This is a genomic window from Jeotgalibaca sp. PTS2502 (assembly GCF_001975685.1).
GTDB lineage: Bacteria > Bacillota > Bacilli > Lactobacillales > Aerococcaceae > Jeotgalibaca > Jeotgalibaca arthritidis.
On the sequence record NZ_CP019433.1, the window covers coordinates 1,884,825 to 2,000,167 of the forward strand.

A 115,343-nucleotide genomic window follows, 5' to 3' on the forward strand; every position below is an offset into this window, starting at 1 on the left:
ACTATAACCAATTTCTCATTTACTGTCAACATCATTTTTCAAATCTTTTTTCTTTTTCAGAAAAAGCACGTCTAAACCTTATTATATAGCAATTAAAATTAATCATTTAAAAATAATGGAAAGACTGCTACAATGAAAAAATAACAAAAAATGAGAATTTGATGAAAAGAGTGAAGACGTTGGTAGAACAAGCATTCCATATTCGACTGGCAGAGCGTCAGGATGTAGATATTATTTTTAACTTTATAAAAGCATTAGCTGATTACGAAAAAATGTCAGATGAGGTTGTTGCAACATCTGAAAGTTTGGAGAAGTCCTTATTCGATGACAAGCATGCAGAAGTCTTAATCGGAGAAAGAGATGGAAAGGCGGTAGGATTTGCACTGTTTTTCCATAATTATTCAACCTTTTTAGGTAAAGCAGGCATTTATTTAGAAGACTTTTTTGTTTTAGAGGATGAGCGTGGTAAAGGCTACGGCAAAGCGCTCTTTCAAGAAGTTGCTAAAATTGCTGTTGCGCGTGACTGTGAGCGGATGGAATGGTCGTGTCTGGATTGGAATAAGCCGAGCATTCAATTCTATGAATCGCAAGGGGCAGTTGGGATGACTGACTGGACGGTTCACCGTTTATCTGGTGAAACTTTAAAAAAATACGGAGGCGATGCTTATGACACTAACTACTAATCAACAATTAGATAAAATTCAACCGTCAGCAATTCGGGTATTTGACCAGCTGTTCAGAGGTATTGACGATTGTATTCTAATGACTATTGGTGAACCCGATTTTAGTATGCCCGAACACGTTAAGGATGCTGCTATTAAAGCAATCCAAGAAGATGAGTCTCATTATTCCCACTCGATGGGAGCGATTGGTGTCCGACAAGCTGTCGCTGACTATTTAAAACGTCGCTATCAGTTAGACTATAATCCAGAAAGTGAAATTTTAATGACTGTTGGCGCAACGGAAGCAATCTCGACCGTTCTAAAAGCGATTTTGAATCCAGGTGAGAAAATTATTGTGCCAACGCCAGGCTTTCCTTTATACAAATTGTCGGCAACCATTGCTTATGGAGAGACGATTGAGGTGAATACTTCTGAAAGTGGTTTTCTATTAACGGCTGATCAGGTTCATCAAGTAATGGCTGACCATCATGATGTGAAGGCGATTGTCTTGAACTATCCGAGTAATCCAACTGGTGTGACTTATACGCCGGATGAATTACAAGCGTTGGCTGAAGCCATTCGTCAATATGAGGTATTTGTCATTAGTGATGAAATTTACAGTGAACTAACTTATGATCAAGAGCATCTATCTATTGCCCGCTTGTTGCCGGAGCAAACGATTTTAATTAGTGGGGCATCGAAGGCTTTTGCCATGACAGGCTGGCGTGTCGGCTTTATTGCCACTCAGGAAAAATGGTTGCCACCTATTTTTAAAACACACCAAATGGCGATTACGACAGGTGTGACTGTTTCTTATAAAGCAGCAGAAGAAGCTTTCAATAATGGGGCAGAAGCCGTTGCCTTAATGAAAGCAGAATATGAGAAACGACGAGATTATTGCGTCGGTGCCTTAACCAATCTAGGCTTCGAATTAGCAAAACCAAGCGGGGCATTTTATTTATTTATTAAATTACCCCAACAGTTTGGTAAGGACGATCAGGCCTTTTGTCGCGATTTAGCAGAAAAGGGAAAAGTGGGTTTGATTCCAGGAAGCGTGTTTGGTCCTGGCGGAGAGGGTTATGTTCGGATGAGTTACGCCCTGTCGCAAGAAGGCATTGAAGAAGCGATGAAACGGATAACGAATTATATGGGAAAGAGTGAATAGAATCGGAAAAAGTAGGTTCTATTCACTCATCCATCGCCGTTTGCTATCTTGCGGTTGTATTTCAGCTCTATCCGTTGTAAAATGCATGTAATCCCGATATGGGAAATAAATCAGAGTAGAGAATGAAGCGTTAAGTGTCGGATGGATGGGATGTTGCCTCCGAACGAAAAGTAAAGGGAGACCTTTATTTGCGGTTTTGTTCTTGCATTCGCTGCATATGAGAAATCGTGTAGCGGCTCTATAAAGGAGTTGCGGTTCATGGAAAATAAAAAATCCGTGTCCATGTTCATGGCCAGAGACATTGCTGTCATTGGCTTAATGATTGCTTTGAAAGTGGTATTAACACGCTTTTTAGCAGTCGAAACCCAGTTTGTAAGAGTTGGGTTTAGTTTTATACCAACCATTTTGTTGGCTATTATGTATGGGCCTTGGGTAGGAGCTTTTTCTGGTGCCTTGGCTGATGTTGCTGGCTTTTTCCTTTTTCCAAAAGGATTTGCCTTTTCACCTGGTTTTACAATTTCAGCTGCGGTAGCACCGATTATTTATGGTATGATTTTATATCGTAAACCACTGACTCTCAAACGCATTATGATGGCGTGTTTGGCAGTAACGGTTATCGTCAACATCGGTATGAACTCATTATGGCTGCGTATTTTATACGATCAAGCTTTCTGGGGTATGTTACCGATTCGTTTAGCTCAAAATATCATTACCCTCCCTATCGAAGTAGGGATTATGTACTGGGTGCTGAAAAATGCCTCGATTAAACGGGCAATGAAAGACTATCCGATTCACTGGATAAATTAAATAGAATAAATAAAGCTAGCCATATACTGCATATGGCTAGTTTTTATGATTAGATAATCGTTTTTAAGGTAGAATTAAGGGATTTATGGTATCGTTTTAATAGAAGAACGATCTTAGGAGTAAATTATGAGTAAAAAAAGGAAATTCCATGTTATATTTTCTGGAATAATGATAGTCATGTCATTAATTATTATTTTCGCTTTATCACATAAGAAAAGTTTAGTACTGGGAAACAGTAAAAATGAGCTAGTCGCATCGGCTAAAATTATGATCGATCATAATAAAATGTCAGACGGTGACTACCCAGCAGATACAAGTATAGAAGATGTCGTTCAAGGAATTATGGCAGAATTTAATGTTCAAGATGATCAAGTCTCCATTGTGTATGAGGATCTTAAAAAAGGTAACGATTATCGTTTGAATGAGGACGATTTAGTAACGGCCGCTAGTACGATAAAAGTAGGTATTGCAGCGATTTTTGTTGATCAAATTGTGGCTGGAAACTTAACGTGGGATAGCGAGTTGCCTTACTACGATGGCTACTATGAATCCGGGGATGGCGCAATCACAAATTCAGAAAAGAAATACAGCTATACGGTTGAAGAAGTAATGGATCAAATGCTAACCTATTCTGATAATACAGCAACCAATATACTGGCCTTTTACTATCGCGACACATTTAGTGACTACCGCCAAGCAATTCTAGATTTCAGTGGTGAAACAGATATTCCGCTAGAAGCCTTTGAGAACAACGAAACGACAGCTGATATTTTAGCCGCCATTTTAAAACGCCTGACAGAAGATGAGCGTTACCAACTAATTATTGATGTGATGCTACAGGCGCAGGATGGTTTCCGCTTAAAGCAATATGTGACGACGGGTATGGCAGCAAAATATGGGAGTTACGGCGCATGGCAGCACGATACAGGCATTTATTATGAAGACGAAGAGGCAGTTTACCTTTTAGTCGTTCTAACGTACGGATTAGAAAATGTCGATGAATTTATGGGAGAATTAAATTATCAAATTAAAGAGTGGCAACAATTACAATAATAATGGAGGAATAATGATGACGAATCAAACACTAAACTGGGCAATTGTTGGAACAGGAACGATTGCCAAAGAGTTCGCAGGACAATTTTCGGCAACTAATGCCCGTTTATATGGCGTCTCTTCGCGTCGTGAGGAAACAGCCCAAGCATTTGCTCAAGAGTTCAAACTTGAAAAAGCTTATAGCAGTTTTGAGAACTTGCTAGCTGATCCAGCGGTGGATGTCGTTTATATTGCGACACCCCACAATACCCACTACGACTACATGATGGCAGCTCTTGAAGCAGGTAAACATGTCGTCTGTGAAAAAGTAATTACAATCAATAAAAAGCAGTTAGATGCTGCCTACCAATTAGCTAAAGAAAAACAAGTCTACCTCTTTGAGGCAATGACCATTCATTTTATGCCACTTTACCAAAACCTCTTTGATTGGTTAGCGAAAGAAAAATTAGGCCCTCTAAAAATGGTGCAAGTGAATTTTGGTAGCTACAAGGACACTGATCCAAGGTATTATTACTTTAATAAAGAATTAGCGGGCGGCGCACTCTTTGATATTGGGGTTTATGCTTTGCATTTTACCCGTTGGTTCTTATCGAGTCAGCCGACAGAGATTCAGTCGATGGCTCACTTGCATCAATCAGGTGTTGATGAAAGTTCTGTCATTATGCTGAAAAATAAAGAAAATGAACTTGCTAATATTTCATTAACTTTCCGAGCGAAATTGCCCAAGCAAGGGATTGTCGCTTACGAAGAAGGCTATGTTACGATTACGGATTATCCACGCTCAAACCGCGCTGTTCTGACACGTAACACAGGTGAAGTGAGTGTATTTGAACAAGGTAAATTGGAAGAAGGGCTAGCTTACGAAGCGGAGGCAATTTCCAAACTGATTATCAGTAAAGAAGGAAATCCATACATCGATTATTCCTTAGATGTTTTAGCGATTATGGATGAGGTTCGTTCACAATGGGGATTGGAATATGATTTTGAATAGTCATGAATGAGACGAGAGCTGGGAGAATTTTTCCAGCTCTTTTTTTTCTCACAAAATACCACTCTTTCATAAATTAATTTATTTAATAAATGAACAGCTAAACAGAAGCGATTTGAGGCAGATACGACTTATCAATCATTTGTTGAGGTTGTGAAAAAAATACTGGAATGTTGACCAGAATTATTTTTTCATTGAAAATAGTCCTAAATTGACGTAAACTAATTGCGAAAAGGAGTGGTCAAATGATTGAACGCTATTCGTTGTCACCCATAAAAGAATTATGGGATTTGGAAGCTAAGTACCAAAAATGGTTGGATGTGGAATTGGCAGTTATAGCGGCTTTTGAGGAAGTGGGAATCTGCCCACCAGGCACGCACGATAAGGCCAAAGCTGCTGCAACCATTGACGTAACTGCTATTTTAGCGGAAGAAGAAATCGTCAACCATGATTTCATCGCTTTCGTTAACTGTGTGACAAGCCCAATGGGGGATGAAAGTCGCTTTTTCCACTTAGGTTTAACCAGTTCAGATGTGGAAGATACCGCAACTAGTTTATTGTTGCGTGATGCTTTGGATATTATTTTAAAATCTCTTAGCGATTACCGCCAAGTTTTGTATCAAAAAGCCAGTCAATACAAAGACACCATTACAGTCGGACGTACACACGGGATTCACGGTGAACCAACGAGTTTTGGATTCAAGCTGTTAGGCTACGTGGCTGAATGTGATCGAAATATTGACCGCATGAAAGCTGTTCGTACCGCCCTTTCTGTTGGAACTTTATCGGGCGCAGTTGGTAACTACGCGAATATTGACCCAGAAATTGAACGATTGGCATTAGCTTACTTTGACTTAACGCCAACATTGGCGGCCACTCAAGTGATTGCTCGTGATACTCACGCGGAGTTTATCCATGTCTTAGCTCTAGTAGCGTCATCCATTGAACGTATTGCGGTAGAAATACGCCACCTTCAAAAAACAGAAGTCTTAGAAGCTCAAGAAGGCTTTAAAAAAGGCCAACGTGGCTCATCAGCTATGCCGCACAAAAAGAACCCGATTTTGTCAGAGCGTTTAACAGGTTTGTCTCGTATGGTTCGTGCGATGGTGCCAATTGCTTATGAAAATATCGTCCTGTGGCATGAACGCGACATCTCGCATTCATCAACCGAACGCTTTATTTTCCCAGATGCTACTCAGATTGTGTTTTATATGACGGAAAAAGCACAAGACTTACTCCAAAATCTGATTGTTAATGAAGACCGTATGCTTGAGAATCTGGATGCCTCTTATGGGCTTGTCTATTCGCAACGCGTTATGCTGGCACTCATTGATAAGGGACACAGCCGTGACTATAGCTACACATTAGTTCAAAAAAATGCCCTCCAGGCTTGGGATAGCAGATCATCCTTTAAAGACTATTTATTGAAGGATGAAGACATCATGGGAATCTTGACGGAATCTGAATTAGATCACTTATTTGATCCAACATTTTATACAAGAAACATCCACTCTGTTTATAGAAAGTTTGAGGAAACCAAATGAAAAAATTAGCGATTGTAGGAGCACAATGGGGAGACGAAGGGAAAGGGAAAATTGTTAACCACTTTTCCAAAGCATACGATTATATTATCCGCTTTTCAGGAGGAGCCAACGCTGGCCATACGATTTACTTTAACGGTAAAAAATATGTCAACCATTTGTTGCCATCCATTTCACCTGAAACAAACTCAATCGGAGTTCTATCAAAAGGGATGGCCTTAGATCTAGAACAAATGATTAAAGAGTTAGAAGTCTTGGAAGCTGATTTTAAAGGTATTTCAAAACGCTTTGCCATTGATAAAGAAATCTTCTTAGTCTTGCCTTATCACAAAGAGGAAGATGCTGTTTTAGAAGATATGCGTAAATACCCAATCGGCACAACCAAACGTGGGATTGGCCCTAGCTTTGCGGACAAAGTTTCCCGTGAAAACATTCGCTTAATTGACTTATTTGATGAAGAGCGTCTCTATGAACGACTAGAAAATATTATTTACTTAAAAAATAATGTCTACCAAGGGAAATTGAATCTGGATACCGATACGGTTTATCAAACCATTTTAGCGCAATTTCGCCGTATTCAAGAATTGGGATGCCAGCTGACATCTAGTTCTGAACTGTATGAAGACTTGCAAAATAAAAGAGTCTTATTAGAAGGCGCGCAAGGTATTATGCTAGATATCGACTCTGGTACCTATCCATTTGTGACGAGTAGCCAGACAACAGCACATGGTGCATCAACAGTTGATTTAACTCTAACCGAAGACGACAATGTTATGGGTGTTGTTAAAGCCTATACCACTCGCGTTGGTGAAGGTGAGTTTCCAACTGAACTTGATGGTGAAGAAGCAGATCGATTGAGACAATTAGGAAATGAATACGGTGCAACGACTGGTCGCGATCGCCGCGTAGGCTGGTTAGACTTACCACAGCTGCGCTATGCCATCCGCAAGTCTAAATTAAATGGCATTGTATTGACAAAAGGTGACGTTTTAGATGGTTACGATACTGTGAACGTTTGTGTAGGCTACGAAATTAACGGCGAAGTGAAGGCAATGCCGATGATTGCTGACGAATTCCGTCACGCAAAACCAATCTACAAAACCTTAAAAGGGTGGAAAAACGTCTTTGATATTCATTTCTTGAAATACATTACCTTTATCGAACAAGAACTTGGTTTGGAAGTCGATTATATTTCTTACGGACCAAAAACTGAAGACATTATGGACAAAAAAACATTTATCCTGCATATGGATTAACCATTTCTGAAACCAAGGCGCAAAGCGCCTTGGTTTTTTGCTAGCAATGTACGATACAGCTTGGAAAAATTGTCTGTATCGCACATTCGAGAGCCCACATGTAAGATACAGACCTCTCGAGCCTAGCTGTATCTTACATATGACGGTCAAAATGTGCGATACAGCGAAAATTTTTAGGCTGTATCGACAAACTTTGCCAACAAAAAAATACGCCCTCAAAGTTAGCGTGTATAGTCTAACTTTGAGGGCGTATTAGTTTTAAGTAGGATTTGATTCGCTTGATTATTATAAATAATTAAAAGGATTGAGCAATTCGAGAAAAAAAGTCCAAAAGGTATCTTTGAAACTTAAGAGGAAGCCGTGTTTGCGCCATTTGATGAGAGCGACAATAAACGCAATCAATACACATACTAAAAAATAAATCACTAAAAAAATGAATACGACAGTCAAATGATCGATTAACGTTGACATAGGACACCTCCTTCTCTTTTTTTATAGTATAACGGTTTCAATTCTTAAATAAAAGCTGGTTATACTCGATGGACCTTTATTGAAATCTAGGTTATAAGGAAGAGAGATAACGATTTCATCCAATAAAGGTGGCCGTGGCTTAGCCAATGTGGATGTGGTGCCGATCGGTAAGGACCGCTACCCCATTATCACGGGTCAGATGAAGATGGTTGATTTTGACGATGAGCATTTTTATCCAGCTAAAGAAGCCATTGATATGTACCACCGTTATAAAGAGGATATTGCCTTGTTCGCGGAGATGGGCTTTAAGACCTATCGTTTGTCGATTGCGTGGTCGCGGATTTTTCCAAAAGGGGACGAAGCGGAGCCAAACGAAGCAGGCTTGCAGTTTTATGAAGATGTCTTTAACGAATGCCGCAAGTATGGCATCGAGCCGCTCGTTACCATTACCCACTTTGATTGTCCGATTCACTTAGTGGAAAACTATGGGGCTTGGCGCAACCGCAAGCTAGTTGGCTTCTACGAGAATTTATGCCGAGCTATTTTTACCCGCTACAAGGGGCTAGTGAAGTATTGGCTGACTTTCAACGAAATTAACATGATTTTACACGCACCTTTTATGGGGGCAGGCCTTTATTTCGAAGAAGGTGACAACAAAGAGCAAGTCAAATATCAAGCGGCACACCACGAATTAGTGGCGAGAGCGATTGCGACCAAAATTGCTCATGAAGTGGATCCGGAGAACCAAGTGGGCTGTATGCTAGCAGCTGGCGGCTACTATCCCTACACCTCAAACCCCGAAGATGTCTTTGAAAGTCGGAAAAAGATCGGGAAAATTATTTCTTTATTGATGTTCAATCACGCGGAGAATACCCTGCCTACGCATTGAAAGAGTTAGAACGACAAGGTATTCAGATTGAAATGGAAGCGGGCGATTTGGAACTTCTCAAAGCCCATACCGTTGATTTCATTTCCTTCTCTTACTACTCCTCTCGTGTAGCAACCGCGGACCCAGAGTTGTTGGCGAAAACTGAAGGTAATATTTTTGCGTCAGTTAAAAACCCCTATCTAGAAGCGAGTGAATGGGGTTGGCAAATTGATCCATTGGGCTTACGAATTACTATGAATGATCTGTATGACCGTTACCAAAAACCATTATTTATTGTCGAAAATGGCTTAGGTGCAGTTGATGTGCCGAATGAAGATGGTTATGTCGAAGATGATTATCGTATTGATTATTTGGCAGCCCACATTAAAGCCATGAAAGATGCCGTTGAATTGGATGGCGTTGACTTATTGGGCTACACCACTTGGGGCTGTATTGATTTAGTTTCAGCTGGAACAGGTGAGATGAAGAAACGTTACGGTTTCATTTATGTTGACAGAGACAATGAAGGTAACGGCACGCTAAAACGCAGTAAGAAAAAATCATTTGACTGGTATAAAAAGGTTATAGCTACAAATGGTGAAGACCTATCAAACAATAACTAGCTCTTCAAACAGCCAAGGCGCTCTGCGACTTGGCTGTTTTTGCTAGCAATGTAAGATACAGCTTGGAAAAATCTGCTGTATCTTACATTCGATAGCTGAAATGTAAGATACAGACTTCTCAACTAAAGCTGTATCTTACATATGACGGTCAAAATGTGCGATACAGCGAAAATTTTGAGGCTGTATCGACAATTTCAAACAAAATGTCCTGCCTTTTTTAAAAAAAGGTTACATCTTAGTGACTATACTAGAAACCAGAGGTATTTTTTGTTATTTTAAAGCAATGAAAACTTTTGAGGGGTGGCCGCGTTGAAGAATAAAGAAAAATTAGGGAAGTGGCTATTCGTTCTCTATCTCTTCGCAATTATCTGGATTATTTTATTTAAATTTCAGCTTCATCCAGATGATATTAAACTATTGAGCGATGAAAATTTTGGTACTGTTAATTTAGAGCCGTTTCAGGCGCCTAAACGCATTAATGGCCGCATTGATTATACGGAAATTATTTACAATGTTTTGATTTTCATTCCGTATGGCTTGTTGTTTCCCGTTGTTAGCAAGCATTTATCCACCTTTAAAAAAATCATTATGATGCTAGCGACCACAATGGCGCTAGAAGGGTCACAGTATTTATTTTCACTAGGAGCCTGTGACATTACCGATGTCATCACCAATCTATCCGGTGGTATCATTGGTCTAGCGCTTTATGCGATCTTGCGGTTAGTCTTATCCGAAGAAAAAGCAGACCGTTTTTTGATTAAATCAGGCTATCTCTTTTACCTTTGCTTTTGGATGATTTACACCTTTTTTATAAAAAGTATTCATATATGACTATTTTGTGAGTTTTTGATAAGAAAGTGATACACTAGAGCTAATAGTTTAGAATGGAGAAGATGGTAGTGAAAAAGGCAGAGAAAATGACAAATCGAGTAAGCAAAAAAATAATGATGATTGCCCTATTATGTCTATTTGCGGTGCCGACTATCGGTTACCTTATTGTTCAAAGTTGGGAGAGCAATTTGATTGTTGATTTGGGCAATGTGGAAAATGCTGCTGTTTCCTTGAATGGGGATTCATTGAGTGAGAACAGTATAGTGACGCTCCATGTTGGTTTCAATCGATTTTATGATTATGGCGGATACGAAGTAGAATGTTCGGTTGACAAGCGAATTGCAAGAGTTGAGCTCTACAAAGATTTTTCTTTTGCCCATCCATCTAAAGATCTCTTCATTGAAATTCCTTTAACAGGCCTATCTAACTATGATGATATTAACGAAATCCACTTGCACCATTCTAAGAAAAAACAAAGTAAAACCATTTATCTAAAAAATGAACTATAAAAAAGCTGAGACGCAATTGTATAGTGGACCCAAAAAGTTAGACTAAATTTTATGAGAGTTGACCGATTGGTCAGCTCTTTTTTAATACATGCAATTTGGCTTAATTCCTGTTGTCGACAATACTTCTCATAAATTTCAATCTATCAAGAGTAGTAGCGGAGCGACTCTTGATAGATTGAAACTTTATGTGAAACTATGAAAAGACAATGGAATTAGTATATTGGCTGCGATACTGGACGGGGCTTAGCCATCCTAGTTTCTCTTTAATTCGTTCTTCATTATAATAGTTAATATAGGTGGTAATTGATTCAGCCAATTCTTCAAAACTATGATAAGTTTGACCATAATACATTTCTTGTTTGAGTATACTAAAGAAATTTTCCATTGGTGAATTGTCATAACAATTCCCTTTTCTAGACATACTTTGGAAGATATCATTATCTTTTAAAGTTTTTGAATACCGTTTCATTTGATAAGCCCAGCCTTGGTCTGAATGAAACGTTCTTCTGAATATGCAATCATTTGTACGTTCTATAGCTGCCTTCAAAGCTTCCATCATACTTTCACCGTTTGGCCGTTTTGTTATTTGAAAACTGATGATTTCGCTATTGAATAAATCCATATAAGGATCTAAATAAAGTCTGCCTGTCTGAGTGTTGCCTAACTGGTCCATATAATAGTATTTGAATTCAGTTGTATCAGTCGTAATTTTTTGATGTGGAACTGATGTGTTAAAACGTCGTTTTAAACGATTTGATGCTACTTTCCCTACAGTCCCCTTATAAGACTTATACTTTCTGCTTTTGTGTGAGAAGGCAGTTACAAGAATGCCTAATTCACGCATTAAGCGTAATACTTTCTTCCGATTTATGTGATAACCTAATTTTTTTAACTCGGGAGTCAGTCTTTTATACCCATAATCTTTATTTTTCTCTCTTAGTTTTAGTAAAGCATCTTTGTAAACTTTATCCTTGTCTGGGCGTTTAGATTGCTTCCTAATATAGTGATAAGTTGCCTTTGGAAAGCCAGTTACTCTCAAAATATCAACTAATTTGAATTTATTAATATTATGGAGATTGTAGATTGCTTGAACTATTTGTTTCTTTGTTGCTGTTTCTCTGCTTCCTGCAATCTCCCTAATTCCTTTAAAAATTCATTCTCGATTCTCAAATCACGATTTTCGTTTTCAAGTTGTCTCAGACGCTCAACGTTTACATCTTCTCTAGTTATATTCTTTGGATCCTGAAATACTTTCTTATCAGCTTTCTTCCGTCTACCCATTTTCGGTGGCCTACCTCTCTGTTCTGATAAGCCATCGACGCCTTTCTTGAGGATAGTAGTGCGCCAATTACAAATTAAACTAGGGTTATTCATCCCTAATGAATTGGCTACTTCTCGATAACTCATCTCTGTTGTTTCATATAATTTTACAGCACTAAGCTTAAAATCAACAGAGTAATGAGTTTGATTCTTACTACGTTTCAGTCCTTCGATTCCAAATTGTTGATAGCTATTAACCCATCTTCTTACAATAGATTCTTGTATATTATATTTCTTTGCTACCGCTAGGTAGCCACCATAGTTCCCCAGATAATGTTTTACAATTTCCAATTTAAATTCTAGTGAATATTTTGCCATAAAAATAAACCCCCAAAAGTTAGATTTTTGGTCTAACTTTTGGGGGCCTCTACATTGTCTCAGCTTTTTCTACTTCACAATATCAATGGTTATCGCATCAATAGGTGCTGCCTGTCGTCCAGAAGGTTGCGAGTAAATGCCTACCAGCGAGCCAGAAGGTGTGTATTTTTTCCAATAAAGGGTGCCGCTAGAAACGGCTGCTTGCTGATAGACGGCTATGCGAATATTTTCGTCGGGTAATAAAATTTCGGGATCAAGCGGATAGGCTTGGTCAAGATTGGTTACAATCGTATCTTTGGCAGTTTGTTCTAAGGCATCACTGATTTGCTTGAGAAGCGGTTTTTGAAAGGCAGATTGCTTCATGACGCTACCGACTTGCCAGTTAACAGGAACCAATGTCATTTGAGAATATTGAACCGTTACATCGCCAGACGATTGATTGGTTACCGATAGTTGGTCAATGAGCTTATAACGCTCAATTAAAGAAATACTATCTTGTTTATAATAAAGCGGTAGATAAGAGTAGCCATCTTTAGGCGGGCTTACGTTTTCACCAAACTGTTCGATGTCATCAACAGTTGTCTCTGATACAACATTGATTGTGATGTCTTCGGTTGTGGCTGCTTGTATTGGGCTAGGTAGCAGAAGTAACAGTAATAAGCAGGCAATGGTTTGCTTAAAAAAAGCGGGCATGACAATCATCCTTCTATTTGTGGAATAAGTGATTCTGGCTTGTCGAGTGGATAGTCGGTTAGGCTAGTTGTATGAATGAGATAAGTATCCTGGTCGTCAGTTTGGTAATGGTGCTCGATTTTTGTTTCTGTTAAGTAACCGTCTTGGTCAATGGTATAGGTGATAGTATAAGAGCTGGTATTTTCTAGTAGTAGCAATGAGAACTCTAAGGACTGCTCATAAGCAGCGAGTATATCTTCTTTGGAATCAAGATCAGAGTCTCGAATATCATCCATGGCATCTGCCATTTCTTCCTTTAGGTCAGCAATCTGGTCAGTAATAAATTGGTCATTTAAGGTGACCGTATAAATCTGGCCATCTTTCTCAAGGGTTTGAATGTGTTTTTCTTCAAGATCACTATCAAATAGGCTAGGTAATAAGTCACTCATTTCCTGGTCACTATCTTTATTTGTTAGCGACCATTCCGAATCTAAGTCGCCACTAGTCACTTGCTCGTAGCGTTGTTTGTCTTGGTAAAGGACTTTTGTTGACATACGATCACTATAAATCGTTTCAGAATAAAAAACAGGGTCGCTATCAGTCTGGATAAAGACACCGTTTGTTTCTTGCTTGATGTCTTCATTATGGTTACCCTGATTTAAGCTAATCGTAAAAGCCCCGCTCGTTAAGGTGTCGTTTTTAGCGAAAGCGGATTCAATTTCATCAACTTCTTTAGTCGTTCCGCTACAAGCAACGAGTAGGAAAGAGCTTAGGATGGTAACAAGGATTGACATTTTTTACCCAAAACAATCATTCCTTTAGTCTCATTTAAAACTATTATACCTAAGATAGTTTTAAATGAATAGTCTGCTTATTAAAAAGATTAGAGATACAAATAAAAATCAGCAGCAATTTGAATCTCATGGATCAAGTTGCTGCTGATTATTTACCGAATAATCTCTTCGTTTTCGATATAAGAGCGGAATTGCTCTGCTAAATTATCGAATAAATTGACGCCTTCAGAAGAAAAACCATGTGTGATTTCGCGAGGAAAGTATAGTCGCTCGTCGCCACGCATTTTTCCAGTCAGAGAAGAGACAATAGCACTAACTTGAGACAGTTCAATGATATCGCCATTTTTCTGAATAAATTCAATCTGCGTTTTGCTACCAGCTTCACCTGCGCGGTAAAGGTCATAAGGCAAGTCAAAGCTATTATTTGTTGATGTATAATAATCAGGATTGTAGCCCATATTTTCAATTAAAGCTTGCAAATGTTCAATGGTCGGTAAATCAGTATCCCGTTTAAAGCGCACAGACTTAAATGGTTTCCGATTTAAGAAACGACTAGCCAAATCACTAAGGGTTGGATCGCTATCTTCACACCAGTGATTAAAATAGGTCATTAACACACCATCATCTAAACGCAAGTAATCTTCCAAGTTCCAACTGTTTTTGAAAAAAGGTTGTAAAAAAGTCGCCGAATGGTGCAAGTCGGTCTGGTCATTGAGGTAAATATCCTTAGCGCGTTTCATCAAATGATATAAGACCACTTCCATACCACGTGAAACAGAATGGAAATAAACCTGCATATACATTTGATAACGGCTCACCACATAGTCTTCAACAGCGTGCATTCCTGAAATATCGAAGGTAATTCCATTGGCATAGGGACGAATAACCCGTAAAATACGCGTTAAATCAAAGGTTCCGTAAGTTACTCCAGAATAATAAGCATCACGCAACAAGTAATCCATTCGGTCAGCATCAATTTGACTAGAAATCATTTGAACCACTTGAGGGTTAGGATAGGTTTTGGCAATGACCGATGCCACTTGCTCTGGAAAATCTTGTCCGACACTGCGCAAAACCTGGTTAACCTCTGTTTCAGGCGATGTAATAATCGCAACTGTGATTTCTTCGTGGTTTGTATCGAAAATTTTCTCGAAGGTATGAGAGAACGGACCATGTCCCAAGTCGTGCAGTAGAGCCGCACAAAGGGTAACCAAACGTTCGCGGTCATCCCATAGGCCATCGCCGTCTTCGACACTCGGGTAATTACGGATAAACTTATCGCAAATCCGTCGAGCAATTTCATACACGCCTAGAGAATGGTTAAAGCGAGAATGTTCTGCACCATGAAAGGTAAAGGAAGCTGTTCCTAATTGTTTAATTCGGCGTAGGCGTTGGAATTCCTTTGTATTGATTAAATCAAGGATGACACGGTGTTGGATATGGACATAGCCGTGAACAGGATCACGAAATACTTTTTCTTTGGCCAGCATGTCAGTTACATAATAGGTTTGCATAGGGTCACCTCGTTTTCTTATTTTCCAAACAATTGGCGATTTCTTTTTTCCATTTTAGTGTAGGCATCATGGTAGTCTGCCATAATGTCAGCTGTGTAGTCACCTTCAACTAAATGATTGCCTTGTTTAGTTAAGGTGTCGATCATCATTTGTTTTACTTGTGCGACTGTCAGTGTCGTATCGAGTAAATCGGACAGGTTAGCCATTGAATCTGGATTAACGAGAGGGAAGTTCCACTGGGTCTCTTCACCCTTTAAACCACCTTCGTAAAAGCTTTGGATTAGTTTACCGCGGCCATCCTGGTCGCCTTCGACACTCATATAAATCATAATAGCAATCCCTTTTTTAAATCGTCTTTGGGCAATTCCAGCAAATTTTTTGCCATCAATACTGAGGTCAAACTTACCTGGGCAGTAAGAATCAACGATTTCATAAGCTTCAATAGCTTTGCCGTAAGGCGAAAAAACTTGTCTAATCAAATCAACCATGACTTGATAGCCATCATCAATACTGATTTTTTCATCGTCAGCTTCCGGTAAAATAAGGGAAAAATTAAGAATACCTAGATCGGAAACAACAGCCAATCCTCCTGCAGGCCGAACGACGACTTGAGCGCCTTTGTTTTCTAAAAAGGAAACCCCATCAGCCAAGTAAGGTAGCTTGGTATCCATCATGCCTAAAATAACCATATTTTCGATTGGCCAAAAATGGGCGATTGCTGATCTATTAGGCTGGTTAACACGCCGAATGAAGGCATCACCGAGCGCAAAGTGAGCATAAGTTTGTGAGCGTAAAGGTGTTGTTGACGAGTCAAATAACTCAAAAATAGATTCATGTAAAAAGTCTGTCATAAAAATGCGTCCAATCTATGTGAAATCAGTAGTATATATAAGTTAATTATAGCAGATTTTTAAGCTAATTATTAATAAAGGAGAGTTGACCTTGTTTGAAAGAAAAAGTTATACTAGGAGTGAAAATGGAATAATGGCAAGAAAGGAGTGACAGACTTGCCAATTGATAAGAGTACAGTAGTAGAGTACCGATTAGAAACAATCATTGAACAAGAAGGAGAACGTGAGATTTTCCTTTACGAAGGCAATGGGCAAATGGTGCAAATGGGTGAATGGCTCTATTTACGTTATGAAGAAGCTGAAACCAAGCATAAGGTGACCCTAAAAGTGTCTAAGGCAGGAAAAGTAACGATTATCCGACGTTCAGAGGAAGGCATAGCAACACGTATGGCTTTTGAGGCCGGTGAAAAGGGGAATGCGCTACTGCCAACACCAGCTGGATTGTTGGAATTAGAGACAGTAACCAAACGATTATTACAAAATTATCATGATCAACCTTTTTCTGGTACAATTCAATTAGATTATGCGTTAGAATCAAATCAAGAAGTATTGGGAAATTACGGAATGACGTTGCAATTTACTACCTAAATATTGTATGATAAAGAGTAGATTTTTGAAAGGACGTGGCACGGTGAGGCTGGCGGAATTAGACGGAATAAATAAAAATGAATTATCGATGATTGAAGTGGCACATGCGATTTTAGAAGAGACCGGCGAAGTGTTGGAATTCAACCACTTGCTTGAACGTATTCAAGCGTATCTTGAGTTGTCTGAAGAAGAATTGGAAGGCCGTATGGTTCGCTTCTATACCAATTTAAACATTGACGGAAGCTTTATCTCTTTAGGAGAAAACCGCTGGGGACTACGTTCTTGGTATCCGATTGATTCTATTGATGAGGAAATCCTTTCTTCTATTGATGAAGATGAAGTACGTGTACGTCGTAAGAAACGTAAGAAACTAAATGCCTTTGCGACATCTGAAGATGATGACGTGATTGATTACAACGATGATGATCCAGAAGATACGTTTGTCTCAGATGAAGAAGAGGACGAGAGTGAAGCTGATGATGTTATCGAAGATGATGAGGCAGAGATTGACGATGATTTAGCAGATAATCTAGATGATGAGTTAGATGATGTGCCTGAAAGCATCGAAGAAGACTTAACGCTCATTGATGACGATGATATTGAAGCTGATGAAGAAGAGGAAGAAGAAGAGTTATAATCTTTTGATTGACCTCACAGTTAAATGCGAGTAAAATAATTGATGGGCTCACTACAAACCAAACGGTTACGTAGGCGCACATAAAATGATAATTCTCCCTGTTCCAGTTTTGGAATGGGGATTTTTTTATTTTTCCCTCCTAAATCAAAGGAGGTTTTACTTATGACAAAGTATGTGTTTGTATCAGGTGGCGTTGTCTCATCAATTGGGAAAGGAATTATCGCAGCATCGTTAGCTAAATTATTGAAGGAACGAGGATTAAAGGTAACCATTCAAAAATTTGATCCTTATATGAATGTCGACCCTGGTACGATGAGCCCTTTCCAACATGGGGAAGTGTATGTCACTGATGATGGAACGGAAACTGATCTTGATTTGGGCCACTATGAACGATTTACGGGAATCCGCCTGAACCGCTATTCCAATGTCACCAGTGGCCGTATTTATAAAGAAGTCATTGAAAAAGAACGCAGGGGTGATTACTTAGGTAAAACCGTTCAAGTGATTCCCCATATAACGGATGCGATTAAGGAAAAAATTGTCAAAGCTGGCCAATCAACAGATGCGGATATCGTTATTACCGAAGTTGGTGGAACCGTTGGGGATATTGAATCATTACCGTTTTGGGAAGCCTTAAGACAGATGAAGAAAACTGCTGGTCCAGATAATGTCTTATACATTCACGTTACCCTTGTTCCCTATTTGAAGGCAGCGGGCGAATTTAAGACTAAACCGACTCAGCACAGTGTGAAAGAGCTGAGAAGCTTAGGCATTCAGCCCGACTTCTTAGTCTTACGTACAGAACAGCCTCTTCCGATGTCTACAAAAGAAAAATTAGCTGCTTTTTGTGATGTCGATTTAGATGCTATTATCGAATCGCCAGACACAGCCAATATTTATCGTATCCCTTTGCTATTGAAAGATCAGAAGATGGATGATGCTGTTTTAAGTCGTTTAAAACTAAATGCGCTAGAGGGGACTTTAAGTGAGTGGGAAGGTTTTGTTGAAAAGGTAGAACAAACGACTCAATCTATTCGCATTGGTATTGTCGGCAAGTATGTGGCGTTGCCGGATGCCTATTTGTCGATTGTTGAGGCATTGAAACATGCTGGATATAGCTATGATCGACAGATAGACATCAAATGGATTGATGCAGAGTCAGTGACTGCAGAAACAATTAGCAGTGAATTGGATGATGTTGACGGCTTGCTAGTGCCTGGTGGCTTTGGCGAGAGAGGGACGGAAGGGATGATTGATGCTATCCGTTATGCCAGAGAACGACAATTACCCTTCTTAGGAATTTGTCTAGGGATGCAGCTAGCTTGTATTGAATTTGCACGGCACGTAGTGGGCCTTTCGGAGGCCCACTCAAGCGAACTTAATCCTCAAACGCCTCACGCAATTATTGATTTAATGGATCATCAAGAGAAAAACGGTGATTTAGGCGGCAGTTTAAGATTAGGACTCTATCCTTGTCAATTAAGAGCGGATAGTCTCGCTCACTCGCTTTATCAAGCAGAATTGATAGAAGAACGCCACCGTCATCGCTACGAATTTAACAATGACTACCGTGATAATTGCCAACAAGCAGGCCTTCAGTTCTCTGGATTATCACCTGACGGCCAATTAGTTGAAATAATTGAATTAAACAATCATCCTTACTTTCTAGCAACCCAATTTCATCCGGAATTTCTAAGTGGTCCTAATTCGTCCCACCCGTTATTTAGCGGTTTTATTAAATCAATCATATAAATCGGTAATAAAGTGTTCATTTTTGCATTTTAATAGGCTCATTTGGTAGTAATCCGGGACAAATTTTGTTACAATAGTCTTGTTAGTGAGTCTAAGAAACAAACAAAATGGGTAGTTCCAAGGAGGCAAAAAAACATGAGTCGGTTAGTAAGTATGACAGAAATGTTAAATAAAGCATTGGAAGGTAAATATGCTGTAGGTCAATTCAACATCAATAACTTAGAATGGACACAAGCAGTATTGCAAGCAGCACAAGAAGAAAACTCTCCAGTAATTTTAGGTGTATCTGAAGGTGCAGCAAAATATATGGGAGGTCATTTGGTTGTTGCTTCAATGGTAAGTGCATTGTTAGAAACAATGGATATTACTGTTCCAGTTGCACTTCATTTAGACCATGGATCAAGTTACGAGAACTGTAAAGATGCAATCGACGCTGGATACTCTTCAGTTATGATTGACAATTCTAAGTTCCCAATCGATGAAAACATCGCTCAAACAATTCGCGTTGTTGAATACGCTCATTCAAAAGGTGCTTCAGTTGAAGCAGAAGTAGGTACTGTGGGTGGTACTGAAGATGGCGTAACAGGCGGAATCCAATACGCAGATCCTCAAGAATGTCTACGTATGGTAACAGAAGCAAAAATCGATGCTCTAGCAGCAGCTTTAGGTTCAGTTCACGGACCATACGAAGGTGAACCAAACCTTGGATTTGACGAAATGAAAGAAATCTCTGAATTAACACATGCACCATTAGTATTGCATGGTGGTTCAGGAATTCCACAACACCAAATCCAACAAGCAATCGAATACGGTCACAGCAAAATTAACGTAAACACAGAATGTCAACAAGTTTGGACAGCTGCAGTTCGCGAAAAATTAGCTAACGACTCTAAAGAATATGACCCACGTAAAATTATTGGGCCAGGAAAAGATGCAATCGTTAAATTGGTTAAAAATACAATGAATGTATTTGGATCAAGCCAAAAAGCGTAATAGCAACTATCCAAAAGCCGGGGCTTAGGCCCTGGTTTTTTTTTATTAATGATGAGTTTAAAGGGGAATTGTTATGTATACAAAAAATGATTTCATGGTGCAACTCGAAAACCTAGGTATTGATAGAAATGGTACTGTTTTAATTCATTCATCATATAAGAGTATCGGTGACGTCGACGGCGGACCAGATACCGTTTTGGATAGCTTTATTGAGTATATGAAGGATGGGCTACTTGTTTTGCCGACTCATACTTGGGCATACATTAAGGAAGATAATCCCGTTTTTTCTGTTGAAGATTCGAAGACAAATGTAGGCGTTTTAACGGAGTTGTTTCGTAAGCGTGACGGTGCTATTCGTTCATGGCATCCCACTCATTCGGTGGCTGCTATGGGTAAAGAAGCTAGTAGTTTTGTAGAAGGGGCAGAAACATTTGATACCCCTTGTGCAAGAGATTCTGTTTGGGGTAAATTGCTAGATCGCCAAGCCCAAATTGTTTTGTTGGGTGTCGACTTAACCAAAAATACTTATATTCATGGTATTGAAGAGTGGTTGAATGTACCGGGACGCATTTCTGATAGTCATCAGCAACTCTATAGCATTTCACCAGATGGTGTAAAACATTCCGTTCCTTCAAGGCGTCATATTGGACCATCTTGGTCTGAGCACTATTGGAAAGTAGACGACCTTCTCGTAGAAGAAGGTGCTATGACCATCGGTAAGTTCGGCGATGCAACCGTTCGAGTTTGTGATGCTGCGAAGTTATATGACGTTCTTGAACCAATGATTCGACATAACAGTGATTTATTTACTGAGAATAAACCTTTGACTGATGAAATGAGACATTTCTTTAAAAATAAATAAAAAAGGCGCCTTTCTGCTGGATAAATTGCGAAATCATAGCCAAGCATTGTCTTATTTTGTTAGAATAAGATAGCGAAAGCAAAGAGCGTTATAATAAGAGATAAATCATAAAGTGAGGTCTTTTCATGAAAAAGATAGTCATCAATGGTGATAGACCATTGAATGGAGAAGTCACCATCAGTGGTGCGAAAAATAGTACGGTTGCCCTTATTCCTGCATCAATTTTAGCAGATTCAGTGGTAACTCTTGAGGGGATCCCTGATATTCAAGATGTTCATTCTTTAATTGATATTTTACGTGATTTCAATGTTGAAGTGACTTTTGAAGCCGATCGTGGTGTCCTAACCATTGACCCATCAAACATGGTTTCTATTCCAATGCCAACTGGGAAAATTAAGAACTTAAGAGCATCCTATTACTTCATGGGAGCAGTTTTGTCTAAGTTTGGTGAAGGCGTTATTGGATTACCAGGTGGCTGTTATTTAGGGCCTCGTCCGATTGACCAACACATCAAGGGATTTGAAGCGCTTGGTGCTAATGTCCGCAATGAATTAGGGGCCATTTACTTAACAACACCAGAAGAAGGGTTAGTTGGCGATCGCATTTACTTGGATGTTGTTTCCATTGGCGCAACCATCAACACCATCTTAGCTGCCGTTAAGGCAAAGGGAAAAACCATTATTGAAAATGCTGCTAAGGAACCTGAAATTATTGATGTTTGTACCCTACTAAACAATATGGGTGCTAAAATCCGTGGGGCTGGTACTGACGTGATTCGAATTGAAGGTGTGAGTCGCCTAAGTGGTTGCCGTCATACCGTCATTCCTGACCGCATTGAAGCAGGGACCTATCTAGCTGCAGCTGCAGCGATGGGCGAACGTGTTCACGTGAAAAATGTGATCGTGGAGCACATCGAAGGTCTTGTTGCAAAAATGGAAGAAATGGGCGTTAAGATGGAAATTGGAGAAGATAGTATTCTTGTCCACAAATCAGATGATCTAACAATGACACATGTCAAAACATTACCTTACCCAGGCTTTGCAACTGACTTACAACAGCCACTAACCCCATTGATGCTGAAGGCTCATGGTGATGGCACGATTATCGATACCATTTACCCCAAACGAATCAACCATATTCCTGAACTTGTTCGCATGGGTGCCCGTGCAAAAGTAGAAAGTGACACCATTATTTTAACAGGACCAAATCAATTGACCGGTGTAGAAGTGAAAGCGACTGACTTGCGTGCGGGAGCTTGTCTTGTTATTGCCGGCTTGATGGCTAAGGGAACAACCACCATTTCAGGTGTTGAAAATATATTAAGAGGTTACGACAATATTATTGATAAACTAACAGCTTTAGGTGCAGACATTCAAATGATTGAAGACTAAAACTGTTGACTATAGAAGGAAAAGGAAGGTGGGTGACCACAAATGGAAGATATGTTATCCCTTCAAGAACTGGAACAGAAAACCTTGAAAGAGATTTATACCTATGCCAAGGAATATAAAATTCCTTATTATAGCCAGATGACCAAAAAAGAACTTGCCCATGCGGTGATTCGTGCTCAAGAAGAAAAACAAGGCTTCTTTATGACAGAAGGTGTTCTGGATATTATCTCTCAAGAGGGCTATGGCTTTTTGCGACCAATCAACTATTCGCCGAGCCAAGAAGATATTTATATATCGTCTTCCCAAATTCGCCGATTTGATTTGAGAAATGGTGACAAAGTAGGCGGTAAAGCGCGGCCACCCAAAGCATCTGAACGTTATTATGGACTAATGCAAGTTAATAGCGTGAATGGTAGAAACCCAGAAGAAGCTAAGGAACGCTCGCATTTCCCAGGCTTAACGCCTATTTATCCCGACAAAAAAATTGTCATTGAAACCAGTCAAAAAAATCTATCCAACCGCATGATTGATTTGATTTCGCCAATCGGCTTTGGTCAACGTGGCTTAATTGTCGCGCCACCTAAGGCAGGAAAGACAACCTTATTGAAGGCTATTGCCAATGGTATCAAGACCAATTATCCTGATGTCGAATTGATTATGCTCTTGATTGACGAGCGTCCAGAAGAAGTAACTGATATTGAAAGAAGTGTAGATGGTGACGTGGTTTATTCAACCTTTGACCAGCAACCATCTAACCATGTTCGCGTTAGTGAATTAGTTTTGGAACGTGCCATGCGTCTAGTCGAAGATAAACGCGATGTCGTTATTTTAATGGATAGTATTACCCGTCTTGCGCGTGCTTATAACTTAGTGATTCCGCCAAGTGGACGTACATTGAGCGGTGGGATTGATCCAGCTGCACTTTACCGGCCGAAACGCTTCTTTGGGGCGGCACGAAATATCGAGGATGGCGGGAGCTTGACTATTTTAGCAACGGCCCTTGTTGATACAGGTAGCCGCATGGACGATATGATTTACGAAGAGTTTAAGGGAACGGGGAACTCAGAGATTGTCTTATCGCGTGAATTGGCTGAGCGTCGTATTTTCCCGGCTATTGATATTAAGAAATCAGGAACGCGCCGTGAGGAATCGCTGCTGACGACCAAGGAAATGGAAGGCATTTGGAAGTTGCGTAAGACCATGCGTGGCGATGCCTTAGAATATACAGAAGAATTCTTGAAACAGTTACGTACGACTAAAAATAATGAGGAATTCTCAACCCGCATTTCTTTAATGAAATAATGATCCATGCTATGATGACTGTAGCATGATTTAAAGGAGAGATAGGAATGAGTCAAGATCAATACGAAGAAGTTGTTAACAACTTTATTGAAATTACAGCGCAAGACGTTGAAAACCGTTTAGCTAAAGGTGAAAAAACAATCCTATTTATTGGAAAACCAACCTGTCCATACTGTCAAAAGTTTGTACCGAAATTGGAAAATGTTCGCCAACAAAATGGCTTAACTGTCCACTACTTGAATAGCTTGAATACACCGAGTGATCCAGAATTGAAAGCATTACGCGATAAAATGACTGTGCCTTTGGTACCTCAAGTGGTTACGATTGATGGCGAAAATGCTTTTACAAACTTAAACATTGATAGTGGTGCTTCTGAAGAAAGACTAACAGAATTACTAGCTAACTAAATGGAAGAACCCCTTCTCGGCTGTGCCTAGAAGGGGTTTTTTGTATCTAGATGGTAGATACAGCTCCCAAAATATGGCTGTAATTTACATTTGTTAGTCAAAATGTAAGATACAGCTAGTCATTGGGAGGCTGTATCTTACATATCAGCCATCCCATGTAAGATACAGACCAAAAAGAAGAGCTGTATCTTACAATGCTAACTCCCTAAACGACAAAAAGAGCTGAGACAATGCTGTCTCAGCTCTTTTGTTTGTGAAATTAAGCTTCTTCTGTTTCTGTTTTGAAACCGTATTTTTTGTTGAAACGACCAACGCGTCCTTCTGCTTGTGCAAATTTTTGACGGCCAGTATAGAACGGATGTGAATCAGATGAAATTTCAACACGGATTAATGGGTATGTATTTCCATCTTCCCATTCAACAGTTTCGCTAGAACCTTTAGTAGATCCTGACAAGAATTTAAAACCTGTTGTAGTATCCATGAAGACAACTTGTTGGTAACTTGGATGAATTTCTTGTTTCATTCTATTTTCTCTCCTTTATGCCCTGAGATATTTCCTAAATCAGAGTTGATTATTATACACGAATTGGTCACTCGCCCATAACATTAAGATAATACCACTACACATTCCAAAATGCAATGATTTTTAGAGGTAAAATAGTGCAATTAAAAAACAGAAATGGACTTTGTTTGCGGATTATATATATGAAGGGAGTGTAAAGAATGACACTAATAAAACCAGTATCTGTTCGAACATTTGCACCAGCAGACGTTCACGAACCAACAATCCAAGCGGTATTAAATACAACAGTTGCTTGGGCAACAGCTTTAAAAACACTAAGATAAAAAATAAAGACGGTGCTGGGAATTTTGATATGCTCCCCCTAAAGTAGACACTTAAAAAAGTAAAATTACTTTAGGGGGATTTTTATGCGTTCAAACAGTAAACATACAACTGAAGAAATCGAAAGATATATTTTGATGTATCTGAATGAAGGAATCAGTTTCAAAGAATTAAAAGAAGCCTATGGTTTATTAATTAATTGGACGTCCTTTTGGGATAAAGTCTTAAGATACCAAGAGCATGGAATTAGTGGGATTCAAGTTAAATCTAAGTCCAATAAATATAGTAAAGAATTTAAGGACTTAGTCGTGAAAGAATATTTAGAAGATAGATTACCTATAGGTCAGCTAGCTGTTAAATATAATATCCCAAAAGTTGATACTGTCAGGAGCTGGATAAACAAGTATACTAAAGGGGAAGAAATGAGGAGCTATTCTCCAAAATCCGAGGTGTATACGATGACAGATAAAAAATCAACACAAGAAGAAAAAATCAAAATAGTCCAAGACTGCCTAGCTAATAGTTTATCTTATAAAAAAACTGCTGAGAAGTATCAGGTATCCTACAATAACGTGTATTCATGGGTTCAAAAATATAAGAAGCATGGTCCTGACGGACTAGTAGATGGACGGGGTCGCGGCAAACCAAACTCTGTTCAAACGGAAGAAGAAAGAATCCGGGCTGAAAATGCAGCTTTAAGAGCACGAAATGAGTATCTAGAAACGGAGAACGTAGCGTTAAAAAAGTTAGAAGAAGTGGAAAGAGAGTTGATGTCACGCAAACGAGGTATGAAGCGGAATACCAAACGATCAAGAAACTACAAAAAGAAGGATACAAAGTAATCCATCTCTGTGATGCTTTGGGTGTGAGCAGAGCGGGTTATTATAAGTGGTTGAAACGCAAGCCGACTGCGTCGGAAAAAACGGCTTCGAAAGCTTGTTGAATTAATCCTTCAAGTCTATGAAAAGCATAAAGGTATTTATGGCTATCGTCGAATAACTATCTATCTAAACCACTTCATGAACGCTAAAGTAAACCATAAGTGTGTCTATCGTTTGATGAAATTACTGAACTTGAAAGCTGTTATCCGTCGGAAACGATATCGTTACAAGCCCCACAATCCTGCACATATCGCCGATAATATCCTCAATAGAGAATTCCGAAAGGACTATCAATCGATGGAAGTCTTATTAACCGATGTGACTGAATTTAAGTATGGAGAGAACGCCAAAGCTTATCTTAGTGCCATATTGGATTATGGCGAAAATAAGATCGTAGCCTTTAAACTATCGAAACGTAATGATAATGCCTTAGTTCGTGATACAGTTCGCCAAATTGAAGACAAGATTATATCAACCCAAACGCTTATTCATAGCGATCGGGGATATCAATACACGTCATACGACTTTAATAATTTTGTGAAGAAACATCAACTCACCCACAGTATGTCTCGTGTGGGAAAATGCATTGACAACGGTCCAATGGAGAACTTTTGGGGCATTATCAAAGAAGAAATGTATCGGCTGAAGACTTATATGAGCTTTGAAGAATTAGAGCGTGATATTGAACAATATATTGGTTTTTATAATACCCAACGGGTGACATTAAACATGGGCTTAAGCATTCCGGCATAAAAAAACCATGCATGAACAGTATCATACATGGGACAAAGATTTTGTTTATTTACCTGTCTACTTGACAGGGGGCAGTTCATTTGTCCCGGCGCCGTCTTTTTATGTCTTGCTGTACCATACAGAATAAATAAAGGTGCTGTATCTTACATTTAGTAGCTGGAATGTAAGATACAGCCAATTTTTAGAAGCTGTATCGGATAAAAACTACTCAATCGGACCTAATAATAAACTTGCCCAGGCGTCGTGAAGCGATTCTTGGTCAGAAGGTTGGAACAATCCTGCGTAGACATCCCGCAACAAGCGAGATAGCTCGGTATCATTATAGTAAGAACGCCCGCCACTAGCACGAACCATCTCCTCGACCGCTTTGATAGAGGCTTCGACCGCTGTATTTTTAATAGCTGACAAACGCGGCAGCCAAAGGTTACCATGATCAGCGTCCTCTTCGATATCAGTTGCTAAAACATTAATTTGTGGTTGAACACTATCCAAAATGATGGCAGCTTCTGCAATCCGCCAGCGGATGTTTTTATCTTGATCATACGTTTTCCCTTGTGCAATGGATCGACGTTTCTTCACCGTTTCGATTCCCAACTCCAAGGCACGTTTTCCAATCCCGTGATAGGTTGCAGCTAGCAATAATTCGAAGTGAGAAAAAATCCCAAAGACAACCGGGTCAAAGCTTGGACCAGGCTTGACTGTTGTTAGAATTTGCTTACTGGTTGCGTAGGCACCATCTAATAAAACGCTATAGGATTGGGTACCACGCATACCTAACGTATCCCAATCTGGTTTGATTTTAATAGTTTCTGGATTTTTTTCGAGATAGGCAAACACAGATTGTGGCTGCTCGCCTTGGCTGTCCATGCCATAAGTGACCATCCGCGAACATTCGCCGACCATGGAAATGAAAACTTTGGGACCATAAAAGCGGTAGCCTCCGTCCTCGTTAGCTTTGGCTTCACAAATCGAGCCAAACAACACACGGTCATTCGCTGGTTCTGAAATTGCAAAGGAAAGTAAATGTCCTTCAGCAGCATCCCTTAAAATTTGTTCACCCTTCAGATTACCGTGCTTGACCATATGGCGAGCAACACCAACAATAATTTGGTGCATATTAATCCCCAGAGCTGTCGCAGGTGCTGCCATAGCTAGCCGTGTTTGCTCGTGAGCAATCTCTTTAAGATTAAGCCCGAAACCGCCATATTCTTTTGGAACAAATGCCTTATAATAGCCCGCTTCCTTTAAAGCCGCATAATCTTCATGAGGAAATGTATTTTCCTTATCATATTTTGCTGCGCGACTATGAATCGCCTCTAACAAATCATCACTTAAAAACATGAATCAACCTTCTTTCTATTTAGTCTAACATTACTTTATCACAACTTTATCACACTTCAGCTAGCTCTGTGACCAAGGCCTCTGCCTGCTTGCGCAAGCCCTCGTCCTCGTCCGCTAAGAAACGATTGAGGAGATCAACGCCGGAGGAAGGGAAAGATAAACGAAAATAGAGCAGTTGAACCTCAAGGGCAGCTAATGTGACTCGGCGATAGGCAAGCTTTGGGTGCTTGGTGAAATGTTCCAACCAACCCAACAACCACTCCTTGTCTTCCCAGTCTTCCACATGGAGCCATAACTCTTCCAAAAAGTCTGCATCGTCAACTAATAAAAAAGCGTGATTTGTTTCGTGACGCGTCAGTTTTCCTTCAAGAGGAATAGTCAGTTGATAAGGCTGTAGCATCTCTAAAAAACGTTGGAAATTAGGAGCGACAATTTGCCAATTATCAGTTTCAATATCTAAATGACGAATAGCAGGTTGGTTTTGGGCATCATGATTGGCGTAATCAAAGGCAAATAATTGCTGCTCGTTGGCGCTAAAAATAACAAAGTAATCAGGTAAGTCATGGCGTTGCTGGTGAAGGATACTTGTTTCAGGATCGTGATGTAAACCGAAAATATAATGGATGAGACCGTAATCCAGACCGTCAGATGTTGGTTCAGGAGTAGGCAGCCACATATTTTGAAGATAGCCACCATTTTTTTCAGCTAATAAGTCCAAATAGGCTGCTGGCAAATCCTCCGTTGTTAAACGATTGGTTAGGGTGGCAGAATCAATTAGTAGTGGTCGGTTGATTCCCATGGGGCAATTGATGACTGTCATAAAATAACCTCCTTTTGTAAACGCTTGATAGGAATAGTGTAAACTATTTTTCAAAAATAGTGTATCCGTATAAGACAACTTTTCGACATTTTATCACTTTTGTCTTATAATAAAAATATTTAGGAGAATATTAAAGAAAACTTAGAGCTTTTATTTAAAAAAAGATATATGATTGTAATAATATTAACACGGATTTGATACCTACCTATTTTCAGAAGGTAGTACAATAAGTTCGGAAAGAAAGAAGAAGGGAGGATGTAAAGTGCCAAGTCAAGTTGTTTATATTTATTACGATACAGTTGGAAACAATGTACTAAGTAAAGGTATTGTTAATATCAATCAAAAAAGCTTACTAAAACGAACACCGAATAACCTGTTGTTGATTAAAAGTGATGGCAGTGTTGGTGACTACGATAACCATAGTGGTTTTCAAGTCATTAAAGGACAAGAGAATGTCAGAGCCTTTTTAGAAAATAGCCAATCAGCGGTTGCGCGGACAACATCATGGATTGATTTCACCAATCTGGAAATGCTACACCAATTAACCCCAGTTGAAATTTCTGAAATTCTATACCTGGCTCATGCACATAACTATTTACATTCGCCATTCTATTACAAATTGCAGAATAATTATATTTTTCTTTCATTGCCAAATGGCTTTAATAAAGTTTACTATCGCTATTTGGAAGAGTTTATTGATCAATTTGTTGGTTCTATCACCCAACGCATGACTAATAAGCTGAATGAAAAGAAACGATTTTTCCAAAAAGACAGAATAGCGGCGCCGTTCGCGATTCCCAATATGGACCAGTTGGCACTCGTTTTTCGAGAAGGTGTCTGTCTCTCTTTTCGTCAAATCATCATTAAAGATGACCTTTACCGTGTTCCAATTTTTATCGCTGAGGATAAATTATCCTTGGTTGACCGCTTGTTTGACGAGGATGAAGCAGTCGGCTACATAGAATACCATGCAGAAAAAGGGGAATGGACCCTTATCTATGATTTTGATTAGAGTCTGGCAAAAAAAGAGTGTCGGGCTCTTTTTATGATGTCATGGCTCTTTGTGATGTGATACAATGACCTATGAAAAAGATTTGAATATACCTATATTCAATGCTAAGGAGAAAAAGTATGAAAGTTTTTCTAATCTATGGAGGCAAAAGTGCGGAACATGATGTTTCAATCCTAACTGCCCACTCAATTGTAAAAGAAATTTATTATGATTATTATGACGTTGTTCCTGTTTACATCACTCGTAAAGGTGACTGGTTACAGGGTGAAACACTAAAAGCACCAGTAGCAGAGTCAGAATGGTTACGATTCACTGCTGGAGAAGCAGCTGTTATGGCTAGCGAAGAAGGTGCTACTTCTTATGGTAAGAAAATCAATCCTGGTGCTATCCAATCTGACGATGCCGTTATTTTCCCTGTTTTACATGGACCAAATGGTGAAGATGGAACAGTCCAAGGCTTATTTGAAGTATTAGATATGCCTTATGTTGGCTGTGGCGTCTTAGCTAGTGCAGCAGGAATGGACAAAATTGTCAGCAAGCAATTGTTCCAACAAGCAGGATTACCGCAAGTGCCTTATGTGCCAGTCTTTAAGTTCGATTGGGACAGCAACCAAGAAGCAACCTTTGTTCGCTGTGAAGGTTCACTCATTTATCCGATGTATGTGAAACCGGCAAACATGGGCTCAAGTGTTGGGATTACGAAAGCTAGCAACCGTGAAGAATTGACAGAGGCGATTAATAAAGCCTTCCTTTATGACCACCGTATTGTGGTTGAACAAGGCGTCGAAGCTCGTGAAATCGAAATTGCTATTTTAGGAAATGCCGATGTTCACACATCAGCTCCTGGTGAAATTGTTAAAACCACTGAATTTTATGACTATGAAGAAAAGTACATCAACAACTCTGTTGATTTACAAATTCCAGCAGAGCTACCAGAAGACTTGATTGCTAAGTTACAAGACTATGCTGCAACAGCCTTCCGTACCTTAGATGGTTCTGGTTTGAGCCGCTGTGATTTCTTTGTAACCAGCAACCATGAAATTTACTTAAATGAAGTCAATACTTTACCTGGCTTTACTAAATTCTCGATGTATCCACTACTATGGGAATACACAGGCTTGAAGTACAGCGATTTAGTTGAAGAACTGATCCAGCTTGCTTTAAAACGCCATGCTGAAAAAATTGATTTTACTGAACTAGACTAATAAAAAAGAATAGGTGCTGCCCTCTTTGAGAGGCGGCATTTTCTTTTATCACATCAGAAAGAAGGACGAGACATGAAGCCTATTCGTATTATAGACGTTGTAAAAGCTGTCCATGCCATTGATTATAGTTCACCTAACCGCTTTGCTGAAATCGAATCAGTTGTGTTCGATTCACGAAAAGCAACAGAAAATACCCTGTTTGTGCCACTGACAGAAGGCGAAACAGACGGTCATGATTACATTCAATCAGCCATTGCTAATGGAGCAACGGCTGCGCTTTGGAGCCGTCCAGAATCAGAAGCACCTGAAGGTATTGCCATTATTTTAGTTGATGACACCTTACAAGCTTTCCAAGATTTAGCAAAAGCTTATTTAGCGATGGTTAATCCGAAGGTGGTCGCTATCACTGGTAGCAACGGGAAAACAACGACTAAAGACATGACGGCAGCTGTGTTATCTGCTCGCTACCGCGTTCATAAAACAGCAGGTAACTATAACAATGATATTGGGTTACCAAGCACCATTTTAGATATGCCAGAAGACACAGAAGTTATTGTATTAGAAATGGGCATGTCAGGCTTTAACGAAATTTCTCGCTTGAGCAAAATCGCTCAGCCAGACGTGGCAGCTATTACTCTAATTGGTGAGAGTCATTTGGAGCACCTTGGTTCACGCCGAAATATTGCGAAAGCTAAGCTGGAAATTTTAGAAGGCTTGAAGGATGATGGTTTATTTATTTATCCGATCAACGAGCCGCTGATTCGTGAAGAAATGCCAATTGATGGCAGTTATAAAAAAGCGACTTTTGGTATTGATAAAACGGCTACTCTATTTGCTTACGGCATTGATAGTCACAAAGATCATACTAATTTTAAAGTGAATTTCGATGATACAGCTGAATTATCGATTCCAGTTTTAGGCGATTACAACGTTCAAAATGCCTTGATCGCTCTTTCAGTAGCCGCTTATTTTGACATCTCAATGATTGAAGTGAAAGCTTACTTAGAAAATTTCACACTGACTGAAAACCGCACACAATGGTTAGACGGTGTGAATGGGTCACACATTTTAAATGATGCTTATAATGCTAGTCCAACGGCTATGCGTGCTGTCTTAGATGCCTTTCGTCAAGTACCGTGTGAAGCGGAGGGACGTCGTATCGTTGTCTTAGGCGATATTCGTGAACTAGGTCACCAGTCTAAAATTCTTCATGAATCGTTGGCACCATCTTTGACACCACACGACTTTGATTGCCTTTATTTATACGGTGAAGAAATGACTGCTTTGTTTGATGTTTTAAGCAATACCTACGAAGCAAGTAATATCCACCACTTTAGTGGTGAGAAAGCACCGCTGATTGCTGCTTTGAAAAAAGAGCTACAGCAACATGATCAAGTCTTAATTAAATCAAGTTTCGGAACGGATTTACTTTCTGTCGTGAAAGAACTCCGCGTCGATTAAACCTGTGAGCGGCTCCTAAAGGGGCTGCTTTTTTGTTTCAAAGCTGAAACAAAAATCAAAGACGAGACGCTTGTCTCAATCCACTTCGAAAAGCTTTTCTAGTATTTTTGATATGCTAAAGTAAAGCGATGAAAACTTTATTAAAAAACGGAGGGAAAGAGATGACTAAAACAGGATTGAAGATTGTCACCATTGGCGGTGGCTCCAGTTATACACCCGAATGAATTGAAGGCTATATTATGAGGAAAGACCAATTGCCGATTAAAGAAATTTGGTTGGTTGATATTGAAGAAGGGCGCCACAAGCTAGAAATTGTAGGGGAGATGGCTAAACGCCAAATTCGTGCAGCCGGACTCGATTGGGAAGACCACTTAACATTAGATCGCTTTGAGGCTTTGAAAGAAGCAGACTTTGTTACAACGCAATTCCGGGTCGGTCTGCTCAATGCTCGGGTAAAGGATGAACGCATTCCTTTGTCCCACGGGGTTTTAGGTCAAGAAACCAATGGTGCCACCGATTGTCAGTCAAATTGTATCCTTGATTAAAGATACGTCATTGGCAACGATTATTACCTTGCCAGAATTAACGCACCATGTACGTATTGTATACGGGCAAAATACCATTTATGTGATTCCGATGTTTCTTATGATGGGGTTAATGTATTGGATTGTCTGCTACTCGCTTTCTAAAGTCTCCAAGCGCCTAGAGAAAACCATATAAAAAAGGTGCACAATATTGATTGGTTGATTTCAAAAGAAGTGTCGGGCTGAAAGGCTCTAGATGCTTCTTTTTTATTTATTTAATAAGGTTCATAAGATTTAGATGAGGAAAATAGTTTTCAAAATGAGGCTAATAAATTTGTAAAATAGTGAAAACCATGCTATGATTACAGATGTTAAAAATCACGAGGAATAAAAGAGGGTTTTTCTTCATAGATGAACGAACAGACCGGCGACAAATGTCCGGTTTAAAACGATAAGATATCTTTTGTATATAATTTGATATTTACCGACTAGAGGATTAAAAAAGGCTGGCGATTGTTGCTAAGCTTTTTTAAAAATTTTTTATAGGGTTAAAAAAAGACTCTCCATTGTTTCTCAAAAATTAGGAGGAAACATGAAATTTTCAGAACTGGGATTATCTCCCGAACTATTAAAATCAGTTGAAGCTATGGGCTTTGAAGAAGCAACACCAATCCAGGAACAAACAATTCCGTTGGCACTAACAGGGCTTGACGTTATTGGTCAAGCACAAACAGGTACAGGTAAAACTGCTGCATTTGGTCTACCAATGCTTGAAAAAATCGACCGTAACAACCGCACTATTCAAGGGTTAGTAATTGCACCAACTCGTGAACTTGCTATCCAAACTCAAGAAGAACTATACCGCCTAGGTCGCGAAAAACGTATTACCACACAAGTTGTTTACGGTGGAGCTGATATTAGCCGCCAAATTCGTGGCTTGAAAAACAATCCACACATCGTTGTTGGAACACCTGGTCGTCTATTAGACCTTATCCGTCGTAAAGCTCTTAAATTGCAAAATATCGAAACATTAGTTTTAGACGAAGCAGACGAAATGCTAAACATGGGCTTCTTGGAAGACATCGAAGCAATTATTTCGGAAACACCATCTGAAACTCGTCAAACACTATTGTTCTCAGCTACAATGCCACCAGCAATCAAACGTATCGGTGTACAATTTATGAAAAATCCCGAGCACGTTCAAATTAAAGCATCAGAAATGACTGCTAACTTGATCGATCAATATTTCGTGAAATGTAAAGATTTCGAGAAATTCGATAACATGACTCGTTTATTCGATGTTCAAAACCCAGAATTGACAATTATCTTCGGACGTACAAAACGTCGTGTTGATGAGTTAGCTAAAGGATTAGAACTACGTGGTTACCGCGCTGAAGGAATTCACGGTGACTTAACGCAGAAAAAACGTATGAGCGTTCTAAACGACTTCAAAAATGGGAATCTAGATATTCTTGTTGCGACTGACGTTGCAGCTCGTGGACTAGATATTTCTGGTGTTACTCACGTTTATAACTACGATATTCCTCAAGATCCAGAGAGCTATGTTCACCGTATTGGTCGTACAGGCCGTGCTGGTAAAGAAGGTATGTCAGTAACATTTGTTACACCAAACGAAATGGACTACCTACGTACAATTGAAAAATTAACACGTAAAGAAATGTCACCATTACGTCCCCCTTCAGATAAAGAAGCAATGGTTGGACAATTGAAAAATGCGATTGATACAATCGAAGACATTATCAAGGATACAGAAGCTGATAAATACGATAATGCCATTAAACATTTATTGGATAAATATACAGCAGAGGAATTAGCTGCTGCATTCCTTAAGAGCCAAACAAAAGAAGCGTCTGAAGTACCTGTAAATATCACTCCAGAACGTCCATTACCATCTCGTAAAGGTGGCAAAGGCGGTTACCGTGGTAAGAGCGGTGGCGGATATAAAGGTAAAGGCGGCGGCCGTTCTAATGACCGTCGTGACAGAGGCGACAGAAATGATAGAGGCGGCAACCGTTCACGTAACAATGAAGGTAGCAAAAACCGTTCAGGCGGCGGCAAACGTCGTGACGATCGCAAACGCGATGACCGTCCATCATCTGGTTACAAAGGCCAAAACAAAGGTAAAAAACCAGGATTTACAATTCGTAACAACGACTAATTAATGATAAAGAGGTCTCGAAAGAGGCCTCTTTTTGTGCTTATTTTCTAGTTGTAAGATACAGCCTATTAAAGTTAGCTGTATCTCGCATTTGGAGACTAAAATGTAAGATACAGCATGTTCTAGGTGGTCTGTATCTTACATTTCGTGACTTGAATGTAAGATACAGGACTTTTTTATGAGCTGTATCTCACATGACCGAGCTCTCGCTCCTATAGTAAATCAGATTTTTTCGCTAAAAATCCATTCGACAAGCCCAGCTCTGTCGTCTTATAATAAAACAGATGATAAAGGAGGGCTGAATATGAAAAAAATCATTCTATTAGCCAGTGTAATCATAGTAGGTATTTTTTTATATGGATTAACCAATCAAAACGATCAAATAGATGCTAGTCCCGAACTAATAACTGTGCCACCACTAGTGACAGACGAAGAAGAAGTCACTATTTGGATGGTAACCGATATTCACTATTTATCGCCGCTTTATTTTGATGATGGCGAGGCTTTTGGCAAAATGCAGGCCACATCAGCGGGGAAAGACTTAGCCAATATGCCAGCTATTATGGAAGCATTAGTTTGGCAAGTGGCAAAAGAGCAGCCCGATTTGTTGATTGTTAGTGGCGACTTGACCTTTAACGGTGAATATCAAAGTATGGTCGAACTAACGGATTATTTTAAACAAATAGAAGCAATCGGGACGCAAGTTGCTGTTATGCCGGGCAACCACGATATTCATAGCGGTTGGGCTCGTAAGTTTGAAGGCGATCAGATGACCGTTATAGACCAAGTGACGCCGGCTGACTTCCAAGACTTATTTGCCGATTACGGCTATGACCTAGCAGTTTTCAAAGACCCAAACTCGCTCAGCTATATTTTTGAACCAAAAGCGGGCTATCCGATTTTAATGGTAGATACCAATGCCTATCCAGAAGAGAAAAGTAGTAAGGCTCCCGTCGCGGAAGGCAAAATCCGCCCCCAAACCTATGAGTGGCTGGACCGTTATTTCCAAATGGTAGAAGGTGAAAAAGAAGAGATCTATTTAGTAGGCCATCACCCACTCTTAAACCATAGCGGTAATGAAGGTAGTCGCTTAGTAATGGAAGAAGCTGATCAAGCAATTGATTATTTTATGAATCACCATATAAAAACAGCCTTTGCAGGACATATTCATGCTCAAAATATTAGCCAATTATTAACAACTAAACAACCTTTTTATGAAATTGTAACGGGAGCCCTGTCTATTTTTCCTAATGCCATTGGCCAAATAAGCCTATCTAATGAAGAATTGGCATACGACCGCTTGACGCTAGATGTGGAAGGTTGGGCGAATGAAACAGCCCAAACTCAAGAGGAGTTGCTAAATTATTCTGAAACGAGCTACCATATTTTTAAAGAAGACGGCGAGCTCTTAGCTCTGCAGCAAATGTTTGAAGAACAATGGTATGACGAGAGTTATGCGGAAGCAGTTATGGATTATATTGGCCAAATGAATGTGCGTTATTTTTCCGGTGAAGATTATGTAGAAGATGACGCAGAAATAGCAGCCTATATCCAACACGATGGCTACCGAGTCATTCAAGAAAACAGCAACAATTTCTTAAAACGCTACAGCCAACAGCTGTTAAAGGATACAAACTTGAATGATTTGAGTATTGTGATTCCGCATTAAATGGCTAGCTGACGTTAAGCAGCTGACTAGCTAAGAATGTATGGTAAAATAAACCCAGTGTATAAGAAGGGATGAACAAGTATGATTGTAGGCATTGGGCTTGATGTGACAGAGTTAGATCGTATCACAGCAGCATATGAGAAACGATCGACCTTTGCAGATCGCGTCTTAACAAATAATGAAAAAATGATTTTTAACCAGCTAAAAGGAAGCCGACAGATGGAGTTTTTAGCAGGGCGATTTGCAGCCAAGGAGGCTTTTTCAAAAGCCTATGGAACAGGGATTGGTAAATTGGGCTTTCGTGATATTGAAGTGCTGCCTGACGAAATAGGTAAGCCAGAGATCACAGCAGCACCATTTGAAGGCAACGCGTGGGTATCGATTTCCCATTCAACCAATATCGTGATTGCGCAAGTTATTTTAGAAAAGTAAGGAGAATTTTATGGTAAGAGGCGTGCACCGACCGACAGTGGCAACCATTGATTTAGGAGCCATTAAATCAAATATAAAAACAATACGAACACATATTAAAGCAGATAAAAAACTACTAGCAGTCGTTAAGGCAGATGGTTACGGCCATGGCGCTATCCCGATTGCTAACGCAGCTAAGGAAGCTGGTGTTGATGGGTTTTGTGTCGCTATTTTAGATGAAGCTCTGGAGCTTCGTGATAGCGGCTTTACAGAAGACTTCTTACTCGTTATGGGGATAACGGAACTCCGCGATGCTGCATTGATGGCAGATCAAAATATTTCTGCGACCGTGTCTTCAACCGAGTGGCTAGAACAAGCCTTACCGCTCTTGAAACTACGTAAAACGGACAACCCGCTTCGGATCCATCTAGCTGTTGATACCGGTATGGGACGTATAGGCCTACGAACAAAGCAAGATATCTTGGCTTTTGAAGCATTCTGTAACAACCATGATGAACTACTGCTAGAAGGAATCTTCACTCATTTTGCAACAGCAGATGGGGAGGACGACAGCCAAGTAGCTACTCAATATGAAACATTTAAAGAGCAGGTTTCTGCCTTGGAAAAGCGTCCAGAAATTGTTCATCTAGCAAACTCAGCTATGACCTTATGGCATGAAGACTTTGAAACGGATGCTGTTAGAATAGGAATCGCTATGTATGGTTACAACCCATCTGACAAAACAATTTCACTACCATATCCGCTAAAACCTGCCTTTAAACTTGAAACTGAATTGAGCTATGTGAAACAAATGCATGAGGGTGACACCATCAGTTATGGTGCCCGCTACCGTGCTTATGAAGGTGAATGGTTAGCGACGCTGCCAATTGGTTATGCAGATGGTTGGCGCCGTGATTTAGGCGGACAGACCTTATTGGTTGAAGGACACCCGTGTCCTGTTCGAGGCGTGATTTGTATGGACCAATGCATGATTAGTTTGCCGAAGGAATTCCCAATTGGCACAAAAGTAACCTTATTAGGTGAAAATCATGGCCAAGTGAATAGCCCCTCTGATATGGCAGTTGATATTGGGACGATTGGTTATGAAATTTTGTGTGGTATTAGCCACCGTGTTCCGAGACATTATATCGATAGTGAGTAAGGAAGGTGATGACTGTTGAAAATCATGATTGTAGAAGATGATCGAACCATTTCAGGTATCTTGGCGTCTGAACTTGAAAAGTGGCACTATAACCCTTATCAGGTGACTGATTTTCAAACGATTTTAGAGCAATTTCAAGCAGAAGAGCCACAACTTGTGTTAATGGATATTCAACTGCCCGCTTTTAATGGTTACCACTGGTGTCAGGAAATTCGAAAACTATCGCAAGTACCGATTATTTTTATTTCTAGTCGTTCAGAAAATATGGATGTGGTGATGGCGATTCAACTGGGCGGCGATGATTACATTCAAAAACCATTTGATCTATCAGTAGTCCTTGCTAAAATTCAAGCTGTTTTGCGCCGGACTTATGATTTTAATGAATGGGATAATTTTTTAAAAGTAGGCGATGTTGTTTTGAGAAGTGGGGAATCGAAAGTGGTTTTCCACGACCACAGTATTGACCTGACACGCAATGAACTTAAAGTCATGGAGTTGCTGTTCCAACAAAAGAACCGCTATGTTTCTCGCGAAGATATTATGGTCCATTTGTGGGAAGATGAATCCTTTATTGATGACAATACGCTAGCCGTTTTAATCGCTCGTTTACGAAAAAAGTTAAAACAAGTGGGCTTAGACCAGTTTATTGTGACTAAAAAAGGATTGGGCTATTCGGTTCAGGAGGATGAGCAATGAAGAAGGGCCTAAAGTTAACAATTGTAAAAGCCTTTTGGCGTAGTATGCGGCCTGCTGTAGTTGTTTATTTAGTGGCACTCTTAAGCTTTGGCTTAGTTGCTTTTCTCACACGATTTCCATCATCATTTTTTTGGTATAGTAGCTTAGTTTTTACAGCTATCAATCTTGCTTATTTCACTTACCAAGCCATTGGTTACTACCGACACTACCAGTCTTTAGAGTCGTTAGACGTATCGCAACGTGCAGAATGGGAAGCTTTAGCCAAGGGGCACGACCCCATTGAATCGGTCTATCAAGCTAAGTTATTAGAATTAGCCGATCTGTATTACCGCGATATGCAAGCCAATCGGGAAGTCCAACAAGAACAATTGGATTATTTTACCTTGTGGCTTCATCAGATTAAAACGCCGATTGCAGCTATGAGTTTGTTAAACCAAGGTATGACGGATGCCCAGCAAAAACGTCAGTTTCAACAAGAACTGATTCGGGTAGAAGACTATACTCACATGGCGCTCAGCTACCTCAAGCTATCCGAACACAGTCAGGATCTGGATTTAGGCGTCGTTGATGTCGACCTAGTGGTTAAAAAAGTGATTAAAAAGTATGCCGTCTTGTTTATTTATAATCAGGTTCAACTGGACTACCAGCCCTTAAATTTAAAGGTTGTCAGTGATGGCAAATGGTTAGAAGTTTTAGTTGAATTAATTATTTCAAATAGTTTAAAATATGCCACGCAAGGAAAACTTCATATTTATAAAGAAGGCCAGACACTGGTCTTTTGGGATAATGGGATGGGAATTAGCAGCCAAGATTTACTTAAGATTTTTGAAAAGGGCTATAGTGGGACAAATGGTAGGTTGACGGAAAAATCAACCGGACTAGGTCTCTTTTTATCGAAACGCATTTGCCAGCGATTGGGTCATTCGATTAAGGTTGAATCAGCGCTTGGCGATTATACGCGTGTGAGTGTGACGCTTGACCAAGAAAACCTCTCTTTATACGACTAACAGTGGAAGCTTACAAAAATGTAAGGTTCCACTTTTTGATTGTAAGGATAGGTACAGGCTAAAAAAGATAAAATCGCATAGACTATAAGGGAGGAGGAATGAAGATGACATTCTTAGAAGTAAAACACTTAAAAAAAGTATACCGTGCGAAACAAAGTTTAAAAGGAACCGAGGCACTATCTGACGTTAATTTTTCAGTTGAAAAAGGTGAATTTATCTCAATTATGGGTGAATCGGGTTCAGGAAAAACAACCTTGTTAAATATCCTGTCAACATTAGACCGCCCAACAGAGGGTGAAGTTTATTTAGACGGTCAACCGATTTCTCACATTAAAGACAAAGAGATTTCTCGTTTCCGCCGCGATACGTTAGGCTTTGTTTTCCAAGACTTTAACTTACTCGACACCTTTAACTTAAAAGACAATATTTTCTTGCCACTTGTATTATCATCGACAGCAGTTAGTGAAATGGAAAGTCGCTTACAACCACTGGCTAAGCGTTTAGGAATTGAAAATCAATTGGAAAACTTCCCTTATGAAGTGTCTGGTGGACAAAAGCAACGTGCAGCTGTGGCGCGTGCCCTCATTACCGAGCCAAAGATACTACTAGCCGATGAGCCAACGGGCGCCTTAGATTCAAAGGCTTCTCAAAATTTATTAGAGACCTTTGAAGAAATCAATCAAGCTGGTCAAACGATTGTGATGGTGACCCATAGTGTGCAAGCTGCCAGTCATTCAAATCGTGTTTTATTTATTCGAGATGGGGTTGTTTACCATGAAGTTTACAGAGGAGATTCAAGCCCTGAAGCATTTCATGATAAAATCGCCCAATCCATGTTAGTGGTGACTAATCGAGGTGAGCACAATGCGCTTTAGTTATTTTTATAAAATGGCTGTTCGCAATATTAAGGCTAACCGCCAGCTCTATGTGCCTTATATGGTGTCGGCAGTCGCAACAGTCGGCATGTTTTTACAAATGATGACAGTGATGAGCAACGATTTTTCGCAATTTAGAGGTGGCAATGAGGTCAAGGAAATGCTGTCATTTGGGAGTATCGTTATCGCCATCTTCTCAGTTATTTTCTTGCTCTACGCAAATAGTTTTTTGATTAAGAAACGAAAGAAGGAAATTGGCCTTTATGGGATTTTGGGACTAGAGAAAAAACACGTTGCTAAAATTCTGTTTGTTGAAACGATTCTCGTCACTCTAGCGACGCTTGCTTTAGGAACAGTTGTTGGACTGGTGTTTGGCCGACTCTGTTTCTTCCTATTAAATTATCTCTTACGGATGCCGGCTGAAATGGCTTATCATTTCCACTGGCCCAACTTGTTACTAACGATCGGATTATTTATGGCTATCTTCCTATTGGCTTATTTGTATAATGTGAGCCAAGTGACCTTTTCGAATCCTATTCATTTATTGAAGGGGCAAAAAGAGGGAGAGAAAGAGCCTAAAAGTAACCTATTTCTCTTTCTATTAGGACTAGTAACATTAGGGGCGGGTTATTTTATATCCGTAACGATATCGGATCCATTGGCTGCGCTGATTCAGTTTTTCCTAGCGGTACTATTAGTAATCATTGGTACCTATTTATTATTCACCTCGGGATCAATCTTTATTTTAAAAGCCATGAAGAAAAACAAAAAAATCTACTACCAGCCTCGCGGATTTATTTCAATCTCAGGTATGCTCTACCGTATGAAACAAAATGCTGCAGGGTTGGCTAATATTACGATTTTGTCTTGTATGGTGATGATTGCTTTGGGGACGACGGTGTCTATATATGTGGGAGCTGAAACAGCCTTGGCTAGTCGCTACCCAACAGATAATGCCGCGACGATTTATTACGATGAAGAAATTTCTGTTCCTGCTATTGAAGCGGATATGGCAACAGCTATTGATATGATTGTTGCTGAAAAAGAGGATTTAGAGATTACTGATTTTAAGAGTTATCCTTATGCGAATATTTTTGGATACCTGATAGATGGGCGTTTTGAAGGCTCTAGAAGTTTTGCGTCTGATATTAAGACACTTGTTTTAGTAGCACTAGACGATTTTAATGCGATGGAAGGATTAAACTTAACTTTGTCAGCGAACCAAGTCTATATTCATGAAAAAATTGATTATCCAGTTGATAGTCATCTTGATTTAGCAGGTATTGACTTTGAGGTTTTACGTTTTAATGATTCTGTAGAGTCCTTTGGTTTAGACCAAGACTTTGGTATGAGTTTATTCGTCATCTTACCAAACCGTCAAGCTGTTGACCAAGTGGTTCAAGCCTATCAAGTGGATGACTCAACATCGGTAAGTGTGTCTGGCTTGGTTCAATGGAATACAACAGGTGATGACCAACAAAAAGCTGCCTACGCTGAACGCTTGCGCCCACGCCTTGAAACGGATGAGATTATTGTTCGTTATGAAACGCGTCAAGAAGGTCGCGCAGAATGGTTTGCTATGAATGGGAGCTTCCTATTTTTAGGTATTTTCTTGAGTCTACTCTTCATGCTAGGAACCATTTTGATTACTTATTTCAAACAAATTTCAGAAGGTTATGATGATAGGGAACGATTCCAGATTATGCAGAAGGTGGGATTGGATAAAGACATGATTCGTAGCACTAGCCGTAGCCAAGTGGTTTGGATGTTCATGTTACCTGTCATTGTCGCAACCATCCATATCGCATTTGCCTATCCGATGGTTCATAAATTACTTTTTATCTTTGGTGTCACATCTCATGTGACCTTGCTCAGTTGTTTGGCAGCCGTTATCGTAGCATTCAGCCTTCTTTACTGGCTGATTTACCGTCTGACGGCACGCATTTACTATTCAATCGTTCAATAAATTTTGGGAGGCAGCTGCTAAATCAAGCAGTTGCCTTCTTTTTTTTAAAATGTAAGATACAGCCTCCAAAAAAATGCTGAAAGTTACATTTACGGGTAAAATGTAAGATACAACCGTAAAAAATAGTTTGAAGCTCTCTTTATTCGAAAAAACCCTCACTTTAGCCTATACTCAAGTTAAGTAAGTCGATAAAATAAAGGAAGATAATGATGACTGTTGAAATAAAGAAGGTAAATCAACCTATAGCTGATCATTCCAGCCAACTTGTGCACTTAACGGATCAAACGATGGAAGAGCGAAAGCAAGCTCTCTTACGTCTGATGGCAGAACGAGGATTGTCTGCTCTCGTTATTTATGCTGATAAGGAGCACGGCAGTAATTTTGAATATTTAACCGGTTTTATCCCGCGTTTTGAGGAAGGACTGCAAATTCTCAACCAAGATGGCTCATCCACTCTCATCCTAGGAAATGAGAACTACAATAAGGTACGCTATTCCCGTACACCATCGGAAGGAAAAAAATGTAGCCTCTTTTCGTTACCTAACCAACCGATGCAAGAGGTGAGCGAGCTGGACAACTTATTAGCAGACACAACCATTGATACCAGTCAAAAAGTAGGACTAGTCGGTTGGAAATTAATTCCGGCAATGACCGATCAGTATGACCTGCCGCATTTTATCGTTAATGCCTTAGAAAACCGTATTGGAAAAGAAAACTTGGTGAATGCTACTGGCTTGTATATTGATCCGGCCTACGGTGCCCGTGTAACTAATAATGCTAATGAAATTGCTCACTATGAATATGGTTCATCACTAGCGTCAGATGCAGTTTTGGATGCGATGAACCAGCTAAGTGTAGGGAAAAGTGAAACGGAAATTGGCCAATTGCTAACGAAAGAAGGCCAGTATCAAACAGTAGTCACGATTGCGGCATTTGGCCAACGCTTTTTAAATGCCAATCTTTATCCGTTAGATAAGCCATTAAAGTTGTCAGATAAAGTTGCCTTAACGGTTGCTTATCGTGGGGGATTGTCTAGTCGGTCAGGTTATGCGGTAGAAACAAACGAGCAGATGGAATCAATTGATCCGGCTTATTTGGAAGAAGTTGTTAAACCTTATTTTGCAGCCTACCACTATTGGTTAACGACCATTCGAATTGGGCAAAAGGGTGGCGACTTCTTCAAACAATTTAATGATTTTTACCCTCAATCAAACTATGGCTGGGAATTGTGCCCAGGTCATTTAACGGCTAACGAAGAGTGGTTGTCGTCACCATTTTACCCAGGGTCAAAAGCGACTGTTCAATCGGGTATGATTTTCCAAGTAGATTTTATTCCATCCCAAGTTGGTCACAATGGTATCTCAGCTGAAAGTACTGTCGCCATAGCAGATGAGGAATTGCGTCATAACATTCAAGAAGATTATCCAGAACTATGGGAAAGAATTCAAGAGCGTCGCAACTACTTAAAAACAGAGTTGAATATTCAATTATCAGAAGAGTTATTACCCTTAGCGAGTACGTTAGCTTACTACCGTCCCTTCTTCTTAAATAAAGATCTAGCTCTAACCATTCAATAAGCATCTTGTTCCTCTCTTGTGAGTGTGGTAAACTAGTCAGGCTTGCAAACGAGTGAGCACGTGGTTCGTTGACCATCCCACGTAAAAAAACTAGGAGGAGAGGAAATTATGAAAACAAGAAGAATGGTAACCAATACCATCGTAGCGGCCTTATATATAGCCATGACCGGCATTTTCTCATTTATGTCTTTTGGGGCAGTCCAATTTAGGCTATCGGAAATGTTGAATCATCTATTTGGCTACCACCGCTCATATCGATATGGCGTGTTGGCAGGTGTGTTTATTTCAAACCTTATATTTTCAACACTAGGAGTCTGGGATCTTATCTTTGGATTTGGCCAGACATTAATTGCTTTCTTTATTTTAGATAAGCTATTTAAACCGGGTGATTCTGAAATGAAACGGATGATGTTAACCACTATTGTCTTTACAGCCACTATGGTATTTGTCGCAGTTGAATTGTATTTTGTATTAGGGCTACCGTTTTGGTTTAGCTTCCTAACAACTGCCTTTGGTGAAGTTGTCGTGTTACTCGTTTCTGCCCCACTAATGACTTATTTGAATAAGTTGATTGGGTTTGCAGAACGTATGAATGCATAAGTAAAGAAACCATGCGCATTCGTCAGCATGGTTTTAGTTGTATCAAGACAAACATTTAGACTATGATAGAGAAGACAAAAGGAACCGAGGGGGGAGTAGAATGGAACTACTTGTATTGACAGTTGGACCCATTGAAGAAAATTGTTATTTTTTAATTGATGATAATCGTGAGACGCTTATTTTTGATCCGGGTGCTGAAGCAGATGAAATTATGGCCGTTGTTGAGAGTAATAACTTGAAACCAATTGCTATTGCCTTAACCCACGCCCACTATGATCATATTGGTGCTTTGAACCAAGTGCGCGATGCTTACGACATTCCGGTTTACCAAAGCTCAATTGAAAAAGACTGGCTAGTAAATCCAATGTTAAATGGCTCGGGCAAACATCCTGAAATAGGCGATATTATCATCGATAAGCCAGCTGACGTCTACTTAGATATAATGGGAACTCATACGATCGGAACATTTACCTTTGAATTGCAACACATTCCCGGTCACTCACCAGGAAGCTTAGTTTATCTTTTTAAAGAGAACGGCTTTGCGATTGTTGGTGATGTGATTTTTCAAGGAAGTATTGGTCGAACAGACTTCCCGGGATACGGTAATCAGGAGAGCCTCTTAAAGGGGATTCGTGAGCACATTATGCCACTGCCAGTTGAAATGGTCTTATTCCCTGGTCATGGTAACCCAACAACTGTACAAGCAGAACTAGAAACTAACCCATTCTTAAAGAACTAATCAAAAACAGTGCCCTCCTAAAAAAAGGAGACGCACTGTTTTTTAGTGATATGATTATTCTGATCTTAAATCTTCAATCGAAATGACGCTGTAGTCCTGACGTTCTAAGGATTGAACAATCGTTTTAAGTTGTTCTTTTGTCGCGCTAGCAGGCAATGTCACGAGGACTCGGCGTAGGACATCATCGCGTGTCGCGTCCAATGTTAAGATGTTAGCGATACTAGATGTCTTGTTAATGATTTTTGTAATTTGGTACAGATCACCTTTACGGCTCGGTGCTACAACAGTTAATACATAACTACCCATATCTACACTCCACGCTTGTGACAGCATATTTAACAAGCTACTGTGAGTCAAGATACCGAAGAATGTATTGTCTTTATTTAGAACAGCGATATAAGGTAATTCTTTAATCGTAAAGAAGACCTTAAAGAATGAGCTGTCAATTGAAATAAACTTTGTCGCATTTTTTAATAGGTGAGTGACTGGTAAAGACATATCTCCGCCATTTGCCTTGTGGCGATAGATGTGCATTTTATAAATATTTCCTCTGAAAAGAGTACCAGTCTCGTCAAGAATCGGTACACAACGGAAACCAGATTCTTCCAAGATATCGATTGCCTCTTGAAGAGTCGCCGATTCCTTTACCACCGTAAGATCTCTTTTTGCAATGGCAAGCGAACGAATAAGCATGAGTATTTCCTCCTAATTATGAATAAATAATTCTACCAGTAAAATCATAACACTAAAATGAGAAAATGCAATGCAAAAAATATGAAATAAAAAACAGATAAACATCTTTATAACAACTAAATAAGCGCTTACGTAATTATTTTTTAAATTAAAATAATTAAAAAAAAATGATAGAAACAGCGAAGGTGATAGTTTACGAATAATAAAAAAATCCTTGATTTTTTGCGCAAATTTGACTATCATAAAAATAAAATAGAGATATTGTATCTTAAATTTATAATCAAAGAGGAGAAAAGAAATATGAACGCAGACCCCGAGGCCCAGAGTTTTTTAATGAATATTTTGGTCGTCATCATTTTAACCGTAATAAATGCTTTTTTTGCATCCGCAGAACTAGCTTATGTATCAATCAATCGCCAGAAAATCGAAAATATGGCGGATGAAGGAGACAAAAAAGCGAAACGAGTGCTAAAATTACTGGAAGAGCCGGACGATTTCCTAGCAACGATTCAAGTTGCCATTACCCTAGCAGGATTCTTCAACAGTGCTTCCGCATCATCTAACTTTGTTCCTTATTTAGAGCCTTTGTTAGGTAGCATCTCAGGATGGCAAACCATTGCTACGATTATTATTACAATTCTATTATCATACATTACACTTGTACTAGGTGAACTTTATCCAAAGCAAATCGCCTTGCAAATGCCAGAAGAACTGGCGCGAATGACATCAGGAACCATCTCTGTCGTTAAAGTTGTAGCAAAACCATTCGTATGGTTGTTATCCGCTTCAACTAACATTTTGAAAAAGTTATCACCAATTGATTTTTCAAAACAAGAAGAAAAGTTAACACGTGATGAAATGAGACAGATTTTGGCACAGAGTCGTGGACAGGGTGCAATTGACCCATCAGAATTTACAATGATGGAAGGTGTGTTATCCTTAGACACGCGTTTGGCTCGTGAATTAATGGTGCCACGTACGGATACCTTAATGCTTGATTTAGAAGATGACCTTTCTGAAAACTTGGAAATTATATTAAATAGTCCTTATTCACGTATGCCGGTTTATGAAGGCGATAAGGATGAAGTAATTGGTGTCCTTCATATGAAGAATGTCCTCAAAGCTTCAAAAGAAGTAGGTTTTGATCAACTTAATTTAAGAAGTTTAGTAAATGAGCCATTGTTTGTGCCAGCAACGATTTTTATTGATGACCTTTTAGTAGAGTTTCGGAAACTACAAACCCATATGGCAATCTTAAAGGATGAGTATGGTGGTGTAGAAGGGATTGTTACACTAGAAGATGTCTTAGAAGAGATTGTTGGTGACATTGAAGATGAGTATGACGAAATTCAGCGTCTATCACGCAAGATGGACGATAAAAATTATATTATTAGCGGTAAAATGACCTTGCAGAAATTCAATCAGCTCTTTAAAACAGAGTTATCATCCAACGAAGTGGATACAATCGGGGGCTTGATGATTGAAGAAATCGGTTATTTCCCAGCTGACAATGAACGCGTGACTGTTCGCATCAATGGCTTTATGCTGACAACAGCCCGTGTTGAGAGTGGCCGTGTTTTATCGGTTCACTTGGAACATGTTGCTGAAGAAGACGATGAGCAAGATAAAACTGAGGAAGAATAAACGACCAATCCAGCCTATGTCGCCCTGGTGCGCAATAGGTTGGATTGATTTTTTGAGGAGATAAGAGTCATGAAGAAAAATGAAATGATGGATCGACCAATTGTTAAAGAAGAAATTGTCGATTTCATGCGTAAAGAGTTAAAACCATTTACAGGGAAATTAGGTGACATCGAAGCCTATGCCAATGAGAGAAGGATTCCGATTATCCCTCACGAAACAGCTGTTTTTTTAAATATGATTGTTGGCCAAATTAAGCCACAACATATTCTAGAAATCGGAACAGCGATTGGATTCTCAGGAAGTTTGATGGCGCAGCATATTGGTAAAGACGGCCACTTGACGACTATTGATCGTTTTGACATTATGATTGAACGCGCAAAAGCAAACTTTGAAAGAATGGGCTTAAAAGATCAAGTCACCTTACTAGAAGGTGACGCTGCTGATATTTTGCCGACCTTAACTGGTCCCTATGATTTTATTTTCATGGATAGTGCCAAAGCTAAGTATTATGAGTTTCTTCCGTATTGTATGGATGTCTTAAAGGTAGGCGGTATGTTAGTCATTGATGACGTCTTCCAAGGCGGAACAATTTTAGATGATGAAAAAGAAATTCCTAAGCGCGTGCGTAAAATCCATCGTCGATTGAATAAATTAATGGAGACTGTTCTTAATCATCCAGCCCTTGAAACATCTGTCGTGCCGTTAGGTGATGGCTTGCTGATGATTGTTAAAAAAGAAGAGTATGATTTTTCATATATTATAGAAGAAGTGAATCAATAGAAGGATAGGTATCGCGCCTCATCCTTCTTTATATGAAAAAAGGATGTGTTTTTCATAAATTTGAGCAAAAATATAGCCAAAGGCATTATTTTGCGTTACAATAAGCAAAGAAATCCACAATGTAATCAAAATGTAACATAACAGTAATAAATTGTAAGAAACAGAGAAATGGAGGGTTTCTGTTGAAAAAGAAATCATTAGTCGTGGTGGGAATCAGTGTATTGGCAGTTGTTCTCATCGCATATATCGGTGGCGGCATTTATTTTAAAGATCATTTCTTACCACAAACTAAAGTCGGTAAGATTAGTATAGCAGGTGACACTGTTGAAGAAGCAAACCGTAAGTTTGCTAAAGACCTGCACAGCCAGACCATCACCATTACCGAAAACGGTGAAACATTAACGAGTATCACACCATTAGAATTGGAAGCAAGTGTTGATATTAGCGCCTATTTAAAAACAGTTAAACAAGAGCAAGGAAACTGGATTTGGCCGATTAAGGCTTTCCAAGACAAAAATTTAGAAACAAGCCAAGCAACATTTGATTACAATGAAGAAGCTTTGAACAACTTACTTGCTTCTTTGGATTTAGATAGTAAAGAACGTGCTGCCTCTCAAAATGCCAAGGTAGTAACTGAGGCTGGAAATTTCGTCATTCAAGACGAGGTTCAAGGCACACAAGTTGATATTGAGGCGCTCAAAGCAAGTTTACTAGCTGCTTTTTCTGAAGGAAAAGAAACCGTTACAGTTGAAGAAGCTTATATTAAGCCAACTTTAACAGCAGACAGCGAAGAATTAACAACCATCATCGATCGTCTAGAGGACTTAGCAAGTACAGTAATTACTTATAAAATCGCTGGTCAAGAAGAAGTGGTACCAGCTGAGCAAATTAGAAGCTGGATGAGTATCGACGCTGAAGGCAATCCCGTTGTTGATCAAGCTGCAGCAGAAGCTTACTTAGACCAGTTGCATGATAAATATGCAACCCATGATAAGACACGCACATTTAATAGTACGAATCGTGGAACAGTTGAAATCCCACCGGGTACATATGGTTGGTCAATTGGAACAATTGCCGAAGCAGAGAGTCTTGTCCAATATGTCCTAGCTGGTAAAGATGTAACGGTTGAACCAGAAATTAACGGAACAGGCTACCACGCTGACGGTACAGATATTGGCAATTCTTATGTAGAAATCGATTTACAAGCGCAAGTGATGTATATGTACAAAGATGGTGCACGCGTATTTGAATCACCGATTGTATCCGGTCACGCGACAACACCAACACCAATTGGTGTATTCTATGCTTGGAATAAAGAAGAGAATGCGACACTTGTGGGCTATAACCCACGTCGCGGTAATGACTATGCACAGCCTGTTAACTACTGGGTGCCGGTTGATTGGAATGGCGTAGGAATTCACGATGCCAACTGGCAAACATCATTTGCATCTGATCAATGGGTAGCTAACGGCTCAAACGGTTGTATTAATACACCACCTGGAGCAATGGCGAAATTCTTCCAGCTTGTAGAAGTAGGTATGCCAGTTATAATGTTTTAATTATAAAAAAGCTGGGATTTTATCTCAGCTTTTCATGTATTGATGATCAATCAGTTTCCTCTCAAGCGATTGTAGCGCTTTCAAAAAGGGCTTTGCACTTGTTAATTTTCCCATGTATAATTAGAGAGAATATAAAGGTCGAGTAAACCCTTTAAGGAGATAAAAAGCTTATGAAAAAGATATTAGTAGTAGATGACGAAAAGCCAATTTCAGATATTATCAACTTCAATCTTGCCAAAGAGGGCTTTGAAGTTCATACCGCATTTGACGGAGAAGAAGCCGTTGAGAAGTTTGCGGAAGTAAATCCCGATTTAATTCTATTAGATTTAATGTTACCGAAGATGGATGGCCTAGAAGTATGCCGTCAAATTAGAAAGACAAGCGAAGTGCCGATTATTATGCTGACTGCAAAAGACTCGGAAATTGATAAAGTTCTTGGCCTAGAATTAGGGGCAGATGATTACATCACAAAACCTTTCTCAAACCGTGAGCTTGTTGCTCGTGTAAAAGCGAACTTGCGTCGTGTTAGTGCAGCACCAGTTGTTGAACCAGAAGAAGAAAAAAGCAATGACATTCACATTGGTGCGATCACCATTCATGAGGACGCCTATGTTGTTTCTAAACGTGGCGAAGAAATTGAACTGACCCACCGTGAGTTTGAATTATTACATTACCTTGCCAAACATATTGGTCAAGTGATGACACGCGAACATTTACTTCAAACGGTTTGGGGTTATGACTACTTTGGTGACGTTCGTACAGTTGATGTAACCGTTCGTCGTCTTCGTGAAAAAATTGAAGATACACCAAGTCATCCAACATGGTTGATTACTCGTAGAGGAGTAGGTTACTTCTTGAAAAATCCAGACCAGGAGTAATAAAACATGAATAAAAAAATTAAATGGTTTCAATCCATTCACTTTAAGATACCAATGCTGTTTATTTTTCTGCTATTGGTATCTTTACAAATTATTGGGGCGTATTTTATTCGCCAGCTCGAAACAGAATTGATTAATAACTTTGATAATCAGATGAGTTTGAATATCCGTTTTTTGGAAAACTCGCTAACACCAATCTTGGAGGATGAAGACCAAGATACAACGGAGAGTTTAATCCAAAATATCCTGCGTGATTATATCGGTGGGGATTTTTTGGAAATTCAAGTCGTTGATGATCAAGGTTATATTTTGGGTACAAATGACCAGACGAGACAAGCGGTGGTGGGCCTAAAGTCAACTGACCGTGATGTTCAACAAGCACTCTTGTTGGAAAGTAATCGTAAATACCAATACTTGGATGAAGATAAAAACAGCCGAGTATTAAAAAATGTTTCACCAATTTTCTCATCCAGTAACTCTGGTGAAATTATTGGTGTTGTTATGATGGAATCAAATATTGAAACGGTCTACTCACAAATTCGTGATGTCGTGACCATTTTCTTAAATGCCTCCTTCTTTGCTATTGCTATTACCATTACCTTGGCCTTTGTTATATCGAGAGGGATTACCAAACCTATTTCAGAAATGAGAAGCCAAACCATGAGTATTGCTCAAGGTGATTATTCGGGCAAGGTTCGCATTTACGGAGATGACGAGTTGGGTCAGTTGGCAGATACCATTAATGACTTGTCCTTAAAGGTAAGGGATGCCCAAGAAACAACCGAATCAGAACGTCAACGCTTGGATAGTGTTTTGAAACATATGTCTGACGGGGTTATTGCAACTGATCGTCGTGGTAAGGTTATGATTATTAATAATCGTGCATCGGAATTGCTAGGCTTGCCCCAAGAAGATGCTGTCGGTAAGTCAATTATGAAGGTATTGAAATTAGGACGGGAGTTTACTTTCCGTCAATTACTAGAAACTAAGGAAGAACTCATTCTTCATATTCCTGAAGAAGAAGAGAAAGATGAGAGTATCCTCCAAGGTGAATTCTCCATTATCCAGCGTGAAACAGGCTTTATTAGCGGCTTAGTCTGCGTTCTAACGGATATTACCGAGCAAGAAAAAGTGGAACAAGAACGTCGTAACTTCGTATCCAATGTTTCTCATGAACTGCGGACACCACTAACCAGTGTAAAGAGTTATACGGAAGCCTTGCAAGATGGTTTTTGGAAAGATGAAGGTGTGGCGCCGAACTTCCTGCAAGTTATTTCAACTGAAACCGACCGGATGATTCGGATGGTAACCGATTTACTTCATCTATCCAGAATGGACCAAGGAAATATGCAGCTAGAGCTAGAATACGTAAGTATGAACGACCTCTTTACGCATATTTTGGACCGCTTTGACATGATGTTGCTATCTGAAGCTTACCGAGAGAAGAACTATAAAATTGTTAGAGACTTTACCCAACGGACATTGTGGGTAGAGATTGACCAAGATAAAATAACACAAGTGATTGATAATATTATGAATAATGCCATTAAATATTCGCCAGACGGTGGCTCTGTGACCTGTCGGTTGATGGAAACCCATAACAGTGTTGTTCTTAGCGTGACGGATGAAGGAATGGGTATTCCACCTAAAGACTTGAACCACATCTTTGAACGCTTCTACCGTGTTGATAAGGCGCGTGCTCGGTCAATGGGAGGAACTGGTTTAGGATTGGCTATTTCTAGAGAAGTTCTTGGTCTCCATGGTGGCCGTATTTGGGCAACGAGTGTGGAAAATAAAGGGTCAACCTTCTTTATTTCCTTGCCATATGAATCATTTGACGATGAGGAGGAGTGGGAATGAAACAAACTGAATCAAAGCGAGTGACGATCCTCTTGTATGGTATGGTTGTGTTGAGTTTGGTTTTAACGTGGCGAATACTCAGTGTGCCATCTAATAATTCGAGTATGCAGACGATTAGCACGACGCAATCATCAACTTCAACCGCAACATCGGTAAAAAATATTGAAGATATTTTTGCTCCTTATCAAATGTTGGTTCATACCAGTTCGAGTACCTTTATCACACAAAATGAAACAGTGGTCGGTCAAGCCAATGACTTTTTATCCAAATGGAAAATGAGCAGCCCGCGTTTTGAATCCGTTTATTCTGATGAACTGTTCCGTGAATTGGTGTTAGAGCTAAATAAAGTTGAAATTAAGTTTCCTGCTTCAATTCCTTTGGGATTAATTTCCCGTTATTTTGAAAATCTATCAGAAGATATGTATGGTGAAACCATTTCTCGAATTTTGATTCCTACTGATGAATCGGAATCAATTTATTTAGTAGATGACCACAATAAACAAGTGTATACAGCTAGAAGACCTGAAACAGCGATGGATGATTTAGTTGCTATTTATATGGAAAATAAAAATTCCTTTGCTTTAGCAGATGCCTTTGGTTTTGAAAATGGCATTCAATTCTTACCGCGTGATTCCTTTGAATTAAAACGCATTGTTTATCTTGTTGAAAAGCAGCCCAACAGTTTTTTCATTAACGAGTTATTTGATGATACGACTGAGTTGCGGGATGACAGTAGTGAATTTTATACAGCTTACAGTGATAATATTTCCAAGCTACAAATTCATAAGGAAACCGGTATTCTCTCTTATTTGAGAAATAGCTTGGATCAAGTGGAGAGCTCCTCATACCAACAGATTCGTGACAGTTTCCATGCCTTAAAATTTATTGATACTTGGACACGTGTCACTTATTTTAATGGCTATGATGAAGAAAGTGGTGAGATTACTTACTACCGCTATGTGAATGGTTATCCGATTATGAATAGCTCTGACCGTGGTTTAATTAGAATAACGATGTCTAATACGCGTCCTGTTGAAATTCAATATCCAACTGAAGTGATTCAAACACCTTTAGAAGACCGAGAAGAGTTAGTTGTGTTACCTAGTGGCGTTGATGTTATTGATCGTTTGACAGAGGCAGGCTACCTATTTAATGACATCCAAGCAGTCCGTGTAGGTTACGGGTGGACGAGCAGTGAGGAAAGTAGTCGGATTGCCGAATTAACACCCGCCTGGTATGTCAAAATGAATGATACTTGGCGGACAGTTGATGCGTGGCTGAAGTCGTTAGAGGAAGGTGAAAACGTTGGATTATAAACGAATACAAACCACCTTAATCATCGTTTTCTCTATTTTAAATATCTATTTAATTACCATTTTACTGGAAAAAAACGATGAGCTTAATTTCGGTGATCCCAGTACCTCGGTAAACTTGGAAGAAGGGATGCGGAATGATAGTATCCAAGCCGATGAACTCAGCAATGTGCAGCAGCAAATTCCCGTCATCAAAACCGAAAAAGATAATTATTTAGAAGAAAACATGAAAAGTTTGTCTAATCAAACGACTCAAATGGAAGATGGTAAGCTAATCAGTGTGCTGACCGAAGCCATTGAGTTAGATATGGCTGGTGCAGGAACGATACTAGATAAACTAGCCCCTCTGTTGAAATTTATGTCAGATGGTAATGTTTTAAAGGCTGAAGAGTATACGTATTTTTCTTACCAACCAATCAACCAACGGATTATATTTGTGCAAAAGCATAATAATATTCCCATCACAGATGGGACAGCTTCATTGATTTTCTACATTAATTCAGATGGTGAAGAGCTCCTATGACCAGACACATGTGGGTGCTTCAGAAGTACAAGGGAAGGACCGGACTGTTATTTCAGAAAAGGCAGCGATTGAATCGCTCTATTTGAACAATCAGATTCCGAACAATTCTAAGGTGACTAATATTACCTTATCTTATTTCCAAACCTTAAGTTTGAATGACATGAATATTTACAGCCCAATGTGGTATGTAGAGATTGTCCGTGAAAATATACCGATTCAAATCAAACGTGTGGATGCTTTAACGGGAAGTGTGATTACTGCGCCTGTTATGGTAGAACCTGAAGCCGATCCTGCTTCTCAAAGCTCAAATGGAGCAGAGGTGTCGGAGGTAGACTTGGTAGATGGATCCCAAAATTTAAAAGCCATTGAAGCCTTTATGAATGAAACCATGATTGATGTGGAAGCAGCAAACGAACGGGTTTATATTGAAAGAGATGAATAAAGAAGGAGAGGCTGAGAGGCCTCTCCTTCTTTATAGACTAGGGGGATTATAAGTTCAGCCATCAATGTCTAGCTCCCAAGTCCTGGCCTACTGAAAAAAAGATAAATTTGCCCCATTGCGCGCTTCGCTGCTCATTCAGGGTCAAATTTCCTATTTTTTCATAGGCCAAGGCGGACTTGTCCGCTTTTCTTAAGAATTAAGGTCTTCTTACTGATTTTTCTCTTCAGATGCGTTAAACTAGTGAAGACATTGGAGGGAATGTAAGTGATAGACTTAAATCAAACAAATCAATTTCGTGTGAGTATGCTGGCTAGTGGTAGTTCAGGCAACTGCACTTATATTGAAACACCAGAAAGAAAAATACTTGTTGACTGCGGATTAAGCGGTAAAAGAATTCAACAGTTGATGGCGGAAATTGGACGAGACCTGGCTGATGTCGATAGTATTTTAGTGACACATGAACACCGCGACCACGTTCACGGCTTAGGTGTTTTAGCACGAAAATATGATATTAATATCTATGCCAATGAAGCCACTTGGCGCGCAATGCCAGATGCAGTTGGGAAAATAAAAGTTGAACAAAAGCATATCTTTGAAATGGGCGAAGTTGTGACACTCGGTGACGTTGATATTCAAAGCTTTGGTGTCTCGCATGATGCAGCAGCGCCTCAATTTTATTCATTCCATTATGAAAACAAACAGTTTGCCATGCTGACCGATACAGGTTATGTTAGTGATCGTTTGCGAGCATTATTACGTAACGCTGACGCTTACTTGATTGAAAGCAATCATGATTTGGAACTCCTTCGCATGGGACGGTATCCATGGTCCCTCAAACAACGTATACTCGGAGATGAAGGTCACTTATCGAATGATGACGGTGCTCTTGCGGTGGCAGAAATGCTGGGGGATAAGACCAAACGGATTTACCTTGGTCACCTGAGCCGTGATAATAATATTAAACAGTTGGCACACGAAACGGCAGTTGGTATTCTAGGTTCAAAAGGCCTGGGTGTCAACGAGGCTTTTCACGTTTACGATACAGATCCAGACCAACCAACAGAACTTTTTACAGTGTAAGCAAGCAGGAGAGGCTCCTAAAAGGCCTAAGTCCTGCTTTTTTGCTATAATAAGGGGTAAGAGAGAATAAAAATACCTAAATTCTTCATATTTTTTTCAAAAAGAAAATCTATAATTTCTTTGAGAAGATAACTAAGAGGATGTGAGCATATGGACAAGAATGAATGGGAAAACAAAGATCCAGAAGATGTATTTAGAACGGAAGAACAAGAAGCAACATTTGAAGAAATGACAGATAAAAAAGAGGAAAGGAGAGAGCAAATGAGACAGCAACAAGGCAGTCGTCAACCGCAACAAGAGCCAAAGCAAAACAAACAGTCCACCATTAAAAGTGGTATTTTTGGAGGGTTAATTGGGGGAGCTACAGTAGCTTTACTGGGTACGGGCGTACTAGTAGGCAGTGGCGCTGTAGACCTTAATCAAACGGGGCAAACACCCACGGAATCGACAACAATCGTTGATGAAGAGACGGGCGTTAAAACCACTACCATTAATGTGGATGTGCAAACAGGTACGACACAAGCAGTAGAGACAGTTCAAGAAGCGGTTGTATCGGTTATTAACTTAGTTGAAAGTTCCGGGAATTTATTTGGTTTTACTATTCCACAATCTGAAACAGCTGAAAGTGACCTGGTGACTAATGGAACAGGTAGTGGGGTTGTCTACAAAGTTGAAGGCGATTTGGCCTATGTAGTAACTAATAATCACGTGATTGATGGTGCTGACGCACTCGAAGTCATGATGAAAGATGGTACAAAAACAGAAGCCCAAGTAGTCGGTAGCGATGTCTGGACTGACTTGGCTGTTTTGACGATTCCAGCTGAAGATATTGGTGTCGTTGCTGAGTTCGGAAACTCTGATAACTTGAATGTTGGCGAGCCAGCTATTGCGATTGGTTCACCACTCGGAACAGAATTTGCAACATCGGTTACACAAGGGATTATTTCTGCAACAGAACGGACGGTTGAAACCGACATCGATGGAGATGGCGTAGTCGATTGGGACGTAACAGCGATTCAAACCGATGCATCCATTAACCCAGGTAACTCTGGTGGTGCTTTGATTAATATTAATGGTCAAGTCATTGGAATCAACTCAATGAAGATTGCGGATTCCAATGTTGAGGGGATGGGCTTTGCCATTCCAAGTAATGATGTTGTTCATATCATTAGTGAATTGGAACAACATGGGGAAGTTATCCGTCCTGTTCTAGGTGTTAGCATGCTAGACTTGACGCAAGTTTCTGTTTCTCAACAACAAGCTATTCTGCAAGTGCCAGCTGACGTGACGTCAGGTGTTGTCGTTGCTGATGTTCAACCAGTTTCTGCCGCAGAAGCAGCAGGGATTGAGCAATACGATATTATTGTTGAGATTGCCGGCGAAGAAGTTAATAACATGGTTGAGCTGAGAAAAGTTCTCTATAGTTTAGAAGTTGGTAGCACAGTCAGCATTTCCTTCTACCGAGATGGCGAATTGCAGACAATGGATGTCACCCTAACTGATGGACAAGCCCAACTTTAATTAAAGGATTCAATAAGCAGGTTGAGATACACGCAGCCTGCTTATTTTTTATGCCTCATGTGCGATAGAGCTCGTAAAAATGAGCTGTATCTACCATTTGAAGCATGAAATGTAAGATACAGCAGCCTCAGTAAGTCCTGTATCTTACATTTAACACCCTAGATGTAAGGTACAGACCGAATTTCTTTGCTGTATCTACTATTTAAAAATAGTCATGTCAAAAATCAGCCTAGTTCATTATAATAATAGAAAGAGGTGACTATTTTGCAGACATATAGATTGGCGATTTGTGAGAATGAGTTGATTCAAGCCAAATTTATTCAAAAAATATTAGCAGACTATGCGGTCGAGCGTGGTATTCAGTTTCATTTACCTATTTTTGAAAGTGCGGAAGCATTTTTATTTGAATATGCAGAAAATAAGGCTGTCGATTTACTTTTTCTCGATATTCAAATGGAAGAGCTGGATGGTGTTGCTTTAGCTGAAAAAATCCGCGAGACAGTAGATCAATTAAAAATTGTCTTTATTACCGGAATGACAGAACGCATCGGCGAAGGCTACCGTGTTTCTGCTAGCGACTTTTTAATTAAACCCGTCAAAAAAGACCAGCTTTATGCCGTATTGGATCGGGTGCTGACGACCATCCCCAAGGAAGAAGCGGTTATCGTTTTACCGATTGAGGATGAACAAGTAAAACTCCCACTATCTAGATTGATTTGTGCAGAAATCGTCGGTAAAGAACTAGTCATAACCACCACAACTAGCACTTATAGCCTTAAAACAAGTATGCAGGATTTTATGAAGCAGTTAGACAACAAGCAATTTATTCAAACAAACCGAAACTGGCTAATTAACTGCCAGCATATTGAACGTGTAAAAAAGTCAGAAGTAATCATGGCTAATGAGCTGGTCATTCCGATTTCGAGAAGGAACTCAAAAGATGTGGCTCAAGCCTTCATTTCTTACTTTAGGAAGGATGCCCAATGACTAAAATAGAACTTATTTTAATGCTACTTGTTGTGCTCCTGATTGTATTAACGATAACCTTTTATTTTCTTCAGAAAAAACGCCAAGAACAGTTGGTCGAAACGCAAACCGATATGCTTAAACAGCATGCAGAAGAAGTTGAAAATATTTATCGGCAGATGAGGGGCTGGCGCCACGACTATAAGAATCATATCCAGTCGATGAAGGCCTATTTAGAACTAGATCAATTACCCCAATTGGAGAATTATTTAGCTGATTTGGATGAAGATCTAGTAACTATTGATTTATCCATTCGTACGGGCAACGTTATGGCAGATGCGATTTTAAATAGTAAGTTATCACTCGCTGAAGCGCGCGACATTCAATTAAATGTCACTGCCGAGATCCCTTCAAATTTAGCTGTTAGTAATGTGGATTTAGGGGTGTTGATTGGTAATTTGCTGTCCAATGCGATAGAAGGCTGTTTGACCATTGAAGATGCGGGCGAACGCTTTATCCGGGTTTATATTACGGTGATGAAACAGCAACTCTATATTTCTGTTACCAATAGTATGAATCAAGTGTTGAAAAAAATAGCTGGTGGTTATTCAACAACAAAAACAGGTAAAGAGCACGGTTTTGGCTTAAAGAGAATTGATCAAACAGCGAAAAAATATAATGGTTATGTCAATCGCCAGCATGAAGAAGGCGTGTTTGCGACAGAGATTCTTTTACCCCTTTAACCACTCATACCCAAAAAATGACCGTTCAAGGTCATTTTTTAATTTAAGCGAGAATTGTTGGTAAACTATAGCAGAGGTGAGAGAAATGGAAGAAACACAAACATATTCTGTTTTACAAAATGTGACTTACTTATATAAAAAAATGTGGCGGGAAGGACCTAAGCATATTATTAGCTTCGTTTTGAGAGCTATTGCCGATATGTTACTGCCACTATTAACATCAGCAACCATTGCCCTAATCATTTCGATCGTGAGTGGTAACCAAAGCTGGAATCAGGCACAACTTATTTTTTACGCCTTACTTGCTTTAACGGCTGTTTGTATGATTATTTCAGAGACGATGAGCAATTATGAAAATTCAGGCGGGAACATGTTTCGAGTTTCGAACATGATGGGACTTAGTCGCAAGTTATTATATTTGCCTTTCCAAAAATTAGAGCAACCTGAAAATATCAGTAAGCTTCAAAAGGCAGGCGAGCCTACCCAGAATAATAATGGTGCTTTCCAAAAAATATTTACGGTATCCTATCATTTTTTAAGAGATAGTTTAGGATTGCTTATTTATGGCTATTTAATTGGGCAACTTCATCCGCTCATTATTGCGGTTATCACAATTTTCTCGCTCCTAATGTACGGCTATAGTTTAGGTACTAACCGTCTATCAGAATCAATTAGACGCCAACAAGCCCCTTTATCAAAGAAAACCAAATACCTTGTAGACCATACAGGTGATTTTAAAGCAGTTAAAGATATGCGACTGTTTCATATGGAAAGTTGGTTTGAGGATGAGTTTCAACGGATTTATGCGGCTCGTTTTTCACTGATGAGTCAGTTAGTGAAACGTCAATTTAAGGGAACGCTATTATCCTCTTTATTTGGCATGATTCGTGACGCATTAGCTTATTGGTTATTGATTAATCAAGTGATTGATGGCAGTTTGTCTGTCGCTAGTTTTTCCTTTTACATTGGCATTATTGCTAGCATCTCACAGTGGACAAATGGCTTGTTTATTGACTTAGCGGACTTTCGCCATCTTAGTAGTGAAGTTCAAGACTACCGTGATTTTATGGAGCTAGATTTAGTTCAATCGACTGGCAACCGTAAGACAGATGATTTAAGCTTGCCGATTGACATTGAATTTCGTCAGGTTTGCTACCGTTATCCTAATGCCGACCGAGATACCATTCATGATTTGAACCTAAAAATTACAGCAGGCGAAAAAGTAGGCTTAGTCGGTGTGAATGGCGCAGGTAAAACAACTATTATTATGATGTTATGCGGCTTGTACCAACCGACTTCTGGGGAAATACTAATCAATGGCATTCCGCAACAAGAGTTTGATCAAGACAGCTACCTCGATCTTTTTTCAGCTGTATTTCAGGATTATTTTGAACTACCGATTACGATTGAAGAAACGATCCAACAAGCGAAAACAAAATATAGTCTATCTTATGAAGAAGCTGTCGAGCAAGCTGGTATGGCGGAGATTTTGGCTAAATTACCATTAGGCGGGAAAACGCCACTAGTGAAGCGCGTCCATGCAAAAGCTGTTGATTTATCAGGCGGTCAAAAGCAACGACTACAGCTCGCTCGTGCGTTGTACAAACAATCACCCGTTTTGATTTTGGATGAGCCAACAGCTGCGCTCGATCCGATTGCTGAAAATGAGATTTACTTGGCTTATAATGCTATTTCTCAAAATAAAACATCTCTCTTTATTTCACATCGCCTGTCTTCAACGCGGTTCTGTGACCGGATTGTGTATCTAGAAAACGGCAGTATTTATGAAGAGGGCAGCCACCAAGAGCTACTAGCTAAAAAAGGAAAATATGCAGATATGTACCAAGTCCAAAGTCAATACTATCAAGAAGAATGGGAGGGAAAAGTAAATGACTCAATCACTACTGCTTAATAAAAAAGGAATTGCGCTCATGCATCAATTAGAACCCAGATTACTGTGGGTAAGTGTGTCACAGGGAGCGCTAGAAGCAATCATTCCTTTCCTACCATTCTTTTTTACAAGCCGAATTTTAGACTTACTTATGACGGGCCAGTTTAATCAGCGCTTGCTGGCTTATGTTGTGGCAGCCTTACTGATTAATTTTGTCGTCTCAGCCATCGCTAATGGCTTAGCTCACACCAGAGAGAGTTTAATTTACCGTGCGATGGACAAAAAAGAAATGCTATTGAATAAAAAGATGATTCATATGGACTACCAATTTGTTGAAGATATCGCTGTTCAAGAGAAACTAAGTAGCATTCGAATGAACGAAATGACGGGTGGTATCGGGATGTTTCGCCTGTTTGGCTCGACCAAGGATATGGTTAAACACACCATTACCATTTTAATTGGTCTGCTATTCATCATCCCTTTAATCCGATCACAGTCAACGATCCAACGCTTTTTTTTCAATGTCGATTCACCATGGTTGATCGTCTTGTTCTTTTTAAGTCTAATTGGCTTTATTATGATTGTGCTATACGTTAACAAATGGTCGCTTGAACGATTTAATAACTTTATTCAAGATGGCGTTCAAATTAACAATTTAATGGGTGCCATTTATCCCATTCTCAATAATTTCAGGTCAGGAAAAGAAATTAGAATGTACCATCAAGGCCCGATTTATGACTCTTTTTTCAAAAAAAGTGAATATCAAGTGGAAAAAACCATGGGTGACATCAATCAAACGGTGAACAGAGTTAGCGTCATTTCAGTTGTTTTATCCTATTTGATTCTGTCATTCACTTACCTATGGATTATAGGCAAAACCTTAAACGGCGCAATTTCAACGGGCGCTGTCATCCAATATACAGGCGCTTCAAGCTTGTTAATTCGTGAAATGCCAGCCTTCTTAGAAAAACTAACCGAATTTATTAATAATTCAGTTGGGCTACAACAATTATTTGATTTCTTAGACATGAAGAGTACGCGCCACCAAGGGACACTCCCTGTTGAAAAACGCTTAGACAATCAGTACACACTAGAAGCAAGGAATGTTTCCTTTAAATACCCAGGCAGCGATCAATTTATTTTAAAAGATATTAATCTCAGTCTATCTGCCGGCGAAAAGTTAGCGATTGTGGGGATGAATGGATCTGGAAAGACAACCTTTATCAAGCTGATTTGTCGCTTGTATGACCCAACAGAAGGGCAAATTTTACTCAATGGCATTGATATTCGAAAATACAATGAGCAAGAATATTTGTCGTTACTATCGGTTGTTTTCCAGGATTTCCATTTATACGGCTTTAAGTTAGGGGAGAATGTCGCTGCAAGTAGCGAGATAGATGAAGACCGCATCGTGACTTCTCTAAACCATTCTGGTTTCTCTAAACGACTTGCTTCATTGAAGGTTGGCCTCAAAACCTATCTATACAAAGAATACGATGAAAATGGGATTGAGGTATCCGGTGGCGAAGCACAAAAAATTGCAATGGCGAGAGCTATTTATAAACAAGCACCGATCGTTATTTTAGACGAGCCAACAGCAGCCTTAGATCCCTTGTCTGAATATGAAATGTATACACGCTTTGCGGATGTAACGGGCAGTCGAACAACTATTTATATTTCTCACCGATTATCCAGTTGTCGTTTCTGTGATAGCATTGCTGTTTTTGACGAAGGTAGATTGGTTCAATTAGGTTCCCATCAAGAGCTTGTTCGCCAATCCGAAGGGAAATATTATGACTTGTGGCAGGCACAAGCCCAATATTATCAAAAAGATGAAACAGGCCAAGTTCAAGAAATAGTGATTTAATGAAGATCAACCAAAGCGTCGAGCTTATCTCGGCGCTCTTTTTTTGGAAATAAAGATGAAAGTCAAAAATTGTGGATAAGAACTGGGGAAAAATAAATCTCTTGTCGATAAGTCAGAAGAAAGGTGTTAAACCGTCCTTTTTTAGATAGAGACTTATCCACACTTATCCACAGTTTATGGGGATAACTTTAATGAGATTGTGAAAAAAAGCCTACAAAATCATCTAAATAAGTGTTTTAATTGTGAATCTGTTGTGTTGATAAGTAGGCGAATTGTCCAGTTAACAATTTTTTTACAAAACCTACATTTAGTCTTAACAATTCAAAAAGCACTAAATATGGGAGCGAACATGTGTACATGTGGATAACTTTTGTGGATAAGCTGTGGTTTGACTGTCAATAAGTGGGATAACTTCTAAAATTAAGAAAGAAAAACGAAATAGAGAGAAAAAATAAAGAGATAATTCCAAAAAACGTATCTTTCAAAGAGTGCTTGTTGTAGACTCATGGAAAATGTGAATTACTTAAATGTAAACATTAAAATCAAGGCTGAAAATATATTTGAAATGCTGTTCATAACCCAACTAGGAAGATAGGAATTATTTATCAAGGAAAGAGGGTTGTAAAAAAGAAGACTTTAGCTGATAAGTTATTTTTATCAAGGAAAGTGTCCACTTTAATCGGTATCTTTATCTGATAAAAAACAAAGTTGGGACAAATCGAGCTATTCAGATGGTCTTCTCCGGGCTCTTAACAAAGCAAGCAAATCCATTCGTATCAAAAATTGTAAAGCCAATACTTTTAAGCACACTAACTTTATTTGACAGAGAATCTTTTTTCGCAAAAAAAGAGTTCAATTCACAATTGAATTGAACTCAAGATTTTTAAGAAGTTTTTCCTTGGATTAATTTAACAGCTAGCTCGTAATTGTTCGCTAAAGGTTTATCAGGCGATTGGATTCGTTGAAGTAACAGGTCCACTAGTAAATCAGCGAAATCACTTATCGGTTGAGCGATTGTTGATAAGTATGGAAAGTAATTCTGAATAAACTTCGTGCCATCATAGCCAATAATTTTCATTTCTTCAGGAACATTGATATCCAATTCTTGGCAGAGATTATAGACAAGGATAGCAGTAAGGTCATCTGTACAGAAGATACTGTCAATATCTTCTGTCTCTAGAATACGTTTGATTTCAAGATTTTTCAGGATTGTTGATCGCGCTTTTGTATGGAACTGAAAAATATGGGAATCGATATTTTTTTCTTCTAAAAATGATAAATATCCATTTAATCGCTGGTTGGTAGGAGAGTCTGACTCTTGACTACCTGTCAAAATCGCTATTTTACGAGCGCCATGGAGATAAAGGTTCTCTGTAGCTAAATAGCCTCCGCGAAAATTATCACTACCTATAATTGGAATTCCGTCTGCAAGATAACGGTCAAAAGAAACAATCGGCAGTCCAATATTTTCATATTCTGTAATGCCTAAATTATGAGCACCAGCAATGATTCCATCTACTTTGTTAGCAGAAAGCATGTTAATGTAGCTTCGTTCTTTTTCTTTATTATTTGCACTGTCGCATAGAATCGTTTTATAACCTAATTCAAAAAGTTTGGTTTCAATTTTTTCAACTAACTCTCCATAAAATGGATTGGCAACAGTAGGAAAAATTAAACCGATTAATTGAGTATTCTTTCCTTGCAAAGAGCGTGCCAAGGAATTCGGTTGATAATTTAATTCTTTCATAGCGGCTTGGACTTTATCAATCGTTTTTTGGCTGAGTGAACCGTAATTATTAATCACACGTGAGACGGTAGTTGGAGAGACACCAGCTTTTTTTGCCACGTCTGTTAACTTGATTGTCATTGATTTCTGTCTCTCATTTCGTTGAACGCAAGGTCCATAATTTACCGGAAAATGAACTTTGGCTGCCAGATAGCAAAATATCATTTTTTGATTCTTTAGGAAACACACGAGCAGTAGCGGTTTTTTCTCCATCATTTATAAAAATTTCAACGACCGACGAGTCAACAAATACTCGCAATGAAAGCGGCCCTTGTGGAATGGAGAATTCTCGTTGATTACCATACTCTTCACCAAAACTGATTCCAACATTTTCTCGGTTGATTATCATTGTACCACGCTCGGTATCAAAAGAAAGTTCTAATCCTGTATTTTCTTTTTGGTCTGCTAACAGTGTCAGTTTTCCTTTTGCACCTTGTTCGAACTCTATATTCAGTTCATATTGATTTTCTATTGAAGTGCTGATTGCTTGTGGTTCAGCATGAAGCTGTCCGTGCAGCTTGTATTCTTTTACTCGCAAATCTTTCGCTTCAGCAACAGGATTTTGAAAAAGCATACCGTCCTTAATGGCTAACTCTTTTGTGAGACTTAAACAATGAGCCCAGCCTTCACGATCAGTTGGATAAGTAATCTCCGGTAATCCAATCCAGCTAACTGCTAGAGCCCGTCCGTCCGGAGCGTTAAAGGCTTGAGTTGCATAGACATCAAACCCTTCATCCAGATTTTTTAAACTGCTAGGATTGGTTAAACGGTTATTCTCTGAATCGAACTCGTTAGCGACTACGTACGTATTCGGATAGATATTTTGATACGGTAAAATTTCTTTTTCCAAGCCCTGAGGACAGAAAAGGAGCAAAGCTTTTCCATCAACGAATACTAGATTCGGACATTCAACCATAAAGCCCATTTGATGCTCAGAGAAATCCAGTTCTCCTTGTAATTCCCAATTTTGTAAATCTGTACTCATATATGTCAAAACTTTTCCTTCCAGTGCTTCGTTTTGAGCACCGATTACCATAAAATATTTATTTTGATAAACAAAAATTTGTGGATCACGAAAATGTTGTGTATATCCTTTTGGAGGCTGTTCTATTAATGGTAGCTGTACTTTTTCGATTTGATTGTTTTGATCCATCCATGCTCCCATTTGATAAGAGAATCGATTCCAATCCTTGTCTCGAACATTGCCTGTATAAGCTAAAAAAAGTCGATCGTCTAGTGGAAACGCAGAACCTGAATAGACACCATGACTGTCGTATGGACTATCAGGGAGCAAGTCCGCTCCTTCTTTTTGCCAATCGATTAAATTAGTGGAAGTAAGATGAAACCATGATTTCAGTCCATGGACAGCTCCCATTGGATAGGATTGGTAAAATAGATGCCATTTTCCATTAAAAAAGGAAAAGCCATTTGGATCGTTTAATAATCCAGTTTCTGGTTGAACGTGATAATTTAAGCGCCATTTCGATTGAGATACTTGCTTCTTTAGTTGTTTTATATAATCCTCGGGCCATTTGTCGTAATGTTGATAGCGTAACTCTGTTGTCCAATTTTTAATAAGAGTCATAAAATTACTCCTTTTCGTAAGCGTATTCTTGCCCACATCATACATTTTTCAAATCAAATTGTCAAACGTATAACAATACAAAAGTTATAATATCAGCGTTAGTAGTTAATTTATTTTTATTCTAAAAATATTTTGATAAGCGTTTGACATTATTGTTTTAGCATGTAATACTATTGATGAAAAAAGCGATTTCAACTTAAGGAGGAAAAATTTATGAATCACAAAAAAGTCGCAGAGGAAATATTGGCTGCATTAGGGAAGGACAATATCCAGGCAGCTGCTCATTGCGCTACAAGGTTACGTTTAGTTTTAAAAGACAATGACAATATCAATCAAACGTCATTGGATAACAATGATGATGTGAAAGGGACTTTTTTAGCTAATAATCAATATCAAATTATTATTGGTCCTGGAGATGTGAATAATGTCTACGATGAGCTTGTAAAACTTGCTGGAGTGAAAGAGGCTTCAACAGAAGATTTAAAAGCTGTAGCAGCTGACGGAAAAAAATTAAATCCAGTAATGGCAATGATTAAAGTTCTGTCTGATATTTTTGTGCCAATTGTTCCAGCATTAGTTGCTGGTGGTTTATTGATGGCTATCAATAATGTTTTAACATCCCCTAATCTGTTTGGACCTCAATCAGTAGTAGAGATGTTTCCAAGCATTACTGATTTAGCGAGTATTATTAACTTGTTAGCTTCTGCGCCATTTGCGTTTCTCCCTATTTTAGTTGGTTTTTCTGCAACCAGACGCTTTGGAGGGAATCCATATCTGGGAGCTGCAATGGGTATGGTAATGGTAATGCCAGATCTTGTGAACGGTTACGGAGTTGCGAATGCAATTGCGGACGGCAGTATGCCTTATTGGGATGTGTTTGGTCTAAATGTTGCACAAGCAGGCTATCAAGGTTCTGTTTTGCCTGTGTTAGCTGTTTCGTGGATATTGGCAAATCTTGAAAAATTCTTCCATAAGAGAATACATAAAGCCTTTGACTTTACTTTTACCCCTATGTTAGCAATCATTATTACCGGATTTTTAACATTTATTGTAGTGGGACCCATTATGCGCATGGTTTCTGATGGAATGACCAATGGATTGGTTTGGCTGTATGATACAACAGGAGCAATTGGTTTAGGCGTTTTCGGCCTGATTTACTCACCAGTGGTTATTACTGGTCTACACCAAAGTTTCCCAGCTATTGAAACAACATTACTAGCTGATGTTGCCAGTACAGGAGGTTCTTTCATTTTCCCAGTTGCATCTATGGCAAACATTGCGCAAGGGGGAGCAGCGCTTGCAGTCTTCTTCTTGACGAAAGATAAAAAGCAAAAGAGTTTAGCTTCTTCTGCCAGTGCTTCAGCATTACTGGGAATCACTGAACCAGCTATTTTTGGGGTAAATCTGAAACTTAAATTTCCTTTCATTATTGGGATGATTGCTTCTGGTATTGCTTGTGCGGTAATTGGTTTCTTCCACGTCCTATCGGTTGCAATGGGACCAGCTAGCGTAATTGGCTTTATCTCTATTGCACCAGCATCTATTCCTTATTTCATGATCGGTGTAGTTGTAAGTTTGGTGTTGTCTTTTGGAATGACATATGTCTATGGAAAAAATAAAATGGGCGAGCCGCTTGCAGAAGGTGTAGAAAGCAATTCTTCTGTAGTTGCAGTGTCAGAAACTGTCCATGCATCGGTAAAAGAAGAAGTAATTGGAACAGCAGTAAGTGGTGAAGTTGTTGCTTTGGAAAATGTGAATGATCCTGTATTTTCTTCTGGAATGATGGGAAAAGGAATCGCAGTCAAACCAAATGAGAATACAATATATGCTCCTGCTGATGGATTGCTTACTGTGGTAAATGCTTCAAAACACGCATACGGTTTGCAGACAGCAAGCGGTGCTGAAGTACTTATCCATATTGGAATCGATACGGTTAACTTGAATGGAAAACACTTCGAGACTTCTAGAAAGCAAGGAGAGCAAGTAAGAAAAGGAGATGTGTTAGCAATCATTAATCGTGAAGGAATCTTAGATGAAGGTTATGATGATACAGTAATCATGGTTGTTACAAACTCAGATTCATTCGAACAAATCGAATTACTTGAAAAAACAAGCGTTCAAACTGGAGAAGACATTTTGAAAGTGAGCAAGATGGATGCAAACTAATTGGTGGAAAAAAGCGGTTATCTATCAAATTTATCCGCGTAGTTTCCAAGATACGAACGATGATGGGATCGGAGATATAAAGGGAATAGTTCAACGGTTAGATTATCTGGCCTTTTTAGGGGTAGACGCTCTATGGCTGAGTCCAGTATATGAGTCCCCTAATGATGATAATGGCTATGATATCAGTAATTACGAACAAATTGGTGAACAGTACGGAACCATGGAAGATATGGATGAGCTGATTTTACAAGCAAAAAAACGGAACATTCGTATTATTATGGATTTAGTAGTGAATCATACATCCGATGAACATCGCTGGTTTCAAGAATCTTTAAAAGGTCCAGACAATCCTTATCATGATTTTTATGTCTGGAGAAAAGACCAGAATGGAGGACCACCGAATGGATTGATTTCTAACTTTGGTGGTTCAGCTTGGACCTATGTTCCAGAATTAGGCGAGTATTACTTGCATCTCCATTCTAAAAAGCAACCCGACTTAAATTGGGAAAATGAGAAAATGCGAGAAGCCATTTGGGATATGATGAATTTTTGGCTAGAAAAAGGGATTGGTGGATTCCGTCTGGATGTGATTGATTTGATTGGTAAAATACCAGACCAAGAAATTACTAAAAATGGACCGAAGCTTCATGAATTGCTTCGCGAAATGAATCAAAAAACATTTGGACAATATGATGTCGTGACGGTAGGCGAAACATGGGGAGCGACTCCTGAAATTGCGCAACTCTATTCAGATGAGAACCGTCAAGAATTGTCGATGGTTTTTCAATTTGAACACATTAACTTAGATAAGCAAACGGGAAAAAGAAAATGGGATTTGAAGGCGCTCGAACCTCAAGAACTGCATGATGTTTTTTCAAAATGGCAAACGGAACTATCTGGAAAAGGATGGAATTCATTGTTTTGGAACAACCATGATTTGCCAAGGATTATTTCTCGTTGGGGACATGATGGAAGTTATCGTGAACTGAGTGGCAAGATGCTGGCGATCTATCTTCATTTTATGCAAGGCACTCCCTATATTTACCAAGGAGAAGAGATTGGGATGATCAATTATCCCGTATCCAGTATTGCTGAAGTGGACGATATCGAAAGCATACGTATGTATAAAGAAAGAATTCAACAGGGCTATTCTGAAAAAGAAATCATGAAGTCGATAAACGCAAAAGGAAGAGATAATGCACGGCATCCGATGCAGTGGAATAATGGCGTTAAAGGTGGCTTTACGAAAGGAACTCCCTGGCTTCCTACAGGAAACACAGAGACTATTAATGTGGAAGCTGCTTTGGAAGATAGCAATTCTTTGCTGTATACTTACAAAAAGTTAATCGATTTACGGAAAACTGAACCAGTTATAGTCGATGGTGATTACACAAAGGTAGAGACTGGAAATACCAATGTATTAGCTTATTTGCGCGAATTGGCTGGCGAAAAATTGCTGGTTATGGTTAATTTTAGTCCTAGCGATCAAAGATATCAGTTAGATTTCGTTCCTAGCGTAAAAAAATGGTTAATCACAAATTATTCGGAAGAACTCTCTAGTAGCCTGGCTCCATACGAAGCTTTTGCAATAAAAATAAAATAAAAAAAGCTGGAGAGTGGGAAAAAAGGCGTTTAGCCCCGAATCGTTGGACCGAAAAAACGCAGGGTGGTCGTAGACCATCCGAGTATTATTCGGGAAACGCATGTCGGGGCTGCCTTTTTGAGCACGTTTGCGCAACAATTATTCGTATATAAAAAAGGGACTGGAGTTATTTCCCAGTCCTTCAGTTTACTTATTTATTCGAAATTTCAGTTTTTTTCCAATGGTAAGCAATCACTTCGAAATCGCCTTTAATACGGGGAACGAGAATACCCGCATGGTTTAATTCCGATCCACTATAGTATTTCTTTGTGGTAGAATCTTGGTAAATAGCATTTTCATCTAAAAATTTAGTCTGAAGATACTGAACGGGAACGGCTGGCCGAGCGAGACCATTGGAATAAACCAATAAGGCTTCCTCTTGGTTTTTGAATAGCCAAGCCGTTGCACCCGTTTCGGATGGTGCTTGAATACGATAAAAATCACCAAATTGAATAAGTTCGCGATGTTCTTTATACCAGGAAATTTGTTCTGTAATTTTTTGGAGATTTTCTGTAGTTTGTTTTGTTATGTCCAATTCAAATCCGAAATTTCCGCTCATTGCAATCCAACCACGAGTGTCAAGTGGAGTATTGCGTCCTACTTGATGGTTGGGAATGTCTGAAACATGAGCACCCATCATAACAGGCGGATAGAGATAGCTATAACCGTATTGAATAACAGATCGACAAAGTGCATCAGAGTTGTCACTTGTCCAAGTTTGTGGCATATAAGCCATCATGCCTGGATCGAAACGTCCGCCGCCACTTGAACAATTTTCGAAAAGCACATAAGGATAACGTTCGGTCACGGTTTTTAAAATTCGATAAAGACCGAGGACATAGCGGTGATAAAGCTCTTTTTGTTGGTCAGAAGGCAATGTTTGATTGCCAACTTCGGTTAGGTGTCGGTTCATGTCCCATTTCACGTAATCAATCTTACCGGTGGCTAAATAGCCACTAAGAACATCAATCAAATAATTTTGCACTTCTACGCGGCTTAAGTCTAAAACCAATTGCTGGCGTCCTTCTGTAAGGTGGTAGCCCGGAACTTGTAGAGCCCAGTCAGGATGATTGCGAAATAAATCACTGTTCTTTGAGACCATTTCGGGTTCGAACCATAGTCCAAATTGCATATTGAGTTGATGAATCTTTTCAGCGAGATGAACAATTCCATTGGGTAATTTTGCAGGATTTACTTGCCAGTCACCTAAAGAGGAAGTGTCATCATTCCGTTCACCAAACCAGCCGTCGTCAAGCACAAACAGCTCGATACCTAGTTTGCTTGCCAACTCAGCTTCTTGTACAAGAGATTCTTCAGATAAGTCAAAGTAATTTGCTTCCCATGTATTTAAAAGAACGGGGCGAGCTTTATCTGTAAAGGAATGAGGAATGAGATTTTTTTGATAGATTTTATGGAAGTTTTGAGACATTTGATTGAATCCCTGATCACTGTAATTGATCACAACTTCGGGCGTCTGAAAATTTTGTCCACTATCAAGCTTCCACTCGAAAGTATCCGGTTGAATACCGATCTGTACCCGGCTGGAGCCATACTGTTCCACTTCTACTTGGGCAACGAAGTTCCCGCTGTAAACAAAATGAAAAGCAAAAACTTCTCCTGAGAATTCTGTTGTCTCTCGATTTGCTAAAGCAAGAAACGGCTGATGTTGCGGACTACTGGTGCCGCGACTGCTTTCGATTTTTTGGATTCCGGGATGCAAAGATTGACGATGCAGATTGGCCTCGTTTGTATGGGAGCCATTCAAAGTAACCATATCCAAGTCCCAACGAGGGAAATCAACCAAAAGCGATCCCGCGTTTTCTAAAAAGATTGCTTGATTACCTGAGTTGATAAAGCGCGCGTTTCGAGTGAGAACCGCATCATTTTCATAGAGATTATAGGTCAGGATCATTTGAATAGTTTGTCTTTCGTCTTCTAGAACGATTTCTAACGAAGTGGTGTTGTCTTTTCGCAAATATGGGAGTCCTTCTAATTCGCGTTTCCCTTCGTAAATTCGATGTTCTTTATAGGTGAAGTCCGTAATAGTGAAACCCTGTTGGTTACGGATTTGATAATTTGGTATACGGTGATCGCCATTTCCCTGTGTACTCGTTTCTAAAGGCAGGGCATTTAATGAAAAGGTACGTTCGTCAGGAATCGGATTTGTGGCAAATCCACGATCAATGAATTGCAGCTCATTGCTGCCATGGTAGCTAGTAAGACTTTTTCCAAAATAACGGTGGGTAATATATTTACCTTTTTCAATCCCGATGATATAGCTTATGTAATCATTTTTAAGATGAAAGATATTCTGTTGAGAATCAAATGTTATCGGCATATTATTCCTTCTTTCTTATTTGTTACAACAAGCATAAGGAGTCTGATGAAATGAAACAAGAAGAAAAAATTGTAAGAGCGGGTAATAAATTGCATCCATTCATTCGCCGCTTTCATTATATGGATCATCAGAATCTACCTTATATCCAAGGTCTGGGTGTAGGGACAGGACATGCGGATTATATATGGGACGGCATGAGAAGAAAAGATCAATTAGTAGTTATGCAGTATACCTTAAGCGGGAAGGGGATTTTTGAAAGTGGCGGAAAAGAATACGTTCAAAAAGCTGGAAGTTTTTTCTTGGCAGATATTCCCGGAAGATTTACTTATTTTGGAGAAGATTGGAAATTTATTTATATAGAGTTTTCGCCGATCACAAAGCAATGGCTGGCACTACCTAACCAAGCCTGCCCTTCAAGCAGTGAAAGTTTTTCAAAGAAATTAATTGAATTGATTCTCCTTTTAGAAAATGAAGAAGTGTCTTTATATGAGAATGCGAAACTCTCTTTTGATTTATTTTTACAAATAAAAGAAGAAGTTGCCCAACAAAAAGAGAAAATGGATCCTGAAGTTCAAGTGCTTCGGTCATTTATTGAAGAAAACTACCAGCAAGACATCGGTTTAGATTTAATGGAAAACCACTTCCACATGTCTAAGTTTCAGATTATCCGATCTTTTGAAGAAGCTTTTCAATACACACCGATGGCTTACTTGAGAAAAATAAGAATTCTAAAATCATTAGAGCGATTATGGGATTATAAAACGATTGATCATGTCGCTCATGCGGTTGGGTTTTCCAACGGCAATTATTTCGCAAAAGTTTTTAAATCAGAGATGGGAATGACCCCCACAGAGTATAAAGAAAGTAAAAAATATAATGAGGAGTGAGTGTATTATGTACGGATCAATAGAGGCAGGTGGCACAAAATTTGTTTGCGCAGTTGCTGATGAAAGTTTAGAAATTATCGACCGAGTGAGCTTTCCTACAACAACACCAGAGGAAACGATGGAGTTGGTTATTCAATTTTTTAAAGGCTATCAAGATAAGCTGGAAGGGATTGGGATTGGGTCTTTCGGCCCCGTTGATATTCATCGAAATTCTCCAACATATGGGTTTATTACATCTACTCCTAAATTACTGTGGCAAAATTTTGATTTCGTCGGCACAATGAAAAAACATTTTTCTCTGCCAATCGCTTGGACAACCGATGTTAATGCTGCAGCTTACGGAGAATACGTATTTGGTAAGGGAAAAGGGTTGTCGAGTGTCGTTTATTATACGATTGGAACCGGAGTGGGCGGAGGAGCTATACAAGAAGGGCGTTTCGTTGAAGGATTTAGCCACCCGGAAATGGGACATATGATGGTAGTACCTCACAAAAATGATTCTTTTACAGGAAATTGTCCATTCCATGGTAATTGTTTGGAAGGAATGACTGCGGGCCCCGCAATTGAGAAAAGAACCGGTAAAAAAGGGCAAGATATCTCTCCAGATGATGAACTATGGGACATGCTGGCTTATTATATAGCGCAATGTGCTTATAACACAACACTCATGCTCTCCCCGGATGTCATAATTTTTGGCGGTGGCGTAATGAAACAGCGCCACATGCTTAAAAAAGTTCATCAAGCATTCGAAGATTTAATGCAAAGTTATGTAAAAACGCCTGATTTAACAAACTACATTGTTACACCGGAATTAGAAGACAATGCTGGGACAATCGGTTGCTTGGCACTTGCAAAAGAAGCAAAAATTCAATTATAAGAAAAAATAGAGTGGGAAAAAAGGCGTTTAGATCCGAATCACTGGAAGGAATAAGCACAGGATGGACGAAGACCATCCGCGCATGATTCGTTAAGTGGGTGTCGGATCTGCCTTTTTGAGCACGTTTAGACCACTATTATTCGTTAATACTAGAGGGCCGGGAATTTTTTCCCGGCCCCCTTTCTTCATAGACTAGGGGATTATAAGTTCAGCCATCAATGTCTAGCTTCCAAGTCCTGACCTAGTGAAAAAAAGATAAATTTGCCCCATTGCGCGCTTCGCTGCTCGCTAACGCATATCATTCGACTAACCCGCTGAAGCGTGAAGTCTCCTGACAATTCAGGGTCAAATTTCCTATTTTTTCATAGGTCAAGGCGGACTTGTCCGCTTTTCTTAGGTAGTATTCATTCGTACTATTCTTTCATTACATCAACCAATGATGATTTTTCCTTTTGCATAAGTAATGGTTTTGTGAATTCATCTTTTCTTAACAGACTATCAACTAATGTAATCGGTCCAACTCTGCCTGCAAACATCATGATCATAATTGTTTAAAGAAGTTGCTCCATGGATAGTAGAATAGAGCCAACTAGAATTAAAAACAAAAAACTAGCTACTATTTTTTTTGAAGTTGTCCACTTATAAATCCGCTCTTTCATATTGTTCATTCCTCTTTCAATTTATAAGAAATAATATAGTCAGTTGTTATTATCAATCTTCAAGGTAAAAAATGGAAAAAAAGATGACCTAAATAGTTATCGAGATCACCTTCCATAGATTGTGTAAGAAATAACTTCTTTAAATTTCTCTTATTTTCTATTCATAAGGTTCTTTCAAATAGTCATGACGCTCAAATATATCAGACTCAGAAATTCCTAAAAATATTAAATCTTCTCGAACAAGTGTATCTGCTAACACACTAACGTTTAGTGGCGCATTTTTTGATTCTCGCATGCCAATCAAGTTGATGTCATATCTTTTACGTAAATCCAGTTCTTGAATCGTCTTCCCAACCCAGCTTTTAGGAGGTGAAAATTCTACAATGGAAGTGTGGTCGTCTAGCTCCATAATATCTTCAATTTTGTTTCGCATCAATTTTTTTGCGAGACGGACTCCTGATTCACGTTCAGGCAAAATCACTTCGTTTGCGCCAATTTCTTGAAGAACATCGCGATACATATTATTTTTTGCTTTAGCAATAATTTTAGGAACACCTAACTTTTTACAATGCATAACAGCCAAAACACTGGATTCTAAAACCGTACCGGTAGAGATCACAACTGCATCGCAGTCTCCAATGCCGATGGTTTCCAGTAAATCAAGGTCAGTAATGTCACCAATCACGCCTTTTGTAATAAGGGGTTCTAAATCATTAATGTTTTCTTCACTTTTATCAACTGCAATCACGTCATAATCAAACTCTGCTAATGTCCGGGCAATACTTCTCCCGAAAATTCCTAATCCTAATATTCCAATGGTTCTTCTCATTATATTACTCCATCCTATCCAATAATTATTTTTCCAGAAGCGTAGGTAATGTTTTTCGTTTCTTTATCCTTACGTACCAAACTTTCTGCCATGGTAATCGGTCCAATCCGTCCAGCAAACATTAAGATAATCAGGGTTATTTTACTAGCAATCCCTAATGTCGGCGTCAGATGGGCGCTAATCCCAACCGTTGTAATCGCCGATACAGCTTCAAACATCAAAATAATAAAGTCCACATCTGGGTTCAATAGTGACAATACGCCCGTTCCTAAAAGGAAGGCCGAAAAGAAAACTGAAAAGATAACAAAGGCATTTCGAACAGTCGTTTCAGGAATTGTATGGTTCCAAATGTTCACATTTTTCTGACCATGGAAGACGTTGTAAACCAAAATGACAATCATAGCGATGGTCGTTGTTTTCACACCACCGGCCGTACTACCCGGTGATCCCCCGATAAACATAGAAATGACAAACCAGAATAGCGTAAACGGATAGACTTGTGTAAAATCAACTGTTGTTAAACCAGCCGTCCGCATAGTAACCGTTTGGAAAAAACTAGCCAATAACTTTTCACCAAAGGAAAAATTACCAATGGTATATAGGTTTTGATATTCCACAACTAAAAACATCAGCGTTCCCACTACTGTTAAGATAAGGCTCACCATAATAGCCAAGCGACTGTGGAGCGATAATTTACGGTAGAAGTAACGTATTCTCTTTTCCCCTTACGCTTAAACCAATTACGCGATACCAAAGCAAAATCGAACCAGACGTGAAAGCCAATTCCACCTAGAATAATTAAAATCGAAATAACAAGGTTAACTAAGGGGTCATGAACATAAGAAACGAGAGAATTGCTTCCTAACGTATCAAAACCTGCATTCGTAAAGCCAGAAATAGATAAGAATAAGGCCATAAATAAGCCTTCAACCCATCCAAAATCAGCTACAAATCGGAATGATAAAATAAAAAAACCTACTGCCTCAATTACAAATACATATTTTAAAATGGTAATCAGAAATGAACGAAAGTCCGTTGCATCCTCACGATTCAACCCTTCTTGAACCGCCAGTCGCTCACTCAATGACATCTTCCGACCAAAAGCAGTGACCACACTGGCTACGATGGTCATGATTCCTAACCCACCAATTTGCATTAAAATTAAACAAATCACTTGCCCAAAAAATGAATAGGTATGAGCAATAGGCGTATCCACAAGTCCCGTTACCGTTACTAAAGAAGCAGCGTGGAAGAAATGATCAAAATAAGTTGCTTGAGAACCCAGATGTTGACTGATTGGCAGTGATAATAGAAAGGTTCCAATCATAATCAATATAATAAAACTCGCCACAATCTTCTGAGAAATACCCCAGCGAGAGATCCAGTCGCGCACAAAACCAATCCTTTCAAAAAATAGATTGCACTTATCTTTGTTTTTCACTAACATGAAGATGAAAATATAAAAGGGGCAAGGCACATGAATATAAAGATTATAACAGTTGGAAAATTAAAGGAAAAATATTTGAAGCAAGGCATTGCCGAATACACCAAACGTCTCGGTAGCTATTGCAAAATGCAAATCATCGAAGTAAACGACGAAAAAGCACCAGAGAACCTCAGCGATAAAGAAATGGAAATGGTCAAAGACAAAGAAGGCGAACGCATACTAGCTAAAGTAAGCGATCAAAGCTATGTCTTCGCGCTTGCCATTAACGGCAAACAATACGATTCCGTCGATTTTGCCAAAACCATCGAACAACTCGGCATTACTGGTAAAAGTGACCTCACCTTTATTATCGGTGGTTCACTCGGATTAAGCAAGGCTGTACTCAAGAGAGCCAACCAAGAGATTTCATTTGGAAAATTAACATTCCCACATCAGTTGATGCGGTTGGTGTTGGTAGAGCAGGTGTATCGTGCGTTTCGGATTATGAAGAATGAACCGTATCATAAGTAAAGTAGTAGATAGTTATAAGTCCAATTTAGGATTAAAAAATTGAAGGAGATGAATTAAATGTTTAGGTATTCATCGAAAAGTTTTAGGGTTGCATATTTTGTATCTTCTTTTTTACCTTCATATTCATTTTTATTAATTATACTAGTTGTTCAACATTTTGAATTAAGTGGAAGATTGCTGCCGATCACTTGGGAGATTAGTACTATGAAAATCATATTTATTTTGACATTTATTTCATTAGTACTTTCTTTTTTTAGTCTACTTTATATAAAAAATGCATTTGAAAATGTTTTAAAAAATTCTAAAAGTAGGACGCATAGGTCTGCATATATTACTAGAAACTATAATGTTGGAATGAGAGAGTTTCTGTTGAGTGTACTAGTACCTATACTAACGACTATATCGATTCAAGATATGCCTATTACTGGCTATGTATCTATGGTAATTTTACAAATTTTAATTTTCTTTTATTATGAGAATTCTAGTGAATATTTTCCCAATTTAAGTTTACAACTAATTAGGTACTCAGTTATAAATGCTATAGATAACAAACAGAATAGAGAAGTCTATCTTTTTACAAAATCTGATAGAGTTTCAGATATTATAAATGGCAATCAGGACTTTGTATATTTCGGGAAGCTGAACAGAAATAGTGAGATAGGAATTATATTGGAGGAGAAGACTCTTGAGAATTGATATATTAGGTATTTATTTAGCGGAATATAACACTAATAGAAATAACTCGATTAAGAAGTTGCATATTGAGAATAAGGAATTAGAAAAGCTTTCAATTAAAATTGAACAACCTAGTCAGAATAGGTTACCTCTATTTGATTCAATGAGTGAGAATATTTTTTCAACATCGACAAGATTTAAAATAGAAGAACTTAGTGAGAATAGTTATTTATACTTCTTAAAAGAATTTTTTGAGGCTATTGAGGAAGCAGATGATACTGATAGTTGGCTAGGCTCTTTAGACGATCTATTTCAAGATAAATATCCATTTCAACCTAACGTGATTATATATAAATTGAAAGAAATTTATGAACATGAAAAGAAAAGCTGCATTTATATAAAAGCGTTTAAAAATAATATGTTAATGGAAGATAGAACAATTTTATTTGGAAAAATGAAAAAACTAGATAATGAATCGGGTGTAAATGAGATAGGGGTGCTACAAGGGAAAAGTATATTTGTATTACCTCAAAGAGATTTTATATGTAGTGTTGAAAAAGAACATAATAATAATATTACATTAAAAGTATACAATGCTATGGAATTGGATAAACTATTTAGTGTTGAAAAATTAATTGAAGATTATGCAGAAAAGAAAATCCGTCGATTTGTAAGTGCAGATAAGGATCGGAAATTTAAATTAACAAGATCAAATGCGGATGTTTTCTTTAAAGATACCGATGGAAATGATAAGACAGAGGAAGTTGTGAGTGAAATTATAACTAGTAAGGACATCCACTTGAAAAAAACATATGCTACATTCTCTGGTAGGTCTACTAAAACGGTTCAAAAAATTGATTTGCAAAGACTAAGTGATGTGGTTGAAAAGTTAAGAGAATATATACTCAACCCACAAACAGATAATTTATTTACTGTAAAAGAACTTCCGCGAATTAATATTACTGAAAATACAATTTATGTAGACGAAAAATCTGTAAAAATATTTGCAGCAATGCTGAATAATGAAATAATTCAAAAATTATTAGATGGTACAATCGAAATACCATATTACCAGGAGAATTAAAAAATGCTATTGATATTTAGAAATTACGAAAGAGATAAAGAGGCTTTAATAAAACATCTCAAGACATATAATCAATATCAGAATAAATTCAATAAATATATGATTGACATGATAGTAGATATTGTTTTGACACTAATGATAATTACTCCTACTTAATTTTATAACAGTTATAGTTTTAAGGGAATCGAGCCACTGTTGCAGGGGGGAGTCACACAATGTCAAACTAATTTTCAAAAATGATGTTATAATTTAACAGTGATAATAAAAAATAATAATTTTGAATAGCAATGTACCCACATCGATTTTTGCTGATGTGGGTACATTGCTATTTACTGTTGAGTGTATCCCTAATCTGTTACCATTAAGTATTCATTACTAATAGATAGTCATAAATGTGAGGAGATATAAAAAATAAAATTTAAATCAAACATTTTTTGGACGTAAGGGGTGCTAGTATATTGTGGTATAATAACCTTAATAAACTACAGTAATCATTAGTATTAAGAATGATGAAATTTGTGAGTAATAAACGTAATAGTTGGAGGAATATATATGTCAAGTGTTACACAACGCGCTAAATTACAATCTCAAATCTGGAAAATTGCCAATGATGTTCGCGGCTCTGTGGATGGATGGGATTTCAAACAGTATGTCTTAGGGACACTTTTTTACCGTTTTATTAGTGAGAATTTTGCTGCTTATATTGAAGCAGGTGATGATAGCATTCATTATGCAGAACTAAGTGATGATATTATAACGGATGAAATTAAAGAAGATGCTATAAAAACAAAAGGATATTTTATATACCCTAGTCAAATGTTCAGTACAGTCGCTAAAACTGCGAATACAAATGAAAGTTTGAATACAGATTTAGCTGCAATCTTTACTGCTATCGAAAGCTCAGCAAATGGTTATCCATCAGAAAAAGATATCAAGGGTTTATTTGCTGATTTTGATACGACTAGTAATCGATTGGGTAATACGGTAAAAGATAAAAACGGTCGTTTGGCTTCAGTTATAAAGGGAGTTGAAGGGCTAGACTTTGGTAATTTCGAGGAAAATCAAATTGATCTTTTTGGTGATGCCTATGAATTTTTAATTTCTAATTACGCCGCTAATGCGGGAAAATCTGGTGGAGAATTCTTCACACCTCAGAGTGTTTCTAAACTAATTGCCCAATTAGCAATCCACAAGCAATCAACAATCAATAAGATTTATGACCCCGCAGCTGGTTCAGGGTCCTTACTATTACAAGCGAAAAAGCAGTTTGATGCGCACATTATTGAAGATGGTTTTTATGGGCAAGAGATTAACCATACAACATACAATCTTGCGCGTATGAATATGTTTTTACACAATATAAACTACGATAAGTTCCATATTGCATTAGGGAATACCCTTTTAGATCCTCGTTTTGGTGATGAGAAGCCTTTTGATGCCATTGTGTCTAATCCACCATATTCTGTAAAATGGATAGGAAGCGAGGATCCAACACTTATTAATGATGAACGCTTTGCTCCCGCAGGCGTACTAGCGCCAAAATCGAAAGCAGATTTTGCTTTTGTACTTCATGCGCTTAATTATCTTTCAAGCAAAGGGAGAGCCGCTATCGTTTGTTTCCCTGGTATTTTTTACCGTGGAGGTGCAGAGCAGAAAATAAGAAAATATTTGATTGACAATAACTTTGTGGAAACAATCATTTCTTTAGCACCTAATTTGTTTTTTGGTACTTCAATAGCAGTCAACATATTGGTACTCTCCAAACATAAAAGTGATACTAAAACACAGTTTATAGATGCAAGTGGAGTAGATTTCTATAAAAAGGAAACAAATAATAACATACTTACGGATGAACATATTGAAACGATTATAGGACTCTTTGACAGTAAAGAAGATGTTGAATGGGTTGCAAAATCGATTGAATATGATGCAATCGTTGAAAATCACTATAATCTTTCTGTCAATTCATATGTGGAAGCCAAAGACACAAGAGAAGTGATTAATATAGAGGATTTGAATGCAGAAATAAAAAAGACGGTGTCTAAGATAGATAAGCTTCGTGTTGAAATTGATGAGATCATTGAGGTGATAGAGTCATGATGGAGTCAAGTTATATTGCTGAATTACTTGATGGGGTTGCAACTAAGTGGATACCGTTGAATGAGGTGGTTACCACAATAACAGCACCAGCAAAAGTTAAAAAAGAAGTTTATCGTAAAAAAGGTACAATGCCTATAATTGATCAAGGAGTGGAGTTCATTGCAGGTTATACGGATGAAGATATAAAACCTGTTAGTGCTAATGAGTATATTGTGTTTGGAGATCATTCTGAGCATATTAAGTATGTAGATTTTTCTTTTATTCAAGGCGCTGATGGTTTGAAAATCCTAAAATCAAAGTATCCTAATGCTAAATACATTTATTATGCATTTATTAATTTTTATAAAAAAGAACTTAATTATAAACGACATTGGTCTTCAGCGAAAGAAACTTTAATTCCAATTCCTTGCCCAGATAACACAGAAAAATCCCTTGAAATTCAAGAAAAAATCGTCCGTATTTTGGATACTTTCACAGAGCTTACAGCAGAGCTTACAGCAGAGCTTACAGCAGAGCTTACAGCTCGTCAAAAGCAATATGCTTATTACCGCGATAAGTTGCTGACATTTAAAGAAGGTGAAGTTGAGTGGAAGACGTTGGGAGAGGTTACAGTTCCTACTACTAATATTAGATGGAGAGATACAAATGAGACTTATAGGTACATCGATCTTACCTCAGTTTGTCGTGTGAAAAACATAATAACTGATACGATTGAAATAACTGCTGAAAATGCACCAAGTAGAGCCAAAAAATTAGTAATTAAAGATGATGTTATTTTTGCGACCACTCGTCCAACTCAACAACGACTTTGCTTGATTACTGAAGAGTTTTCTGGGGAAGTTGCTAGTACTGGTTATTGCATATTAAGAGCAAATAAAAACGAAGTATTACCAAAATGGATTTATTATTTTATTACATCATCTAAATTTATGAGTTATGTAGAAGAGAATCAAAGTGGTTCAGCATATCCAGCTATTTCTGATGCTAAGGTCAAAAATTTTGAAATACCGATTCCTTCTCTTATTGAGCAAAATCGTATAGTTTCTATCTTAGATAAATTTGAAATGTTAACAAATTCAATCACTGAAGGTCTACCGCATGAATTAGAATTACGTCAAAAACAGTACGAGTATTACCGTCATATGCTTCTTAGTTTTCCAAAAGAGGAGGTTTAGAAATGGTAGGTTTCAAACCCATCGCGGAATCGAATAACTTCATCGTACTGGAAAAATATACCAAGTACTCAGAGGTAAATGAAGTACAAGCAAGCTACCAAACCGAATCAGCACTTGAACGAGAGTTCATCCAAGATTTAGTCAACCAAGGCTATGAGTATCTACCAGGTTTAACGACTCCCGAAAAGATGCTTGCGAACGTGCGTGTGCAATTACAAGATCTTAATACTGTTGAGTTTACTGAAGCGGAGTGGACTCGTTTTTGCGAGCAGTTTTTAGATACACCCAGTGACAATCACATTGATAAAACACGTAAAATACACACTGACTATATTTACGATTTTGTGTTCGATGACGGGCATATTCAGAATATCTATCTTATAGATAAAAAGAATATCGCCAAAAACAAAGTGCAAGTAATCTCACAGTTTGAGCTAAAAGGAACGCAGGCTAACCGATATGATGTGACGATCCTAGTTAATGGACTTCCTTTAATACAAGTGGAATTAAAAAAACGTGGCATCGCGATTCGAGAGGCCTTTAATCAAGTAAATCGTTATAGTAAAGAGAGTTTTAACTCAGAAAACTCTCTATTTAAATATTTACAGATTTTTGTAATTTCTAACGGGACTGATACGCGTTACTTTGCGAATACGACAAAACGAGATAAGAATAGTTTTGATTTTACAATGAACTGGGCGAAAGCAGATAATACGCTGATAAAGGATTTAAAAGATTTCACCGCGACATTCTTTAATAAGAATACGATGTTGAATGTACTATTTAATTATTCAGTCTTTGATTCGAGTGACACGTTACTTGTCATGCGCCCTTATCAAATAGCAGCAACCGAACGCATCTTGTGGAAAATAAAAAGTGCGTATCAATCCAAAAAATGGAGTTCCATCGAAAGTGGTGGCTTCATTTGGCATACAACAGGATCGGGAAAAACGTTGACGAGTTTTAAAGCCGCTCGTTTGGCTACGGAATTAGAATTTATTGATAAGGTATTTTTCGTAGTAGATAGAAAAGACCTAGATTATCAGACGATGAAAGAATATCAACGCTTTTCACCTGATAGTGTTAATGGTTCAGAAAATACAGCAGGACTAAAGCGAAATATAGAAAAAGATGATAACAAAATCATTGTTACTACTATACAGAAGCTGAATAATCTAATCAAAGGTGAAGCAGAACTACCTATCTATAACAAACACGTTGTGTTCATTTTCGATGAGGCTCACCGCTCACAGTTTGGTGAAGCTCAAAAGAATATAACCAAAAAATTTAAAAAGTACTATCAATTTGGTTTTACTGGCACGCCTATTTTTCCTGAGAATGCCTTGGGCTCAGATACGACTGCAACTGTATTTGGAAGAGAGTTACATGCTTATGTGATTACCGATGCAATCAGAGATGAAAAAGTTCTAAAGTTTAAAGTGGATTATAACGATGTGCATCCGCGTTTCAAGTCTATTGAGATGGAACGAGATGAGAAGAAACTAACTGCAGCAGAAAACAAAGAAGCCTTATTACATCCAGAAAGAATTAAAGAAATATCTCAGTACATTCAAAATAACTTCCGCATAAAAACGCATCGTACGCACGCTAATGGTAAGGGATTCAATGCTATGTTTGCTGTCAGTAGCGTTGCTGCAGCCAAGCTTTATTATGAGTCATTGATGGCCTTACAGAAAGATAGCGATAAGCCTCTTAAAATTGCAACAATTTTTTCATTTGCTGCCAATGAAGAGCAAAGTGCCATAGGTGAAATTCTTGATGAAACATTTGAAACTACTGCTATGGAAAGTAGTGCCAAAGAGTTTTTAGCAAGTGCAATTAAAGATTACAATACGATGTTTAAAACGAATTATAATGTAGATAGTAAAGGATTCCAGAATTATTATCGTGACCTTGCGAATCGAGTAAGAAAAAAAGAAGTTGATTTGTTAATAGTTGTTGGGATGTTTTTAACCGGTTTTGATGCACCAACCCTAAATACATTGTTTGTGGATAAAAATCTTCGTTACCATGGATTGATGCAAGCTTTCTCACGAACGAATCGAATTTATGATTCGACCAAAACATTTGGAAACATTGTAACTTTTAGAGATTTAGAGGAAGCGACTATTGATGCAATTACTCTCTTTGGAGATAAAAACACTAAAAACGTAGTCCTCGAAAAAAGTTACAGAGAATATATGGAGGGCTTTACTGATATATCTACCGGTGAAGCGCGTCGTGGTTATTTAGATGTAGTGCAAGAATTAGAGGAGCGCTTTTCGGATATTGATGACATTACTACTGAAAAAGACAAAAAAGATTTTGTGAAACTTTTTGGAGAGTATCTACGTGTTGAAAATATTCTACAAAATTATGATGAGTTTGCTAGTTTAAAAGCCCTACAATCGGTAGATATACACGATCAAGAAGCTTTAGAGTCATTTACAGCTACTCATTACTTAACTGATGAGGATATAGCTGTTATGCAAGAGGTTGAGATACCGAAAGAAAGACTGATTCAAGACTATCGTTCTACTTATAATGATATTCGGGACTGGCTTCGCCGTGAAAAAGACGGAAAAGAAAAAGAACAATCAACGATTGATTGGGATGATGTAGTCTTTGAAGTAGACTTATTAAAGTCACAAGAAATCAATCTAGATTATATTCTCGAATTGATTTTTGAAAAGAACAAGAAAACAAATGATAAAGCTTCAATTGTTGAAGAGGTCCGTCGATTAATCCGATCCAGTGTGGGGAACCGTGCTAAAGAAAGCTTAGTAGTCGACTTTATTAATCAGACAGATTTAAATGAGATTCGTGATAAGGCTAGTATTATTGAGGCGTTCTTCTCTTTCGCTCAAGCTGAGCAAAAACGTGAAGCCGAGGAATTAATTCGGGCTGAAGACCTTAATGAAGAGGCAGCAAAGAGGTATATACTTACTTCACTGAAGAAAGAATATGCTAGTGAAAATGGAACAGAATTGAATAGCATTCTACCAAAAATGAGTCCTTTAAATCCTAAGTATTTAACGAAAAAGCAAAGTGTATTTGAAAAAATTGCAGCATTTGTAGAGAAGTTTAAAGGCGTAGGAGGAAATGTCTGAAAGAGACAGAACAATTTAAATCATACGTAAAATATTATCTTAGATAAATAACAAAATATAAGAACTCCCCCTAAAGTAGACAGCCGAAATATCAACTAGCTAATTTAGATGGAGTTCTTATCTATTATTTCTCGCGTTTTACTTCAATACGGTAACCATCGGGATCTGTTACGAAGAAGTAAGATGGTTTGCCACCTGCAAGGCCTTTTAATTCGCCTGTTTCGTAGGCAGATGCTTTACAGATGTCATGCATTTTCTCTAAGTCACTAACGGTTACACCTAAATGACTGAAGCCATTTCCAACTTCGTATGGCTCTGCATCATAGTTATACGTTAATTCGATTTGAACAGAAGAACCAGGTGAGTTCAAGTAGATTAAATCAAATTTATTCTCTGGAAATTCTCTGCGGCTCGCAATCTCAAAATCAAATAGGTTTGTATAGAAGTCTAAAGTAGCTTCAATGTCTCTAACACGTAAGCAAATTTCAACTAATACTTGGTTCATAATTATATCATCCTCCCAAAATGTCTTAATTCTATTCTAACATGAATCGATTATTTACGCATTTGATTCACTTAGTTGTTTAACGTAATGTTCTACCCCCCTTTACTTATGTCGAGATAAGTGTTATAGTTATCAATGTAGTAATTTTGTTAATAAAATAAGATTGTATGTTATTCATGTATGTGATTAATTCTCTCTCTTTTTTTTGAACGAAGTATTATAATAAAACGTGCAAAAAGCACAACGGAGGAATATCATTATGAATAACGGTACAGTAAAATGGTTTAACGCAGAAAAAGGCTTTGGATTTATCGAATGTGAAGGTTCTGACGATGTATTCGTACACTTCTCAGCAATCCAATCTGAAGGATTCAAATCTTTAGACGAAGGACAAGCAGTTACTTTTGAAGTAGAACAAGGTAACCGTGGACCTCAAGCAGTTAACGTTCACAAAGCTTAATTTAAACTTTAACTTATCAAACACCTCAGCAAATTCGCTGAGGTGTTTTTTCTTTTTAGCGCATTATTTTTCTAATCCGTGTAAAAAAAACGAGAAATTTGTTGATACAATAGTTGTACTTTCCTTTTAATTTGAGACTCTTTAATAGATAGTATCAGTTAATGTTACCGATAATCTTAAAAAAATTGGAAGAGTGACTAATATGAATATATTTTTTATCGAATCAACCAAAAAAGATAGCTGAAGTTTCAGAAATGATTTTTGGTGAATTTTCAATGAAAATGAGGAGTACTATGAAGTTTGAAGATGTTGTTAAACACTTTTCAAATACAAAGCATAATACAGTTGGATTCTTTGGTCGGAAATACAGTTTGAGTGTACCACGAATGGCTCTTTTAGTTCTCTAACTTAATTTTACAATTTGCGTTACTAATAAAAGTCGTTGATAAAGATGAAAAAGTAAAATCCAAAATTGTAAAGCACAAAATTGTAGAAAGACATTCTGTTAAGTGAAATCACTCTAAAACAATAATTAAACAATGCGAAAATAATATTTAAATTGAACTCTGAACTATTCATACGCCTGAATTCTTCTTGAAAAATGTTTTTTTAAGGTTTAAGCATTTCAATTTTTTAAGAATAGCCATTAGCATGACTTACCAATCCAACAAGCTGACCATCATGCCGTCATGGTTCTCCAAAAAGGAGGAACTGTCGGTCTTATCAAAATAGAAGCCGTTCGTTGATTCCTAGATGAAATTTCCATGTTTCCTTGTGGTAAAGCCGGAACACAGTCTGGGCGGGCACATTCTATCCCAGAACCGGGAAGGGGAAGCTTGTGAGGCGTTGGCTTCTTTCTTAAGTAACTGGGTATTCCTTCAGTGAGTTGGCGGATGAATCAGCAGGATAGCCGGCTAATTTTGAGAAGCTCGAATCCATGAAAGGATTCTCACCCGTATTATTCACTAGCAATTTTGAGTTGAATTTTACGCATCTTTCCTGTAATTTAGCCATTGAGAGGACCTCTTTCCTTGGTTAGGTTTAGACGCTTTGACCATAGAAGATTGGGGTTTTTTTGTACACCCAAATGGTGCAGGGATGTAGATAGAATAATAGCGCCACAATACGCTTTTAGTGAATATTTAGGAAAAAGATGAATGATTCAGGATGTTGTTTCCAGTTTATTTTACTTAGTGCTACAAATGCCCTATGACATCATAGTAATGTGGATTACCAGACGCCACTGGAAGTATGTTTTGAGTTATCTAGATGAACCGGCTCTGTCTGGCTTAAATTGAAAAATCAAAAATAAAAAAAGCAATTGACAGCCCTTTCATAGGGTGGTAATATAGCCCTATAAATGAAACGTTTCCAAAAAGGGAACTTTATTTTTCGAACAAATTGGAAACGTTTCAAAAGGAGGGAAAAAGATTGGCAACATCTGCCTTTGATAAATCAGAAACGAAAGTAAAAAGACGTTCTTCAAGATGGGAATATATTAAAAAGCACCGCCTCTTGTACCTGATGTTACTTCCGGGGTTACTACTGACTTTGATTTTTAAGTATATCCCCATGTATGGAATTTTATTAGCTTTTAAAGATTATAATCCATTGCAAGGGATTTGGGGTAGTGATTGGATAGGGTTAGACAACTTCAGAGAATTCTTAGGTTCACCAAATTTCGGGATGCTGTTAGAGAACACATTAAAAATCAGCATTTACGGATTAATTTTAGGATTCTTTCCTCCCGTCATACTTGCGATTTCATTGAACCAAATTATGAATAGGAAATGGAAAAAAAGATTTCAACTGATTCTCTATGCGCCAAACTTTATTTCATTGGTTATTATCGTCGGAATGCTGTTTGTCTTTTTGGCTGCGAATGGGCCAATAAACGCTATTATAGAATCCGTAACGGGACAAACGGTGCGATTTATGACGCAACCCAGCTATTTCCGTACGCTCTATATTGCCTCTGGAATCTGGCAGGGAATGGGTTGGGCTTCTGTCCTCTATACAGCTGCACTATCAAATGTAAGCCAAGAATTAATCGATGCATCGTTCATTGATGGTGCAAATATCCTGCAGCGTATTTGGTATATTGACCTGCCCACGCTTCGACCGATGATGCTGATTCAGTTCATCTTATCAGTTGGAGGGGTAATGAACGTCGGTTATGAGAAAGCATTCTTGATGCAGACACCTATGAATCTACCGGTCTCTGAGATTATCTCAACCTATGTCTACAAAGTGGGTCTACAAATGGGCGACTATGGATATTCCACAGCCGTTGGGTTATTCAATACTGTCATTAACATTATTTTACTGTTCATTGTAAATGCAATTGCGAATAAAATAAGCGAAGACGGAAACGTTCTGTAAGGAGGATAAAATGATTTCATTAACAAAATTTGACAAGCGGATTTTATGGTTGAATCGTATGGTGATCGGGCTGCTTATTCTTGTCACTTTGGGACCCTTAATCTATGTATTGATAGCTTCCTTTATGGACCCGTTCACGCTACGATCACAAGGTCTCAGCTTCAACCCGGCAAACTGGACGCTGGAAGGTTATCGAAGAGTATTGCAAGATCCAGCGATTGTACGAGGGTTTATCAATTCGATTGTTTACTCGTTTTCTTTTAGTATTCTCACTGTTGCGTTGTCCGTTCTAACTGCTTACCCATTATCAAAGAAAAACTTAGTAGGGAAAAGACCCATCACTACTTTCCTCATGATCACCATGTTCATCGGGGGAGGGTTGGTTCCTACCTACTTGTTGATCAAGAATTTGGGAATGCTCAACTCGATATGGGCAATTGTTCTTCCAGGAGCTGTGAATGTCTGGAATATTATTCTGGCAAGAACGTATTTTAGGCAAATGCCTACTGAACTGGAAGAAGCAGCCATCATGGATGGGGCCAACGAGATGCAAGTTTTTCTGAAAATTATGTTACCGCTTGCTAAACCAATTATCTTTGTGCTGTTTCTGTATGCTTTTGTTGGACAATGGAATTCCTACTTTGATGCGATGATTTATTTGAATGATGCAGATTTACAACCCCTCCAACTTGTATTAAGGAAAATTTTAATTCAAAATCAGCCACAACAAGATATGGTAGGTGCTGCTACTGAAATGGCTGAAATGGCACAGTTGGCTGAATTAATTAAATATTCGACCATTGTAGTATCGAGTTTGCCGCTCTTAATCATGTATCCATTCTTCCAGAAGTACTTTGACAAAGGTATTATGGCAGGTTCATTAAAAGGTTAAAAATATAAAAAAAGGAGTATCACTCATTATGAAAAATAAAAAAATTGCCCCCTTTATTCTAAGTACCACTGCAATAACCTTGCTAGCAGCTTGTTCGGGAAATAAAAATAGTGCATCTTCTCCGGATTATGAATTAACGGATATCACCCTACCTTTGGAAGAAACCGTGACACTGAAAATGACGACTTCTAGTTCGCCGCTAGCACCTGCTGATCCGAATGAAAAATTGATTTTCCAGCGATTGGAAGAAGAATCAGGTGTTCATATTGATTGGAAAAACTATTCATCGGATTATGTAGAAAAACGAAACCTAGATATTTCTTCCGGTGATTTACCTGATGCGATGTGGAATGCAGGTGCAAGTGACTATGACTTGCTGTCTTGGGCAAAAGACGGGGTCATTATTCCGATTGAAGATTTGATTGAAAAACACATGCCGAATTTCAAAAAAGTTCTCGACGAAAATCCGGAGTATTTAGGAATGATTACGGCACCGGACGGGCACATTTATTCTTTGCCGTGGATTGAGGAATTAGGACAAGGGAAAGAATCGATTCATACAGTTAATGATATTCCTTGGATTAATGTAGAATGGTTGGATGCCTTAGGTTTGGAAATGCCACAAACAACAGACGAACTGATGACCGTGTTGGAAGCTTTCAAAACCCAAGATCCCAATGGGAACGGTGAAGCGGATGAAATCCCAATTTCGTTTATTTTTGACGGTGGAAACGAAGATATGAAGTTTTTATATGGTGCGTTTGGAATCGGTGACAACGATGACCATCTCGTAGTAAATGATGATGGTACAATTGATTTTACTGCGGATAACGAGGAATACAAAGAAGCTACGAAATACTTCAACGAATTATATAACAAAGGCTTAATTGATTCAGAAGTATTTGAGCATGATTGGAATGCCTATATTGCCAAAGGAAAGGAACAAAGATATGGGCTGTACTTCACCTGGGATAAAATGAATGTTTCTGGTGACAACGAATCCTATCAACCGCTTCCTGTACTAGAAGGACCTACTGGGATCAAGCATGTTACCCGTACCAACGGCTTTGGCTTTAGTAGAGACCGTTTCGTAATCACCAGTGCAAATAAGAATTTAGAACTAACGGCAAAATGGGTCGATCAAATGTATGAACCTATTCAATCCGTTCAAAATAACTGGGGAACCTACGGGGATGAAGAGTTGCAAAATATCTTCGAATTGGACGAAGAAAATCAAATGTTGAAACATTTACCGTTAGAGGGAACAGCGCCTGGAGAATTGCGTCAAAAAACTGAAGCGGGTGGCCCGTTAGCGATTTTGGATGAATACTATGGAACAGTTACAACTATGCCGGATGATGCAAAATGGCGTCTCGATATTTTCCATGACAACTATTTAGAATTTGTCAATAATGAAAACAACTATCCACGTGTGTTCTTGTCTCTGGAGAACGCAGACAGAATTGCTCAAATTGATGCCGATCTATTTCCGTTTGTGAATCGGAAAAGGGCAGAATGGATTACCAATGGAAAAATTGATGAAGAGTGGGACAGCTATATTGAAGAATTGGAACGTTTGGGATTGAGTGAATGGATGACCATCAAACAAGAGGCATACAATCAAAACCAAGCAACCAATGAGTAAGTAGTCCAGAAAACAGCAATGAAAGAGGGAATGAAATGGAACAAGGAACAAAACCGGTTTATACGCTAGCTGAAGCTAGAGAATTTATTGAGGCAAATCGAGAACGGGTGGATGGTACATACAGAAACCAGTACCATCTCATTCCGCCGGTTGGATGGATGAATGATCCAAATGGTTTCATCTATTATCAAGGAGAATACCATCTCTTTTATCAGTTCTATCCTTATGATTCTAAATGGGGTCCAATGCATTGGGGTCATGCCAAAACAAAAGATTTAATCCATTGGGAAGAACTGCCTACTGCCCTGGCTCCAGATGAACCATATGATCAGGATGGCTGTTTCTCAGGAAGTGCCATTGAAAAAGATGGAAAATTGTATTTGATGTATACCGGGCATCGCATCGAAAATGGGGTTGTATATCAAACACAATGTATTGCCGTGTCCGAAGATGGAATCAATTTCGAGAAATATGCAGCCAATCCGGTGATTGATGAAAAAAGAATGGGTGAATATGGGAATATCCATGATTTCCGGGATCCGAAGGTAATCAAAAAGGATGACAGCTACTATTCAATTATCGCCTCCAAAACAGAAGATGACCGTGGACTGATTCTCCTTTATCAATCCGATGATTTATATGAATGGAAATTTTTCTCTGTATTATTGGAAGGAACTCATGATCAAGGGGTAATGTGGGAATGTCCCGACTTATTCCATTTAAATGGGAAAGATGTCTTGATCATGTCACCGATTGAAATCAACCCTAGAGGAGTAGAATTCCATAATACAAGTTCTACGGTAGCTTTCATCGGCCAAATGGATTGGGAAACCGGTTCTTTTGCAGTAGAAAATGACCATGAAATTGATTTTGGTTTGGATTTCTATGCACCACAAACAACCAGAGACAGTGCTGGACGCCAGGTGATGATTGCTTGGATGCAAATGTGGGGGAGAACCTTGCCAACTGACTTATTGGGACATAAGTGGGCTGGATCCATGACACTTGCCAGAGAGCTGTGGGTGGAAAACAATCGCTTGTATCAAAAACCAATTTCAGATGTTTATCAATCACTAAAAATCATTGAAAAACAAACAAATCTTGTCATTGAAAATGAAGTGAGAAAATATCATTCTATCAGTACCAATAATCGTTACTATCAGTTAACGTTAGGTGTAAGCCAGGCCGATGCATTCCAGGTTTATTTAGCAAAAAATAAACTCGGGGGCCTCGTACTTGACTTTGACAAAGAAACCAATCAATTAACTTTCTCTCGAAAAGATTTTGGTCATCCAATCACAGGAAGTGAACCTAGCCAGTTAACAGAGCGGACAGTAATCCTGAATGGCAATAAGATAGAATTGGAAATATTTATGGACACGTCTTCTGTTGAAATCTTTGTTAACCAAGAAAAAACCATGACTTTTACTTTCTATGAAGAAACCCTTGAACCGAATTTATATATCGAGGCGAAAGGAATCCTGGAGGTACCGCTTTTGGAAATAGGATGTGTGCAAGTATGAAAGAATTATTTGGAAGTATCGAGGCGGGGGGAACAAAGTTTGTTCTGGCAATAGGCGATTCTGATTACAATATCGTCGAGCGGCTGTCTATTCCTACTCATACACCTGAAGAAACAATGCCCAATGTGATTGATTTTTTCAAGCAATATCAATTAAAGAGTATCGGCTTGGGATGTTTTGGACCTATTGATTTGAAAAAAACATCCCCCACTTATGGATACATTACGAATACTCCAAAAATTGCTTGGCAAATGTATAACATTGTAGGAAAATTAGAAGAAGCATTAAACGTTCCAGTTTTCTTCACGACGGATGTAAATGCGGCTTGTTATGGGGAGTATACAATCGGAAGTGCTCGGGATTTAGATAGTTGTGTTTATTTTACTGTGGGAACAGGGATAGGGGCGGGAGCGATCAATCAAGGCTCCTTTGTGGAAGGATTCAGCCATCCTGAAGTAGGTCATATGATTGTAAATAAGCATCCCCTTGATGACTATGAGGGGCACTGTCCCTATCATTCAAACTGTCTGGAAGGTTTTGCTTCGGGACCGGCCATTAAAGCCCGGCTTGGAAAAACAGGAGAAGAAACCAATGAGCAAGATCCGATTTGGGATATCATTTCATCCTATCTGGCTCAAGCCGCCTACAATACGACACTTTATTTCTCACCCCAAAAAATTATTTTTGGTGGTGGAGTAATGAAGCAACCTCACTTACTTGGAAAAGTAAAAAGTCAGTTTGAAGAATTGTTAAATGGCTATGTCTTAACTCCTGCAGTAGAGGACTATATTGTATTACCAGAATTAGAAGATAATCCAGGTACAATCGGTTGTCTTGCCTTAGCAAAAGAACAATATACATAAAATTAGAGATGTTCCCTTCAAGAGCGATGAATGACATTGCTTGAAGGGAACTTGGTTTATTTAGTCATTTAAATTATACTGAGACTTAAAGACAACGAAAAATGGGAGGTATCATAATTGAAAGCGACCATGAAAGATGTGGCTAAGCTAGCTGGTGTAGGTCTTGGTAGTGTTTCGCGGGTTATAAATAATGTGCCGGTTAAAGAAAGTACAGCTGCTAAAGTAAAAGCAGCCATTAAGGAATTAAATTATGAGGCAGACATCTATGCAAGAGGATTAAAAACGAATAAGACCTATACAGTTGCTTTGATCCTGCCTACTATATGGCATCCTTTTTTCGCAGAATTTGCGTACTACGTAGAAACGGAGCTCGAAGAAAGGAATTATAAATTATTACTGTGCAACTCGGATGGAAGACCAGAAAAAGAATACGAATACATTCAAATGGTCAGACAAAATAAAGTGGATGGTATTATAGGCATTACTTATTCCGATATTGACCAGTACATTTCTAGCAGCTTGCCTTTCGTTAGTATCGATCGTTATTTTACTGAAGATGTGATATATGTGACCACGGATAATGTGGAAGGGGGACGGTTGGCCGCTAGAGAACTGTTTAAAAGAGGCGCAAAACATGTGGCTTTTGTAGGTGGACATCAAGAGACTCCGAACGAAACGAAAAACCGAAGAAAGTGCTTCCAATTAGAAGCTGAAAGATTGGGATTGGAATGTGAAGTGCTAGATTTATTGGAACCGATTGAGGATTTACAGTCGGATATAGAGAAGTTTTTGCTCGAGTACCCCACAATAGATGGGATTTTTACAATCACCGATTTGGCTGCATTGGATGCCATACATGTCATCAATAAATTAGGGAAAAAAGTACCAGAAGACATTCAAGTAATTGGATTTGACGGTTTAAAGATGACAAAAGAAGCGCAATATGTTGTCTCCACAATCGCTCAGCCAGTTGAAGATATGGCCAGAACGGCAGTTTCCTTACTACTAAACGTTGTGGAAGGGAAAGAAGCGCCATCAAGAACGGTTCTTCCTGCTGCCTTTAAGGAAGGTGCAACTACGAAAAAATTAGAAAACAGAGAAGAGTGAAATCGAACAGATAGAAATGACTTGATTGCTAATTGATTAGTTATATGTGACTTTACTACAGCTATCTTACCTTTTATGCTAGTGATGACTCATCTTAATGTCTGTTGTTTCAATTCCTTCTTCAACAGTATTGTTATCTTCTTTGTTAATAGCGGGAACGATGTTCGTTATGGTAGATGGGTCTACTGAGATTAAGCAGTTATTTTCAGAATATATCATGATAAATAGGATTACAATAATTGGAAAGAGCCATCCTGAACCAGCTATGACAAAAATTAATAAGATTGATCAAACAGTTAAAGAGGAAGATGGTCTCAGATTTCCACCTGGAATTTTTATCCTTATCACGAATAATGATGAGGAGTTTTATTATGTTGTATTTCTACTAAAATAGAGCCCTTCATAATTACGAAAGGTTAAATGGTGGAAGAAATAACATGGTTACAAAAAAGGAATTCTATTTTGTTAACTGTTTCTAAAGAATGTGATGGGCCCACTGGTATTGAAGTAGAAGCTAAGCTTGTAGAGAATGAGATACTTTATGAGTTTGTAAAGCCTAAAAAAAGAGTTTTTTTGATTTTAGTGAAGATATTTTGGCTGATATTCTTTCAGAAGGTTATAGCAAACATGAGATATTAGAAGAGTTTAGAAATAGGAAAAATGTGTTAACTTCTGCATTTAGATCGATTGCTGAAGAGACTGTTCCTGCTTATAGGCGGACGAACGACACATTAGAGGAGACCATCATTCACTTCTTTTGAAAAGGTATGACCCGATCGAAAATCGTAGACTTGATTGAGAAAATGTATGGGCATCACTACACGCCCCAAATCATGTCCTATATAACAAAATTATTTACAGAAGATGCACGGCGTCTAACGGCCTTGAGCTTCATGACCGTTATGCTGTTATTTATATGGATGCAACGTATATTCCGTTAACGCGGAAAACTGTCGCCAAGGAAGCCATCCTCTCGAATGAAAATGTGCTTACTTTCTGGGATTTCCCCGTAGCCATAAGGGTTTCCAATAGGCCGAACGCGAGCTGGAAACATACGGAGCGGACTGTTGGAAGGTTAAAATAAATTTGCGAAAAGGAAGGGTCATTTTCACAAAGTTATTAACGCTCCCTTAAACAAATAAAAATCTTTATTTGCTATCGATTTTCTTTTCAAGTATACTGAACTCACAAAACTGAATAGTCATTTAATCCGGAGAGCCTTTTAAAGGAGGCTGAGAGTGCTAGAAGCAGATTCGTGAACCTGATCAACTTTATCGTTGCGTAGGAAGATTATAATTTTTTACTACACTCTTTTTCTGGATTATTGACTGGAAAAGGAGTTTTTATTTTGTCAAAAAAAGAATATGTCTCATACGGCAGTTGCGCAGTAGGTGTTCCTGGTTCAAAAGAAGGAATTGCCGGAATTAGATTCAATTTAGCACCGATGTCTGATAACTTTGTCGACATTATCCTCTCTTCACTTGAAAATGTAGACACTTCTATGGTGTGGAGTGAAACTGATCCCACTTCAACGGTTTACCGCGGTAGAGAATCGGCTGTATTTGACGGCGTTCGAGCGGTATTTTCTCAAGCATATCATGATGATATACATATGAGTCTTCATATGACTATCTCGAAAGGTTGCCCGGGAGATCACGATGCAGACTACACACTCGATTATGATGATAGACGGATCAATGACCGTAACAGCCGGAAAATAACCTTCCCCGTTGTCGGTAAATTTTCACTGTATCCAATGGGCACTGATAACTATATGTCACTTATTGAAGAGGTTGTTAATAATGGGATTGACCGAGGTGTTTATGCTGGAAGTGGCCATTACACGACTTACTTAAAAGGTGATGTACATGATGTCTTTGATTATTTAGAATATGTTGCAGAAAGAACTGGCAAAGATGTTAGCCATTATATCATAGAAGCTTCTTTACTCTGTAACTTACCGGAGGGTGAATCATTATGAATAAAGAACCATTAAAATTAAGAGACTTTATTTTTATGGGATTAATCTCTGTCGCATTTGGAATTGTTTATTTAATTGCATTATATTTAGGAGCTGTCTTAACAACTGCCCTTACTCCAGCAGGTATTGGTATTTTAGGATATGAACCTTTTTATGGTATATGGTTTATGGCACCTGTTGTTGCTCTTTACATTCTTAGACGGCCAAGCGTTGGTATTATTACTGAAATATTTGCCGCTGTTATCGAAGTTGTTTTAGGAAATGTTTTTGGTCCAATTGTTATAGTCAGTGCCTTTATTCAAGGTGTAGGTGTTGAATTGCCGTATATGTTTACCAAGTATCGTCGCTATAACATGAGAAATTCAATGGTAGGTGCCGTCTTGGCTACCATTTTCAGTTTTATCTGGACTGCATTCAGAAACGATTATGCTTCACTTGAATTGTCTATTGTCATAGCTATCTTTGTTATTCGTTTAATAAGTTCACTTATTTTTACTGGATTTATTGCACATAAACTTTGTATTGCTTTAGACAACACTGGATTATTAAAATCTTATGGTGTCAGTCATGAAAAAGGGAACTAATCACGGACTTGTTGTTGAACACTTAGAATTCAATCTAGAAAATAGCGTACACTTTTCGGATATAAGTTTTTCAATCAATCCTGGAGAAATTGTGCTTCTAGCGGGTGCAAGCGGATCAGGAAAAAGTACACTAGCAGGTGTTCTAACAGGATATTATCCTGAAAGTGGTGGCACATTAAAATCCGGCACAATTTCTGTTTCTGGACAAGACCTATTATCTATGGACAATCAGGAATCTATGAGGTATATATCTGCATCATTTCAGAATGCCCGACTAGCATTTGCTATGGAAAATCTCTATCAAGAATTAATTTTTTGCTTAGAGAACAAAGGTTTTGATCCTTTATTAATGGATGAAATGGTTAAAGAACACGCAAAGAAAACAGGTGTTACCGAATTGCTTGAACGTTCTTTTGATGTCATGTCTGGCGGAGAATTACAGCGAGCAAACTTTTCATGTTTGGAAATCATTGATCCACTCGTCTATATATTAGATGAACCATTTTCTAACTTGGATGATCAAAAAGCAAACGAACTTCAAGAAACAATTTTAGAACTAAAAAAACAAAATAAAATCATTCTAGTCATCGATCACCGTCTTGATAGGTGGAAATTTGTTGACCGAATGATGGTATTAAGTCGAGTGGGGCAACTTCTAGAGACAAACATCTCACTTGATCCACTTTCTACTAACGATCATCTCCTTCTTGAACAAGAAGGGTTATTATCAGAACTAGAAAAACCTCTGCAACAAGCAGACGTATCAAATAACTTGGAGCCGATTTTTCAAATTGAAAATATGACGATTGAACTAGGAGAATATAAAACAAAATGGCTGAAAAAAACGTGGCATACTGACCGTATTTTATTAAAAAACGGCAACATGCACATTTATCCTGGAGAATTGATTGCGTTAGAAGGAAAAAGTGGGTCCGGTAAATCAACTATTTTTCAGACGATTCTGGGGGAATATCCTTTTGACGGGACTATGCATATGAAAGATTTAAAGTTTAATTCTAAGAATAGGAAAGGTTGGCTTTCTCAAATTGGACTTATTTTTCAAGATCCTTCTCTTCAATTTTTAACAACTTCATGTTTTGATGAATTGAATATTGGCGTGCAAGCTGTTTATCCTGAAAAGACTGAAGAAGAAACTAAAAAATTAATCACTAATCTCTTGAAGCGACATAACTTAGAAGATCAAGCTTCTACTTCACCATGGCTTTTGAGTCAGGGTCAACAACGCCGATTGGCAGTGCTTTGTATGTTAATTAAAGGGCAGAGACTGCTACTAGTTGATGAACCAACCTATGGTCAAGATAAACAAAATGCACTTGAAATAATGAATAATTTAAATGAACTTAGGCAAGATGGAACGTCCATCATCTTCACCAGTCACGATCATGACTTAGTAAAGCACTATGCTGACCGTGGTTATGTACTAGAAAATCAAGAGTTAATTGAGGTGTCCTATGATCGATCGCATTAACCCATTTATAAAACTAGTCACTGTTTTAGTCACCAGTTTACTCTTAATGTTCTCACCAGACTGGCGCCTCAATACGTTTATAAGTGTGATTGTTCTCTTACTTCTATTTACGAGTAAAAGAGTTCAATTAAGACAAGCATTAAAAATCATTCTTCCAGCTCTGATCCTATCTTGCTCTTTCTTCATTACCGGATGGAAGTTTAGTCATACTGGCGGCGTTGACCTTAGTCTATCCGTACAATCAACACGTTATGTTTTGGAAGATGCTGCATTTTTAAATGGGCTACAGTTAGGGACACGTATCTTTTCTTTCGCAGTACTTGGTTTATTAACAGCATTAACTATCTATCCAAATGAGTTAATTGCTAGTATGGTTCAGCAAGGAAAGTTATCGAACAGTCTATCTTATGGTGTTCTGGCATCTGTTTATCTCATCCCTTCAATGAGTAAAAATTATTCACAAGCAAAACTAGCTTATCAAGTTAGGCAGATTAAATTGAAAAAATTTGATTATAGACCGCTGGTTGGACTCCTCATTAGGTCCATACGTTGGTCTGATGCATTGGCAATGGCCATGCATGCAAAAGGATTTTCTGAAGAACGAACCCATTATATTCAAACGAAAGTGAAAGGGTCAGATGTTGTTTTTCTCATTAGCCTTCCGCTCATCACCTTAAGTGGATTGGTGTACCTCAAGCTTCTATAAGTCCATTAAATAATATCTTCCTTCGTATCCTAGTTGGTTATTCACTATTTGACGTTGGTGGACCCTATAAAAGTCAAAGCGAGATTTCATTTTTCGCTTTGACTTTTTCATTTTCAAACCATCGATTTCAGGATGATCTTTTAAGGATTTTCCTACTTCAGAGATTAAATCGCTAATCGATTCATGTAAATCGGTGTTCGGAATCGGTTTAGATACGCAGAAATTTTGGAAGCATTGATGTTTTGGTGTAAAAGGTTGTTTTGGCTTTCAACGTTCATAATATTACTTTATAATCCTTCAATTAAAGAAATCAATAGCGCCTTTTGTTAGAAACGGGTATGATAGAACTAACAAAATGTAAGGAGTGGTTAGATGACAACTTATCAAGTACCAGATGTATGGAAGTGGGAAGACGAGACAGATAGTTTAAGTGGCAACCGTCCGGATTCAGGCAGCCGTTTTGACCAAACGTTACCAGTCGGAGAAGCACCTTTTCAATTGTACTCATTGGGAACGCCGAATGGGATTAAAGTAACGATTATGTTTGAAGAATTGAAGGAACTAGGTGTGACGGAAGCCGACTACGATGTCTATTTAATCAATATCGGAAAAGGAGACCAGTTTGGCTCTGATTTTGTGGCCATCAACCCTAACTCTAAAATTCCAGCCCTAGTTAATCAAAGTCAACAACCGCGTGTCGAGATTTTTGAATCGGGCTCGATTTTACTGTACTTGGCAGAAAAGTTTGGCAAACTGATTCCATCTGATAGTCACGGCCGAACAGAAGTCTTGAACTGGTTGTTCTGGCAAATTGGTGCTGGCCCTTATGTGGGCGGCGGTTTTGGTCATTTCTTTGCCTATGCGCCTGAAAAACTAAAATACCCTATCGATCGCTTCACTATGGAAACGAAACGTCAGTTAGATTTGTTAGATAAAACGCTAGCAAACCGTGATTATATTGCAGGTGATAGCTATACGATTGCTGACATTGCCATTTGGTCTTGGTATGGTCGTTTGGCACAAGGGAAATTATATGATGGATCAGCTCAATTCCTAGACGTGGACTCTTATAAGAATCTGGTTGAGTGGGCAAACAGTATTGCTGACCGCCCAGCTGTTCAAAGAGGGTTAGAAGTGACATATCAATCGCTTGAGGATGAATCGGTCTAAGCACAAACCGGTCTGTTGTTCGTATCATTTGCTATTTGTTTAGTCGAGGCGTAGTATAAAGCTAGAGACAAAAACAAAGGAGCGATTGATAATGAATAAGGCAGTTGAAGGTTTAGTGAGTCAAGTGTTGGCATGTCAAAAAGCTTGTCAGATTTGTTTTGATGCGTGTTTGAAGGAAGATCATGTGGCGATGATGGCTGAGTGTATTCGGACGGACCGTGAATGTGCAGATATATGTGGGCTCGTTGTCGATTTTGCTTATAGAGAAAGTAATCTATTTTCTGACTTAGTCGCCGTTTGCGCGCGTGCCTGTGAGGTTTGTGCAACGGAATGTGAGCAACATGACCACGACCATTGTCAACAGTGTGCCAAAGCCTGCCGCGAATGCGAAGCAGCTTGCAAGGCGTTTTTAGCGGCTTAGTAAATTAAAATAGAACTAAGAGGAGGCTGGGATAAAATCCTAGTCTCTTCTTAGTTTTGCCTACTTACAGTGCAAACTCACTACAAAAGGTAGACCTAACGTGTACTGTGTCATTATTATTGTTGGTTTAGCAACTTACAATGATGAGATATTCGGGCAAAAACTCATAGATCGCCCTCATTACTCGGGTGGTCTAACAATTAGCAGATAAAAGTCCTTTTCCCAGCTTCCTTTTGACAGGTGTTGGAAAAAAGGTGGTATACTGAACCTACAACATGAAAAAGGAGTAAGAAGCGTAGTGGCAAGAAAAAAAAAATTTAACCAAAGAGAACTTTATGAAGCTACAGAACAGTTGATGTTGGAAATAGGGTATGATCGATTCTCTTTCCAGCTATTGGCCGACAAACTTCACGTTACTCGGACAGCTCTATATAAATATTATAAAAATAAAGACGATCTATTAAAAGCCTATCTCAATAATAGTTTAAAAGAGGTCTTAGAACGACTAGACAACATCGATTGGTCGATGAATTATAATGATAAACTTCAATTATTAATGGATATAGTCTTTGACTATGCAGACACACATAAAATATCCAGTATGGTTCCTAACCAGATGTGGACGAAAGAAAATGAAATGGACTCTTCTATTCAACAGTCTAAAGCTTTTCACATTCAATTCTTCAGTTTTATCCAACAACTAATTGAAGAGGGTCAACATAAAGGTGTCTTGAAAAAGGATATTCCTCCGGAAATTATTATAGAAACAATCTTTCATAGTATCAACTTACCCAATCGTGCAGGGCTACCTCTCGATAAAAGAGCTTTTTATATAAAAAGAATGTTGTTCGAAGGTATTTTAGTCTGAATTCAGTTTCATAATTAGTGACACACATGTCACTTTGGTGTATACTAAACCTTACTTTCATAAATAATATAAATAGAAAGAGGGAGAAGAATGTTTTTAGCAAGGAAAGAACTTTGGTTTTCGAAACGACGATTCCTATTGATTGGTATCATTGTTGTTTTTATAACTTGGCTTGTATTTATGTTATCTGGATTGGGAAATGGATTATCAGACTTAGGGACTGCAGTAATTCGTTACTCAAATATGGATTTTGCAATATTTCAAGAAGATTCAGAATTCGCATTAGGGAAGTCAATTCTATCTCAGGAAACGGTAGCGCAAGTTGAACAAGTGGAGGGTGTTGACGAAGCAGCAGGCATTATCACATCTGCTGGGGCTATTTTATTAGGTGATGCAAAAGGTGATGAATCAGGTAAAAAGACTTCTGTCATGTTTGTTGGGATCGAACCTGCTAGTTTTTTAGAGCCAAAGGTTATTCTAGGGGAGTCATTGAATTCGAATAACCCAAACACAATATTAGTAGATGAAAGTCTAAAATTAGAAGGCTTTTCTTTAGGCGATTCAGTTATATTAAGTGGTGTGGGGACGGAATTTGAAATAGGTGGGTTTGTCCAAAATCAAAAATTAAATCATATGCCAGCAGTTTATGCTCCACTAGATACAGTTCAAGCATTTAAATATCTTGTTCCTGGGTCAAATCAAGGTATTGACAATCCTATAAATGCTATTTTTTTAAAAGGATCCGATAAAGTCGAAAATCGCATATCACAACAGATTTCTGGTGTTGAGATTGCTAATAAAAAGCAAACATTAAATGGCGTACCGGGTTACAAAGCAGAGAGCGGAACGATTAACTTGATGCTATGGTTACTTATCTTAATTTCAGCATTTATTATAGCTGTTTTTTTCTACGTCTTAACAAATCAAAAGACCCATCAATTTGGCGTGATGAAGGCCATTGGAGCAAGTAATGGTTTTGTAATTAGAAGCGTGGTGTCTCAAGTGTTCTTATTGGTCTCCATCAGTATTGTGATTGGTATAGGACTAACTTATCTCACAGAAGCTTTTTTACCAGAAAGTATGCCGTTTAATTTATTAGATGAGATGGTTGTAGTGTATAGCGTTGTTATTTTGCTGACCAGCTTGTTTGGTTCGCTATTTTCAGTGAGAGGTATTGTTAAAATTGATCCAGTTACGGCTCTAGGGAGGTTAGAATAAAATGAGTGGTATTATATTAAAGAATGTAAGCAAAGTTTATCGCGAAGGTGATTTTTCAACGCTTGCTTTAGATAATGTATCATTGAAAGTTGAGAGTGGGGAATTTGTCGCAATCATCGGGCCCTCCGGATCTGGAAAAAGTACGTTCCTCTCCATTGCAGGAGCATTGCTAAAGGCATCGGAAGGTGAAGTTATTATTGGCGATACATCAACTTCTGCATTGTCAGAAAAGAAACTATCAAAGATGAGACTCTCAAATATTGGCTTTATTTTACAAACATCCAATTTACTGCCGTATCTAACTGTTTTAGATCAATTACTAGTAGTGAAAAAAATGAATGGATCAATCAAAGCAGAAGATCGTGAATTTGCTAAAGAATTATTGGAAGAAATTGGACTAGGAGAAAAGCTAAATAACTATCCTTATCAATTATCTGGAGGGGAACGCCAAAGGACAGCGATTGCTCGTGCTTTCATGAATGATCCGAGTATTATTCTAGCAGATGAACCGACTGCAAGTTTAGATTCTAAGCGTGCTCATGATGTTGTTTCACTTATTTCTAAACAAGTAAAGACACGTCAAAAAGCAGCAATTATGGTAACCCACGATGAAAGAATGTTAACGTATTGTGATCAAGTCTATAGAATTGAAGACGGTATTTTAAAAAAAAATAACTAAGAGACAAAAAGATATCAGGGGCAGCTTTCCCTGTTATCTTTTTGCCTAAATGGATAGTTATGATAAACTCACTTTAAGAATAAACTGTATCAAGGAGATAGCACGATGAAAGCTGAACTCATTTCTGTAAGCTCAAGTTTGCTAACTGGCGTTTCTGTGAATGATAATGCGGCATTTTTAGCACGGGAATTGTCAGCAATGGGTGTGTCACTGACGCAAGTAGTTATGATTCATGACGACAGCGAAAAGTTAAAGGCAGCTGTTAAAAACAGCAGAAGCTGAAGCAGAACTGATCATTTTAACGGGTGGTCTAGGTCCGGATGACAATGATATTGTGAAAACGGCAATGTCTGACTATTTGAACAAGCCGCTTGTTCTTGATGAAGCGACTCAGAACCGTATTATTACCTATCATAAAAATTCAGATCTCGTTATGTCCGAAAACAACCAACTACAAGCCTTAACCTTGTTGGATTCTATCCCACTTGAAAATGTGACTGGTCTTGCGTTAGGAATGTTTTACCAAAGTGACAGTCATGCTTACTTACTCTTGCCGGGCCCAACCGATGAACTGGCTCCCATGTTTAACCAACATGCCAAACCCTTACTGATTGAAAAACGATTAAAGAATCACCATTTTAGCCATCACGTGATTCGTCTTTTTGGTTTAACAATGGCACAGGCACAACATGATTTAGGAGACTTATTCAGTCAACAAGATGATGGTTTTATTCAACTATATGCTGATGGCTTAGAAATTGAAGTTCATCTGGCCACCCATCACAAAGAAAAGAAGAAAGCTAATCAACAACTTGAATCACTTAAAGATGAGGTCACTGATCGTTTAGCTGACTATATCATCGGTCACGGCAAGACGGATTTGCCCAATCTGGTTCGTGAATGATTAATTGATCAAAACAAACAAATTACGGGGGCAGAAAGTCTGACTGGAGGAGCTTTCTTAAGCAGGCTATCGAGTTTGTTTGAAGCCGGGTCTATTTTTGAAGGTGGGATAGTGACCTATAGCAGTCGTGTGAAAAATGAGTTGTTAGGCGTCAGCAAGCAAACCATTAAAAAGTATGGAGTTGTGAGCGCGGAGTGTGCGTTTGAGATGGCGGAAAAGGCACTAACCAAGTTTGATGCGGATATAGCCGTTTCCTTAACGGGTGCTGCTGGACCGAGTTCGTTAGAAGGTGAAATTCCCGGAACAGTCTGGATTGGCATCGCTCAAAAAAATAAAAAAACCTTCGCTAAAATTTTTCATTTCGGCTATAAGCGAAATCTCAACCGAGACTATTCGGTTTGGAGTGCGTTTAATTTGGTTCGTCAAGTCTTGTTAGAGGAAGAAATAGCTGATATTGTTTATAAATCGTAAAATAATCCGCTTTCTGTTGTGTGCAGAGAGCGGATTATTTTTCTATTTTATTAATGCGTAATATGTGATAATTAAGTAAATTTAGAATTGTAGGTTGAGGAGTGAGTAAGAATGAAAAGAGTGTTAGTTTTAATAGGAACGCTATTTTTTCTAATTGGTTGTGAAGAAAAGATTGATGATGGCAAAATAAATTCGCCATATTCTTCGGATATAGATGACGCCATTTATAAAGATGTAGTAGCTGACTTTGAAAATGCCGGATTTACAAATGTAAAAACTAAAAAAATAGAAGACTTAGTATTTGGATGGCTGACTGAAGACGGTGAAGTAGAAGAAATCACAATTGATGGAGAGACTTCTTTTTCTACTAGCAGTCGTTTTGAATCAGATGTAGAAATTATAGTTTTTTATCATACATTTCAAGAAACCGATAAAGATATTACTCAAGATACAGAAACTGATGAGAGTGAAAATATAGACGAGGAAAAAGGAGAAGATGATACAAGTAAGATTGAAGAATCTATTGATTCTACAAAAGATGAAGTTATTACAGTAGAAAACAATGAAGAGTTTGCTAATGTATTAGGGAAGAAATCAGCAGATGAGCAAACAAGTGAATTTGCGGAGAAATATAAAGGTAGAACAATCGCCTTTGATGCAAACATCGCCTATATGAATAATCATGGTAGCTATACAACAAGATATGATTTATTAATTTATACTGGAGATTACAGTGAAACAGAAGTATATGGTCCAAATTTTCAGATAAGAGATGTTAACATCTCTAACCTTAACCTCACAGGTGAAAATATACCTGATACAATTGGAATGGGAGATCATATTTATTTGACAGCAAAAATTATTGAATGGGATGAAGAAAGACAGCTATTCCGTTTAGAACCAGTATCAACTGAGTTTAGATAAGTACATTTAACTGGCAGTATAAAATCCTTGTGAAAATTTCAGCAAAATCTCATTGATTTAGATTATAATAGATAAAATGATAGGTATAGGAGGATTGGTATGGTAGATGTGTTGAATCGTAATCACGTGACGATAAAAGGAGAAGGCGAGCAAGTTATGATGTTGGCGCATGGCTTTGGCTGTGAACAAAGTATGTGGCGCTATATCTCGCCAGCATTTGAGAAGGATTACAAGCTAGTTTTGTTTGATTATACAGGGTCTGGTTCATCAGATATTTCAGCTTATGATGCCGTGAAATATAATCGTTTAGAAGGCTATGTAGAAGATGTTTTAGATATTATTAGCAGTCTAAACTTAGAAAATATTATTTTTGTAGGTCATTCAATTAGCTCGATGATTGGCTTGTTGGCATCGATTAAACGACCAGATGTCTTTAAAAAGTTAATTATGATTGGACCATCACCCTGTTATTTAAATAGTGAAGGTTATCACGGTGGTTTCGATAAATCGGATATCCATGATCTACTCGAGTTAATGGAAATGAACTTCGAGGGTTGGGCCAGTTACATGGCACCAATGGCAATGGATCAACCAAAAGATACGCCGAAAGTATCTGATTTGGAAAATATGTTTGTCTCTAATAATCCTAAAATCGCTCGTCAGTTTGCGGAAGTGACTTTTTTCTCTGACTACCGCCATGTGTTAGCCGATGTAACGGTAGATAGTTTAATTTTGCAGTGCGCTCATGACAGCATTGTTCCTTTTGAGGTAGCAGAATACTTAAATAACCATTTGGCCAACAACCAGCTGCAAGTGATGGATGCTAAAGGGCATTACCCCCACATTAGCCAACCTGAAGAAACAATCGAAGCGATTAAAGCTTATTTAGGTTAAGGAGGTAGAAGAAAGAGCATGGACGAACGATTAAGAAACGCACCATGTAGTTTTTTATCCCTTGATCACGAAGGCTATATTTTAGAGGTGAACCATACCTTTCTAATTGACATGGGCTATGAGCAAACAGAAATAATGGGGCAGCACATTGAATATATTAGCCCGCTAGCAGTGAAGATGATGTTTCATTCTTACTTTTATCCTAATATTACGCTCTATGGGCACGTAAAAGAGCTTTTTATTAAGTTAAAAAAGAAAAATGGAGACGATATTCCCTTTATGCTAAGCGCCCGCCGTTTCCCACATGAAGCTAATTACCGCATTGATATGGTTTTACTGCCCATGCACAAGCGGATGGAATACGAAACAGAGCTACGAAAGACAAAATCTCTGGTGGAACAGACACTAGTTGATTTGGAAAAAATAAACCGGGAAATCCAGCAAAAGCAAGAAACGTTAGAAATGATTAACGATGAATTAGTTAAAGTTTCAAACACCGACCACCTAACGGGTTTAACTAACCGCAAATATTTGCATGAGTGTTTGAAGGATGTTATTTTGCGATTTTGGGAAAATGGAGACGTGTTTTCTCTGTTAATTATTGATATTGATCACTTTAAGCAAGTTAACGATTGCTTTGGACATCCTATGGGTGACCGCGTTCTAGTGAAGGTGGCAGATACTCTGAGAGCTTGTGCCTCAGAAGAGGCAATTGTGACTCGCTATGGCGGAGAAGAGTTTGTGGTGCTTCTGCCAGCAAGTTTGGAAGAAGAGGCAATCGCTTTGGCTGAACGTATGAAGCTAGCAGTTGCTGAAACAGAGTGGGAAGTCATTAAGTCATTAACGATTAGTATCGGCGTTGCGACCTTTACGAACAGAGATGATCATAGCACCATCATTGAAAAGGCAGACCAAGCCCTTTATTTCTCCAAAAAGAATGGTCGGAATCGTACAACGCATTTTAATCATATTTTTTAACGAGTGAAGCTAGAGTCTGGGTTATCCTAGGCTCTTTTTTGTAAAAAATATAAATAATGTCGACACTTAGGTACTCTCGATTGTATTAATAGTGTAGGGAGGAGGTTGCTCATGTCGAAAAGACAGTCACGTACATAAGATGAAGTGATGGTCATTTACGAGAAGTATAAGTTAATGCTGTATCGGATATGCTTTACTTACTTGAAAAATGTCTCTGATACAGAGGATTGCGTCCAAGATACCTTTGTTCAATTGATAAGAAAAGAGCCTTATTTTGACAATGCCGACCATGAAAAGGCTTGGCTGATTCGTGTTGCATCCAATATCTTTAAAAATAAATTGAAGCATTGGTGGTTTAGTAAGAAAAATAATAGTCAAGATGATCAGTTAATGGGGAGTCATCAGTTAGATGTTGACGAAACATTGATGGCAATCATGACCTTACCTGAAAAGTATAAGGTCGTTGTCTATCTTTATTACTACGAGCGTTATAATAGTATCGAACTATCAAAAATGCTTAACAAACCGCCATCAACTGTCCGTCACTATATTCATTAAGCACGCCTCATACTTCGGGAAAAATTAGGTGGTGAACCGCAATGAGCGAAAGAAAAATAGAAAAGGGTATCTTGCAGAAAAAGAAACAGCAAAGTCATCTCCTTCTCATTCCTAGTGCACTTGCTTTAGGGATAGTAGCGATATTCGTGCTAGCATATTTTGACAAATCTCCGACGCAACAAATGCAACAACCAATAGAAGAAACACAGGAGTGACAGACCATTTGCTGACATTTACACTGGAAAAGTCCGATTCTTCGATTTCGATTAGTTATTCCGATTCGCCGGCAGGCAATCAAACGGAAGCCAATCTGCTTTACCTTTCAGAGGAAGAGTTGCTAGCAGAAGAGTGGAATGATCTTCCCGTTATGGCATTTTACGGAGAAGTGGTCGCTGTTCATAATCTAGAAGCGCAATTTAACAGCCAAATTGATTATTTTTCAGTTATCGAATTTAAGATAATGGGAGATTTGCGGACTGATAAAAAGCAAGGCGAGATTATTAGCGTAAGGGTGCTGGGACATATTACTGAAGGCGGCGGCACGAACACGATCATGGATACAGCGGGTTTTCTTCATGTGGGCAAAGAAGCAGTGATTATGCCGATTCAATATGACGAAACATCTCTTTATGAATCAGATGGTCAAGTTTTGTTTTTGAAGGAAGTCGCTGCTGGGTTCGAGTTTATGAACGCTACAGTCTAATCGGTGGCAACCGTGTGAGTTTGAGTTTAAGCTTTTTCGAGCTAGGCGATGTTATTAAGCTGAGCGCCGTTGCATCGGGCGGCAGTCAAGCGCTCTTCTACAAGTTTAATGCGTTTGGCGAAGAAGCTTTTTTAAATATTATTAAAAAAGTTATTTCAAAATATGAAGTATAACAGATAGGTTTGCTAGAAATTGTTTCTTGTGAGCCTTCTTTGTGCTTGTCAGACTAGTTTGTCTTCTCTATAATGAGTGTTGGGCTTGAAAGGGCTTTAATATCTATAGTCAGACTAGCAATCTCTGAATGAGGCAAGTTGACTAATCATGAGGAGATTGAAATGATTAAAATTATGGCAGACTCTACGTGCGACTTGTCGTCAGAAATTGTAGAGCATTACAATATCGGGATTGCCCCGCTGAAAATAAACATTGGAGAGGACTCTTATCGAGATAAAATTGATCTCTCCGCAGATAAGTTTTTTGAACGGTTGCCTGGATTGAAGGAACTTCCAACGACATCGATGCCAAGTCCAGAAGAGTATCTGGCAATTATCGATGAAGCAATTGAGCAAGGTTACACTGAATTTTTATGCATCTGTATGTCGAGCGGCACGAGTGGCTCTTACCAGTCAGCTGTTTTAGCGAAAGAGTTATTTTATGACTTGTACCCGCAGTCACCCATTAAAATTCATATTGTCGATTCCTTATCCATGAGCCATGGCAGTGGCTGGCTTATCTTAAAATCAGCGCAGCTGTTAGAATCGGGTTACTCGTTTGAAGCGTTGATTGACTTTAATGAATCGCACAAAAAACAAGTCAAGCATTTCTTGTGTGTAGAGGACTTGAAAAACTTAATTAAGAGCGGCCGAATTTCAAATACCGGCGCATTTGTGGGGAGCTTATTGCGCGTTAAACCTATTATGTCGATGAAGCAAGGAAAAGGCGCTATTGTTGCTAAAGTAAGAGGAACGAATAAAGCACTGAAATATTACGTGGATGAATTCGTGAAACGTAAGCATGATGGCTTAACCAATTTCGTCATTGTTGGCTATTCATCAAGCATTGATATCGCTCATCAATTAAAAGAACGTATTGAAACGCAAACGGACTTCAAAGGCATCATTCATTTGATGCAAATGGGTGCAGTTGTCGGCACACACGTCGGTCTAAACGGCGTATCACTATTTTTTATGGAAAAATAATCATTAAAAAGAGGTTCAAGACTGAAAAGAGTCTTGAACCTCTTAATTTAGTAATAATCCAGAGGTTCGGTGTCGAAAAGAGTCTTGAACCTCTTAATTTAGTAATAATTCAGAGGTTCAGTGTCGAAAAGAGTCTTGAACCTCTTAATTTAGTAATAATCCAGAGGTTCAGTGTCGAAAAGAGTCTTGAACCTCTTAATTTAGTAATAATCCAGAGGTTCAGTGCTGAAAAGTGTCTCGAACCTCTTAATTTTGAGATAATCCAGAGGTTCAACGCCAAAAGCCACACCGAACCTCTTTAAATGCTAAAAATCCAAAGCATCACTCATCAAAAGCTCTCCATTCACATCCATCATTGAGCCTTTTCAATTTATTCGGTAAAATAGACCAGAACGAGTTTTGAAAACGAGGCGAGGAGCAACCCAATGAAAAATATCAAACTAACGATTGAATACGACGGCAGACGTTACCTAGGCTGGCAACGTCTGGGCGATTCTGATAAAACGATCCAAGGGAAAATTGAAAATATTATTCACGAAATGACAGGGGAAAAAATAGAGATTATTGGCTCTGGCCGAACAGATGCGGGCACCCACGCAAGGGGACAGGTGGCGAATTTTAAAACGGCATCTACGATGCCATTAGCTGATATGCAAGATTTCTTGAATCGCTATTTGCCGCAAGACATTGTAATCACCAAAATTGAAGAAGTTCACGACCGATTTCACGCGCGCTACAACGCAACAGGTAAACAGTATAGCTACTACATTTGGAATCAAGTTGTTCCCAATGCTTTTGAGCGCAATCGTAGCTATCATATTGCAGAAAAATTGGATTGCGATTTAATGGAAAAAGCAGGCCAAATATTATTAGGTACACACGACTTTATTGGTTTCTCTGCTCTTAAAAAAACGAAGAAATCAACCGTTCGAACAATTGAATCGTTAACGGTTACCCAAGAAGGTAGCATGATTCGTGTGACAATTTCAGGTAATGGCTTCTTGCATAAAATGGTACGAATTATAACAGGTACCCTAGTAGAAATTGGTTTAGGACATATGCCCATTGGAGCTATCGAAGAGATTCTGCAACAAAAAGTTCGCAAAGATGCTGGCGAGACAGTGCCGGCTCAAGGCTTGTATTTAGACGAAGTTTACTACAAATAAAAATTCAGCGACCAGCACAATATGGCTGGTCGCTGTATTTTTTATTAGTCTTCAGTACCCATAATTTGATTAATTTCTTGAGAAAGCAAGTCTGCTTTTCCGCCAAAGACAGCTTGGATGCCGCCTTGTACTTCAAATACGGCAGTTGCGCCTAAGCGTTTGATGGAATCTTTATCAACGATTGAGCCATCTTTTACTGAGACACGTAAGCGTGTTGCACAAGCTGTAACAGACTCAATGTTTGCGTCGTCGCCAAGTGCATGGATAATAATGTTTGCTTCATCATTCAATGATGATGGTGCAGAAACGGTTGTGTTTCCTGAATCAGCTACTAAGTCGCTGTCTTCCATACCAGGTACGTTTACGCTGAATTTCGTAATCAAGAAACGGAAAATAAAGTAGTAAAGGAGTGCCCAAACGATTCCGACTGGGATAACCCAAAGCCAGTTTGTTTTGTCATTTCCTTGAAGTGGTCCGAATAAGAAGAAGTCAATGAACCCACCTGAGAAGGTATTTCCGATACGGATGCTAAGTAAATCAGCAACGAAGAAAGAAACGCCGTCTAGGAAAGCATGAACCACATACAACCATGGAGCCACAAACAAGAACATATACTCGATCGGTTCAGTAATACCAGTTAAGAATGATGTTAGGGCACTACTGAAATAAAGTCCGCCGTTTTCTTTTCTATTTTTCTTAGGAATAGAATGATACATTGCTAACGTTGTTGCTGGTAAACCAAACATCATTGTTGCAAAACGACCAGCGAAAAAGCGTGTGCCGTAAGTGAATAAACCAGTGTGGTTTGGATCAGCTAATTGTGCAAAGAAAATATTTTGTGCGCCGGCAATTGATTGGCCAGCAACTACTTCTGTTCCACCTAGTGATGTATACCAGAATAATGGATAAATCGTATGGTGAAGGCCAACAGCACCTGTTAGTCTTAGTAAGAAGCCATATAAGAATGTTCCAAAGCTTCCCATTTGAGCAACTGCTTCACCTGCAGAAGTCATAGCTCCTTGAATCGGTGGCCAAATTATGAAGAAAATAGTTGCTAGAATAATAGCTGAAAGAGACGCGACGATTGGAATAAAGCGTGATCCACCAAAGAAACCTAAGAATTGTGGCAATTGAATTTTGCGATAACGATTATGTAAAATAGCAACCGTACTACCGACAGCGATTGATCCAACAACACCTGTGTCGATTGTTGCACCCTCAGCTGCAAAAAGTTGTAGGTAACCACTGATTGTCGCTGCGAAAACAACGTAACCAACACCACCAGCAAGACCAGCTGTTCCACGGTCACCGTTTGATAAACCAACTGCAATACCGATTGTAAAGATAAGCGGCAAGTTAGCGAAAACAGCATTACCAGCAAAGCTCATGACATTCAAAATAACTTGAAGCCAAGCAATATCTAAAAACGGATAAGCAGCTAACGTACTGGGGTTTGTTAAAGCACCACCCAATCCCAGCAAAAGACCAGCAGCAGGCAAGATAGCAATAGGTAGCATCATGGCTCTACCTATTTGAGAGAATTTTTTAAACATGTTTGTTCACTCCTTTTTTTATTTGTTTAAATGATTGATAAAACGACTAGCAATTTCCTTTGGACGTGTAATGGCGCCACCGACAACAATACCAGCTACCCCAATTTCTTGAATCGTTTTAGCTTGCTCAGGAGTATGGATTTTACCTTCAGCAATCACATCAACACCGGCATCAACTAATTGTTTGATTAGATCAATATCTGGCCCATCTTGTTTAGTGCTGTAATCGGTATAACCACTTAAGGTTGTCCCAATAAAATCAATACCAGCTTGGAAAGCATTCATGCCTTCTTCAAAAGTTGAAATATCAGCCATAAATAGTTGATTTGGGTATTTTGTTTTAATGTCATGAATAAATTCATTAATAGTTTTGCCATCAAAACGCTCACGTTTCGTACAATCAAGGGCAATAACTTCAACACCTGCTTCAGCCAATTCATCGACTTCTTTCATAGTTGCCGTAATAAAAGGGGCTTGAGGTGGGTATTCCTTTTTGATAATACCAATAATTGGCAGAGTGACTTTTTCCTTAATTTGCTTAATATCTCGAATAGATTCAGCACGAATCCCAACAGCACCAGCTTGTTCAGCAGCTAGAGCTAGTAAGGGCATAATGCCACCTTCTTCTGTATATAAGGGTTCACCAACTTGTGCTTGGCAAGAGACAATAATGCCATTACGCATCTTGTTTAACATCTCGTTTTTCTTCACGGATTTTTCCTCCATTTTTTATTTATTTTCGGAGTTTATCTCCACAAATAGAATATAGCACACGCTTTCATATTTGTAAATAGCTAAATAAAATGGTCAACTTCGTGTATAATAAGCATACAACTAAGAAAAGGACTGACTTTATGGGACTTGCTCAAACGATATTAGAAAACTATCATGCGTTAACGAAATCAGAGAAGATAATTGCTGATTATCTATTGGATGAAAAGGAACAGACCGCTTATAAAACCATGAAAGATGT

General features: G+C 38.5%; 107 protein-coding genes, 7 pseudogenes and 3 riboswitches (1 of these 117 only partly in view). Of the genes and pseudogenes, 92 read left to right on the forward strand and 22 right to left on the reverse strand.

Annotated features, from left to right (window positions below):
* Positions 1-161: 161 nt before the first annotated feature.
* From BW721_RS09485 to BW721_RS09515, 7 genes are all read left to right on the forward strand, one after another.
* Positions 162-683, forward strand: coding sequence for a GNAT family N-acetyltransferase (locus BW721_RS09485; RefSeq protein WP_076768178.1), 522 nt, complete (start codon positions 162-164; stop codon positions 681-683).
* Positions 667-1,827 (forward strand): aminotransferase class I/II-fold pyridoxal phosphate-dependent enzyme, encoded by a 1,161-nt coding sequence (locus tag BW721_RS09490; RefSeq protein WP_076768180.1) that lies wholly within the window; start codon positions 667-669, stop codon positions 1,825-1,827. The genes BW721_RS09485 and BW721_RS09490 overlap by 17 nt, the downstream gene beginning before the upstream one ends.
* Positions 1,828-1,936: 109 nt before the next feature.
* Positions 1,937-2,043, forward strand: a riboswitch (THF riboswitch).
* Positions 2,044-2,085: 42 nt separating this feature from the next.
* Positions 2,086-2,634: a folate family ECF transporter S component gene (locus tag BW721_RS09495; protein WP_083686848.1), complete on the forward strand. Its 549-nt coding sequence runs from the start codon at positions 2,086-2,088 to the stop codon at positions 2,632-2,634.
* A gap of 177 nt (positions 2,635-2,811) precedes the next feature.
* Entirely contained in the window at positions 2,812-3,687 is an 876-nt protein-coding gene (locus tag BW721_RS09500; protein WP_232222914.1) for a serine hydrolase, read from the forward strand.
* Between the two features lie 16 nt (positions 3,688-3,703).
* Positions 3,704-4,678: a Gfo/Idh/MocA family protein gene (locus BW721_RS09505; protein ID WP_076768184.1), complete on the forward strand. Its 975-nt coding sequence runs from the start codon at positions 3,704-3,706 to the stop codon at positions 4,676-4,678.
* A 242-nt stretch (positions 4,679-4,920) separates the two neighbouring features.
* Complete coding sequence (gene purB, locus BW721_RS09510; RefSeq protein WP_076768186.1) at positions 4,921-6,219, forward strand: adenylosuccinate lyase; 1,299 nt, start codon at positions 4,921-4,923, stop codon at positions 6,217-6,219.
* Positions 6,216-7,472 (forward strand): adenylosuccinate synthase, encoded by a 1,257-nt coding sequence (locus BW721_RS09515; protein ID WP_076768188.1) that lies wholly within the window; start codon positions 6,216-6,218, stop codon positions 7,470-7,472. Before purB ends, BW721_RS09515 begins: the two co-directional genes overlap by 4 nt.
* Before the next feature lie 285 nt (positions 7,473-7,757).
* On the opposite strand, the gene BW721_RS09520 is transcribed toward BW721_RS09515, so the two are convergent.
* Complete coding sequence (locus BW721_RS09520) at positions 7,758-7,943, reverse strand: hypothetical protein (RefSeq protein WP_076768190.1); 186 nt, start codon at positions 7,941-7,943, stop codon at positions 7,758-7,760.
* 121 nt (positions 7,944-8,064) lie between these two features.
* Here BW721_RS09520 and BW721_RS09525 point away from each other — a divergent pair.
* The 3 genes and pseudogenes from BW721_RS09525 to BW721_RS09535 all read left to right on the forward strand — a co-directional run.
* Positions 8,065-9,434: pseudogene (locus BW721_RS09525) on the forward strand (6-phospho-beta-glucosidase); the annotation flags it as partial.
* A 309-nt stretch (positions 9,435-9,743) separates the two neighbouring features.
* Positions 9,744-10,265, forward strand: a complete 522-nt coding sequence (locus tag BW721_RS09530) for a VanZ family protein (protein ID WP_076768192.1) — start codon at positions 9,744-9,746, stop codon at positions 10,263-10,265.
* Between the two features lie 86 nt (positions 10,266-10,351).
* Positions 10,352-10,774, forward strand: coding sequence for a hypothetical protein (locus BW721_RS09535; protein ID WP_156892233.1), 423 nt, complete (start codon positions 10,352-10,354; stop codon positions 10,772-10,774).
* A 193-nt stretch (positions 10,775-10,967) separates the two neighbouring features.
* Here BW721_RS09535 and BW721_RS11650 read toward each other — a convergent pair.
* The 5 genes from BW721_RS11650 to BW721_RS09565 all read right to left on the reverse strand — a co-directional run bounded on the left by BW721_RS11650 (position 10,968) and on the right by BW721_RS09565 (position 16,243).
* A protein-coding gene (locus BW721_RS11650; RefSeq protein WP_442905233.1) for an IS3 family transposase occupies positions 10,968-12,412 on the reverse strand; the annotation gives its coding sequence in 2 pieces (ribosomal slippage) (positions 10,968-11,867 and positions 11,870-12,412; 1,443 coding nt in all).
* Positions 12,413-12,481: 69 nt separating this feature from the next.
* Positions 12,482-13,105 carry a hypothetical protein gene (locus tag BW721_RS09550; RefSeq protein ID WP_076768197.1) on the reverse strand — a complete coding sequence of 208 codons (624 nt, stop codon included), beginning with the start codon at positions 13,103-13,105 and terminating at the stop codon, positions 12,482-12,484.
* 5 nt (positions 13,106-13,110) lie between these two features.
* A complete protein-coding gene (locus BW721_RS09555) occupies positions 13,111-13,878 on the reverse strand; it encodes a hypothetical protein (RefSeq protein ID WP_076768199.1) in 768 nt (255 codons plus the stop codon).
* 152 nt (positions 13,879-14,030) lie between these two features.
* The gene (locus BW721_RS09560) at positions 14,031-15,392 is read right to left on the reverse strand and encodes an HD domain-containing protein (protein ID WP_076768201.1); all 1,362 of its coding nucleotides are present in this window, start codon (positions 15,390-15,392) and stop codon (positions 14,031-14,033) included.
* A gap of 17 nt (positions 15,393-15,409) precedes the next feature.
* Positions 15,410-16,243, reverse strand: a complete 834-nt coding sequence (locus BW721_RS09565; protein WP_076768203.1) for a lipoate--protein ligase family protein — start codon at positions 16,241-16,243, stop codon at positions 15,410-15,412.
* A 156-nt stretch (positions 16,244-16,399) separates the two neighbouring features.
* On the opposite strand from BW721_RS09565, the gene BW721_RS09570 reads away from it, so the two are divergent.
* From BW721_RS09570 to traF, 8 genes are all read left to right on the forward strand, one after another.
* On the forward strand, positions 16,400-16,831 hold the full coding sequence (locus BW721_RS09570; RefSeq protein ID WP_076768206.1) for a DUF1934 domain-containing protein: 432 nt from the start codon (positions 16,400-16,402) through the stop codon (positions 16,829-16,831).
* Between the two features lie 43 nt (positions 16,832-16,874).
* On the forward strand, positions 16,875-17,468 hold the full coding sequence (gene rpoE / locus BW721_RS09575; protein WP_335617485.1) for a DNA-directed RNA polymerase subunit delta: 594 nt from the start codon (positions 16,875-16,877) through the stop codon (positions 17,466-17,468).
* Between the two features lie 162 nt (positions 17,469-17,630).
* Positions 17,631-19,220 carry a CTP synthase gene (locus tag BW721_RS09580; protein WP_076768210.1) on the forward strand — a complete coding sequence of 530 codons (1,590 nt, stop codon included), beginning with the start codon at positions 17,631-17,633 and terminating at the stop codon, positions 19,218-19,220.
* Between the two features lie 135 nt (positions 19,221-19,355).
* Positions 19,356-20,213 (forward strand): class II fructose-1,6-bisphosphate aldolase, encoded by an 858-nt coding sequence (gene fba / locus BW721_RS09585; RefSeq protein ID WP_076768212.1) that lies wholly within the window; start codon positions 19,356-19,358, stop codon positions 20,211-20,213.
* A gap of 73 nt (positions 20,214-20,286) precedes the next feature.
* A complete protein-coding gene (locus BW721_RS09590; RefSeq protein WP_076768215.1) occupies positions 20,287-21,075 on the forward strand; it encodes an AAC(3) family N-acetyltransferase in 789 nt (262 codons plus the stop codon).
* A gap of 125 nt (positions 21,076-21,200) precedes the next feature.
* Positions 21,201-22,466 carry a UDP-N-acetylglucosamine 1-carboxyvinyltransferase gene (locus tag BW721_RS09595; RefSeq protein WP_076768217.1) on the forward strand — a complete coding sequence of 422 codons (1,266 nt, stop codon included), beginning with the start codon at positions 21,201-21,203 and terminating at the stop codon, positions 22,464-22,466.
* 42 nt (positions 22,467-22,508) lie between these two features.
* Positions 22,509-23,768 (forward strand): transcription termination factor Rho, encoded by a 1,260-nt coding sequence (rho, locus tag BW721_RS09600; RefSeq protein ID WP_076768219.1) that lies wholly within the window; start codon positions 22,509-22,511, stop codon positions 23,766-23,768.
* Positions 23,769-23,815: 47 nt separating this feature from the next.
* Positions 23,816-24,175: a conjugal transfer protein TraF gene (gene traF, locus BW721_RS09605; RefSeq protein ID WP_076768221.1), complete on the forward strand. Its 360-nt coding sequence runs from the start codon at positions 23,816-23,818 to the stop codon at positions 24,173-24,175.
* Positions 24,176-24,434: 259 nt separating this feature from the next.
* Here traF and BW721_RS09610 read toward each other — a convergent pair whose 3' ends face one another.
* On the reverse strand, positions 24,435-24,698 hold the full coding sequence (locus BW721_RS09610; protein ID WP_076768223.1) for a type B 50S ribosomal protein L31: 264 nt from the start codon (positions 24,696-24,698) through the stop codon (positions 24,435-24,437).
* Between the two features lie 200 nt (positions 24,699-24,898).
* On the opposite strand from BW721_RS09610, the gene BW721_RS12210 reads away from it, so the two are divergent.
* The 3 genes from BW721_RS12210 to BW721_RS09620 all read left to right on the forward strand — a co-directional run bounded on the left by BW721_RS12210 (position 24,899) and on the right by BW721_RS09620 (position 26,653).
* A complete protein-coding gene (locus tag BW721_RS12210) occupies positions 24,899-25,021 on the forward strand; it encodes a hypothetical protein (protein WP_257787739.1) in 123 nt (40 codons plus the stop codon).
* 84 nt (positions 25,022-25,105) lie between these two features.
* Positions 25,106-25,861, forward strand: a complete 756-nt coding sequence (locus tag BW721_RS09615) for a helix-turn-helix domain-containing protein (RefSeq protein WP_076766434.1) — start codon at positions 25,106-25,108, stop codon at positions 25,859-25,861.
* 105 nt (positions 25,862-25,966) lie between these two features.
* Positions 25,967-26,653 carry an IS3 family transposase gene (locus tag BW721_RS09620; protein ID WP_232222979.1) on the forward strand — a complete coding sequence of 229 codons (687 nt, stop codon included), beginning with the start codon at positions 25,967-25,969 and terminating at the stop codon, positions 26,651-26,653.
* A gap of 204 nt (positions 26,654-26,857) precedes the next feature.
* On the opposite strand, the gene BW721_RS09625 is transcribed toward BW721_RS09620, so the two are convergent.
* Complete coding sequence (locus tag BW721_RS09625) at positions 26,858-27,994, reverse strand: acyl-CoA dehydrogenase family protein (protein WP_076768227.1); 1,137 nt, start codon at positions 27,992-27,994, stop codon at positions 26,858-26,860.
* Between the two features lie 49 nt (positions 27,995-28,043).
* Positions 28,044-28,814 (reverse strand): SMI1/KNR4 family protein, encoded by a 771-nt coding sequence (locus BW721_RS09630; RefSeq protein ID WP_076768229.1) that lies wholly within the window; start codon positions 28,812-28,814, stop codon positions 28,044-28,046.
* A 262-nt stretch (positions 28,815-29,076) separates the two neighbouring features.
* Between BW721_RS09630 and BW721_RS09635 the strand changes: the two genes are divergently transcribed.
* The 16 genes and pseudogenes from BW721_RS09635 to BW721_RS09710 all read left to right on the forward strand — a co-directional run bounded on the left by BW721_RS09635 (position 29,077) and on the right by BW721_RS09710 (position 45,897).
* On the forward strand, positions 29,077-29,826 hold the full coding sequence (locus BW721_RS09635; RefSeq protein WP_076768231.1) for a hypothetical protein: 750 nt from the start codon (positions 29,077-29,079) through the stop codon (positions 29,824-29,826).
* A 119-nt stretch (positions 29,827-29,945) separates the two neighbouring features.
* On the forward strand, positions 29,946-31,031 hold the full coding sequence (locus BW721_RS09640) for a D-alanine--D-alanine ligase (protein WP_076768233.1): 1,086 nt from the start codon (positions 29,946-29,948) through the stop codon (positions 31,029-31,031).
* Positions 31,032-31,103: 72 nt separating this feature from the next.
* Positions 31,104-32,492 (forward strand): UDP-N-acetylmuramoyl-tripeptide--D-alanyl-D-alanine ligase, encoded by a 1,389-nt coding sequence (locus BW721_RS09645; RefSeq protein ID WP_076768235.1) that lies wholly within the window; start codon positions 31,104-31,106, stop codon positions 32,490-32,492.
* A 224-nt stretch (positions 32,493-32,716) separates the two neighbouring features.
* A pseudogene (locus BW721_RS09650) lies at positions 32,717-33,004 on the forward strand (family 4 glycosyl hydrolase); the annotation flags it as partial.
* Positions 32,991-33,212, forward strand: a pseudogene (locus BW721_RS12085) (amino acid ABC transporter permease); the annotation flags it as partial. The pseudogenes BW721_RS09650 and BW721_RS12085, both read left to right, overlap by 14 nt.
* A 396-nt stretch (positions 33,213-33,608) precedes the next feature.
* Positions 33,609-34,943 (forward strand): annotated as a pseudogene (locus BW721_RS09660) (DEAD/DEAH box helicase); the annotation flags it as partial.
* Between the two features lie 556 nt (positions 34,944-35,499).
* Complete coding sequence (locus BW721_RS09665; RefSeq protein WP_076768239.1) at positions 35,500-36,864, forward strand: metallophosphoesterase; 1,365 nt, start codon at positions 35,500-35,502, stop codon at positions 36,862-36,864.
* 81 nt (positions 36,865-36,945) lie between these two features.
* Entirely contained in the window at positions 36,946-37,296 is a 351-nt protein-coding gene (acpS, locus tag BW721_RS09670; protein ID WP_076768241.1) for a holo-ACP synthase, read from the forward strand.
* A gap of 10 nt (positions 37,297-37,306) precedes the next feature.
* The gene (gene alr, locus BW721_RS09675; protein WP_076768243.1) at positions 37,307-38,437 is read left to right on the forward strand and encodes an alanine racemase; all 1,131 of its coding nucleotides are present in this window, start codon (positions 37,307-37,309) and stop codon (positions 38,435-38,437) included.
* 24 nt (positions 38,438-38,461) lie between these two features.
* Positions 38,462-39,133: a response regulator transcription factor gene (locus tag BW721_RS09680; RefSeq protein WP_442905245.1), complete on the forward strand. Its 672-nt coding sequence runs from the start codon at positions 38,462-38,464 to the stop codon at positions 39,131-39,133.
* On the forward strand, positions 39,130-40,140 hold the full coding sequence (locus tag BW721_RS09685) for a sensor histidine kinase (protein ID WP_076768247.1): 1,011 nt from the start codon (positions 39,130-39,132) through the stop codon (positions 40,138-40,140). Before BW721_RS09680 ends, BW721_RS09685 begins: the two co-directional genes overlap by 4 nt.
* 104 nt (positions 40,141-40,244) lie before the next feature.
* Positions 40,245-41,015 (forward strand): ABC transporter ATP-binding protein, encoded by a 771-nt coding sequence (locus BW721_RS09690; protein WP_076768249.1) that lies wholly within the window; start codon positions 40,245-40,247, stop codon positions 41,013-41,015.
* Complete coding sequence (locus tag BW721_RS09695) at positions 41,005-42,981, forward strand: FtsX-like permease family protein (RefSeq protein WP_083686852.1); 1,977 nt, start codon at positions 41,005-41,007, stop codon at positions 42,979-42,981. The genes BW721_RS09690 and BW721_RS09695 overlap by 11 nt, the downstream gene beginning before the upstream one ends.
* A 209-nt stretch (positions 42,982-43,190) precedes the next feature.
* On the forward strand, positions 43,191-44,558 hold the full coding sequence (locus BW721_RS09700) for a M24 family metallopeptidase (protein ID WP_076768251.1): 1,368 nt from the start codon (positions 43,191-43,193) through the stop codon (positions 44,556-44,558).
* Positions 44,559-44,612: 54 nt separating this feature from the next.
* A riboswitch (PreQ1 riboswitch) is annotated at positions 44,613-44,658 on the forward strand.
* A gap of 8 nt (positions 44,659-44,666) precedes the next feature.
* Complete coding sequence (locus tag BW721_RS09705; RefSeq protein WP_076768253.1) at positions 44,667-45,158, forward strand: QueT transporter family protein; 492 nt, start codon at positions 44,667-44,669, stop codon at positions 45,156-45,158.
* Between the two features lie 100 nt (positions 45,159-45,258).
* Positions 45,259-45,897, forward strand: a complete 639-nt coding sequence (locus BW721_RS09710; protein ID WP_076768255.1) for an MBL fold metallo-hydrolase — start codon at positions 45,259-45,261, stop codon at positions 45,895-45,897.
* 54 nt (positions 45,898-45,951) lie between these two features.
* On the opposite strand, the gene cbpA is transcribed toward BW721_RS09710, so the two are convergent.
* A complete protein-coding gene (cbpA, locus tag BW721_RS09715; protein ID WP_076768257.1) occupies positions 45,952-46,590 on the reverse strand; it encodes a cyclic di-AMP binding protein CbpA in 639 nt (212 codons plus the stop codon).
* Positions 46,591-46,890: 300 nt separating this feature from the next.
* Between cbpA and BW721_RS09720 the strand changes: the two genes are divergently transcribed.
* The 14 genes from BW721_RS09720 to BW721_RS09790 all read left to right on the forward strand — a co-directional run bounded on the left by BW721_RS09720 (position 46,891) and on the right by BW721_RS09790 (position 63,657).
* On the forward strand, positions 46,891-48,234 hold the full coding sequence (locus BW721_RS09720; protein WP_076768259.1) for a hemolysin family protein: 1,344 nt from the start codon (positions 46,891-46,893) through the stop codon (positions 48,232-48,234).
* A gap of 69 nt (positions 48,235-48,303) precedes the next feature.
* Entirely contained in the window at positions 48,304-49,014 is a 711-nt protein-coding gene (locus tag BW721_RS09725; protein WP_076768261.1) for an O-methyltransferase, read from the forward strand.
* A gap of 182 nt (positions 49,015-49,196) precedes the next feature.
* Positions 49,197-50,573 carry a L,D-transpeptidase family protein gene (locus tag BW721_RS09735; RefSeq protein ID WP_076768265.1) on the forward strand — a complete coding sequence of 459 codons (1,377 nt, stop codon included), beginning with the start codon at positions 49,197-49,199 and terminating at the stop codon, positions 50,571-50,573.
* A 170-nt stretch (positions 50,574-50,743) separates the two neighbouring features.
* Complete coding sequence (gene yycF, locus BW721_RS09740; protein WP_076768267.1) at positions 50,744-51,451, forward strand: response regulator YycF; 708 nt, start codon at positions 50,744-50,746, stop codon at positions 51,449-51,451.
* Positions 51,452-51,457: 6 nt separating this feature from the next.
* On the forward strand, positions 51,458-53,311 hold the full coding sequence (gene walK, locus BW721_RS09745; protein ID WP_076768269.1) for a cell wall metabolism sensor histidine kinase WalK: 1,854 nt from the start codon (positions 51,458-51,460) through the stop codon (positions 53,309-53,311).
* Positions 53,308-54,627 (forward strand): YycH family regulatory protein, encoded by a 1,320-nt coding sequence (locus BW721_RS09750; protein ID WP_076768271.1) that lies wholly within the window; start codon positions 53,308-53,310, stop codon positions 54,625-54,627. The genes walK and BW721_RS09750 overlap by 4 nt, the downstream gene beginning before the upstream one ends.
* A complete protein-coding gene (yycI, locus tag BW721_RS12160) occupies positions 54,617-55,147 on the forward strand; it encodes a two-component system regulatory protein YycI (protein WP_076768273.1) in 531 nt (176 codons plus the stop codon). Before BW721_RS09750 ends, yycI (BW721_RS12160) begins: the two co-directional genes overlap by 11 nt.
* A gap of 10 nt (positions 55,148-55,157) precedes the next feature.
* The gene (gene yycI, locus BW721_RS12165) at positions 55,158-55,589 is read left to right on the forward strand and encodes a two-component system regulatory protein YycI (protein ID WP_198031344.1); all 432 of its coding nucleotides are present in this window, start codon (positions 55,158-55,160) and stop codon (positions 55,587-55,589) included.
* A 303-nt stretch (positions 55,590-55,892) separates the two neighbouring features.
* A complete protein-coding gene (locus BW721_RS09765) occupies positions 55,893-56,669 on the forward strand; it encodes an MBL fold metallo-hydrolase (protein WP_076768701.1) in 777 nt (258 codons plus the stop codon).
* 150 nt (positions 56,670-56,819) lie between these two features.
* Positions 56,820-58,190 carry a S1C family serine protease gene (locus BW721_RS09770; protein WP_156892235.1) on the forward strand — a complete coding sequence of 457 codons (1,371 nt, stop codon included), beginning with the start codon at positions 56,820-56,822 and terminating at the stop codon, positions 58,188-58,190.
* Positions 58,191-58,454: 264 nt separating this feature from the next.
* Positions 58,455-59,177 (forward strand): LytR/AlgR family response regulator transcription factor, encoded by a 723-nt coding sequence (locus BW721_RS09775; RefSeq protein ID WP_076768277.1) that lies wholly within the window; start codon positions 58,455-58,457, stop codon positions 59,175-59,177.
* Positions 59,174-59,899: a sensor histidine kinase gene (locus BW721_RS09780; protein ID WP_083686854.1), complete on the forward strand. Its 726-nt coding sequence runs from the start codon at positions 59,174-59,176 to the stop codon at positions 59,897-59,899. The genes BW721_RS09775 and BW721_RS09780 overlap by 4 nt, the downstream gene beginning before the upstream one ends.
* Positions 59,900-59,984: 85 nt before the next feature.
* Positions 59,985-61,811: an ABC transporter ATP-binding protein gene (locus BW721_RS09785; RefSeq protein ID WP_076768278.1), complete on the forward strand. Its 1,827-nt coding sequence runs from the start codon at positions 59,985-59,987 to the stop codon at positions 61,809-61,811.
* Positions 61,789-63,657, forward strand: a complete 1,869-nt coding sequence (locus BW721_RS09790) for an ABC transporter ATP-binding protein (protein WP_076768280.1) — start codon at positions 61,789-61,791, stop codon at positions 63,655-63,657. The genes BW721_RS09785 and BW721_RS09790 overlap by 23 nt, the downstream gene beginning before the upstream one ends.
* Before the next feature lie 883 nt (positions 63,658-64,540).
* Here BW721_RS09790 and BW721_RS09795 read toward each other — a convergent pair.
* Both BW721_RS09795 and BW721_RS09800 read right to left on the reverse strand, forming a co-directional pair.
* The gene (locus tag BW721_RS09795) at positions 64,541-65,524 is read right to left on the reverse strand and encodes a LacI family DNA-binding transcriptional regulator (RefSeq protein WP_076768281.1); all 984 of its coding nucleotides are present in this window, start codon (positions 65,522-65,524) and stop codon (positions 64,541-64,543) included.
* Between the two features lie 13 nt (positions 65,525-65,537).
* Positions 65,538-67,028, reverse strand: coding sequence for a sucrose-6-phosphate hydrolase (locus BW721_RS09800; protein ID WP_076768283.1), 1,491 nt, complete (start codon positions 67,026-67,028; stop codon positions 65,538-65,540).
* 213 nt (positions 67,029-67,241) lie between these two features.
* Between BW721_RS09800 and BW721_RS09805 the strand changes: the two genes are divergently transcribed.
* Together BW721_RS09805 and BW721_RS09810 are read left to right on the forward strand one after the other, a co-directional pair.
* Positions 67,242-69,194, forward strand: coding sequence for a sucrose-specific PTS transporter subunit IIBC (locus tag BW721_RS09805; RefSeq protein ID WP_076768285.1), 1,953 nt, complete (start codon positions 67,242-67,244; stop codon positions 69,192-69,194).
* Entirely contained in the window at positions 69,184-70,797 is a 1,614-nt protein-coding gene (locus BW721_RS09810; RefSeq protein WP_076768287.1) for a glycoside hydrolase family 13 protein, read from the forward strand. Before BW721_RS09805 ends, BW721_RS09810 begins: the two co-directional genes overlap by 11 nt.
* A gap of 190 nt (positions 70,798-70,987) precedes the next feature.
* On the opposite strand, the gene BW721_RS09815 is transcribed toward BW721_RS09810, so the two are convergent.
* Positions 70,988-73,174 carry an alpha-galactosidase gene (locus BW721_RS09815; RefSeq protein ID WP_076768289.1) on the reverse strand — a complete coding sequence of 729 codons (2,187 nt, stop codon included), beginning with the start codon at positions 73,172-73,174 and terminating at the stop codon, positions 70,988-70,990.
* Between the two features lie 50 nt (positions 73,175-73,224).
* Here BW721_RS09815 and BW721_RS09820 point away from each other — a divergent pair, with 50 nt between their 5' ends.
* Both BW721_RS09820 and scrK read left to right on the forward strand, forming a co-directional pair.
* Positions 73,225-74,061: a helix-turn-helix domain-containing protein gene (locus tag BW721_RS09820; protein WP_076768291.1), complete on the forward strand. Its 837-nt coding sequence runs from the start codon at positions 73,225-73,227 to the stop codon at positions 74,059-74,061.
* Positions 74,062-74,065: 4 nt separating this feature from the next.
* Entirely contained in the window at positions 74,066-74,938 is an 873-nt protein-coding gene (scrK, locus tag BW721_RS09825) for a fructokinase ScrK (protein WP_076768704.1), read from the forward strand.
* Positions 74,939-75,351: 413 nt separating this feature from the next.
* On the opposite strand, the gene BW721_RS12215 is transcribed toward scrK, so the two are convergent.
* The 4 genes from BW721_RS12215 to BW721_RS12175 form a co-directional block, all read right to left on the reverse strand.
* Positions 75,352-75,474 (reverse strand): hypothetical protein, encoded by a 123-nt coding sequence (locus BW721_RS12215; RefSeq protein ID WP_257787740.1) that lies wholly within the window; start codon positions 75,472-75,474, stop codon positions 75,352-75,354.
* Positions 75,475-75,754: 280 nt separating this feature from the next.
* Positions 75,755-76,429, reverse strand: coding sequence for a potassium channel family protein (locus BW721_RS09830; protein ID WP_076768293.1), 675 nt, complete (start codon positions 76,427-76,429; stop codon positions 75,755-75,757).
* An 11-nt stretch (positions 76,430-76,440) separates the two neighbouring features.
* Complete coding sequence (locus BW721_RS12170; protein ID WP_250637832.1) at positions 76,441-77,055, reverse strand: potassium transporter TrkG; 615 nt, start codon at positions 77,053-77,055, stop codon at positions 76,441-76,443.
* 29 nt (positions 77,056-77,084) lie between these two features.
* Positions 77,085-77,819: a potassium transporter TrkG gene (locus BW721_RS12175; protein WP_250637833.1), complete on the reverse strand. Its 735-nt coding sequence runs from the start codon at positions 77,817-77,819 to the stop codon at positions 77,085-77,087.
* 84 nt (positions 77,820-77,903) lie between these two features.
* Here BW721_RS12175 and rlmH point away from each other — a divergent pair, with 84 nt between their 5' ends.
* From rlmH to BW721_RS09865, 6 genes are all read left to right on the forward strand, one after another.
* Positions 77,904-78,383 (forward strand): 23S rRNA (pseudouridine(1915)-N(3))-methyltransferase RlmH, encoded by a 480-nt coding sequence (rlmH, locus tag BW721_RS09840; RefSeq protein WP_076768295.1) that lies wholly within the window; start codon positions 77,904-77,906, stop codon positions 78,381-78,383.
* 204 nt (positions 78,384-78,587) lie between these two features.
* Entirely contained in the window at positions 78,588-79,079 is a 492-nt protein-coding gene (locus BW721_RS09845; protein WP_156892236.1) for a hypothetical protein, read from the forward strand.
* On the forward strand, positions 79,069-80,142 hold the full coding sequence (locus tag BW721_RS09850) for a hypothetical protein (protein WP_076768299.1): 1,074 nt from the start codon (positions 79,069-79,071) through the stop codon (positions 80,140-80,142). The genes BW721_RS09845 and BW721_RS09850 overlap by 11 nt, the downstream gene beginning before the upstream one ends.
* A 552-nt stretch (positions 80,143-80,694) precedes the next feature.
* Entirely contained in the window at positions 80,695-82,242 is a 1,548-nt protein-coding gene (locus BW721_RS09855) for a type I restriction-modification system subunit M (RefSeq protein WP_076768301.1), read from the forward strand.
* Positions 82,239-83,417 carry a restriction endonuclease subunit S gene (locus tag BW721_RS09860; RefSeq protein WP_076768303.1) on the forward strand — a complete coding sequence of 393 codons (1,179 nt, stop codon included), beginning with the start codon at positions 82,239-82,241 and terminating at the stop codon, positions 83,415-83,417. The genes BW721_RS09855 and BW721_RS09860 overlap by 4 nt, the downstream gene beginning before the upstream one ends.
* Positions 83,418-83,419: 2 nt before the next feature.
* Entirely contained in the window at positions 83,420-86,527 is a 3,108-nt protein-coding gene (locus BW721_RS09865) for a type I restriction endonuclease subunit R (protein WP_076768305.1), read from the forward strand.
* A gap of 124 nt (positions 86,528-86,651) precedes the next feature.
* On the opposite strand, the gene gloA is transcribed toward BW721_RS09865, so the two are convergent.
* Positions 86,652-87,032: a lactoylglutathione lyase gene (gene gloA / locus BW721_RS09870; protein ID WP_076768307.1), complete on the reverse strand. Its 381-nt coding sequence runs from the start codon at positions 87,030-87,032 to the stop codon at positions 86,652-86,654.
* Between the two features lie 259 nt (positions 87,033-87,291).
* Here gloA and BW721_RS09875 point away from each other — a divergent pair, with 259 nt between their 5' ends.
* Entirely contained in the window at positions 87,292-87,492 is a 201-nt protein-coding gene (locus BW721_RS09875; protein ID WP_076768310.1) for a cold-shock protein, read from the forward strand.
* 665 nt (positions 87,493-88,157) lie between these two features.
* Here BW721_RS09875 and BW721_RS12340 read toward each other — a convergent pair.
* Positions 88,158-88,293, reverse strand: a pseudogene (locus BW721_RS12340) (IS1380 family transposase); the annotation flags it as partial.
* 723 nt (positions 88,294-89,016) lie between these two features.
* Between BW721_RS12340 and BW721_RS09880 the strand changes: the two are divergent.
* From BW721_RS09880 to BW721_RS09905, 6 genes are all read left to right on the forward strand, one after another.
* Complete coding sequence (locus tag BW721_RS09880) at positions 89,017-89,874, forward strand: ABC transporter permease (RefSeq protein WP_083686924.1); 858 nt, start codon at positions 89,017-89,019, stop codon at positions 89,872-89,874.
* A gap of 10 nt (positions 89,875-89,884) precedes the next feature.
* Positions 89,885-90,766, forward strand: coding sequence for a carbohydrate ABC transporter permease (locus BW721_RS09885; RefSeq protein ID WP_076768315.1), 882 nt, complete (start codon positions 89,885-89,887; stop codon positions 90,764-90,766).
* A 28-nt stretch (positions 90,767-90,794) separates the two neighbouring features.
* The gene (locus BW721_RS09890) at positions 90,795-92,411 is read left to right on the forward strand and encodes an ABC transporter substrate-binding protein (protein WP_076768316.1); all 1,617 of its coding nucleotides are present in this window, start codon (positions 90,795-90,797) and stop codon (positions 92,409-92,411) included.
* A gap of 35 nt (positions 92,412-92,446) precedes the next feature.
* Positions 92,447-93,934, forward strand: a complete 1,488-nt coding sequence (locus BW721_RS09895; protein WP_076768317.1) for a glycoside hydrolase family 32 protein — start codon at positions 92,447-92,449, stop codon at positions 93,932-93,934.
* Positions 93,931-94,797: an ROK family protein gene (locus BW721_RS09900; RefSeq protein WP_076768318.1), complete on the forward strand. Its 867-nt coding sequence runs from the start codon at positions 93,931-93,933 to the stop codon at positions 94,795-94,797. The genes BW721_RS09895 and BW721_RS09900 overlap by 4 nt, the downstream gene beginning before the upstream one ends.
* A gap of 117 nt (positions 94,798-94,914) precedes the next feature.
* Positions 94,915-95,904 (forward strand): LacI family DNA-binding transcriptional regulator, encoded by a 990-nt coding sequence (locus BW721_RS09905; protein WP_076768319.1) that lies wholly within the window; start codon positions 94,915-94,917, stop codon positions 95,902-95,904.
* Between the two features lie 78 nt (positions 95,905-95,982).
* Here the strand turns inward: BW721_RS09905 and BW721_RS12100 are convergent, their stop codons facing one another.
* Positions 95,983-96,123 carry a hypothetical protein gene (locus BW721_RS12100; protein WP_232222915.1) on the reverse strand — a complete coding sequence of 47 codons (141 nt, stop codon included), beginning with the start codon at positions 96,121-96,123 and terminating at the stop codon, positions 95,983-95,985.
* A gap of 201 nt (positions 96,124-96,324) precedes the next feature.
* Here BW721_RS12100 and BW721_RS09915 point away from each other — a divergent pair.
* The 23 genes and pseudogenes from BW721_RS09915 to truA form a co-directional block, all read left to right on the forward strand.
* Positions 96,325-96,608: pseudogene (locus BW721_RS09915) on the forward strand (hypothetical protein); the annotation flags it as partial.
* A pseudogene (locus BW721_RS12105) lies at positions 96,597-96,874 on the forward strand (transposase); the annotation flags it as partial. The pseudogenes BW721_RS09915 and BW721_RS12105, both read left to right, overlap by 12 nt.
* A gap of 231 nt (positions 96,875-97,105) precedes the next feature.
* A riboswitch (TPP riboswitch) is annotated at positions 97,106-97,209 on the forward strand.
* A 43-nt stretch (positions 97,210-97,252) separates the two neighbouring features.
* Positions 97,253-97,885: a YkoF family thiamine/hydroxymethylpyrimidine-binding protein gene (locus tag BW721_RS09925; RefSeq protein ID WP_076768321.1), complete on the forward strand. Its 633-nt coding sequence runs from the start codon at positions 97,253-97,255 to the stop codon at positions 97,883-97,885.
* Complete coding sequence (locus BW721_RS09930) at positions 97,882-98,469, forward strand: ECF transporter S component (protein ID WP_076768322.1); 588 nt, start codon at positions 97,882-97,884, stop codon at positions 98,467-98,469. Before BW721_RS09925 ends, BW721_RS09930 begins: the two co-directional genes overlap by 4 nt.
* Complete coding sequence (locus BW721_RS09935) at positions 98,453-99,958, forward strand: ABC transporter ATP-binding protein (protein WP_076768323.1); 1,506 nt, start codon at positions 98,453-98,455, stop codon at positions 99,956-99,958. The genes BW721_RS09930 and BW721_RS09935 overlap by 17 nt, the downstream gene beginning before the upstream one ends.
* Positions 99,942-100,664, forward strand: coding sequence for an energy-coupling factor transporter transmembrane component T family protein (locus BW721_RS09940; protein ID WP_076768324.1), 723 nt, complete (start codon positions 99,942-99,944; stop codon positions 100,662-100,664). The genes BW721_RS09935 and BW721_RS09940 overlap by 17 nt, the downstream gene beginning before the upstream one ends.
* 372 nt (positions 100,665-101,036) lie before the next feature.
* Positions 101,037-101,834, forward strand: coding sequence for a glutathione-dependent disulfide-bond oxidoreductase (gene yghU / locus BW721_RS09945; RefSeq protein ID WP_076768325.1), 798 nt, complete (start codon positions 101,037-101,039; stop codon positions 101,832-101,834).
* A 91-nt stretch (positions 101,835-101,925) separates the two neighbouring features.
* Complete coding sequence (locus BW721_RS09950) at positions 101,926-102,255, forward strand: four-helix bundle copper-binding protein (RefSeq protein WP_076768326.1); 330 nt, start codon at positions 101,926-101,928, stop codon at positions 102,253-102,255.
* Between the two features lie 298 nt (positions 102,256-102,553).
* A complete protein-coding gene (locus tag BW721_RS09955) occupies positions 102,554-103,123 on the forward strand; it encodes a TetR/AcrR family transcriptional regulator (protein WP_076768327.1) in 570 nt (189 codons plus the stop codon).
* Positions 103,124-103,213: 90 nt separating this feature from the next.
* Entirely contained in the window at positions 103,214-104,341 is a 1,128-nt protein-coding gene (locus BW721_RS09960) for an ABC transporter permease (protein WP_076768328.1), read from the forward strand.
* 1 nt (position 104,342) lies between these two features.
* Positions 104,343-105,020, forward strand: a complete 678-nt coding sequence (locus BW721_RS09965) for an ABC transporter ATP-binding protein (RefSeq protein ID WP_076768329.1) — start codon at positions 104,343-104,345, stop codon at positions 105,018-105,020.
* Positions 105,021-105,125: 105 nt separating this feature from the next.
* Positions 105,126-105,302 carry a molybdopterin-binding protein gene (locus BW721_RS12180; RefSeq protein ID WP_083686858.1) on the forward strand — a complete coding sequence of 59 codons (177 nt, stop codon included), beginning with the start codon at positions 105,126-105,128 and terminating at the stop codon, positions 105,300-105,302.
* A gap of 13 nt (positions 105,303-105,315) precedes the next feature.
* Positions 105,316-105,924, forward strand: coding sequence for a molybdopterin-binding protein (locus tag BW721_RS12185; protein ID WP_250637836.1), 609 nt, complete (start codon positions 105,316-105,318; stop codon positions 105,922-105,924).
* A gap of 39 nt (positions 105,925-105,963) precedes the next feature.
* Complete coding sequence (locus BW721_RS11665; protein ID WP_232222981.1) at positions 105,964-106,395, forward strand: CinA family protein; 432 nt, start codon at positions 105,964-105,966, stop codon at positions 106,393-106,395.
* Between the two features lie 111 nt (positions 106,396-106,506).
* The gene (locus BW721_RS09975) at positions 106,507-107,319 is read left to right on the forward strand and encodes a DUF4839 domain-containing protein (protein WP_076768330.1); all 813 of its coding nucleotides are present in this window, start codon (positions 106,507-106,509) and stop codon (positions 107,317-107,319) included.
* 99 nt (positions 107,320-107,418) lie between these two features.
* Positions 107,419-108,213, forward strand: coding sequence for an alpha/beta fold hydrolase (locus tag BW721_RS09980; protein ID WP_076768331.1), 795 nt, complete (start codon positions 107,419-107,421; stop codon positions 108,211-108,213).
* Between the two features lie 18 nt (positions 108,214-108,231).
* Positions 108,232-109,191: a sensor domain-containing diguanylate cyclase gene (locus BW721_RS09985; protein ID WP_076768332.1), complete on the forward strand. Its 960-nt coding sequence runs from the start codon at positions 108,232-108,234 to the stop codon at positions 109,189-109,191.
* Between the two features lie 174 nt (positions 109,192-109,365).
* Positions 109,366-109,749 carry an RNA polymerase sigma factor gene (locus BW721_RS09990; RefSeq protein WP_198031347.1) on the forward strand — a complete coding sequence of 128 codons (384 nt, stop codon included), beginning with the start codon at positions 109,366-109,368 and terminating at the stop codon, positions 109,747-109,749.
* A gap of 41 nt (positions 109,750-109,790) precedes the next feature.
* Positions 109,791-109,964 carry a hypothetical protein gene (locus BW721_RS11850; RefSeq protein WP_156892237.1) on the forward strand — a complete coding sequence of 58 codons (174 nt, stop codon included), beginning with the start codon at positions 109,791-109,793 and terminating at the stop codon, positions 109,962-109,964.
* 8 nt (positions 109,965-109,972) lie between these two features.
* Positions 109,973-110,452, forward strand: a complete 480-nt coding sequence (locus tag BW721_RS09995; RefSeq protein ID WP_156892238.1) for a hypothetical protein — start codon at positions 109,973-109,975, stop codon at positions 110,450-110,452.
* Positions 110,452-110,625 (forward strand): DUF6054 family protein, encoded by a 174-nt coding sequence (locus BW721_RS11855; protein WP_232222982.1) that lies wholly within the window; start codon positions 110,452-110,454, stop codon positions 110,623-110,625. The genes BW721_RS09995 and BW721_RS11855 overlap by 1 nt, the downstream gene beginning before the upstream one ends.
* A 162-nt stretch (positions 110,626-110,787) precedes the next feature.
* Entirely contained in the window at positions 110,788-111,651 is an 864-nt protein-coding gene (locus tag BW721_RS10000; protein ID WP_076768334.1) for a DegV family protein, read from the forward strand.
* Positions 111,652-112,076: 425 nt separating this feature from the next.
* Positions 112,077-112,817: a tRNA pseudouridine(38-40) synthase TruA gene (gene truA, locus BW721_RS10005; RefSeq protein ID WP_076768335.1), complete on the forward strand. Its 741-nt coding sequence runs from the start codon at positions 112,077-112,079 to the stop codon at positions 112,815-112,817.
* Positions 112,818-112,861: 44 nt separating this feature from the next.
* Here the strand turns inward: truA and BW721_RS10010 are convergent, their stop codons facing one another.
* Together BW721_RS10010 and BW721_RS10015 are read right to left on the reverse strand one after the other, a co-directional pair.
* A complete protein-coding gene (locus tag BW721_RS10010) occupies positions 112,862-114,370 on the reverse strand; it encodes a PTS transporter subunit EIIC (RefSeq protein WP_076768336.1) in 1,509 nt (502 codons plus the stop codon).
* An 18-nt stretch (positions 114,371-114,388) separates the two neighbouring features.
* Positions 114,389-115,066 carry an N-acetylmannosamine-6-phosphate 2-epimerase gene (locus BW721_RS10015; protein ID WP_156892275.1) on the reverse strand — a complete coding sequence of 226 codons (678 nt, stop codon included), beginning with the start codon at positions 115,064-115,066 and terminating at the stop codon, positions 114,389-114,391.
* 158 nt (positions 115,067-115,224) lie between these two features.
* Between BW721_RS10015 and BW721_RS10020 the strand changes: the two genes are divergently transcribed.
* Positions 115,225-115,343 carry the 5' portion of a MurR/RpiR family transcriptional regulator gene (locus BW721_RS10020; RefSeq protein WP_076768338.1) on the forward strand. Its footprint extends 700 nt past the window's final position, so the window shows 119 of its 819 coding nt (coding positions 1-119); its start codon is at positions 115,225-115,227; its stop codon lies beyond the right edge, outside the window.

Excerpts from the sequence above, each read along its gene's own strand:
- rho (WP_076768219.1), top strand. The coding sequence starts at position 22,509 with ATGGAAGATATGTTATCCCTTCAAGAACTGGAACAGAAAACCTTGAAA.
- BW721_RS09705 (WP_076768253.1), top strand. The coding sequence starts at position 44,667 with ATGAAAACAAGAAGAATGGTAACCAATACCATCGTAGCGGCCTTATAT.
- BW721_RS09695 (WP_083686852.1), top strand. The coding sequence starts at position 41,005 with ATGCGCTTTAGTTATTTTTATAAAATGGCTGTTCGCAATATTAAGGCT.
- BW721_RS09685 (WP_076768247.1), top strand. The coding sequence starts at position 39,130 with ATGAAGAAGGGCCTAAAGTTAACAATTGTAAAAGCCTTTTGGCGTAGT.
- rlmH (WP_076768295.1), top strand. The coding sequence starts at position 77,904 with ATGAATATAAAGATTATAACAGTTGGAAAATTAAAGGAAAAATATTTG.
- BW721_RS09615 (WP_076766434.1), top strand. The coding sequence starts at position 25,106 with ATGCGTTCAAACAGTAAACATACAACTGAAGAAATCGAAAGATATATT.
- BW721_RS09795 (WP_076768281.1), bottom strand. The coding sequence starts at position 65,524 with ATGACAATCAAGTTAACAGACGTGGCAAAAAAAGCTGGTGTCTCTCCA.
- BW721_RS09960 (WP_076768328.1), top strand. The coding sequence starts at position 103,214 with ATGTTTTTAGCAAGGAAAGAACTTTGGTTTTCGAAACGACGATTCCTA.
- BW721_RS09590 (WP_076768215.1), top strand. The coding sequence starts at position 20,287 with ATGTATACAAAAAATGATTTCATGGTGCAACTCGAAAACCTAGGTATT.
- BW721_RS09490 (WP_076768180.1), top strand. The coding sequence starts at position 667 with ATGACACTAACTACTAATCAACAATTAGATAAAATTCAACCGTCAGCA.
- BW721_RS11850 (WP_156892237.1), top strand. The coding sequence starts at position 109,791 with ATGAGCGAAAGAAAAATAGAAAAGGGTATCTTGCAGAAAAAGAAACAG.
- yghU (WP_076768325.1), top strand. The coding sequence starts at position 101,037 with ATGACAACTTATCAAGTACCAGATGTATGGAAGTGGGAAGACGAGACA.
- BW721_RS09975 (WP_076768330.1), top strand. The coding sequence starts at position 106,507 with ATGAAAAGAGTGTTAGTTTTAATAGGAACGCTATTTTTTCTAATTGGT.
- BW721_RS10010 (WP_076768336.1), bottom strand. The coding sequence starts at position 114,370 with ATGTTTAAAAAATTCTCTCAAATAGGTAGAGCCATGATGCTACCTATT.
- fba (WP_076768212.1), top strand. The coding sequence starts at position 19,356 with ATGAGTCGGTTAGTAAGTATGACAGAAATGTTAAATAAAGCATTGGAA.
- BW721_RS10000 (WP_076768334.1), top strand. The coding sequence starts at position 110,788 with ATGATTAAAATTATGGCAGACTCTACGTGCGACTTGTCGTCAGAAATT.
- acpS (WP_076768241.1), top strand. The coding sequence starts at position 36,946 with ATGATTGTAGGCATTGGGCTTGATGTGACAGAGTTAGATCGTATCACA.
- BW721_RS09515 (WP_076768188.1), top strand. The coding sequence starts at position 6,216 with ATGAAAAAATTAGCGATTGTAGGAGCACAATGGGGAGACGAAGGGAAA.
- BW721_RS09505 (WP_076768184.1), top strand. The coding sequence starts at position 3,704 with ATGACGAATCAAACACTAAACTGGGCAATTGTTGGAACAGGAACGATT.
- BW721_RS12170 (WP_250637832.1), bottom strand. The coding sequence starts at position 77,055 with ATGTTTTTAGTTGTGGAATATCAAAACCTATATACCATTGGTAATTTT.
- BW721_RS09785 (WP_076768278.1), top strand. The coding sequence starts at position 59,985 with ATGGAAGAAACACAAACATATTCTGTTTTACAAAATGTGACTTACTTA.
- BW721_RS12210 (WP_257787739.1), top strand. The coding sequence starts at position 24,899 with ATGACACTAATAAAACCAGTATCTGTTCGAACATTTGCACCAGCAGAC.
- BW721_RS09720 (WP_076768259.1), top strand. The coding sequence starts at position 46,891 with ATGAACGCAGACCCCGAGGCCCAGAGTTTTTTAATGAATATTTTGGTC.
- BW721_RS09645 (WP_076768235.1), top strand. The coding sequence starts at position 31,104 with ATGAAGCCTATTCGTATTATAGACGTTGTAAAAGCTGTCCATGCCATT.
- BW721_RS09680 (WP_442905245.1), top strand. The coding sequence starts at position 38,462 with ATGATTGTAGAAGATGATCGAACCATTTCAGGTATCTTGGCGTCTGAA.
- BW721_RS09890 (WP_076768316.1), top strand. The coding sequence starts at position 90,795 with ATGAAAAATAAAAAAATTGCCCCCTTTATTCTAAGTACCACTGCAATA.
- BW721_RS09625 (WP_076768227.1), bottom strand. The coding sequence starts at position 27,994 with ATGTTTTTAAGTGATGATTTGTTAGAGGCGATTCATAGTCGCGCAGCA.
- BW721_RS09980 (WP_076768331.1), top strand. The coding sequence starts at position 107,419 with ATGGTAGATGTGTTGAATCGTAATCACGTGACGATAAAAGGAGAAGGC.
- BW721_RS09865 (WP_076768305.1), top strand. The coding sequence starts at position 83,420 with ATGGTAGGTTTCAAACCCATCGCGGAATCGAATAACTTCATCGTACTG.
- BW721_RS09610 (WP_076768223.1), bottom strand. The coding sequence starts at position 24,698 with ATGAAACAAGAAATTCATCCAAGTTACCAACAAGTTGTCTTCATGGAT.
- BW721_RS09940 (WP_076768324.1), top strand. The coding sequence starts at position 99,942 with ATGATCGATCGCATTAACCCATTTATAAAACTAGTCACTGTTTTAGTC.
- BW721_RS09985 (WP_076768332.1), top strand. The coding sequence starts at position 108,232 with ATGGACGAACGATTAAGAAACGCACCATGTAGTTTTTTATCCCTTGAT.
- BW721_RS09765 (WP_076768701.1), top strand. The coding sequence starts at position 55,893 with ATGCTGGCTAGTGGTAGTTCAGGCAACTGCACTTATATTGAAACACCA.
- BW721_RS09700 (WP_076768251.1), top strand. The coding sequence starts at position 43,191 with ATGACTGTTGAAATAAAGAAGGTAAATCAACCTATAGCTGATCATTCC.
- BW721_RS09855 (WP_076768301.1), top strand. The coding sequence starts at position 80,695 with ATGTCAAGTGTTACACAACGCGCTAAATTACAATCTCAAATCTGGAAA.
- BW721_RS09500 (WP_232222914.1), top strand. The coding sequence starts at position 2,812 with ATGTCATTAATTATTATTTTCGCTTTATCACATAAGAAAAGTTTAGTA.
- truA (WP_076768335.1), top strand. The coding sequence starts at position 112,077 with ATGAAAAATATCAAACTAACGATTGAATACGACGGCAGACGTTACCTA.
- BW721_RS09580 (WP_076768210.1), top strand. The coding sequence starts at position 17,631 with ATGACAAAGTATGTGTTTGTATCAGGTGGCGTTGTCTCATCAATTGGG.
- BW721_RS09560 (WP_076768201.1), bottom strand. The coding sequence starts at position 15,392 with ATGCAAACCTATTATGTAACTGACATGCTGGCCAAAGAAAAAGTATTT.
- BW721_RS09665 (WP_076768239.1), top strand. The coding sequence starts at position 35,500 with ATGAAAAAAATCATTCTATTAGCCAGTGTAATCATAGTAGGTATTTTT.
- alr (WP_076768243.1), top strand. The coding sequence starts at position 37,307 with ATGGTAAGAGGCGTGCACCGACCGACAGTGGCAACCATTGATTTAGGA.
- BW721_RS09875 (WP_076768310.1), top strand. The coding sequence starts at position 87,292 with ATGAATAACGGTACAGTAAAATGGTTTAACGCAGAAAAAGGCTTTGGA.
- BW721_RS09595 (WP_076768217.1), top strand. The coding sequence starts at position 21,201 with ATGAAAAAGATAGTCATCAATGGTGATAGACCATTGAATGGAGAAGTC.
- BW721_RS12180 (WP_083686858.1), top strand. The coding sequence starts at position 105,126 with ATGAAAGCTGAACTCATTTCTGTAAGCTCAAGTTTGCTAACTGGCGTT.
- BW721_RS09935 (WP_076768323.1), top strand. The coding sequence starts at position 98,453 with ATGAAAAAGGGAACTAATCACGGACTTGTTGTTGAACACTTAGAATTC.
- BW721_RS09810 (WP_076768287.1), top strand. The coding sequence starts at position 69,184 with ATGCAAACTAATTGGTGGAAAAAAGCGGTTATCTATCAAATTTATCCG.
- BW721_RS09860 (WP_076768303.1), top strand. The coding sequence starts at position 82,239 with ATGATGGAGTCAAGTTATATTGCTGAATTACTTGATGGGGTTGCAACT.
- BW721_RS09725 (WP_076768261.1), top strand. The coding sequence starts at position 48,304 with ATGAAGAAAAATGAAATGATGGATCGACCAATTGTTAAAGAAGAAATT.
- BW721_RS09880 (WP_083686924.1), top strand. The coding sequence starts at position 89,017 with ATGTTACTTCCGGGGTTACTACTGACTTTGATTTTTAAGTATATCCCC.
- yycF (WP_076768267.1), top strand. The coding sequence starts at position 50,744 with ATGAAAAAGATATTAGTAGTAGATGACGAAAAGCCAATTTCAGATATT.
- BW721_RS09750 (WP_076768271.1), top strand. The coding sequence starts at position 53,308 with ATGAAACAAACTGAATCAAAGCGAGTGACGATCCTCTTGTATGGTATG.
- BW721_RS09885 (WP_076768315.1), top strand. The coding sequence starts at position 89,885 with ATGATTTCATTAACAAAATTTGACAAGCGGATTTTATGGTTGAATCGT.
- BW721_RS09990 (WP_198031347.1), top strand. The coding sequence starts at position 109,366 with ATGCTGTATCGGATATGCTTTACTTACTTGAAAAATGTCTCTGATACA.
- BW721_RS09895 (WP_076768317.1), top strand. The coding sequence starts at position 92,447 with ATGGAACAAGGAACAAAACCGGTTTATACGCTAGCTGAAGCTAGAGAA.
- BW721_RS09550 (WP_076768197.1), bottom strand. The coding sequence starts at position 13,105 with ATGCCCGCTTTTTTTAAGCAAACCATTGCCTGCTTATTACTGTTACTT.
- BW721_RS12215 (WP_257787740.1), bottom strand. The coding sequence starts at position 75,474 with ATGTTTGCAGGCAGAGTTGGACCGATTACATTAGTTGATAGTCTGTTA.
- BW721_RS10015 (WP_156892275.1), bottom strand. The coding sequence starts at position 115,066 with ATGTTAAACAAGATGCGTAATGGCATTATTGTCTCTTGCCAAGCACAA.
- BW721_RS09630 (WP_076768229.1), bottom strand. The coding sequence starts at position 28,814 with ATGACAGTCATCAATTGCCCCATGGGAATCAACCGACCACTACTAATT.
- BW721_RS09770 (WP_156892235.1), top strand. The coding sequence starts at position 56,820 with ATGGACAAGAATGAATGGGAAAACAAAGATCCAGAAGATGTATTTAGA.
- BW721_RS09780 (WP_083686854.1), top strand. The coding sequence starts at position 59,174 with ATGACTAAAATAGAACTTATTTTAATGCTACTTGTTGTGCTCCTGATT.
- BW721_RS09535 (WP_156892233.1), top strand. The coding sequence starts at position 10,352 with ATGACAAATCGAGTAAGCAAAAAAATAATGATGATTGCCCTATTATGT.
- BW721_RS09495 (WP_083686848.1), top strand. The coding sequence starts at position 2,086 with ATGGAAAATAAAAAATCCGTGTCCATGTTCATGGCCAGAGACATTGCT.
- gloA (WP_076768307.1), bottom strand. The coding sequence starts at position 87,032 with ATGAACCAAGTATTAGTTGAAATTTGCTTACGTGTTAGAGACATTGAA.
- BW721_RS09565 (WP_076768203.1), bottom strand. The coding sequence starts at position 16,243 with ATGACAGACTTTTTACATGAATCTATTTTTGAGTTATTTGACTCGTCA.
- BW721_RS09930 (WP_076768322.1), top strand. The coding sequence starts at position 97,882 with ATGAATAAAGAACCATTAAAATTAAGAGACTTTATTTTTATGGGATTA.
- BW721_RS12100 (WP_232222915.1), bottom strand. The coding sequence starts at position 96,123 with ATGATATATTCTGAAAATAACTGCTTAATCTCAGTAGACCCATCTACC.
- BW721_RS09790 (WP_076768280.1), top strand. The coding sequence starts at position 61,789 with ATGACTCAATCACTACTGCTTAATAAAAAAGGAATTGCGCTCATGCAT.
- BW721_RS09485 (WP_076768178.1), top strand. The coding sequence starts at position 162 with ATGAAAAGAGTGAAGACGTTGGTAGAACAAGCATTCCATATTCGACTG.
- walK (WP_076768269.1), top strand. The coding sequence starts at position 51,458 with ATGAATAAAAAAATTAAATGGTTTCAATCCATTCACTTTAAGATACCA.
- BW721_RS09950 (WP_076768326.1), top strand. The coding sequence starts at position 101,926 with ATGAATAAGGCAGTTGAAGGTTTAGTGAGTCAAGTGTTGGCATGTCAA.
- BW721_RS09690 (WP_076768249.1), top strand. The coding sequence starts at position 40,245 with ATGACATTCTTAGAAGTAAAACACTTAAAAAAAGTATACCGTGCGAAA.
- BW721_RS09640 (WP_076768233.1), top strand. The coding sequence starts at position 29,946 with ATGAAAGTTTTTCTAATCTATGGAGGCAAAAGTGCGGAACATGATGTT.
- BW721_RS09520 (WP_076768190.1), bottom strand. The coding sequence starts at position 7,943 with ATGTCAACGTTAATCGATCATTTGACTGTCGTATTCATTTTTTTAGTG.
- BW721_RS09800 (WP_076768283.1), bottom strand. The coding sequence starts at position 67,028 with ATGACTCTTATTAAAAATTGGACAACAGAGTTACGCTATCAACATTAC.
- BW721_RS09710 (WP_076768255.1), top strand. The coding sequence starts at position 45,259 with ATGGAACTACTTGTATTGACAGTTGGACCCATTGAAGAAAATTGTTAT.
- BW721_RS09965 (WP_076768329.1), top strand. The coding sequence starts at position 104,343 with ATGAGTGGTATTATATTAAAGAATGTAAGCAAAGTTTATCGCGAAGGT.
- BW721_RS09845 (WP_156892236.1), top strand. The coding sequence starts at position 78,588 with ATGAAAATCATATTTATTTTGACATTTATTTCATTAGTACTTTCTTTT.
- cbpA (WP_076768257.1), bottom strand. The coding sequence starts at position 46,590 with ATGCTTATTCGTTCGCTTGCCATTGCAAAAAGAGATCTTACGGTGGTA.
- BW721_RS09820 (WP_076768291.1), top strand. The coding sequence starts at position 73,225 with ATGAAACAAGAAGAAAAAATTGTAAGAGCGGGTAATAAATTGCATCCA.
- BW721_RS09805 (WP_076768285.1), top strand. The coding sequence starts at position 67,242 with ATGAATCACAAAAAAGTCGCAGAGGAAATATTGGCTGCATTAGGGAAG.
- BW721_RS09900 (WP_076768318.1), top strand. The coding sequence starts at position 93,931 with ATGAAAGAATTATTTGGAAGTATCGAGGCGGGGGGAACAAAGTTTGTT.
- BW721_RS09555 (WP_076768199.1), bottom strand. The coding sequence starts at position 13,878 with ATGTCAATCCTTGTTACCATCCTAAGCTCTTTCCTACTCGTTGCTTGT.
- traF (WP_076768221.1), top strand. The coding sequence starts at position 23,816 with ATGAGTCAAGATCAATACGAAGAAGTTGTTAACAACTTTATTGAAATT.
- purB (WP_076768186.1), top strand. The coding sequence starts at position 4,921 with ATGATTGAACGCTATTCGTTGTCACCCATAAAAGAATTATGGGATTTG.
- BW721_RS09815 (WP_076768289.1), bottom strand. The coding sequence starts at position 73,174 with ATGCCGATAACATTTGATTCTCAACAGAATATCTTTCATCTTAAAAAT.